74 protein-coding genes and 2 pseudogenes are annotated in these 83,203 nt (G+C 51.0%); 54 read left to right on the plus strand and 22 right to left on the minus strand.

The window, feature by feature from the left end; translation table 11 throughout:
* Positions 1-417: 417 nt before the first annotated feature.
* Both H6750_18120 and H6750_18125 read right to left on the minus strand, forming a co-directional pair.
* Positions 418-1,203: a hypothetical protein gene (locus H6750_18120; GenBank protein ID MCB9776223.1), complete on the minus strand. Its 786-nt coding sequence runs from the start codon at positions 1,201-1,203 to the stop codon at positions 418-420.
* A gap of 239 nt (positions 1,204-1,442) precedes the next feature.
* Positions 1,443-1,922 (minus strand): hypothetical protein, encoded by a 480-nt coding sequence (locus H6750_18125; protein MCB9776224.1) that lies wholly within the window; start codon positions 1,920-1,922, stop codon positions 1,443-1,445.
* A gap of 232 nt (positions 1,923-2,154) precedes the next feature.
* On the opposite strand from H6750_18125, the gene H6750_18130 reads away from it, so the two are divergent.
* Positions 2,155-2,754, plus strand: a complete 600-nt coding sequence (locus H6750_18130; GenBank protein MCB9776225.1) for a class I SAM-dependent methyltransferase — start codon at positions 2,155-2,157, stop codon at positions 2,752-2,754.
* Between the two features lie 130 nt (positions 2,755-2,884).
* Complete coding sequence (locus H6750_18135; GenBank protein ID MCB9776226.1) at positions 2,885-4,402, plus strand: class I SAM-dependent methyltransferase; 1,518 nt, start codon at positions 2,885-2,887, stop codon at positions 4,400-4,402.
* A gap of 29 nt (positions 4,403-4,431) precedes the next feature.
* On the opposite strand, the gene H6750_18140 is transcribed toward H6750_18135, so the two are convergent.
* Positions 4,432-5,367 (minus strand): Ppx/GppA family phosphatase, encoded by a 936-nt coding sequence (locus H6750_18140; protein MCB9776227.1) that lies wholly within the window; start codon positions 5,365-5,367, stop codon positions 4,432-4,434.
* Positions 5,368-5,613: 246 nt separating this feature from the next.
* Here H6750_18140 and H6750_18145 point away from each other — a divergent pair, with 246 nt between their 5' ends.
* From H6750_18145 to H6750_18160, 4 genes are all read left to right on the plus strand, one after another.
* Positions 5,614-5,886, plus strand: coding sequence for a Fe(2+)-trafficking protein (locus tag H6750_18145; GenBank protein ID MCB9776228.1), 273 nt, complete (start codon positions 5,614-5,616; stop codon positions 5,884-5,886).
* A 227-nt stretch (positions 5,887-6,113) separates the two neighbouring features.
* A complete protein-coding gene (locus H6750_18150) occupies positions 6,114-6,674 on the plus strand; it encodes a YqgE/AlgH family protein (GenBank protein ID MCB9776229.1) in 561 nt (186 codons plus the stop codon).
* 56 nt (positions 6,675-6,730) lie between these two features.
* Positions 6,731-7,807, plus strand: a complete 1,077-nt coding sequence (locus tag H6750_18155; GenBank protein MCB9776230.1) for an IS630 family transposase — start codon at positions 6,731-6,733, stop codon at positions 7,805-7,807.
* Between the two features lie 95 nt (positions 7,808-7,902).
* Positions 7,903-9,159 (plus strand): AmpG family muropeptide MFS transporter, encoded by a 1,257-nt coding sequence (locus tag H6750_18160; protein MCB9776231.1) that lies wholly within the window; start codon positions 7,903-7,905, stop codon positions 9,157-9,159.
* A 129-nt stretch (positions 9,160-9,288) separates the two neighbouring features.
* Here H6750_18160 and H6750_18165 read toward each other — a convergent pair whose 3' ends face one another.
* From H6750_18165 to H6750_18180, 4 genes are read right to left on the minus strand one after another with little or no spacing between them, the layout of a single operon-like run.
* Positions 9,289-9,708: a hypothetical protein gene (locus H6750_18165; GenBank protein ID MCB9776232.1), complete on the minus strand. Its 420-nt coding sequence runs from the start codon at positions 9,706-9,708 to the stop codon at positions 9,289-9,291.
* Positions 9,709-9,713: 5 nt separating this feature from the next.
* On the minus strand, positions 9,714-10,133 hold the full coding sequence (locus H6750_18170) for a hypothetical protein (protein ID MCB9776233.1): 420 nt from the start codon (positions 10,131-10,133) through the stop codon (positions 9,714-9,716).
* Between the two features lie 18 nt (positions 10,134-10,151).
* Entirely contained in the window at positions 10,152-10,982 is an 831-nt protein-coding gene (locus H6750_18175; GenBank protein ID MCB9776234.1) for a DUF1295 domain-containing protein, read from the minus strand.
* Positions 10,983-11,022: 40 nt separating this feature from the next.
* Entirely contained in the window at positions 11,023-13,986 is a 2,964-nt protein-coding gene (locus tag H6750_18180) for a DUF748 domain-containing protein (protein MCB9776235.1), read from the minus strand.
* A 383-nt stretch (positions 13,987-14,369) separates the two neighbouring features.
* Between H6750_18180 and ffh the strand changes: the two genes are divergently transcribed.
* From ffh to H6750_18235, 11 genes are all read left to right on the plus strand, one after another.
* A complete protein-coding gene (gene ffh, locus H6750_18185; GenBank protein MCB9776236.1) occupies positions 14,370-15,761 on the plus strand; it encodes a signal recognition particle protein in 1,392 nt (463 codons plus the stop codon).
* A gap of 57 nt (positions 15,762-15,818) precedes the next feature.
* Positions 15,819-16,097: a 30S ribosomal protein S16 gene (gene rpsP, locus H6750_18190; protein MCB9776237.1), complete on the plus strand. Its 279-nt coding sequence runs from the start codon at positions 15,819-15,821 to the stop codon at positions 16,095-16,097.
* 85 nt (positions 16,098-16,182) lie between these two features.
* A complete protein-coding gene (gene rimM / locus H6750_18195; protein ID MCB9776238.1) occupies positions 16,183-16,725 on the plus strand; it encodes a 16S rRNA processing protein RimM in 543 nt (180 codons plus the stop codon).
* Positions 16,715-17,479: a tRNA (guanosine(37)-N1)-methyltransferase TrmD gene (trmD, locus tag H6750_18200; protein ID MCB9776239.1), complete on the plus strand. Its 765-nt coding sequence runs from the start codon at positions 16,715-16,717 to the stop codon at positions 17,477-17,479. Before rimM ends, trmD begins: the two co-directional genes overlap by 11 nt.
* Before the next feature lie 15 nt (positions 17,480-17,494).
* Positions 17,495-17,953, plus strand: a complete 459-nt coding sequence (rplS, locus tag H6750_18205) for a 50S ribosomal protein L19 (GenBank protein ID MCB9776240.1) — start codon at positions 17,495-17,497, stop codon at positions 17,951-17,953.
* Positions 17,954-18,002: 49 nt separating this feature from the next.
* Entirely contained in the window at positions 18,003-18,632 is a 630-nt protein-coding gene (locus H6750_18210) for a ribonuclease HII (protein MCB9776241.1), read from the plus strand.
* On the plus strand, positions 18,629-19,015 hold the full coding sequence (locus H6750_18215; protein ID MCB9776242.1) for a YraN family protein: 387 nt from the start codon (positions 18,629-18,631) through the stop codon (positions 19,013-19,015). Before H6750_18210 ends, H6750_18215 begins: the two co-directional genes overlap by 4 nt.
* 136 nt (positions 19,016-19,151) lie before the next feature.
* Entirely contained in the window at positions 19,152-19,820 is a 669-nt protein-coding gene (gene ftsE / locus H6750_18220) for a cell division ATP-binding protein FtsE (protein ID MCB9776243.1), read from the plus strand.
* Entirely contained in the window at positions 19,817-20,716 is a 900-nt protein-coding gene (locus tag H6750_18225; GenBank protein MCB9776244.1) for an ABC transporter permease, read from the plus strand. Before ftsE ends, H6750_18225 begins: the two co-directional genes overlap by 4 nt.
* Entirely contained in the window at positions 20,665-21,909 is a 1,245-nt protein-coding gene (locus H6750_18230; protein MCB9776245.1) for a peptidoglycan DD-metalloendopeptidase family protein, read from the plus strand. The genes H6750_18225 and H6750_18230 overlap by 52 nt, the downstream gene beginning before the upstream one ends.
* A gap of 27 nt (positions 21,910-21,936) precedes the next feature.
* The gene (locus H6750_18235; GenBank protein MCB9776246.1) at positions 21,937-23,250 is read left to right on the plus strand and encodes a S41 family peptidase; all 1,314 of its coding nucleotides are present in this window, start codon (positions 21,937-21,939) and stop codon (positions 23,248-23,250) included.
* Between the two features lie 27 nt (positions 23,251-23,277).
* Here the strand turns inward: H6750_18235 and H6750_18240 are convergent, their stop codons facing one another.
* Both H6750_18240 and H6750_18245 read right to left on the minus strand, forming a co-directional pair.
* Positions 23,278-23,514 carry an Lrp/AsnC ligand binding domain-containing protein gene (locus tag H6750_18240; GenBank protein ID MCB9776247.1) on the minus strand — a complete coding sequence of 79 codons (237 nt, stop codon included), beginning with the start codon at positions 23,512-23,514 and terminating at the stop codon, positions 23,278-23,280.
* Positions 23,515-23,638: 124 nt separating this feature from the next.
* Positions 23,639-24,121 carry a histidinol-phosphatase gene (locus H6750_18245; GenBank protein ID MCB9776248.1) on the minus strand — a complete coding sequence of 161 codons (483 nt, stop codon included), beginning with the start codon at positions 24,119-24,121 and terminating at the stop codon, positions 23,639-23,641.
* A gap of 240 nt (positions 24,122-24,361) precedes the next feature.
* On the opposite strand from H6750_18245, the gene thiS reads away from it, so the two are divergent.
* The 10 genes from thiS to H6750_18295 all read left to right on the plus strand — a co-directional run bounded on the left by thiS (position 24,362) and on the right by H6750_18295 (position 34,201).
* Entirely contained in the window at positions 24,362-24,571 is a 210-nt protein-coding gene (gene thiS / locus H6750_18250) for a sulfur carrier protein ThiS (GenBank protein ID MCB9776249.1), read from the plus strand.
* Between the two features lie 19 nt (positions 24,572-24,590).
* Positions 24,591-25,364, plus strand: a complete 774-nt coding sequence (locus H6750_18255) for a thiazole synthase (GenBank protein ID MCB9776250.1) — start codon at positions 24,591-24,593, stop codon at positions 25,362-25,364.
* Between the two features lie 12 nt (positions 25,365-25,376).
* Positions 25,377-26,003 (plus strand): thiamine phosphate synthase, encoded by a 627-nt coding sequence (gene thiE / locus H6750_18260; protein ID MCB9776251.1) that lies wholly within the window; start codon positions 25,377-25,379, stop codon positions 26,001-26,003.
* Between the two features lie 195 nt (positions 26,004-26,198).
* Positions 26,199-27,881 (plus strand): proteasome ATPase, encoded by a 1,683-nt coding sequence (arc, locus tag H6750_18265; protein MCB9776252.1) that lies wholly within the window; start codon positions 26,199-26,201, stop codon positions 27,879-27,881.
* A gap of 30 nt (positions 27,882-27,911) precedes the next feature.
* Positions 27,912-29,390, plus strand: coding sequence for a proteasome accessory factor PafA2 (locus H6750_18270; GenBank protein MCB9776253.1), 1,479 nt, complete (start codon positions 27,912-27,914; stop codon positions 29,388-29,390).
* 42 nt (positions 29,391-29,432) lie between these two features.
* Positions 29,433-30,275 carry a proteasome subunit beta gene (prcB, locus tag H6750_18275; protein ID MCB9776254.1) on the plus strand — a complete coding sequence of 281 codons (843 nt, stop codon included), beginning with the start codon at positions 29,433-29,435 and terminating at the stop codon, positions 30,273-30,275.
* 3 nt (positions 30,276-30,278) lie between these two features.
* Positions 30,279-30,962: a proteasome subunit alpha gene (prcA, locus tag H6750_18280; GenBank protein ID MCB9776255.1), complete on the plus strand. Its 684-nt coding sequence runs from the start codon at positions 30,279-30,281 to the stop codon at positions 30,960-30,962.
* 283 nt (positions 30,963-31,245) lie between these two features.
* On the plus strand, positions 31,246-32,622 hold the full coding sequence (gene pafA / locus H6750_18285; GenBank protein MCB9776256.1) for a Pup--protein ligase: 1,377 nt from the start codon (positions 31,246-31,248) through the stop codon (positions 32,620-32,622).
* An 8-nt stretch (positions 32,623-32,630) separates the two neighbouring features.
* Positions 32,631-33,530, plus strand: a complete 900-nt coding sequence (locus H6750_18290; protein MCB9776257.1) for a peptidoglycan DD-metalloendopeptidase family protein — start codon at positions 32,631-32,633, stop codon at positions 33,528-33,530.
* 113 nt (positions 33,531-33,643) lie between these two features.
* On the plus strand, positions 33,644-34,201 hold the full coding sequence (locus H6750_18295; protein ID MCB9776258.1) for a TIGR00730 family Rossman fold protein: 558 nt from the start codon (positions 33,644-33,646) through the stop codon (positions 34,199-34,201).
* Positions 34,202-34,212: 11 nt separating this feature from the next.
* Here the strand turns inward: H6750_18295 and H6750_18300 are convergent, their stop codons facing one another.
* A complete protein-coding gene (locus H6750_18300) occupies positions 34,213-35,043 on the minus strand; it encodes a hypothetical protein (protein MCB9776259.1) in 831 nt (276 codons plus the stop codon).
* Between the two features lie 356 nt (positions 35,044-35,399).
* Here H6750_18300 and H6750_18305 point away from each other — a divergent pair, with 356 nt between their 5' ends.
* From H6750_18305 to H6750_18345, 9 genes are all read left to right on the plus strand, one after another.
* Positions 35,400-36,995 (plus strand): TolC family protein, encoded by a 1,596-nt coding sequence (locus H6750_18305; GenBank protein ID MCB9776260.1) that lies wholly within the window; start codon positions 35,400-35,402, stop codon positions 36,993-36,995.
* A 309-nt stretch (positions 36,996-37,304) separates the two neighbouring features.
* Positions 37,305-38,444 carry an efflux RND transporter periplasmic adaptor subunit gene (locus H6750_18310; protein ID MCB9776261.1) on the plus strand — a complete coding sequence of 380 codons (1,140 nt, stop codon included), beginning with the start codon at positions 37,305-37,307 and terminating at the stop codon, positions 38,442-38,444.
* A gap of 23 nt (positions 38,445-38,467) precedes the next feature.
* Positions 38,468-39,166: an ABC transporter ATP-binding protein gene (locus H6750_18315; protein MCB9776262.1), complete on the plus strand. Its 699-nt coding sequence runs from the start codon at positions 38,468-38,470 to the stop codon at positions 39,164-39,166.
* A gap of 4 nt (positions 39,167-39,170) precedes the next feature.
* Positions 39,171-40,391, plus strand: a complete 1,221-nt coding sequence (locus H6750_18320; protein MCB9776263.1) for an ABC transporter permease — start codon at positions 39,171-39,173, stop codon at positions 40,389-40,391.
* 64 nt (positions 40,392-40,455) lie between these two features.
* Positions 40,456-41,151, plus strand: coding sequence for a hypothetical protein (locus tag H6750_18325; protein ID MCB9776264.1), 696 nt, complete (start codon positions 40,456-40,458; stop codon positions 41,149-41,151).
* Positions 41,148-42,173, plus strand: a complete 1,026-nt coding sequence (locus tag H6750_18330) for a ribonuclease Z (GenBank protein ID MCB9776265.1) — start codon at positions 41,148-41,150, stop codon at positions 42,171-42,173. Before H6750_18325 ends, H6750_18330 begins: the two co-directional genes overlap by 4 nt.
* A 9-nt stretch (positions 42,174-42,182) precedes the next feature.
* On the plus strand, positions 42,183-42,521 hold the full coding sequence (locus tag H6750_18335) for a DUF3147 domain-containing protein (protein ID MCB9776266.1): 339 nt from the start codon (positions 42,183-42,185) through the stop codon (positions 42,519-42,521).
* 82 nt (positions 42,522-42,603) lie between these two features.
* A complete protein-coding gene (locus H6750_18340) occupies positions 42,604-43,023 on the plus strand; it encodes a hypothetical protein (protein MCB9776267.1) in 420 nt (139 codons plus the stop codon).
* Positions 43,024-43,389: 366 nt separating this feature from the next.
* Complete coding sequence (locus H6750_18345; GenBank protein ID MCB9776268.1) at positions 43,390-44,325, plus strand: TraB/GumN family protein; 936 nt, start codon at positions 43,390-43,392, stop codon at positions 44,323-44,325.
* Positions 44,326-44,345: 20 nt separating this feature from the next.
* On the opposite strand, the gene H6750_18350 is transcribed toward H6750_18345, so the two are convergent.
* On the minus strand, positions 44,346-45,155 hold the full coding sequence (locus H6750_18350) for an SDR family oxidoreductase (GenBank protein MCB9776269.1): 810 nt from the start codon (positions 45,153-45,155) through the stop codon (positions 44,346-44,348).
* Between the two features lie 555 nt (positions 45,156-45,710).
* Between H6750_18350 and H6750_18355 the strand changes: the two genes are divergently transcribed.
* The 4 genes from H6750_18355 to uvrA all read left to right on the plus strand — a co-directional run bounded on the left by H6750_18355 (position 45,711) and on the right by uvrA (position 50,640).
* Entirely contained in the window at positions 45,711-46,307 is a 597-nt protein-coding gene (locus H6750_18355; protein ID MCB9776270.1) for a nucleoside deaminase, read from the plus strand.
* 44 nt (positions 46,308-46,351) lie between these two features.
* Positions 46,352-47,185, plus strand: coding sequence for an ROK family protein (locus H6750_18360; protein ID MCB9776271.1), 834 nt, complete (start codon positions 46,352-46,354; stop codon positions 47,183-47,185).
* Positions 47,186-47,277: 92 nt separating this feature from the next.
* Entirely contained in the window at positions 47,278-47,667 is a 390-nt protein-coding gene (crcB, locus tag H6750_18365; GenBank protein ID MCB9776272.1) for a fluoride efflux transporter CrcB, read from the plus strand.
* A 150-nt stretch (positions 47,668-47,817) separates the two neighbouring features.
* Positions 47,818-50,640 (plus strand): excinuclease ABC subunit UvrA, encoded by a 2,823-nt coding sequence (gene uvrA, locus H6750_18370; protein MCB9776273.1) that lies wholly within the window; start codon positions 47,818-47,820, stop codon positions 50,638-50,640.
* Positions 50,641-50,883: 243 nt separating this feature from the next.
* On the opposite strand, the gene H6750_18375 is transcribed toward uvrA, so the two are convergent.
* The 3 genes from H6750_18375 to H6750_18385 form a co-directional block, all read right to left on the minus strand.
* Positions 50,884-51,312 carry a type II toxin-antitoxin system VapC family toxin gene (locus H6750_18375; protein MCB9776274.1) on the minus strand — a complete coding sequence of 143 codons (429 nt, stop codon included), beginning with the start codon at positions 51,310-51,312 and terminating at the stop codon, positions 50,884-50,886.
* A complete protein-coding gene (locus H6750_18380) occupies positions 51,309-51,542 on the minus strand; it encodes a hypothetical protein (GenBank protein MCB9776275.1) in 234 nt (77 codons plus the stop codon). The genes H6750_18375 and H6750_18380 overlap by 4 nt, the downstream gene beginning before the upstream one ends.
* A gap of 392 nt (positions 51,543-51,934) precedes the next feature.
* Entirely contained in the window at positions 51,935-52,282 is a 348-nt protein-coding gene (locus H6750_18385) for a DUF3024 domain-containing protein (protein MCB9776276.1), read from the minus strand.
* Between the two features lie 743 nt (positions 52,283-53,025).
* Between H6750_18385 and H6750_18390 the strand changes: the two genes are divergently transcribed.
* Together H6750_18390 and H6750_18395 are read left to right on the plus strand one after the other, a co-directional pair.
* Positions 53,026-53,337, plus strand: a complete 312-nt coding sequence (locus tag H6750_18390) for a hypothetical protein (GenBank protein ID MCB9776277.1) — start codon at positions 53,026-53,028, stop codon at positions 53,335-53,337.
* Between the two features lie 153 nt (positions 53,338-53,490).
* Entirely contained in the window at positions 53,491-54,162 is a 672-nt protein-coding gene (locus H6750_18395) for a L,D-transpeptidase (protein MCB9776278.1), read from the plus strand.
* 104 nt (positions 54,163-54,266) lie between these two features.
* Here H6750_18395 and H6750_18400 read toward each other — a convergent pair whose 3' ends face one another.
* Together H6750_18400 and H6750_18405 are read right to left on the minus strand one after the other, a co-directional pair.
* Entirely contained in the window at positions 54,267-54,494 is a 228-nt protein-coding gene (locus H6750_18400) for a hypothetical protein (protein ID MCB9776279.1), read from the minus strand.
* Positions 54,487-54,822, minus strand: a complete 336-nt coding sequence (locus H6750_18405) for a Slp family lipoprotein (protein ID MCB9776280.1) — start codon at positions 54,820-54,822, stop codon at positions 54,487-54,489. The genes H6750_18400 and H6750_18405 overlap by 8 nt, the downstream gene beginning before the upstream one ends.
* A gap of 512 nt (positions 54,823-55,334) precedes the next feature.
* On the opposite strand from H6750_18405, the gene H6750_18410 reads away from it, so the two are divergent.
* Positions 55,335-55,757 (plus strand): hypothetical protein, encoded by a 423-nt coding sequence (locus tag H6750_18410; GenBank protein MCB9776281.1) that lies wholly within the window; start codon positions 55,335-55,337, stop codon positions 55,755-55,757.
* Between the two features lie 214 nt (positions 55,758-55,971).
* Here H6750_18410 and H6750_18415 read toward each other — a convergent pair whose 3' ends face one another.
* Positions 55,972-56,523 (minus strand): periplasmic heavy metal sensor, encoded by a 552-nt coding sequence (locus tag H6750_18415; protein MCB9776282.1) that lies wholly within the window; start codon positions 56,521-56,523, stop codon positions 55,972-55,974.
* A gap of 320 nt (positions 56,524-56,843) precedes the next feature.
* Positions 56,844-57,182: a tRNA-binding protein gene (locus H6750_18420; GenBank protein ID MCB9776283.1), complete on the minus strand. Its 339-nt coding sequence runs from the start codon at positions 57,180-57,182 to the stop codon at positions 56,844-56,846.
* A 314-nt stretch (positions 57,183-57,496) separates the two neighbouring features.
* On the opposite strand from H6750_18420, the gene H6750_18425 reads away from it, so the two are divergent.
* Complete coding sequence (locus tag H6750_18425; protein MCB9776284.1) at positions 57,497-57,862, plus strand: hypothetical protein; 366 nt, start codon at positions 57,497-57,499, stop codon at positions 57,860-57,862.
* Between the two features lie 263 nt (positions 57,863-58,125).
* Here H6750_18425 and H6750_18430 read toward each other — a convergent pair.
* The 4 genes and pseudogenes from H6750_18430 to H6750_18445 all read right to left on the minus strand — a co-directional run bounded on the left by H6750_18430 (position 58,126) and on the right by H6750_18445 (position 63,197).
* A pseudogene (locus tag H6750_18430) lies at positions 58,126-58,824 on the minus strand (HNH endonuclease).
* Positions 58,825-58,929: 105 nt separating this feature from the next.
* Positions 58,930-59,499, minus strand: coding sequence for a nicotinamidase (locus tag H6750_18435; GenBank protein MCB9776285.1), 570 nt, complete (start codon positions 59,497-59,499; stop codon positions 58,930-58,932).
* Between the two features lie 17 nt (positions 59,500-59,516).
* Positions 59,517-61,496 (minus strand): nicotinate phosphoribosyltransferase, encoded by a 1,980-nt coding sequence (locus tag H6750_18440; protein ID MCB9776286.1) that lies wholly within the window; start codon positions 61,494-61,496, stop codon positions 59,517-59,519.
* A gap of 972 nt (positions 61,497-62,468) precedes the next feature.
* Entirely contained in the window at positions 62,469-63,197 is a 729-nt protein-coding gene (locus H6750_18445; protein MCB9776287.1) for an MBL fold metallo-hydrolase, read from the minus strand.
* A gap of 352 nt (positions 63,198-63,549) precedes the next feature.
* Between H6750_18445 and H6750_18450 the strand changes: the two genes are divergently transcribed.
* The 10 genes and pseudogenes from H6750_18450 to H6750_18495 all read left to right on the plus strand — a co-directional run bounded on the left by H6750_18450 (position 63,550) and on the right by H6750_18495 (position 82,914).
* Positions 63,550-66,012, plus strand: coding sequence for an ATP-binding protein (locus H6750_18450; GenBank protein ID MCB9776288.1), 2,463 nt, complete (start codon positions 63,550-63,552; stop codon positions 66,010-66,012).
* A gap of 188 nt (positions 66,013-66,200) precedes the next feature.
* Positions 66,201-66,638 (plus strand): DUF2780 domain-containing protein, encoded by a 438-nt coding sequence (locus H6750_18455; GenBank protein MCB9776289.1) that lies wholly within the window; start codon positions 66,201-66,203, stop codon positions 66,636-66,638.
* A 44-nt stretch (positions 66,639-66,682) separates the two neighbouring features.
* On the plus strand, positions 66,683-67,372 hold the full coding sequence (locus H6750_18460; GenBank protein MCB9776290.1) for a DUF2959 domain-containing protein: 690 nt from the start codon (positions 66,683-66,685) through the stop codon (positions 67,370-67,372).
* A 104-nt stretch (positions 67,373-67,476) separates the two neighbouring features.
* Positions 67,477-67,728, plus strand: a complete 252-nt coding sequence (locus H6750_18465; protein ID MCB9776291.1) for a GlsB/YeaQ/YmgE family stress response membrane protein — start codon at positions 67,477-67,479, stop codon at positions 67,726-67,728.
* Between the two features lie 561 nt (positions 67,729-68,289).
* Positions 68,290-71,862, plus strand: a complete 3,573-nt coding sequence (locus tag H6750_18470) for a hypothetical protein (protein ID MCB9776292.1) — start codon at positions 68,290-68,292, stop codon at positions 71,860-71,862.
* 256 nt (positions 71,863-72,118) lie between these two features.
* Positions 72,119-72,410, plus strand: a pseudogene (locus H6750_18475) (GIY-YIG nuclease family protein).
* Positions 72,411-72,744: 334 nt separating this feature from the next.
* Positions 72,745-73,365 carry a DUF1318 domain-containing protein gene (locus H6750_18480; protein ID MCB9776293.1) on the plus strand — a complete coding sequence of 207 codons (621 nt, stop codon included), beginning with the start codon at positions 72,745-72,747 and terminating at the stop codon, positions 73,363-73,365.
* On the plus strand, positions 73,338-81,245 hold the full coding sequence (locus H6750_18485; protein MCB9776294.1) for a CHAT domain-containing protein: 7,908 nt from the start codon (positions 73,338-73,340) through the stop codon (positions 81,243-81,245). The genes H6750_18480 and H6750_18485 overlap by 28 nt, the downstream gene beginning before the upstream one ends.
* Before the next feature lie 245 nt (positions 81,246-81,490).
* Positions 81,491-82,018, plus strand: coding sequence for an SH3 domain-containing protein (locus tag H6750_18490; GenBank protein ID MCB9776295.1), 528 nt, complete (start codon positions 81,491-81,493; stop codon positions 82,016-82,018).
* Positions 82,015-82,914: a M48 family metalloprotease gene (locus tag H6750_18495; GenBank protein ID MCB9776296.1), complete on the plus strand. Its 900-nt coding sequence runs from the start codon at positions 82,015-82,017 to the stop codon at positions 82,912-82,914. Before H6750_18490 ends, H6750_18495 begins: the two co-directional genes overlap by 4 nt.
* Positions 82,915-83,203: the final 289 nt, after the last annotated feature.

Raw genomic sequence — 83,203 nt, forward strand, 5'->3', positions numbered from 1 at the left:
AGGTCAGAGGAACCAGCTCGGTTAATCCCGTGACTTGAGGATATTTCTTGTGCAAGACCAGAAGAACCTCTTGAGCCAAATCTTCAGCCACATCCCTTGACCCACGAGATGTCGCAAATGCCACAATCCTCTCACGGAGTTGGCCAATGATCTGATCCCGGGTCATAGACCGGTTATGGCCTTTTCCCGTTAATCAACAACAATTCAACCTCCGGACCTATTTTGCACGAGGATTCTCACCCAAGTGCCGCTTTCCCGTGAGCGAGAGGTTCGATCCTGAAATGTGGCGTTCGTATGATTTCTGAAGCTTTTGGGTATTGTACCACTGGTTGGGAATGAAGGAGAGAAACCTGCAAGAAAGCACACACGAACCCTTCGGCAACCGGCGGAAAGCCCGGAATGTGACAACAGAAGGCTCTACACTTTTTGCACTTCGAAATACAGAAGCGCATGGTCGGAATATTTTCTGGTCCAGGCATCTCGTTTCTCGGGAGTCGTTTCTTGCGGCCACCCGCGAATATCGATGTGGGCTGATCCAAAGGCCTTAAACCGCAGATGGTCCGCTGCCACGACGTGATCAAGGTTGCCAGGTGAGTAAGAGGACGTCGATCCCGGCCAATAGGTCTCCGGATAGGACTTGTCGAGCACCTGCATCTTCCGGGTTTTTACCCGTTTCTGCAGACGTTGGACTTCCTCGACTGCACTGACATCCTTCGTGCTAAACGTCAGATTCATCCCCATCGTATTGAGATCCCCCAGAAAAATATAATTCGCCTGCCCCCCACTGCACGATGCCTTATCCAGGACTTTTCGCAATTTGAGCGCCCGTTCGGTCTGATCGTCCCGCAAGCCAAATCCTCGAGGCTCCGTCAGACTTTTTAAATGCAAAAACAACAGGGGATAGGGTTTCCCATCCACTTGAATCGTCAGCAAGGATCCAGGCCGAAGAACGGATACCCCGGATTTAAATTCCAGCCGCTGAGTATAAAAACTCGAGAAGGTTCGCTTTACACCTATCAGAATTTCCTGTGCTTGAGGCCCTTCCGTAATATGAAACTGGTAGTCCGGCATTACCGTCACAATGGTGTCATATACCGTTGAGCCTACGACTTCGTATACCGCGACCACGTCGGCATGTTGTTGGGCCAGAAATTCGATAATGGGGCCGACCGGTTTTTTCGGCTTCACCTTATTTTTGTTCATCGCCCCGAAATGCTCCACATTCCATGACGCAACAGAGAATGCCTTGGCCATCATCTCCTCCTTGGTGACGTGTGATAGGTCATGAAATCTTCACCTTTCCCAAGGTTGAATCATAGGCTTGGAAAAAGAAAAAGATTGGATTAGGTGGACTAAAACCCTCTCACGATCCCCTGATTAGGTTTTTCAGCAGAGAGGCAAATTGGCAGAAACCGGAAGCACCAGAGAAAACGTGGCACGATTTAAATAGACGTCAAATAGGCCGCAATGAACAAGACGGCCAGGCTCAGACTCAAGATGGCTCGTTGGACCCACACTACTTTACCGGAAAACAGGAGTGGCTCCGTCTCAGTCTTTTTGCTTTTTGCGGAGACCCCATAGGGATCAAGAATAAGATCGTGGACGAAAATTAATCCTCCAACAATCGCAAAGACAAAAAGCTTGAGCATCATGATCAAGCCCCAACTGGTTTCAATACGTGCTGATCCGCTTTCATCCAATAATTGAGAGGCTCCGGTAAAGACCAGCGCCATGAGACTCACCCACCCCACCATTTTAAACCGTTGGCCAAATTTTTTGGCCATCTCAAGAGCTTCCATCGACGGTACCTTGGCCTTGCCTTCGGTCAAACTTGGTCGGACAACGAGCTGAACAAACATCCATCCGCCAATGAAAGTGATGGCGGCCAATAAGTGAATCCACGTAACAACATAGGCGGGCATCTGTTTTCTCCTACAATTTTCATTCATCTCCCAAACGGTGCCATAATACCCACTGAAACAAGGAAAGACCACCAAGAAACGTGCCGGATTCTTTCGCCCCCTGACTGGAATCGGCTATGGTTCTCTCAACAGCTGTGGAGGTCAAATGATGAAGATTCGTTTTCAGCTATTCCCAAATCTTTCCAAAATATTTGTCCTGGGCCTCCTGGGTCCATTCGCCCTTGCTGGATTCATGGCCATTGACCCCTCGTGGGGAGCTGAAGCAGACAAGGAGCGATGGAACAAGAAATATGAAACCGAGAACTATCTATTCGGACGGGACCCTATCCCGTTCTTAAAAGACCATGTCGATCTTCTCCCCAAAGGGGCTGCCCTTGACCTGGCCATGGGCGAAGGACGCAACGGAGTCTTTTTAGCCACGAAAGGCTTTCAGGTCACCGGAGTCGATATTTCAGAGGCGGGTTTCGAAAAAGCCAGCGCCCTCGCTTCCGAGAAAGGGGTGAAGCTGACCACCGTCGTGGCCGACCTGGAACAATACACGATTCCCCCCAGTTCCTACGATGTGATTATCTGCACCTATTTTCTGCAGCGCGATCTCTTCCCAAAAATTACAGCTGCCCTCAAGCCTGGCGGGGTGGCTCTGATCGAAACCTATACGGTTGATCATTTGCAATATCGCCCAAAATTTAACCGGACCTTCCTCCTGGAGCGAAATGAATTATTAACGTTGCTCCCTGGCCTGCGGGTGTTGCGTTATCAAGAAGTCGATACTGGCGATGCAGCCTTTGCCAGTATTCTGGCACAAAAACCTCTACAGGCCACACAGCAATAAGTGCAAAGACTCTAATGTATCTCCCCTCTTCTGAAAGTACTGGAATGGTTGCGGCCTTTTGGATCGATGGGGTACCCTGGCAGCTTCCTTTTTGTCCGTGCATGATGACTAGAATCGGAACCCAACCCTCATGACCCAAACCCATGCCGATCAACCCACTGCCGCTACCTGGGCAGGAGTCAGCCCTCAGGTCTTGGAGGGGGACATACTCAATCAACGGGCATGGCGCATGCCCGATATTGTGATTTACCAGCATGCGCCGGATGAATGGTGGGTGGCCCCGCTAGATGAAGAGCTACCCCTGATTCGACTCAATCGCCTCGGCGCAGCCCTGCTCGGCGCGATGGATGGTCGTATGACTATTGGCGCCCTGCTTAATCAGTATGGGAAATGGGTCTGCAGCCCGACCCAACAGAATGGTCGCTGGCATTTAGAACGGTGGGCCCAACCACGGTTTTCGTTAGCCTATTTTGGAACCGAACCCCCTAGCGGCCACAGCGCGGAAGCGAAATGGGATTTGTTATTGCAAAAGGTGCGGGAAGGGTGGCATCAAAACGTTCAGGCTGAAACCGAAGATCATCTGTCCAAATTTCACGTCCAAGGGATCCAAGGGCCCCACGGGCATTTTGAAATCATCGAAACGACGGTCTCTCATTTATTTCGCGAACCCTGCGAAGCCATGAACGGGCTGACCTATGGGCGACTGCTCGGCAAAACCCTACGGCAAATGGGCTGGCTCTCCCCCAAACCCAAACGCATTGTGGAAGTGGGCGCCGGCCTCGGGTATGTCTCAAAGGAACTGGCAGGAGAACTCTCAGCGGAGGAGCGGAAAGACATCCAGTACACCTTTCTGGATCTGACCGGCCCGTTTCTGGGATCCCAAACGTCGCTGGCACGCCAAGCAGGGTGGACGGCCACAGCTATTCAAGCCAATGCCGAACGAATGCCGCTGGCGGACCGTTCCGTTGATTTATTGATCGACAATGAAAATCTTGCCGACATGACGCCAATCCAATTTACCGGAGACGAACTCCTCACGTTTCGAGGCGAGAATCCCCTGCATGAGGAAGCCCTGGACCTTATCAGGCGCATGCGCCTGCCACTCATGCCACCCTTTCCCGACGAAGTGATTTTCAATTACGGCGCCATTCAATTTCTACAGGAAGTCTGGCGCGTGCTGAAGCCGGGCGGACGTGCCATCCTGGTCGAATTCGGGATCGAAGATGATTGGCCTTCTCCCGTCAGATTGCCGGGTCACACCGAATATGAAGTGCAATTCAGTCATCTCCGTCATGCCGCCAAATGGCTGGGCTTCCGCGAGCAGTATTGCACCCTCCCGCAATTGCTCGGCATGAAACGGGACATTAATGTCTTATGTACCGGGGCGGCCTATACCCTACGGCGATTTTGTCGTGAATTGGAAAAGCCCTTCTCCGTGCGGGCCTATACCGAAAAAGAATTGGGCACGGCGCTGGGCGCTCTTCTCCCCAAACTCACCGGCCTGCATTACCATAACGTCTTGGATCCGGCATGGTTCGGTCTGTGGGATTTCAAAGTCTTGTTGGTCGAAAAGCCCGGCGGGATGAGCATCGGGCAACAACCGGCCTTTAAAGAATCCGGCGGCTTCCGCTGGTACACTCAACGTTAGGGTTGAGTCTTTTTCCGTTACCACTTTTTTCAAAACAGATTGTTCATTTTTTTGGCTTTATCTACCAGCACTCCTTCGCGAAGGCCAAAGTCGCTGACCAGGCATGCGTCAAAGCCGAAGATTTCCATGATTCTTCGTAGAATCACCGTGCCTGCCACGATGACATATTCCCGCCCGGATTCAAGGCCTGGCATGGCCAAGCGCTGCGGACCGGTTTTGGTAAGGAGATCCTGCTCCAGCTCTTTGATAGTCGACAACGTTAACTCGTAATTGTGGACACGTGCCGACTCATATCTCGGCAGTCCTTGAGCCATCGCCGCGAGTGTGGTCACGGAACCTGCCGTCCCGACCAGCGGGATGCCTGAAAAAGTCCCGAAGGATTTCGACACCTTGGCCAGCTCCTGATCAATACAGGTTTCAGCCAGGTGAATCTCCTGAACTGTGGGCGGATCCAGACGAAATACCCGTTCCAATAAGCGCACCACGCCCAGATCCAACGAAATAACGGCCGGAGCCTTTCCAGATTGAGCCAGAATACATTCGGTACTACCTCCGCCGATATCCAATCCCAAAAAATTCGCAATGGCAGGTGGCAGACCAAAACGAATACCCAACAAGGTTCGCCGGGCTTCTTCTTCTCCCGTTAGGATCTCCACTTCCCAGCCGGTTTCTTGAGTGACAAGGTCGAGAAAGTCTTGGCGGTTTTCCGATTCACGCACAGCGCTGGTCGCCACGACTGCTACTCCGTTGAGCGGATACTTCGCGGTCTTTTTTTTCCAATCTTTTAGTGTGGACACAACGCGATCCATCGCGCCCTGTGATAAGCGTTTGTATTGGTCCACCCCTTCCCCAAGCCGTAAGATCCGCCGATCTGCATCAACAACGGTTAATTCCCCCGGTGGATTCACTTCTGCCACCAACAAGCGGCAGGTTAAGGTGCCAATATCGATTCCTGCGAGTAACATGCTGTCGCTTCTCCGATCTTGAGATAGGCCTCCATAAATTCCCCCTCACGGTCTTCCAAGTTCAAAATTAAAAGGGACCGAAAGGTTAAGGTCGACATCCATACCTGAAAGCCACTCAAAAAGGCCAGTACATTGAAATCCGTCCTGACTTCTTTTCCCACCCAAGATTTCTGTGTTAGGATTTTGGATCGTACTTCATATTAATGCCCTTAAACTTTCGGCCTGTCACTTACAAAGGAGAAAAGGATGGCGCAAATTCATTGCCGAAAATGCGATAAAGACGCGGACCCGATCACGGACAATCTTTTTATGGGGAAACTGGAAGAAGAAATCAAACAGAAAGTCTGTCAATCCTGCTGGAATGAATGGGCCGGCCCGGGTGGAACAAAGACCATGGTTATTAATGAGTATCAGTTGAATTTAGGGGATGAAAATGCCCGGCAAACCCTGAAGACACAGATGCGGACTTTTTTGAAATTGGATGATACGACGGGCGAATTTAAAGATTACCGCCATTAATCTATCAAAATTTCCTACCAGATTTCTGAGGCGTTCGGATTAAGGCTTCTTTTTTACGCAGGACTTCTCCAGCCTTGTTTGGCAGAGCCGGAGGGATTCATCGTGCAGCCTTGCTTGAGGAGAGTTGGGATTGGGTCAGTTTTCCGATGGTACTGCTACGACCATGAATGATTTTCTCACGGGAAATGCCTCTTGATGGATTTCCTGTGGCACGTTAGGATGAGTGTATGGACACACCATTAGGCAAGGGGGTTTTCCTCATCGCTACTCCGGCTTTGCGCGACCCCAATTTCCGTCAAACGGTCGTGCTGCTTTGCGAGCATGGACCGGAAGGGGCCCTGGGGGTGGTCGTGAATCGTCCGACCGAGATGAATATTGCCGAGGTCCTGCCACAAGTTCCAGTGCTCGAAGGGCAGGAACATCGGGTCTATTCCGGGGGGCCTGTTCAGAAAAATAGCTTACTCGTCTTGTACCGTCTAAATGAGGAAATTGAAGATACTCATGCGGTGCTTGACGGCGTGTATCTCGGCGGAAATATGGAGACGCTGGAGCGTATTCTTGAAGTTCCCGGTGAGCACGAATCGTTTCGGGCATATATGGGCTATTCGGGCTGGGGACCAGGACAATTGGAGACGGAAATGGAAAGTGGCTCATGGCTCACCATGCCTGCACAACCTCACCTCGTCTTCGATGAGGATTCCCAGGACTTATGGGGCGAGGTCATCCGATCCTTCGGAGATCAATATACGATGTATGCGCATATGCCCGTTGATCCAAATTTAAACTAGTGTAGTGTTACATATATGGCTATACAACTGACAGGGAAGCATGGTACTGTTGCGGCATGTTTACCGCCGCGACAGCCCTCCCGTGTGACGCTAAGCAAAAGAAGCGTTTGGAAGATCTTGTCCGGGCAGGAAAAACCCCGCAGAAGGTGGCGTTGCGAGCGAAGATCGTTTTACTTGCCGCCCGTGGACTGTCGAACAACCGGATTGCCAAAGAGATGCAGACGACTCGCCCCACCGTGTTATTGTGGCGCACGCGATTTGAGCGGTTTGGTTATCCGGGACTCCTGAAAGATTGGCAACGGCCCGGACGCAAACCGAAGATTTCGGAGGAAACTGTGCGCGAAGTGATCGAGCTCACCTTGCATCGTCAACCGAAAGGAGCGACCCATTGGAGTACGCGCACGTTGGCGAAGCAAACCGGGCTGTCGCATGTCGCGATCCAACGCATCTGGAAACACCATGGCCTGCAGCCCCATCGGGTGGAGACGTTCAAAATCTCCACAGACGACCGGTTTGTCGAAAAGATTCGGGATATTGTTGGGTTATATCTGAAGCCACCCGAACGGGCCCTGGTGCTGTCCGTGGATGAAAAAAGTCAAATCCAAGCCCTGGATCGTACGCAGCCGGGCTTGCCTATGAAACGGGGACGCTGCGGCACGATGACGCATGATTATAAACGACATGGGACGACGACCCTTTTTGCCGCCCTCAATATGCTTGATGGCACGGTCATCGGGGAGTGTTTACCCCGCCACCGGAGTCAAGAGTTTATCAGGTTTCTGAAGACCATCGACCATGCCACGCCTCCTGCGCTGGATCTGCATCTCATCGTGGACAATTACAGCACCCATAAAAGTCCAGCTGTGCAACGCTGGCTCAAGCGACATCCGCGCGTGCACTTCCATTTCACTCCCACGAGCGCGTCGTGGCTGAATATGGTTGAGCGGTGGTTTCGAGAGCTGACGCAACGCCGGCTTCGACGCGGGGTGTTCAAAAGCGTGCCAGACCTCATTGCCGCCATTGAAGACTTTCTGCGCCATCATAATGAGAACCCCAAAATTTTCACCTGGCATAAGGATGCAGACACGATCCTTGCCAAGATCAAGCATTGTAAAGAAGCGTTAGTTACATAACACTAGCCCCTTCCCCGGCTCGACGGCACCCTCATCTCCAAGAAACCTCCGGCTTCAACAAGACCTAAGCCCATTTCTTTGATAAGGTCTGGTGTATGACCACGCAGACCGAGCCAGGTCATTGGCTCAAAAATTTCTGTCTTCTTCTTGTCAGTCCCAAAATGCTGGTCATGCTTTTGACCGGCTTCTCTTCCGGCCTTCCTCTTCTGCTCATTGGTTCGACCCTCAAATTCTGGATGCGGGAAGAAGGGCTCGATTTAACCACCATCGGATTTTTCGGATTAGTCGGCCTCCCCTATACGCTCAAATTTCTCTGGGCTCCCGTGATGGACCGACTCGTATCGTCTGCTCTGGGAAGACGACGAGGGTGGATGCTGGGCACTCAGATAGCGTTGATGATCACCATCGCCTCGCTCGCGTTGACTCAACCGGCAATTCATTTATCAACCCTCGCGGTCTTGTGTGTCCTTGTGGCGTTTTTTAGCGCCAGCCAGGATATCGTCCTGGATGCCTATCGCCGTGAATGCCTCTCTGACGAGGAACTCGGCATTGGATCGTCCATGTTTATTTATGGCTATCGCTTGGGAATGTTGGTCGCTGGAGCGTTGGCCTTATTTCTGGCAGATCAGGAGAGCCTTCCCTGGAATGCGGTCTATTTCATCATGGGCGCCATGATGATGATCGGCATTCTCACGACATGGTTTGCCCCGGAACCCACCATTCCCGCCCCACCACCAGCATCATGGCAGGAAGCCATCACAGGTCCATTTCTGGAGTTTTTTTCCCGTCCGGGCGCGCTCATGATGCTGTTGTTCATCCTGCTGTATAAGGTCGGCGATAGTATGGCGTCAGAAATGCTCTCTCCATTTATGGTGGATCTCGGCGTCTCAAAAACCGACTATGCGATGATCGTCAAGGTTTTTGGCATGATTGCCTTGATGGCGGGAGGATTGATTGGTGGGCTGGTGGTCTACCGCCTGGGTATTGTGCCATCCCTGTTTATTCTGGGTTTCCTGCAAATGATTTCAACGGCAGGATTTGTCATTCTGGCCTATACGGGCAATCACCTCCCGACCCTGACCGCCGTCATTGCCTTTGAAACCATTTCCAGTGGTCTGGGACAAACCGCGTTCGTGGCCTTTATGGCCAGTCTCACCAACAAGCGGTTTACTGCCACACAATATGCCCTGTTGACCAGCTTCATGGGCATTCCACGGGTCTTTGCCGGCTCCACCACCGGGATTCTGGCCACCTGGTTGGGATGGGAAGGATTTTTTCTTCTGTGTACCTTCATTGCCCTGCCCGGCTTATTTCTTATTCCTTATCTCCGGCGCCTGGAAGAACGCCACTAATCCATCCCCAGCCAATAAACCTTGTTGAGCCGGCAAAGATGGAGTTGAGACAACCCAGGACGACCACATCCCCTTATTTCCAAATGAAGGTGAAACATTTCCTGATAGTTCCCATGCACCTACAGACAGTTAAAATGGCCAAAACCAGAAATGAGGGGTATCGGGTGGGGGCTGAATGACTGAATGATCAAAGGTTAAATCCGGTCGCAACGCCACATGTAAAATATAGGTGACCCCTTCACCTTTTCCTAGATTCATGGATGGCGCGACAGGAAAAAATACACGGAATATCCATCCGAAATTTATCCGCATCGTCCTGCTATCGCCATATCGATAACGAAAAACCATTCCGCCTGCCCCTTCCTCAATTTCATCAGGCGCGCCTAATTTTCCGGCCACATCCCGAATCGTGCTTTTCCCTGGCACCAACTCGTCGAAAGAGTCGGCAACCAATGGATCATTGACCACTACACGACGAAAGTCACAGCCGGCCAGGACAAGAACCACCAGGATGCCAAGGATTCCGGTTTTTCCTAGGACCCAGACCATCTTGCCTACTCTCCGAACGGCCAGATTTGAAATTCCACATTTTTGGTCCGATTGCCAAACACCACGTCATCCACTATCCCTTGGGAATTAAAAAATACCCAGAGATGATCACTGCCAATATTCAGACGGGACAGAAACAGCAGCCATCCCAACTTGCTGTCAAACCGGCGGTAGTGAAAAATCTCATAGCCGTTTGCCTGGACAATGTCATCGGGGGCCCCAAATTGTTGAGCTACTTCCTGTCTATTTGTTATGCCTTTCTCAATGGTCTCAATCCGATCCTCCGGAAAAGGCTCACCCACTTCTCCCCGGACAAAGGCACAACCACTTACCATGCTCACCAAAACCAGAAGGCCGGCCAAAAGAAGGACTCCTTTTGGATTTCTCCAAAAATGGCTGAAACCGGCTTGAGATTCCCGCAACATAGTTCGTTCTCCTCCTCTTTATGAGCTGTTCCCTCGAGGCAGCCAGGGAAACAATTTATTAGTGGTGTGTTGATATCGGCGATACGCTTCCCCTCGGCTGGTCAGAGCCTGAGCCTCGGCCCAGGGCACTCCCGTCACCCATAAGAGGGACCACATCATGAGCACAGGCCACAGAATCGCCATCCATGCCCCCGTCAGTCCAACTGCCAAGGGAATATACGCACACCACTGTAGGATTTCAAAAAAATAATTAGGATGACGGGAAAACCGCCACAACCCCGTCTGTAAGACCTTGCCCTGATTAGTCGGATCGGATCGGAACCGTTCAAGTTGAATATCCGCAAGAGCCTCTCCAAAGAAGGCTAGCAAAAAGATTCCGAGGCCCAAAAGATCCCAGCCTCTTAGCGCGGATTCAGAATGGCCCATAATCCAGCACAGGAGAAATCCAAAGAACAGACAAGCAGGAACTTGCAGTATGAAGTACCCCAAAATTCCGACCGATTCCCATTTGCCCAGCACTGCCCGAAGAGTTATATACCGGGGATCTTCCGACCTTCCCCAAATGCGATTCTTCCACAGGTGCCAGCCCAACCGGCAGGCATACGCACTCCCCATGCCCACAACAAGAACCCGTCGCCATGGGCTGCCTTCAGCCTCCAGTCCGCAAATAGCAATGACAAGGCCAAATCCCAAGCAAAATCCTACATCGGCGAATGATGCATTGCCCACTCGTAAATGTACCAGCCACAAGGCAACGAAGAGCATCAGGAGGAGACCGACCATCTGAGACACATGCGGAAGCGTGAGCATATGCCAGGAAAGCGGATTCACCTGAGATCCGGAAAACACACGGTCAACAGCACGACCATGAAGATCTTTGAAAAGGGACTCAATTCGCGGCTAAGGCCAAAGGACTCCGAACGGTTTGCTCTTCCGTGACGGGACTTAAGTTTGGTTCGAGGAGAAACACCCGGTCACCGGATACCTTCCCCTCCTGGATGAGAAATTCTCGAATGCCTTGAGCCCGTTGCTGAGCCAGGAGACGAAGCTGCTCATCCTCCACTTTGATCGATTCAAGCAATTGGGATCTCATCTGCTCAGGTGAAGGGATGTCCGGAGCCTTCCCTTCCGGAGAAGAAGCCGGGGTATTAGGTGGCGCTCCAAATTGCTCGGCATACACCTCTGCGAGCAAGCGCCCTTCCTCCTCTGGACTGAGTTCAATCTTATCCAAAGACATCCCCTCCCTCGCGGAGGAGGAACCCTGAACGAATTTTCGCTGTTGCAGTTGTTTCCGAAATTCCCTGGCGGCCAAACCCTCGCGATCGACCTGAGGATCGGCAGCCCCGGCGATATCCAGTCGTAAGGCAGGACGATCGCCCAGCGCTTGACCAAGGGTATGCAGCTTTTCCTGCTCAGCAGGAGACAACTGGGCATTACCCGCGGGAAAGGCCACATATTGCAGATCATCACCGCTGCCACCCACCAATCCTCCGACCATGGCAAAAGGAGATGTCGCAACTTTCGTCAGAAGATTTCCCAGGGCATTCCAGATCACTCCTCCATAACTAAAATCCGGGTCGTCCAAATTCCCGCGAACCGGCAAATCGATATCGATCTGTCCTTTGCGGTCTTTCAGTAAGGCCACGGCAAGAGGAATCGGCAACGACGTCGCATCCGGACTTTCGACTTTCTCACCCATAGTCAATTGATCAATCAACACCTTATTTTCACCAACGAGAGTCTTTTCAGAAACTTTATAGTCAAGATCCAACGACAGCTTCCCCTTCGTAATGGGATACCCGACATAATGGGCCGAATAAGGAGAGACGGTGGGGAGATCAAGATTGTTGAAGGTGACGGTCACATCCGTATAGGCCTCTTCACTCAAAGGATTAATTTGCCCCGCAATTTTGAATGGAGCATATTGGTCTACCGTCCCTTCTAACGCGACATCGGCTTTGGCTAATTGTTCCGAGGAGAGTCCTTTAATGGTGCCGGTCAGCCCCTCAATTTCAGTGACGACATTGGGGGAAATTGATTGATCCGTAAAGCGAGCCAGGAGATTGGTAAGTGTGACGGCTCCAATTTTGACCGGAGTCGGTGGCTCTCCGGAAATGTCTGCTTCTGCTGGATTTTCATCTGAGGCAGACTCTTTTGGGGACACGGATCCTGGTGGTGAAAACAACCGCTTGAGGTTCATCCCTCCATCCGCATCAATCAACAATGTGAGCGTGGGATTTGTCAGTCCGATGTCACGAAGATTCACTGAGGTGGGTTCAATCTGAAGATCCAACTCCTTCAGCACAAACGCATCCCACGTCAAGAAGGGTGCGTCCTGCATGGGATCGTCAAGCGCCAAATTAGCAACTGCCATCCCTCCCTGAAACGTCAGCATTGGTTGTGTCTTGGCCCTCGTCTGATAATGGGTTTTCCCTTGCAGCGTGAGCGCCCCGTCTCCGACATCAAATTGAACAAAGGAAGCCATGTACGGTTGAAACGGCTGAAGGGCAATATCTTTCAAGGACACGTCCAGTTCAATGGTCAAAGGATCTACCTCTAATATGCCTTGTAATGTGGCCTGTCCAGTTTGATTGACCTGAAACGAGAGATCGAGAGGAAGAGGTCGATCCAAATCCAAGGACACGTTCGAGGTGTGAAAATGAATGGTGTTCAATAGCAGCTTGACAGGATCTTCGGGTTGGCGGTCCTCGAAATCAATCGTGAAGTTATCCAAGGCCATATCCTCAATGACCATATTCCAGGGATTGGCCGGGGCGGTTTCCGGTTCAGGAGCTGTCTGACTTTCCAATGCCACAGGTGAAAACAACTCCTGATAATTGACCACTCCATCCTTCCCGACCCACCCGGTAAAATGAGCGTCGCGAGACTGTATCGAAGGAATTTGAACGTCCTGCTTGGCCACATCAACCGAGACGCCGTTGACTTCAAAGAGGGGCATCGTGATCACGGGGGAGAGGGTCCCCTTCTCCTGAATCTGTAAATCATGAATCGTCAGGCTCCCTCCATCGACCAGGACATTCAATCCCTGATCCGTCGTAGACATTCGATAATGTCCCTTCATCGTTATCTGTCCTTGAGGAATCTCAAATCGAACCAGATCCTGAGCATAAGTCCATAGTCTGGGCAATTGGTAATCTTCAAAAACCAAGCGCCCTTCGGACTGAAAGGGTTCCAGGGTAACCGTCCCTTCCCAGTTAATTTTTTCACCTGCACTGCGTTCGGCTGAGAGTGCATAGGAATTCGCCTGACCTTTTTGCGTACTAAACTGTTCCAGCGTGAGATTAATTGGCACGAAATGCGCCACAAATGGAGTCGGACGGGAATAATCCCGAAATTCCAACATTCCCTGTTGAATGGAAAGTTGTTCGATGAGAATCGACGGCAATTCTGTTGATTCTGGTGATGAGGTTTCCTCAGATAGAGCCTCGGGTGGGACATCCTGAGAATCCGGGGAAGAGCCTAATGCCGCGAGATTCAAGGACCCGTCGGCGCGAACCCATGCCAATCCATACGGCAGCCCCAACCGAATTTCCGCAAAAGCGTAGGCTCGCTTGACCAGGGAAGCGGCCGGTTCGAAATCGATAAACAACTCCCCAAATCCGAGTAACGGAGAGCCATCAGGTTCCTGAACATCAAATCCATTTATCTGCAGCTTAAATAGAAAGGGATTGAACCGGACTTCCTGAATGACCACCGGCCGACCGAGTTGCTCTGAAAGCATGGGTGGAACCTTCGTGGTAATGGCCCAGGGAACCACCAGGTAACCCACAAAAATATAGAGAAGGAACAAGCCAAGAAAAATAAAAAAAAGAATTTTGCCACTTTTTTTCATGATCTGGGGTTTCTACGCATGAAAGAAAATGGAATGGGAAAGATACGACAATGAAACACGGTTAAAATTTGACGCGAACCACTCAAGGTAAACTCAAACGGCTGAACGTGTCGTTTTATGATAACGGCCCGATTCTTTGAGAGCTAGTCTGGTCCACGCTGCCTGGCTCTCCACAATCCCCGCCCACAAAAATTGATTTTGATCGAGGGCCTGCGCGCTCATCACGGTCGTGACGCAAAGCTCCTGAATCCAAAAGATTTCAGGTGGATACCATTCAGGTTTTGCCTAACCAAAAGGTTGCACCCAACTTGACATGCCTGACGTTTGTTCACTATTGTCTTGGGTTTGCTTAAAATGGTGTATTTTCCATTGGATCCCTTTTCATGTTTACCACGCTGACAGAGAAAATCGAAAAAGTTTTCAAACAGTTACGCGGCCAGGCCGTTCTAACTGAACAAAATATAACCGATGCCTTGAAAGAGGTGCGCCTGGCACTGTTAGAAGCCGACGTCAATTTCAAAATTGTTAAAGACTTTATTGAGAAGGTTCGTATAAAAGCCGTCGGGCAGGAAGTCCTGAAAAGTCTCACGCCCGCCCATCAAGTCGTGAAAGTTGTCTGGGAGGAACTTAGGGACCTTCTCGGACATGAACAAAGCGCCCTCCATCTCTCATCACAGCCTCCTACCGTCATCATGATGGTCGGATTGCAAGGCTCAGGCAAGACCACCACCACCGGGAAACTCGCTCATTATTTTAAAAATGAAGGCAAGCGGGTCTTGCTGGTCGCGGCAGATCCCCGTCGCCCTGCGGCAGGAGATCAGTTGACCTCACTGGGGACCGACCTGGATATTCCAGTCCATCGTGGCACCAACGAGGGTCAATCTGGCGCCCAGGCCGTTCAAACCTGTCGGGATGGAGTCGCCCGCGGACGTGATCACGGCTACGATGTGGTGCTCTTAGATACCGGCGGTCGACTGCAAATCGATGAAGAATTGATGCAGGAATTAGTCGATATTCAGACGGGCGTTAAGCCACAAGAAGTCTTGCTAATCGCCGACTCCATGACCGGTCAGGAAGCGGTTGCTGTTGCCGAACGCTTTAATCAGGTTCTCGGTCTCACTGGCGTCATTTTAACAAAGGTCGAGGGCGATGCCCGCGGCGGAGCGGTGCTATCCATCCGGGCGGCAACAGGAAAACCCATTAAATTCCTAGGAATCGGGGAAAAGCTGGATGCGTTAGAGCCCTTTTACCCAGACCGGATGGCCTCCCGTATTCTCGGTATGGGTGATGTGCTGACCTTGATCGAGAAAGCCCAGGAAAATTTTTCCCAGGAACAAGCGGTCGCATTGCAAAAAAAGGTTTCGACTAATACCCTGACGTTGGAAGATTTTCGTGATCAGATCAAACAGGTGAATAAATTAGGGTCATTCGATCAGATTTTAGACATGCTTCCGGGCGGGCAAAAGATTAAAACGATGATGGGGCCAGGCGCAGCCGGGAATGCTCAGCTACCCGAAAAAGAAATGAAACGGGTTGTGGCCATTATCGACTCGATGACCCCGCGCGAAAGACGGGATCATACGATTTTAAATGGGAATCGAAAGAAGAGGGTGGCCAAAGGCAGCGGAACATCCGTTCAAGAGGTCAATCGGCTCATAAAGCAATTTTTGGATGCCCGACGCATGATGAAGTCCCTGGTCGGAGGGCAAATGGGGTTGGGAAAAGGAAAAAAGCGCGGGAAGCTGATCCGCCGGGCTATCCATGCCAGGCAATAAATTCAAGTCTCCCTGAGCTTTTTCATTCATTCATATTCACGACAGAGGAGATTGCCAGTGGCAGTACATTTGCGACTTACACGCGTGGGCCGGCATAAACGGCCATTTTATCGAGTAGTGGCAGCCGATGCCCGCATGCCGCGGGACGGTCGGTTCATTGAGGTTATCGGGACCTATGACCCCCTCAAGGCAAGCGATAAGGCGTCGTTCAAAGAAGATCGGGTGTTGAATTGGCTTCAAAATGGGGCTCAGCCCACTGATTCCGTCAGGGGTTTATTACGACAAACCGGTATCTGGAAGGCCTTTCGGGAATCCAAACAAGCCCCAGCAAAATAATCCCGGCATGTCAGGGTAATGGGTGAGGTATAGCCCTATTGTATGTATCCTGCATTTTAGGATGCCACCGTATATTGGCTAAATTATGGATGCTTCTGAGCCATCACGGTCTCCCATGGTAACCATTGGCCGGATTCTCAAGCCGTTCGGCGTCCATGGGGAAGTACGGATTGAATCGCTTTCGGATGTTCCCGGCCGGTTTGAGGGATTAGAAACAGTGACACTGGCCCTTCCAGATGAAAGGGTTGTGGAAACCCTGGTGACCTCGGTCCGGCAGATCAACCAGGGTGTGATTTTAGGTCTTTCAGCGTTTTCGACACCGGAAACCGCTGCCTTGTACCGAGGGGCCTGGATTAAGATTCCAGAGAATCAGAACCTACCCAGGGACACTGATACATATTATCAGTTTGAATTAATCGGGCTCAGGGTTGAAGATGCCGAAGGACATTCCATAGGAACATTAGAGGAAGTGCTGGAATATCCCCAACATCATGTGTTTGTGATTCGAAATGAGGATCGCGAAATTCTGGTCCCTGCCAGTCGGCGAACTATTGCCCTGGTAGACCTCCCCCATAAGGTTTTGCGGTTAACCTCGCGTGAATGGTGGGATACCACGTATGCGTTGTGACATTTTGACATTATTTCCCGAGTTGATTCACTCTGTGAGCTCACAGAGCATCATGAAACGCGCCCAGGATAAGGGCCTGCTCACACTCAATGTCCACAACATTCGGGACTATACCCATGATCCACATCGGACGGCGGATGATACGCCCTACGGAGGTGGCGGCGGGATGGTCATGAAGGCCGAACCGATTTTTCAAGCCATTGACCGGCTAACACAGGAACTCAATGAAATACGCATCATTATCCCTTCTCCACAGGGCATCAGGTTTTCCCATGGACTTGCGAATGACCTGAGCCAGGAGACTCGCCCGTTGCTATTTATTTGTGGGCACTATGAGGGAATAGACGAACGCGTGCGAACCCATTTGCGGGTTGAAGAAATTTCCCTTGGGGATTATGTGCTGACCGGTGGTGAGTTGGCCGCACTCGTGATGATCGATGCGGCCATGCGTCTCATACCCGGAGTATTAGGGGACCCACATTCTGCTCAGCGAGAGTCCTTTGTGGAATCCCTATTAGACTTTCCTCATTTCACGAAACCCGTTGAAATTCGAGGCATGTCAGTTCCTGACATTTTGATGTCCGGCAACCATGAAGCCATTCGCCGTTGGCGTCGAAAAGAATCCTTACGCCAGACGCTGCTGAAACGGCCGGATTTGTTAAATCATCATACTTGGAGTAGTGAAGATCGTGAATTATTGGAAGAGATTGAACACAACTATACCTCGACGTCCGGTCGTACGACGAGACCTTGAAGGAGGGAGACTTTCATGAATCTGTTGGAGCGTTTAGAGCAATCGTTGGCACAGGGAACCGTGCCGTTTTTTGAAATTGGTGACACCGTCAGAGTCAAAGTGCGCGTGGTGGAAGAACGACAATACGGGAAAAAGAAGGAAGAGGCCAAAGAACGCATTCAGGTGTTTGAAGGGCTCGTAATCGCTCGGAAAGGCCGCAAGGTATGTGAGAATTTTACCGTTCGCAAGATTTCATTTGGAGTCGGAGTCGAGCGGATTTTCCCCCTTCACTCTCCTAATCTGGCAGGCATCGAAGTCATCAGAAAAGGTCAAGTGCGGCGGGCGAAGTTGTATTACCTTCGAGACAAAAAAGGCAAAGCTGCTAAAATTTCAGAACGGGAGTTTTCGCGTACACCAAAAACGGTAAAAAATGCTGGATCGGCAGTCGAGGTTCCTGAATCCGGTGAATCGGAATCCGCGGAAGTAACGGAATAACGCAAAAGAAAGGGCTCACCTTTCATTGCACACCGACTCTCCCTTTTGGATGGGTACGGGGCCGACAGATTTTTTTGAACAAGCGGCCCGGGCCCTTGGTTACCGGCGCATTGCAGGCCTGGATGAGGCTGGGCGCGGGCCTTTGGCCGGGCCGGTGGTCGCTGCGATCGTGATTCTTCCACGTCGTTGGTCACCGGTCCTTCTCGACGACTCCAAACTCCTGACTGAACAGCAACGCCAGACCCTGTACGATACCATTACCACCCGGGCCATTGCATGGTCCATTGGCATGGCATCAGAACAGGAGATTGACGAACTCAACATCCTGGGGGCCACACGGTTGGCCGGTTGCCGGGCTCTTAGCGACTTGGCCATACCACCAGATTATCTCCTTCTTGATGCTTTGCACCTCCCTAGGGTTGCTGTCCCTCAACGACCGGTAATCAAAGGCGACCAACTTTCACGGTCCATTGCCGCCGCTTCTATTCTAGCCAAAGTATCACGGGATCGCATCATGACCACCTACCACGAACGCTTTCCTCAGTATCAATTTCATCTCCACAAAGGATATCCCACACCGGAACATCTCAGACGACTACAGAAGTTTGGCCCGTGTCCTGCGCATCGACAAAGCTTCCGGCCCGTCCAAGCCTGCCTGAATGTGCCCTCCCTCGCATGACCACGCCTTCTCACCAATTTGGACGATCAGCGGAGGAGTTTGCAGAGGAATGGCTCAGAAAAAAAGGCTATCGGATTCTTGAGCGAAATCTGCGAGTAGGGGGTGGAGAATTGGATCTCATTGCACAACACCATGATACCCTGGTGTTTATTGAGGTCAAGGGACGACGCACCGATCAATTCGGCGGCGCTCCCTATGCCATCGATGCGCGGAAAAAACGCCAAATCATTAAACTGGCGTCCTATTACCTTTCTCAACATGGCCTCAGCAACCAAGTTTGCCGGTTTGATGTTATCCTGATTGCGGGAACCTCCCAAGGTACTCCGAAATTAACTCACCTGGAACAGGCTTTTGAGGTTTCCAGCTCCGACTGGCAATGGTAAATTAAAGAGGTTGGCTTCTGCGCGGGGTCCAATGCCTGAAAATGAACAGCGGGCGACTTTCCGGGTACCCGCATCCAGGAACCATGGTCCCGTTTTTTCTAGATCAAAAGCCATTTCAAGGTCCACATAAGATAGCATGATTCAATTATTTCACGTCACCAAATATTACGATGGCTGCCTTGCGCTTTCAGATATTTCACTACGAATCGAAAAAGGCGAGTGTGTGTTACTTACGGGACCAAGCGGAGCCGGTAAAACCACTTTACTCAAGCTTATTTTTGGAGCAGAACACCCTGATGAGGGTCAAATTCTCGTCCAAAATCGCAACATCGCCAGACTCGGGGGATCCGATATTCCCTATCATCGAAGGACCATGGGGTATGTTCTTCAGGATTTCAAGCTGCTCCCGCAGCGGACGGTTTCCGAGAATGTGGCCCTTCCACTCATTATTCGTGGGTTGTCATCGTTCGAATCGCGGCGGAAGGTCATGGAAGCCCTTCGCGCGGTTGGCATGGACCATAAACTCAGCACCATTGCCTCCGTGCTGTCCGCTGGAGAGCAGCAACGAGTGTGTATCGCCAGAGCGATTGTAAACAGCCCTATCATTCTTTTAGCAGACGAACCGACGGGAAATTTAGACCCCCAACTGACCACCGAAATTGCGGCATTATTTAAAGCCATCAATACCCGGGGAACCACCGTCATGATGGCAACCCACAATCGACAAGTTGTGGAACAATTGAATGGCAGAATCCTCAGGCTGGATTGCGGACACCTCGTGTCTGATCAGGGAGCGTATACGTGAAACGGATCTGGTATTTTATCCGTGAAGCCTATACCAGCCTCCGCACGCATCAGACCAGTACGCTGATTGGCATTCTCACCACCGCATTCACCCTGACCAGCTTTGGCATCTTTCTCCTTCTTTATCATAACGTGCACAATCTGTTGGGTCAGGTTCAACACACTATACAAATCATCGTTTATCCCAAGGATGACATTGAATCTGGCAAACTTCGTGACTTACAACAGGACCTCAAGGCGGATCCGGTAGTGAACTCCCTCACCTTTATTTCAAAGCAGGACGCCTTAACGGAATTCAAAAAACAATTCCCCGAGGAAGTCTATCTTTTGGAAGGTCTTGGCGAGAGCCCGTTTCCCGCATCATTGGTCCTAACCATGGCCCCCAAGACTCCAAACACCGATATGATTGCCAACCTGGTCAATCGGCTCAAACATCATCCCGATATCGATCGGGTTCGGTATAATCGGGATTGGATCGAGCGCCTGACCCTGATCATCGCCTATTTGGAATTCGGCGCGTTAGTGGTTGGGAGCATTTTGGCCTTAGCCTCGGTCACCATCATTGCGATTACCGTGCAACTGGCATTTCATACCAGACAGCAGGAAATTGAAATTTTACGGTTAATCGGGGCGACGAGTCTCTTTATTAGCATTCCGTATCTCATCGAGGGAGCCATTTTAGGGGCTGCCGGGGGCGGTATGGCCTTAGGATTCTTACGTGGGGGGTTTGAACTTTTTACGCACAAAACACAAGGTATGAGCGTGTTCGGAGGATTTTCCTCCGCATTAGAGTTTTTCCCCCTCCCCCTTTCACTCATTTTGATGGCAGGAGGCATCCTTTTGGGGTGCCTGGGAACACTGACGACCATTTATGGATCGATGCGATTTCGTCTATGACACGAGTTAACCAATTTTTCCACACGGGAGTGCTCCCAATCGGACTGCTCCTGGTCTTAGGCCAAGCCGGTTGGAGCGCTGACCCATCAACCATCAAGGATGAAATCAGTCAGGAACGGCTGCGGCTGGAAAAACTCAATCAGGAAATTGCCGAAACCCAAAAGGAAACCAAACGGATCGAAAAGAAGCATGGGTCGGTTTTGAAAACCATTGATAAATTGGACCGCCAGCTCTATGAGCAAAAGAAAGAACGCAATCGCATTAATGACCAGATCAAAGTAACAGACGAGGAATTGGCGAACCTGAGCAAGAAGATTGGGGAAATTGAGCAGGACGTTCAAACCCGGCAATCCTCCATTTCCGCTAGACTTCGGTTATTATATATGGAAGGCCGCACAGGCTACTTGAAAACTCTTTTCGCCGCTGAATCATTCACCGAGGCCGCACACCGGATGGATTATCTTTCATGGGTTGCCCAACGGGAGCATCAGCTTGTCCGACAGTTTCAGGAAGACCTTTCGAATCTCCAAGAGCTCAAGGAGAAACAGACGGCGGCTCGCGAGGATCTTGTTCGCTTCCAGGGAGAAACACAACAGACCATCAAAAAAGTTTCAGGGCTCAAACGTCAAAAACGCTCCGTCCTGGTCAGTCTCTCCAAGGAAAAAGACGCACATGAACGGATGATTGAAGACCTTCAGCGTTCAGCGGAACAGGTGGATAGCCTTCTCAAAGAATTGGACCGGCGTTTTCAATTGGCGCAATCCCGGATGCGCCAACCGCCTGGAGCTCTCCCATCTCTTGGATCTCTGCTCTGGCCGGTGGAAGGAAAGGTGGTCTCATATTTTGGTCGGCAAAAACATCCCACTTTTGATACATTTGTGACGAAAAAAGGCATTGAAATCAGCGCGCAGGAGGGGAGCCCGATTCGCGCAGTTTCCTCGGGAAATGTTGTCTATGCCGACTGGCTCAAGGGATACGGCTTGGTCGTGATTGTTGACCATACGAATGGCTTTTATTCTCTTTATGCCCATGCCTCAAAGCTCTTAGTGGCTGAAGGCCAATCTGTCAAAAACGGGCAAGTCATTGGCGAAACAGGCGAAACAGGCGTCACCCAAGAAGACACTCTTTATTTTGAATTACGTAAAGGCACCACCCCCATCGATCCCCTAAAATGGCTGGTAAAACAGCCTTAATTGAACAATTGGAAGAAGGAACACCTCATGTCACATGAACGATTGTCGACGGTAGTGATTTCTGGTTTGACCTTAACCGCCATCCTTTTGGTGGGGATTGTCATCGGAAAAGGAGGAGACCGGGCGGGTTATGCCAGCGAACCCTACGAAGAATTGCAAATTTTCGCTGAAGTACTTTCGCAAGTCAAAAAGAATTATGTGGAGGAAACACAAACCAAGGATCTTGTCCAGGGTGCCCTGCGAGGCATGCTGGCGGGCCTTGATCCACATTCTTCTTTTATGACTCCTGATATGTTCAAAGAAATGCAAGTTGAAACGAAGGGAGAGTTCGGAGGGCTTGGGATTCAAATCGGAGTAAAAAACAATCGCCTGACGGTGATCTCACCTATTGAGGATACTCCGGCCTTTGAAGCCGGCATTCAGCCCGGAGACACCATTATTAAAGTTGACGACAAACCAACAAAAGATCTCACGCTCATGGAGGCCGTTCAGCACATGCGCGGGGCACGAGGAACTTCTGTGGAATTGACCATAGAGCGTGAAGGGCTGGAAAAACCTCTGATCTTTACCCTCAAACGCGACATCATTAAAATTCAAAGCGTTCGCTCCAAGCTGCTGGAAGGCAACCTTGGATACGTTCGTTTGAGCCAATTTCAAGAAGCGACAGTCGACGATCTCTCCGCGGAATTGGAAAAATTAGCTTCCAAAAACATTCAGGGTTTAATTCTCGATCTTCGAAATAATCCCGGAGGTCTGTTGACAGCTGCCGTAGGAGTCTCCGAACAATTCCTGGAATCCGGCCGGCTGGTGGTCTCGATACAAGGGCGCAACGGCAAAAAGGATGAATATCGTGCACGGGCAAGTAGTAAGAACTATCAATTTCCAATGATAGTGCTGGTCAACCACGGTTCTGCCAGCGCATCGGAAATCGTGGCTGCAGCCATGCAGGATTGGGGGAAAGCCGTCGTTATTGGCACCACAACTTTTGGAAAGGGATCGGTGCAAACCATTCTCCCCCTCTCCGATGGATCAGGCCTTCGCCTGACCACGGCAAAATACTTTACCCCAAACGGCAAGTCGATTCATTCTATTGGGGTGCAGCCCGACATTGTCATTGATCCGAAACCCGTACAGGTGGCGAAACAGGAATCCGCCGAAGGGAAAAAAGACGAAAGCACTGGGGATGCCCCTGCGCCTTCTCCCGCCAAACCACCAGTCCCCTCAGATCCCCAGGACAAAGACCAGCCCCAGCCCATTCCCCCGGATGACCTTCAATTACTGAAGGCTGTAGAAATGTTGAAATCATGGAAGGTCTTTAAGCAGTTAAAACCGGCCGCATAACGCGGCCGGCATAAGACCTGGAAGAATTTAGAAGTCGAGAACAATTGCCGTATTCGTTTTAATGACCCCATCAATCCCTCGAAGACGAACCATAATGAGGTCGTTCAGCTCCTCTAATGTTTCGGCTTCCACATGGGCAATTAAATCAAACGGACCTGTCACCGGATAGACAGATTTCACACCTTGAATGCGTGTAAGTGTTTTATAGGCACTCTTGGTGTGAGTGCCTGTCGTGTCAATCAAAACAAATGCCGAAATTGCCATTACCTAACCATCCTGCTGAGGTGAATGCCTGATAGGTCTTTATACCTTTTTACTGTTCCATGGCGATGAGGATTCCGCACGTCGGAAACCATGGAGAAGCGTCTCCCACTTACTTTCCCTAATTTTATGACTCCTGACAAGCCTCCCGCTTTGCTCGAATCGCCGTTAAAATTTCCTCACCTCTGGTCCCTAGACCTGGAAGAGTTTGCAGTAAATGCGATTGGGCCAAGGCTTCCAGATCTTCCCAAGTTGTGATGCCCAATCGAAAAACCAGATCGTGAACAATCGGTTCTGAAAATCCTGGAAGCTCCACCCATTCCAGAATCGAATCAGGTAGAGGAGTTTTTAATTCTTCATACGCACGGATACGGCCCGTAGTGAGGTATTCCCGAATTTTCAGGGATAACTCCTTGCCAATGCCGGGAATCGTTTGGAGTTCGCCACGATTCGCCAGCTCTGAGACATCCTCTTGGAGGCTCTTCAGTGAGTCAGCAGCCCGGCGATAGGCCTTGACCTTGTAGGGATTCTCACCTCTGGATGCCAACAAACCCGCCATCGACACGAACAAAGCCCTAAGATCCTCGTTGATGCTTTTTTCCATGACCATCGCCTCAGTGGTACAAGCTTACTTTCCTCACACATCAAGGATCGACTGTAGACCAAGCTCATTTTATGTCAGATGTGATCGATAAAACCAGGTCATAATGATACGCTTTCGTTCGCTCACCAGAACCATTTCTATCCTTCTGCACTCCAGGTCATTTCATTGACAAGAATTTCTCAAGTCCCGTAGGATGGAAATCTGCATGGCCGGAATCCACTGGACATTGCGTTCTTATCTATACGCATGAAAATAGTCGTGAATGGAGAGCAGCGCGAGACCGAAGAACCTCTGACGGTCGCACAGCTTTTAGAAACGCTCCAGCTCCGGTCCGAACAAGTCGCAGTAGAGATCAACCTTAAAATTTTGGATCGCGGAGATTTCCTCAACTGGAATCTCCACGATGGGGACAAGGTTGAAATTTTAAGCTTTATTGGAGGCGGCTCTCCCACATGAGAAGAATGAAGGGGAAGAGATGAATCAGGATCCCTTAATTATTGCCGGTCGAACATTCCACTCTCGACTCTGGGTTGGAACAGGAAAATATCAAAACTTTGAGGAAACCCGAAAAGCGATTGAGGCTTCCGGGGCTGATGTGGTGACGGTGGCAGTACGCCGCGTCAATATTACCGATAACAAATCGGAAAATTTATTGGACTACCTCGATCCGAAGAAATACACCATTTTACCCAACACGGCCGGATGTTATACCGTCGAAGATGCTGTTCGTTATTCTCGACTGGCCCGCGCTGCGGGAGTTTCAGATTTGGTGAAATTGGAAGTCATTGGAGATGAACGCACCCTATTTCCTGATACGGCAGGACTCATTGAAGCCGCAAAAATTTTGATTGCCGAAGGTTTTGTCGTATTGCCATATACGAACGACGACCCTATTGTCGCCAAAAAGTTAGTCGATATTGGTTGTCCTGCCGTCATGCCACTCGCAGCACCGATCGGTTCTGGGCTTGGCATTCGCAATCCCTATAATCTCAAAATCATCATGGAAACGGTCAATGTACCGGTCATCGTTGACGCCGGAGTTGGAACCGCTTCTGACGCAGCTCTGGCCATGGAATACGGAGCAGATGCCGTATTAATGAATACGGCTATTGCCGGAGCCAAAGACCCGTTGATGATGGCCACGGCCATGCGGTATGCCGTTGACGCCGGACGATTGGCTTACAGAGCTGGAAGAATTCCCAGGAAGTTATATGCGACTGCCAGCAGCCCCATTGAGGGAATGTTGTAACCCATATTCGGAATGTCCTCACGCGTTCTTCCTAGACTCTACCTTCTGACCGACCGCCAACAAACCCTTCATCGTCCCCTCCCTTCCGTGATAACCGAAGCGGTAGACGCCGGGGTCCGGATGGTGCAAGTCCGGGAAAAAGATCTTCGGACTCGAGAATTGACTTCCCTCTGTCAGCAGCTCTGCCCTCTCATCAAACACCACCAGGGAACAATCTTAGTGAATGATCGTATCGACTTGGTCCTTGCCCTGGGAGCCGACGGCGTACACCTTCGAACAGACAGCCTTCCCGTTTCCGTTGCCCGTCGCCTGCTAGGAACGCGATACCTCATCGGCGTCTCAACGCATTCCGTTGAAGAAGCCCGAGTGGCGGAAGCGGAAGGCGCCGACTTCATCGTGCTGGGACCCATTTTTGATACGCCTTCAAAGCGAGCGTATGGACCACCTTTAGGAATACAGGTTCTTCAGGAAGCCGGACGATTTCTCCACTTGCCCATCTATGCCATAGGAGGAATCACCCCGATTAGAATTCCTGACGTCTTATCAGCAGGGGCTTACGGTGTGGCCGTCATTTCCTCTATTCTTCAATCGCCCTCAATTCCAGGCACCACCCGCGAACTGTTGGCACGATTGTCCTGAATTGTCAACTAATTTCAGCCTTCATAATGCGGGTGTTTGGTTGACCCTAATTTTTTTTGGGTGGTAAGATCTTTTCAAAGAGGAACATGCGAATTTCCCTTTTACCACTTACTATACTGTCAGGTCGGTAGATTCAGTAGAAGCGAGATGCGCCCTCCGGTTTCGTTGAAACCTTGAATCAGGTAGGATCTAATTATGGGTATCCGAAAAACAGACGATCATATCCGTGAAATTGAAAAGTTACGAACCGAGATTGAGTCCATGGAACTCGAAATGCGGCAGCTGCATGACTCTCGACAGAAGCTGCACCTTTCTCAGCAGAAAAACGAACAGTTAGTTTCTACTTTGCAGGAGGCCAAAGCCCAAATCGAAGCCCTTCGAAAGGAAGTCGATAAACTCACCGCGCCTCCTTCAACTTTTGCCGTCTTTTATAACACCAACGCAGACGGGACCGTGAATGTCTCGCTTGGCGGCAGAAAGCTACGGGTCAACCTCCATCCTTCTATCCCGCCAGAATCCCTTAAGAAAGGCCAAGAGGTCATATTGAATGAAGGCCTGAACGTGATTGAATCGCGAGGGTATGATCCGCAGGGCGAAATCGCACATCTCAAACACCTACTGGACGACGGGCGAGCAGTGGTCAGCCTTCGCCTGGACGACGAGCGAGTGGTTGAAATCTCTGATTCGCTGAAACAGCAGACGTTGAGTGTCGGCGACCACCTCCTCTTTGAACCACGATCCGGATACCTCATCGAAAAACTTCCCAAAGGTGAAATGGAAGAACTCGTCATCGAGGAAGTCCCAGATATTCAGTACGACCAAATCGGCGGCCTTACCAAAGAACTGGAGCAGGTGAAGGATGCCGTGGAACTGCCCTTTCTCTACCCTGAGCTATTTGCTGAACACCGCTTATCACCCCCCAAAGGTCTTCTGCTGTATGGACCTCCGGGATGCGGAAAAACCTTGATTGCCAAAGCGGTCGCAAACTCCATCGCGAAAAAACTTGGTCACCTCAAAGGCAAGGACGTTCGCAGTTACTTCCTCCATATCAAGGGACCGGAATTATTGAATAAATATGTCGGTGAGTCTGAACGTCAAATTCGAGAAGTATTTGCGAAAGCGAAGGAGAAGGCGTCACACGGCAATCCGGTCATCGTCTTTTTTGATGAAATGGATGCGTTATTCCGAACAAGAGGGACAGGGATTTCCTCGGACATGGAATCGACCATCGTACCCCAATTTTTATCTGAAATTGATGGCGTAGAAAGCCTTCGAGACGTGATCGTCATCGGTGCCAGTAACCGGCAAGACCTCATTGACCCGGCAGTTTTGAGACCGGGGCGTTTGGATATCAAAATAAAAATTCCCAGACCTGATAAACAGGGTGCAAAGGATATCCTCGGGAAATATCTTCACGCAGACTTGCCCCTTGCGGAATCCGAATTGACCCAACATGGCTCGGATCGATCGGCGTATATCAATCATCTAATCGACACCACGGTCGAGGCCATGTATGCGTTGACCGAGGAAAATCAATTTCTAGAAGTCACCTATGCCAATGGTGAAAAGGAAACCGTGTACTTCAAGGATTTTGCCAGTGGCGCATTGATCGAAAGTGTCGTCTCCCGCGCGAAAAAACTGGCCATCAAACGGGCAATTTCCGGCGACACCAAAGGCCTCAAATCCGAGGATTTTCTGCGGGGCATTCGCGAAGAATTCAAGGAACAGGAAGATTTACCAAATACCACTCACCCCGATGATTGGGCAAAAATAGCAGGGAAAAAGGGCGAAAAAATCGTTCATGTGCGCACTTTAACCACCGATGAGGATTCAGAGCCACGAGAAATAGAAACCATCAGCGTCGGTCATTATTTTTAATCATATCTAGCTGCTTTTCATGAGGCCTCCTTGCTGCGAATTCTTGGAACGGAAACTGAATTCGGAATCATATCTCGCTCACCAGGCCACCCTGATCCCGTAGCGAATTCCCTTCGGTTAATCAGTCACTGTCCTCATCTCCCCGCTCCCACGGCCCTATGGGATTACGAAAATGAAAATCCCTTTTGGGATGCGCGTGGCTTTCCGGTCGAAGGCGAACCCGAACGACCAAGCGCCAGTTATAATCGTCAACTCAACAAAGTATTGCCCAATGCCGGTCGCCTCTATGTCGATGGAGCTCACCCGGAATATTCCACCCCCGAATGCAGCAATCCCCGGGAGGTGGTGGCCTATGAACGTGCCGGTGACCACATTGTGGCTGAGTGCTTGGCCCGACTGAACCACAGTATGGGAGAAGAGAATTTCCTGGTGTACCGTAACAATTCAGACGGAAAAGGAAACAGCTTCGGATACCACGAAAATTATATTTTGTCCCGCCGGATTCCATTTGAACAGGTAGCGAACGTTCTACTCCCCTTCTTTGTTTCACGCCCCATCTTTTGTGGCGCAGGGAAAGTGGGAGCCGAAAACGGCACAGATCCTGTGCATTATCAAATCTCACAGCGGGCAGATTTTTTTGAATGTCTGCTTGACCTCAATACCATGGTCAACCGTCCCATCATTAATACCCGTGATGAACCCCATGCCCATCAAGCCGACTACCGTCGCCTCCATGTCATCGTGGGTGATGCCAATATGTCCGAAGTATCAACCTTCTTAAAGGTCGGCACGACGGCCATTATCATGGAAATGCTGGAACAGCAAGGGGCTCTCCCACATATCGAATTGACCGATCCGGTCAAGGCCATCAAGGCGGTATCCCGAGATTTGACTGTGAAATGTTCGCTTCCGCTAAACAATGGGCAACACACCACCGCCCTCGCTATTCAGCGGGCCTTTCTGCAATCAGCCCATGACTTTTATCGGACCAGAGAGGTCTCTCCTGTCACCAAGGAGGTGCTTGTCCGATGGGAATCCACTTTGGATACCTTGGAGCGTGATCCCTTTGAGCTTCGGCGAGAAGTCGATTGGGTCGCTAAACATGCATTGATTCAATCCTATATGGATCGTAAACGCTGTTCCTGGAATGATCCCAGGGTGGCCATGATGGATTTACAATATCACGACGTGCGACCAAACAAGGGCCTGTACTATACCCTGGAGCGGACGGGGCAAATTGAACGATTGACTCTCGAGCTGGAGATCGAGCGTGCTCGCCAGACTGCACCGGCTTTCACACGGGCATTTTTCCGTGGTCAATGCTTAAAACACCTACCGGGCCAGGTATACGGCATGAGCTGGACTTCCATCCTCCTTCATACCGGAAATTCTACCATTAAGCGTATCCCACTGATGGATCCTTATCGAGGCACCCAACAGCTCACCCAAGAATTGTTTAGGGACATTACCTCCGTGGATCAGTTATTATCCCGACTCGTGAAATCCTGAATGAAACAAGGCACCCGGTCGGTCAGATAACCTTGAGGTCGCATGAATTCTGAAAACGTTTCCCTTCCAAACTTCTCAGCTGACACATGTTCCAGTTTCTACCAATACCTCACCTCCCAACGACCCGACTTACTCCCCATGGCACGGTGGGAACACTCACTCCCCCAGCAAGGCCAAACAGACGCTTCATTGATGTCTACCAGGCCTCTTCCCTGGCCACACGGCACCACGGTTCTCGCCTTTACCTATGATAACGGCGTCCTCATCGCCGGAGACCGTCGCGCCACCGAGGGATTTCAAATTGCCGCAAATCGAATGGAAAAGGTTTTTCAAACCGATGGCTTTTCTGCCATGGCTATTGCAGGAGCTGCAGGGCCCTGCGTGGAAATGGCAAAACTTTTCCGCATCGAACTGGAACATTATGAAAAACTGGACGGACAACCCTTAACCTGCGAAGGAAAAGCCAATAGGCTTGGCCATATGGTCAAGGCCAACTTTCCCATGGTCTTACATGGACTCGTAGTCATTCCCCTGTTTGTCGGCTATGACCACAAACGAGAGATTGGTCGCCTTTTCAAATATGACATAACGGGAGGACGCTACGAGGATACGGATTTTCATGCAGTCGGCTCAGGAGGGAAAGATGCGCGATCTACCCTCAAAGAATATTTCCGAAAAAACTTATCGGAGGACGCGGCGGTCAAAGTGGCCCTTCGCGCTCTATTCAATGCCGCAGATGAAGATGTCGGAACCGGGGGACCAGACCTGGTGCGACGAATCTTCCCGACCGTTAAATTAGTTGACGCCCGGGGGGTTCGGGATGTGGATAACACCCAATTGGCTACAGTGTGCGAGGCCTTAGTGAACGAGAAACAGGAGACATAAACCGTGGCCCTGCCCTATTACGTTTCACCCGAACAAATGATGCAGGACCGGGCGGAATATGCCAAAAAAGGCATCGCCAAAGGCCGGTCAATCATCGCCATGGAATATTCAGATGGTGTGCTGTTTGTCGCCGATAACCCCAGCGCCTCCCTGTTTAAAATCTCTGAGATCTATGACAGCATCGCATTTTCAGGCGCGGGAAGATACAGTGAATTTGAGAATCTCCGAAAAGCCGGCATTCAACATGCGGACGTCAAAGGCATGATGTATAGCCGCGAAGATGTGACCGCACGATCACTGGCAAATGGCTATTCACAAATTCTCGGCACGCTCTTTAGCCAGGAAATGAAACCCTACGAAGTGGAACTACTCCTGGCTCAGGTCGGTGAGACACCGGAGCGCAATGAGTTATACCGCATCTCGTTTGATGGCAGTATTGTGGATGAACGAAAATTCATGGCCATTGGAGGACGATCTGAAACCATTTTAACCCTCCTCAAAAAAGAAATCCCTCATACTTGCCCTTCCCTAAAAGAAGCCTTAACGCTCTGCCAACATGCGTTTGAACAGGGCGCGGATTCTCGATCAAACCTCGAAGGTTTGGAAGTTGCGCTCTTGGACCGAACTCGAATAGGCAGAAGATTTCGGCGAGTCCCGATCCTCGAAGCTACCCAAATTCTCGCCTAACCCCTCGGCATTCCTCCCTCCCACTCAGTTGATCATTCCCGGATCTGGGTGTATTCTGAGTATAAGATTCATTGAAATACTGCCTCTATTTTCGAGCATGGTCCATTTCAAAAACACGGAAAGTGAAGGATAGAAACACTCAAGAAGGCCTGTTCAGGAAGATCGAATCACCCGAGGAGGATAATTCTCGATTGGCGGTCAGGCCCTTAACACGAGAAGGAGTCCGGCGGCGGAGATGTGATGTCATACCCTCAAAAAGCCTCAGGAGATGGAAAGGCCGGATATGATGAAACGCATTGTTGGCCTTGAGAGTGAATACGGCCTGACATTTTCGCCGAATGGACGGGTCTACCTTCCCATTGAAAAAATTCTCGGGTACATTTTTGAGGGACTCATCCCCAATAGCTGGCCGTCCAATGCCTTCCTCACGAATGGGGCGCGATTCTACCAGGACACGGGCTGCCATCCAGAATACTCCACCCCCGAATGCGACGACCTGCTTGATTTGATCATCCACGACAAAGCCGGCGAGCGGATCCTGGAAAGTTGTCTGCCCATTGCCGAAGAACGCTTGCGCGAAGAGGGACTGTCCGGCGAGATCTTCATTTTCAAAAACAATACGGATTCCCTCGGCAACACGTATGGCTGCCATGAAAATTTCCTCATGCGCCGGGACGTGGATTTCTGGAAGGTCAGCGAACAGCTCATCCCCTTTTTCGTCACTCGTCAAATTTTTTCCGGAGCCGGGAAAATTCTTAAAGTATCAGGGAAGTCTCAATACTTTATCTCCCAACGCGCCCAACATATCCATGAAAAAACTTCTTCCTCTACGACGTCCTCCCGGAGCATTATCAATACACGCGATGAACCCCATGCTGATGCCGAAAAATACCGTCGGCTTCACATTATTCTCGGCGATTCCAATATGTCGGAGTTTTCCACCTACTTAAAGGTGGGGACGGCCATGATCGTCCTTTCCATGATCGAAGATGGATTCACCATTCCTCATATTGAGCTGGAAGAACCTGTTAAAGCGATTCGAGACATCTCTCGGGATCCCACGCTCAAAAAAACCGTCAAACTTGAAGATGGGAGCAACCTGACCGCATTGGAAATTCAACAGACCTTCTGGGAACGGGCTGGTGAATATTTGGCGTTGCAGCCTCCCAACAAAGTCATGGCAGAAGTGCATTATGAATGGGGTCGCGTGTTGAGGATGCTGAAAACCTCCCCTATGGCACTTGTCCGCGAAATCGACTGGATCACCAAGCAATGGCTTCTCGAAAATTACATGGCCAACAAATCTTGTGGATGGGATGACCCCCGCTTAGGCATGATGGATTTGCAATATCATGACATCAACCGACAACGAAGCCTATTTCATCTCCTGGCAGAGCGTAATCACATTCGAAAAATGATCGATGAGGACGCAATTGAACAGGCCAAAACGGTTCCTCCTCAAACCACGCGAGCAAAAGTGCGAGGAGATTTCATCAGATTTGCCCGTGCAAAAAATCGGTCGTATACTGTGGATTGGACCTATCTCAAACTGAACGGGTACTGGGAAGAAACCATTTTGTGCATGGACCCTTTTTGCCCTTTTAATCGACGCGTAGAGGAATTGCTCAGCCAAGTGCCTCATAACCGGCTCTTTCCATGATGAGCTCATTGTCCCCACGCCATCCTACAGCCTCATGGAAGGTCATATTTGTCGTTTGTCTCCTGCTTGCCAGCATTTTCCCTATTCAGATCGTTCCGAGTGCGGAACGGAACCGACCGGGTGCCAATGGCCATCTCACCGGAAAGCAGGGCCAAATCCTCTGGATCGACGTGCCGACATCTCACTCTACGACCAAAGTGAGTGGCCTATTTCTCAAACGGAGGATTCCCTTCTTCCCACATGGTGATACCCACTTTGCAGGCATGGTCGGAATCGATATGGAAGATCCACCGGGAATACAGGAGCTGAGTATTACGGTCCATTCCGACTCCGGATCAGAACATCTCAGCTACTCCGTCCAAGTCATCAAAGAAGACTATACCGTCCAACACCTCACGCTGCCGAAGAATACCGTTGACCTTGACGCCAAAACCTTACAGCGCGTCCAAGAAGAAAAAAAAGAATTGGCAGCGGCCTTTCACCACGTCGGTGCACGTCCTTTATGGGACGGTCCGTTTCTTGAGCCTGTGAATGGGAAAATCACTGGAGTTTTTGGCAGTCGTCGAGTGATTAATGGTCAGAACCGAAAACCCCACTCAGGAGAAGATATCGCAGCGCCCAAAGGTACCCCGGTACAAGCCATTAACAAGGGCATCGTCGTGAAAACAGTCGATCACTTCTTCTCCGGTAAGGGTGTGGTCCTGGATCATGGGGTAGGCCTATTTTCCATGTACTTTCACCTCTCAGAGGTCGATGTCACTTCCGGCCAAACAATTCAGAAAGGTGAAGCCTTAGGCAAAGTCGGAGCCACCGGAAGAGCCACTGGCCCGCATCTCCATTGGGGCGTACATTTAAATGGCTCCCGAATCAATCCATACGCATTGACTACTCTTCCCATTTCAAATTAATTAAAGGACTCTGGCATTTTGTTGGTCCTCCGCTTCTCCTGATTCAACGTGAACCAGCTCTTCTTATAGACATCAGATACATTTCGATTATCGGAAAATAAATACCCTTTCCCATGCGATATATTTGTGTTTTCTGCGGCTCCAGTCTCGGGCACGACCCAGGATTTACCAACATGGCACAGCGATTGGGTCATGCGCTTGTCCAACAGGGAATGGGCTTGGTCTATGGTGGGGGGAATATTGGACTGATGGGCGTGCTGGCATCAACCGTACTGCAGGAAGGCGGGACCGTCATCGGTGTTATTCCCAAACATCTGGCAGAAAAAGAACTCCTACATCAGGAACTCACAGCCACGCATATTGTGAACACCATGCATGAACGAAAAACCCTCATGGCAGATCTGTCAGCCGGATTCATCACCTTACCCGGTGGATTTGGAACATTGGAAGAATGTTGCGAAATGGTAACCTGGGCGCAGTTAAAACTTCACCACAAGCCCTGTGGCCTGCTGAATTGCTTTGGGTTTTTTGATGGTCTGTTAAAATTTTTCGACCATCAAGTCCATCAAGGGTTCCTCAACCTGACCAACCGGGCGTTACTTCTTGAAGCCGCCACTCCGGAGGACCTGCTACCCCTTATCCTGGACCGACTCGAGCCTGACGTTCGCTAACAGCATCCGGCTTAATAAGCCGAGGGCCTGGAAAGGGGACGATTGGTCATCAATTCCATCGCCCGAAGATTATCAAACGAAAATCCGCCATCCCCCATTACAACCAATCCCAATTTGCCCTTTTTGAATGACTGATCATAGACATCAAGGCTCAAGTGGTTATCAAAAGAGATTTCAGTAAATTCCTTACTGATAATGGTATTTCGTTGAATCCGGAGAGAATGCCACTCAGCAGATCGAAGGATCAGTGCCTCCCTCCCTAATTCGGTTGGTTGCCCATTCTTGACGACATACGCCACAACCTCGTTTGTTCTGGGTTCCACAACGGTGGCATAGAAATTTTTATCATCCTGGATGCCATATGCCAATCCGGCTTTTCCGGTCGGTGTTCCCAGATTAAGCTTTAATCGGACCGAAAGATCCACATATTCAACCACAACGTCTTCCGCAACGAGTAACTGATAACACCAACCCTCCCCGCATTGTAAGCGCTGCTCTACCAGGTTGGGACGACTGGGGGCTGTCTCATCGTCTTTGACTGACCATCCACCCTTTCCTGAAGATCCACCAACCGCTTGTGTAAAGCCATTCGGCAAATCGCCTGAAGGCGATTGATCAAAATTCCATTCCTGAAAAAGAGGGGGAGTGGTTTTATGAAACGGCTTAGGAAGCTCCTGAGGTTGCTCTTCCGAAAATCCCACGGAAGCTCCCATCAGAAGACAACTCATGGCCATCCCCAAAACCGATACTCCATAGCCAAATAAACTTCGTATGCCTTTAACCTTTTGCTCAGACCTGGACAGAACATGCTTTACAAACCAATTCAAATCCTCGTGTTTCATAACCATCCCTACCCCAAAAAGACATGAATATTAAGTAGACGGACACCCATAGCGCCTACGATGATACGCATTCTCAACCGAAGTCCACAACCCCTTTCTGGCGGTCAAAGCCATCCTCAATCAGGATACCATCAGCCGCCCGCCACCCTCACGAGGGACGAGAGTCCTGACAAAGAAAATTCATGAGCCCCTTCGCGCTTTCCACAGGCCCACGTATAAGACCCTGGTGGCCCAGGACAACACAAATGCCATCCCTTCCGTCTAACCATTTTCCAGAAAAAATTGCAGAAAAAGTCGAGCTTTGATAGGTTGAAGTGGCCGCTGGTCTTCTTTAAATCTGATTCTCATAAACAGATATGCAACGGACCACGATATTTCACGCTGTGACTGGACCGGCCCTTTTGGCCGTGATTTTTCTTACTGGACTCGTGTGGCCGAGTTCCAGCGAGAGCCGTTCCCCAAGCCCTATTGAGACGGAAGAATGGTCATTTGAGGAACTCCTCCCATCTGATTCCGTCATCACGCTGACGTTGCAGGAAGCCGTCATGGAAGCATTAGAACACAATCTGGACATTCAAGTGAGCCGACACACAAGAGACGTTCGACTCACCGACATTGTCTTTCAACAGTCACAATTTGACCCTACGGTTGAGCTCGGCGGACGGTACGACCGGACGGTCGTTCCGCTCAACAGGCCCATATTCGGCCTTGGAGGTGTCACGCGGGGTTCGATTCCAGACACCTTTGATCAAAATGAAACAAACTTCAGGCTGGGATTGAAGCAAAAGTTGCTGACCGGGGGATCCTACGATCTGACCTTTGATACCAAACGGAATTCCGTGGCCGGATCAACCAGCTTTCTTTTCAACCCGGCCTATGCCAGCAATCTACTCTTTAATCTGACGCAACCACTTCTTCGAAACTTCGGACCCACGATCAACAACATACAAATCACCCTCGCAAAAAACGCAGCTGACGTGGAACAACTGACACTCCTGAACCAGATCCTGTCGGTGATCGCCCAGGTCGAGCAAGCGTATTGGGAACTCGTCTTTGCCCGGGAGAACTTAAAAGTCGCCCGCGCAACGTTGCAGGCCGCAGAAGAATTACTCGCGAGCAATCGCGCAAAGGTGAAAGCCGGAATCATGGCGGATGTAGAGGCTCTTCAGGCTCAAGCAGGGGTCGCCAACCAGATCGAACAAATATTGCTGGCCCAAAAAACCGTCCTGGACCAGGAGGACCAACTTCGAGTCCTCCTTAGTAAGTCGGAATTCAACCTGACTCAAACCACACCCCTTGTCCCACTCGACCCACCCGTTCAACATCTTCAGGAGACCCCGCTCAAAGAAAACCTGGAGGTCGCATTCGAGCATCGTCCGGATATGCTTCAAGCCAAAAAGAACATTGAAACATCCAACGTCAATACACGCTTTGCCAAAAATCAGCTTCTTCCCGATCTCTCATTTCAGGGAAGTCTGGGTCTCAGCGGACTGGGGAAAAACCCCCGGGATGACTGGGATCGTTTAGGCAGCACGGATTTTTATAACATGGGGGGTGGACTCGTTTTCAGCTACCCTATAGGAAACCGCTCGGCGCAGAGCCAATATCAACGCCGGGTCCTGGAAACTCAACAAAGCCAGGTCTCTCTTCTACGCGTTCGCCAACAAATAATTCTGGACGTCAAAGAAGCCATCCGTCAGGTACAAACAAGCTTCAAGCGCACCAGAACGACTCAAACGGCTCGCCAATTATCCGAAAGGCAACTCAACGCGGAGCAGGAACGCCTTAATCTCGGGCTCAGCACCACTCGATTAGTGCTAGAATTTCAAAGAGATCTTCGAATAGCCCGGGGGAGGGAATTGCGAGCCATTCTGGACTACAATCAATCATTATCCCGTCTCCGCCTCGTCACCGCCTCTACACTCGATCATTACCACATTGAAATTCAGTAAAGAAAAATGAAAAATCCCCTCCACGACCTTCTCCCCGCCCCAGGAATGTTCCATGTGCAGGTGGATACCACACCATGTTCATGTCGTGAGCCCGTGCCAAAATGACCATGCCGGCCTTCCTGCCCCTAGCGGAGTAAGCTTCCGGCAGAGGGAGCCCTGTTACATACCTTTCCTTTTCATGCCGGTTTGTCTGAATTTAAATATACCCCTATGCGCAAAGCGGACAACCCTATCACTTCGCAATTGATCCCTTTCCAGTCTTTCGATTTCCTAGGCCTCTGCTAGACTTGTTACCATATAAGTAGACATATGAAAAAAACATTTTGGATCGTGGCCATCATCATACTTGCCGGAGCAGTGGGGGGTTGGGTGTATTATTTCCGGTCGACAGGTCAACCATCTCCTGAAACCGCACAACACAACGTGGTTGAAGTTGTCCGAACCTCGCTTCAAACCAAGGTGTCGGAGACGGGTACGATCATGCCTTCTCAAACCATCGAAATTAAATCTCAATTTTCTGGGGAAGTCGCTCAATTGTTTGTGACTGCGGGGCAAGAGGTCGAAAAAGATCAGGTTTTAGCGATTATTCGACAGGAATCCAGCCAGGCCCGTCAGGTGGCCCAACTCAGGGCAGGTATCTCGGAAGAACGCTTAAACGTGGATACCGCTCATCGGGAATGGATCCGTGCCGAATCCCTCTTCAGAAAAGGTTTTATCCCTCAAAAGGAATTGGAACTTTCGCATCGGGATTATCAACAATCCCTGGTTCGTCTGGAGTTGGCCGAGCGCCAACTCTTATTGGCATTAGGCGGCAACAAGGAATTGTATGAACGATACCGTGATGGCTCTGCCTCCAAAACCCGCCCTGAAGAATTTCAGGTCCGGTCACCCTCCCAAGGTACCGTCCTGGAAATTCTGGTCCACACCGGAGAAATCATTACGTCCGGAACCGCCACATTCGGCGGAGGAACAATCCTCATGCGCATTGCCGATCTGTCCCACATGGTGGTCAAAGCGAAAATCAATGAAGTTAATATTCCAAGAGTTTCGGTCGGCCAGTCGGTAGATATTCGGCTGGACGCCTTACCGGAAAAACTGTTTACGGGCCGGGTGATGGCCATTGCCGCCCAGGGGGTCAAAGAAAACAATCTGGTGACCTATGAAGTTTCTATCGATATAGAAAAAACCCACCCCGATTTAAAACCGATGCTGACCGCAAACATCGATATTGAGACAAAACGGCTGGACAATGTCCTCACCGTTCCGCTTGAAGTCCTACGTGTCAACAAAGGGGATGATGTCGTGGACGTGCTCGTGGAGGGACAACCCCAGACCCGGAAGGTCCGTGTCGCGTTCCGGACTGATACGCAGGCCATCATCACTCAAGGACTTCAGGAACACGACCAGGTCGTCGTCCCATCCTTTAAAGCCGACGAGGCTCGCCGATAACGCAGGAAGTGGGTTTGGCCATGTTGATTGAGCTCAACCACATCGTCAAAATCTACCAAGCCGGGCATGTCGAGGTCCCGGCCTTAATCGATATTACTCTCCAGGTCAAAAAGGGAGAATTTGTAGCCATTATCGGACAGTCCGGAAGCGGGAAAACCACCCTCCTGGATATTATTGGCTGTTTGAGCCGTCCGACGAGTGGCGAGTATTGGCTGGACGGGGATCTGGTCAACACCCTTCCCGACGCCCGCTTAACCGGCATCCGTAACAAAAAAATCGGGTTTATCTTTCAAACCTTCCATTTACTTGCCCGGAAGACCGCCCTGGAAAATGTCCAACTTCCTCTAATGTATGCGGGCGCCTCACGAACAATTCAACACGACACCGCACGGACATTATTAACCAAGGTCGGCCTGCAAGACCGCCTGCAGCATTACAGCAATCAGTTATCGGGAGGCCAACAGCAACGGGTCGCAATCGCTCGTGCGTTAGCCAACAGTCCAGCGCTACTCCTGGCGGACGAACCCACGGGAAACCTGGATAGTCAATCAGGCAAAGACATTCTTGCGCTCTTTGAACAACTGCATCGTCATGGACAAACCATCGTGATGATTACCCATGATCCGAACATCGCCCAGCAGGCGGAACGCCGCATCACCCTGGCAGATGGCAAAGTCGTGGCCGATGAATACATGCCTCAATCCCTTCCGGTGCCGGGATAAAATTATGCTACGTTCAATTTTTCTGGATGCGCTCAAAAATCTCTCCGGGAACGCGCTTCGTTCGGGGCTTACCATGTTGGGAGTCATTATTGGCGTCGCCGCGGTTATCACCATGATTGCCATTGTAGAAGGCGGACAAGTCTGGCTGGTGAATTCGCTAGAGCGCATGGGCACCAATTTGCTGTTTGTCTGGAAAAAGCGGTTGACCGTTGAAGAACGGCAGCTCTTTGCGGGGAGAAATACCGAACTCCGCTATGACGACGCCCTGGCCATTCAAACACGGTTTCCTGATCTGCTTGTTGCTCCCATTATTGAGCTGGATGGGCAATTAAAAGCGGGGGATCGTGACTACAGCGGACGAATCACCGGCACCTCTCCCGAATATAGCCAGATCCGAAACTTTCGCCCCGAATCCGGGCGATTCGTCTCATCCGTCGACATCAAGGATTGGAACCGGTCCGTGGTATTAGGGCACACCATTGCCGAAGTGTTGTTCGGATCCCAGCCCGCCATCGGAGAGGACGTAAAAATCGGCGATCAACGATTTACCGTAAAGGGCATCATGGAGCCCAAGGGGGAGATTTACGGGCATGATTACGACGAAATGGTGATCATTCCTATCAGCACGGGCCTGCGGTTTTTCCAGGGATCCGACAAAATCCGATCAATGATCATTCATGTTCCTGACCGGCAGCGCATGGATGAAATTTCCCAGGCACTGCATCAGTTTCTGGTTCAACGTCATGAAGGGGTAGACGACATCCATATCCGGAATCAGGGAGAATTTCTGAGTGCAGTGGACCAAACGCTGTTGACCTTCCGGCTGGTTCTGGGAGGCATTGCGGTGATTGCCCTCCTCGTCGGCGGCATCGGCATCATGAACATCATGCTCGTAACCGTCACCGAGCGAACCAGGGAGATTGGACTACGAAAAGCCATCGGGGCCAGGCGGCAGGATATTCTGTTGCAATTCCTCATTGAGTCCACGACCATTAGCGTGATTGGCGGGTCCATTGGTATTCTTGTGGGCATTCTTGCGGCCTATGGCATCGGGGATGTCGTCGCTCGGGCTATGCCGGGCGGAGGAGATTGGGGAGCAGTGGTTCAGCCCACCGCCATTGCCATTGCGTTTGCCTTTGCGGTCATCGTCGGAGTGGGATTCGGTCTCTTTCCCGCCATGAAAGCCTCGAAACTGGAGCCCGCCGAGGCTTTGCGCTATCAATAAGTTTCAAGAATGCGCTCCCTTTTTACCCGGAACCGGCCCCACTGTCCATAACCATTGCACCTCCGTGAGACCCCATAAAGAACGAGCCGCAGGATTAGCCTTCCTCCCGATCTTCACCACTATCGGGTTTTACCTCTTACCCGCAAACTGGCAACTCCACACCGCCGTCCAGTTTGCGCCACAACTGATGGCTTATGCCGCCTTAAGCGCCTGGGCATATAAAAATGAAGATCTCCAGCACAAACTTGGGCTAGGATTCAACAATATCCAGTCAGGGGTCACCCGAGGAACTGCGATTGGCCTCATGCTGGGCATACTGAATACCGGGGTCATCTTGTACGTCATGCCGGCCTTGGGAGTGGACATCAATTTTCTCTCTCAGACCCCTCATGCCCAAATTCCGTTTTGGGTCATGATGCCATGGTTCATTATGCTGATTGCTACGGGAGTGGAAGTGAATTTCCGCGGATTTCTCCTCGGCCGATTACTGGTATGGTTTCAACGGGTGCGTCAACCCGATCACCCCTCGACCACCAGGACTCGCCTACAGGCATTGCTCCCCTTATCTCTATCAGCTCTGACGTTTGCCTTTGATCCATTTATGGTGTCGACATTCCGGGATTTACATTGGATTGCCGTATGGGATGGCCTGGTGTGGGGATGGCTATGGATGCGAATGCACAATCTCTATACGGTCATAGCCGCTCATGCCGTGGAAGTGATTCTTCTCTATCTCATCATTCGGGGAATATTGACATGACACCCTCGTTCTCCCCTCATCTGGTGAATCATCCCTTTGGAGACCCCGGCCTCTATGTCGATATACGGTGGAGCCGGCGTGCCCTGCTCTTTGACCTGGGGGATAACGGGCCCTTGAGCCCAACCCAGCTTTTACGGGCGCAGGATATTTTCATTTCTCATACGCATATGGATCACTTTATCGGGTTTGATCGGCTCATTCGTGTAGCCCTGGGTCGTGGCAAACATCTTCGATTGCATGGTCCACCTGGCCTTATTGAAAATGTTCAAGGCAAACTTCGTGGGTATACCTGGAATCTGGTTGATGGATATCCACTGACCATCGAAGCCAGAGAATATCACCCCACGCATATTCAACCCGCGTATTTTCATGCGAAGGACGCCTTCGCCTGTAAACGGGAAACCGTAATCCCAGGCGACCATTCCCACATTTTTCCGGTTCTTCGAGAACCGGCTCTCCTCGTGAAAGCCGTCGCGCTCAACCATCGGATCCCTTCCCTGGCCTTTTCCCTGGAAGAACCGTTTCACATCAATATTAAGAAAGCCCGACTCCATGAGGCAGGTCTTCCAGTAGGCTCCTGGCTCAAGGAAGTTAAGCAGTTAATTTTAGATGGCGCACCGGATTCACACATCTTTTCCGCTACATTATATGTTGAGCACCAAAAAGAAGAACGCGTATTTAATGTAGGCACCATGAAGCGAGAATTTACAACCATCACCAAGGGGCAAAAAATCGCTTATGTGGTTGATTGCCGATATGATACCGACAATGAGCAGCGGATCATTCAATTATGCCAAGGGGCCACAACGCTATTTTGCGAGGCACCCTTTTTAGAAGCCGACCGCGACAAGGCTGCCAATCGCTACCATCTCACGGCGCGCCAGGCAGGAATCCTGGGACGGAAAGCCGGGGTGGAACAACTGGTCGTCTTTCATTTTTCTCCCAGGTATACCGGACAGGGGGACAAACTTCACCAGGAGGCCATGGAAGCCTTTCATGGACAGTCATCACACATGACATGAGGAGGGACGATGCCGGAATGGGTTAGATATGGGTTGTATTTTGTCCTTGGCGGAACATTAGTGAGTGTCTCCACGTATCTGGGCAGTCATGGAAGGGGGTTCCTGGCTGCCTTGGCCAGCACTTTGCCGGTCATCAGTGGAGTAACCTTTATCCTCATCTTCGTCAATGCCGGATCGGTCCCCACCGTCTCGTTTGCCAAACACCTGATTTGGCTTTCTCCCCCATGGTTTGTTTATGTGGGAGCGATGATTGCATTTGTCCCCAAGATAGGGTTTTGGCCGGCATATGGGTTGGCGATCGGATTATATCTGGCCGGAGTGGGACTGACACGACTGTTTGTTGACTAGTACCGAACAACGCAAGAATGACCCCTATCACAATACAGAGATTGCGAGAGAAGCATTTAATCAGGTAGTGAGAACCAGGAACATGGCGGAATTCATTAAACCGATCATTCACGCATTTTTAGTGTGTGACACCATCATCATCGATAGCCTGACCGGGAAAAAAAGCATCATCGGGGCATTTACCCATCTTTGGGCCAAGACATTTCCATGCCAGCACCCACAAGTCGGCGTCTATTTTTCGCTCACCGACGCTGAAGGCAGGTACGCATTCGAGATCCAACTCGTGTATCTTGATCAGGACCAGATTGTCGGCAAAGGTTCCCTTCCGCCAATAGACATTTCCAACCGGTTAACGACCCAGGACTTCGGCGTGAACATCCCCTATCTCGTCTTTCCAGGGCCGGGACGATATGAGTTTCGTCTGTATGCCAATGGTCATTTCATCACTCAGAAGGACTTCCAGGTTATCCAACACGAATCTTCTCCCTCACCGCAGTCCTGAGCCCCTATCAGTTTTCTCGTCTGATCAACACATCTCTCGACTCTCACTTTCCATGGAGCAGAGGACGGGAAAATCCGCCAGGGTTCACTCCACAATCCGGACCAGTTGATCAATATCAGGAAATCGACCTGGCAGCAACATGCCCTTTCCGGCCGAATTGGACAAGAAACAGCCACACCCTCCAGCAATCTCGAGATCACACCTCAGTCTCTGCATTTTACCTTTTCCCTCTAGTCACCGATGAACTACCCGGGAAGAAACGACCAACGGCCCCAAGGACCCAACCAAGATGTCAGACAACAGGGGAAATTCTTTTCTCACCATAAAAACCGGACAAACTTACAACTTCAGAGAGGGAGATTTGCAATGGCTGCATCGCACCATCAACAGGGAAAACTACGCCTAGGCTGTCTGTTCATCCTGATCCTCTTTGTTTTGGGCACCGGAACAGTCAATGGTCAGGTGGTCGGGGATGGGTACAACAACAGCCTGATTTATAAAATCCAATCTGATACGAATACGGTCTATATTTTGGGATCGATCCATGTGTTGGCTGAAGAATACTATCCTCTCACCAGATCCTTCTCCTATGCCTATTACAATTCACAAAAGGTCGTCTTTGAAATTGATCCGGAAATATTATTTTCTCCCGGCTCATTTTCTCAACACGAAAAACAGTACACCCTCCCAAAGGGAAAAACACTGGAAACGGTGCTCTCCCCAAAAACGTATAAGCTGGTCAAACAGAAGATTCAAGCCTTGGGAGGGAACATTCAGGATTTCCACCCCTACAAACCCTGGGTGCTGTATCTCACATTAAGCGGACGATTTGATTCGTCCATAGATTTCCGGCCTGAATTAGGCATTGAAAATCATTTCTATCGCATGGCCAAGGATGCCGGAAAACCGACGGGCGGGCTGGAAACCATTCAAGACCAATTAAATGTGTTCGACACACTTCCACTCAACATCCAAGATGCTCTTCTTCAGGAATCACTCGCCGCCGCCGGATCTAAGGAACGAGAACAAGCTTTTTTACATATGGTAAAAGACTGGCACCAGGGAAATCTCGACGGGTTGGAACAATTGGTGGAGTCATTCAAAACCTACCCGTTGTTCTACAACAAACTCCTCGTCCAACGAAACCTGAACTGGATTCCTCAAATCGAATCGTTCTTACAAGAAAAGAAAAACGTCTTGATCATCGTGGGTGCGGCTCACCTCGCGGGGGAAGACGGATTACTCGCGCTGCTCAAAGAAAAAGGCCACCACCTTGAACGGGTGTCTTATGCCATGCCTTAGAACGGCAAAGGAGGGTCCCGTTACGGCCGATCAGCATCGGCTATCCCCTTTCGGGCCATCCAATCAATCATCTGCGGGCTCAGCAATTTCATCCACCGGCCCCACTGGCCTCTCCAGGACGTAAACACCAGTCTTTCCCGTCGGGTCATCCCCTTGATAATCATGTCCGCACATTTCCTCGCGGTTAAGAATCTGGCATGTCCTTCAAGAACCCGCCCGAAAGGTCGACCATGAGGCCCGAGACTTCGTTCATGAATTTCAGATTGCACAAAATCGGGGGCCACAATGGTTACGGTGACTCCCGTCCCCGTCAATTCAATACGAAGCGACTCAAAAAATCCGTTCATCGCATGCTTACTGGCACAATAGGCTGAATGGGCAGGCACTCCCGTCAAACTTGCAACGCTGGAGATCGCAACAATCCGACCTTGCGTGGCCTTTAAGAACGGCAAGGCCAATTTGGTGCAGTAGACGCTGCCGAAAAAATTCACCGCCATCACCCGTTGATACAGTTCCAAATCCTGAGCATCCTCCACCGTCGACCACATGGATATCCCGGCATTATTCACCAACACATCAATCCGGGAATACACAGAAACCACCTGTTGGATCATCATGGAACAGGCATGGGGATCCGTCACGTCCGTCGGAATGATCAGGGCAGACCCTCCAAGGCGTTCACAGGCGAGCGCTACTTCCTGCAACCGTGACTGATCTCTCGCGACCAGTACCAGCTGGGGAGCCTGTGGCGCCAGCGAACAGGCGAGCGCTTTTCCAATACCCGACGACGCCCCGGTAATGAGAATCACCTGGTTTGTAAATTCACTCATCGTCCCTTGCTCAAGAATTGAAATGAAATGGACCCTATTGACAGATTTTTTTAACGAGCGTAGCATTACCTCTGCGCTCATGAAAAACGATTATGAAAGGAAGGAGAGAATGAGCGTACATCTCCTTTCAAACCGTAAAGAGGAAAGGGGGTCTCACATGGACGACCTTACTCCACCGGATCATGTAGGCCCATCGGCGGCGAAACCCGCCTCAGTCTCCTGACGGGCCTTCTCGTTTTTGCCGAATCATATCCCTACTCAGACGCAAGCATGCCTAAGGGCATCTGCCAGCGGGCGCGGTAATGAGCTTGATGATAATGAGTCACAAGAGGGATCTCCAACCATCACATCTGGAAGATTCGGCCAACCCCTTAACGAGAAACGCGTCATTAGCCTACTGATGGGCCACATAAAACATGAGGTTCACATTTTGTGGTGTATGCCACATAATCCGAGGGGCTCCCTTTCACGGGACAAGCCCCTCGGATTGTTTTTGATGCCGGCACCACAATCAGATAACCGTTCTTCACACCTTCTGCCATTCAACTCCCTGATATGAGCATCCCTTCTACCCGGTTTCAACCGTATTGTCTTGAGTTACCAGTCTGGGTCGCCGAGTATCTTGTCCAACAACCGAAGACTTACCCGACTCAGGATTCCCGTATGGACCTGGTCATTACCCTGGCGCAACTCAACATTCAATATGGAACCGGTGGACCATTCGGAGCCGGGGTTTTCCGCTTGGACACTCACGAACTGGTCGCGCCAGGCGTGAATCTCGTCCTTTCGTCGAAAAGTTCAATTGCCCATGCTGAAGTCGTCGCGATGCTGATGGCACAGCAAATCGTGGGCTCCCATAATTTAGGAGCAATCGGGTTTCCCACCCACGAGCTGGTAACCAGTTGCGAGCCGTGCAGTATGTGCCTGGGGGCGATTTCCTGGTCCGGCGTTCGGCAAATCGTCTGTGGCGCCAGAGGAAGCGACGCCGAAGCGGTTGGTTTTGACGAAGGCCCAAAACCTGCCAATTGGATTTTGGAACTTGAGCGGAGAGGGATTGCCGTGACCACGGATATTGCGCGAGCCAAGTCCGCGTCTGTCCTCCAGCAATATGTCCAAAAAGGCGGAGAGGTCTATAACGGACGAAAAGGGTAGATGAGGGCCCTTTTTCATTTTCCCAATTTCAAGGAGAAACGTTGATGACTCCGACAAAGAACACATCACAGGCTTCACACGCATCACCCATCACCCTCGCAATTGATATTGGCGGGTCCGGAATCAAAGGCCTCCTGCTCGATCAGTCCGGGCAACCTCTGTCTGAACGAATACGAATGGTCACACCGAAACCCGCGACACCACAGGCCATTGTCCCGCTTATTGTGGAAATTGCCCAAACACTCGGGCGGTTTGATCGCGTATCAGTCGGCTTTCCCGGCGTGATTCATCAGGGGTGGGTGAAAACAGCGCCCAACCTGGATGCATCCTGGCCTGGAACCTATCTCGTTGGCGAACTGGAACAACAACTCCAAAAGCCAGTTCGGGTAGCCAATGATGCGGATGTGCAGGGCTATGGAGCGATCAAAGGCCAAGGGGTCGAAATGGTCATTACCCTGGGAACCGGATTTGGAACCGCGTTATTTATTAATGGGCACCTTGTGCCCAATATGGAAATTGCTCATCATCCCTTTCGAAAACAACAAACATACGAGGTACAATTGGGGGCCAACGCACTGAAAAATGTGGGAAAAAAGAGATGGAATCTACGTCTGGCGAAAGCCATTGAGATATTAGATCGGGTGATGAATTTCGACCATCTCTACATAGGCGGGGGCAATGCTAAAAAGGTGACCATTCCATTGCCATCTCATGCTACTATCGTCTCAAATACAGCGGGACTCCTTGGGGGAATCGCGCTCTGGGCCGATCCCAATGTGGTCCTTCCACCTAAACCCAATAAGTTTGTAAAAGGATCCGCACGAAAACAGGCTCCTCGAATCAAGTCATCAAAAACCCTCAAAAAGAAAAAGGATTGACTCCCATACACGTCTCCCCACCCAGTTCGCTCCACCCCAAATCGCGCCTGACCTTCATCCTGAGGAAAATCGCCTAACCGGCACATACCGCCATGATTCCTTACGGATTACCGCAACTTCTCTGGGTAGGTGTAGGTGGCTTTTTAGGCTCAGTAGGCCGATTCGTCATCGCCGGCTTCTTTAACCGCCTGAGTCCGGCTCTTGCCTTCCCTATTGGCACATTGGCCGTAAACATACTCGGCTGTTTCCTGATCGGGTTACTCCATGGGTTGGCCGAGTCCCGAAATATCCTGGGAACGGACACCAGAATTTTTCTGTTTATTGGCGTGCTGGGTGGATTCACCACCTACTCTACCTTCGGGTTCGAATCCCTGGCACTCCTGAAAGACGGGGCCATGCTCAAAGCTTCTGCCAATATCATCATCCATGTCTTCGTGGGTCTCGCCGCTGTCTGGCTGGGCGATACATTAGGTCGGCTCTAAGCTCAGGGCCCTTCTCCATCCTTATCAATTCACAAAATGTGACTTTGCGAGTGGATTTCATCCCTTGAAGCCACTTGGCGAGAAGGGGGTGAACACGGTACAAGCATTAATCGTCGTGTTCACACCATCAAATAGTCGGCATTCCTGAATATGTCCTCAAAGAAACGGATTTCACCTTCCAGTTCCCCCCATGCCGATCTGATCATTGAAGGCGCGCGGCAAAATAACCTTAAAAACATTTCTCTACGTATCCCACACAACGCTGTCACCGTCATCACCGGCGTGTCAGGATCCGGAAAATCCTCCTTGGCCTTCGACACCCTGTTTGCAGAAGGCCAGTGGCGTTATGTGGAATCGCTCTCCTCCTATACGCGCATGTTCCTGGACCGTGTAAAACGCCCCGATGTGGACCGACTCACCAATATCCGCCCCTCCATTGCCCTGGAACAAAAAAATCCGATTCGGACCTCGCGCTCTACCGTGGGCACCACCAGTGAAATTTCGGATTATCTCCGGTTGCTATTCTCCAAAATCGGACGGTTGACCTGTCCCGATTGCAAGGTGGAAGCCATCGCCCACCACCCCACCACGATCGCGCAAGATTTACTGAATCGTTTCCCCAATCAACGCGCCCTCGTCTGTTTTCCAAAACCCGCCCCCCATCCTGACGCGCTTGAGTTCATGAAAACAGCACTCTTAAAACAAGGTTTCATTCGTGTCGTCATCAACCACCAACTGATCAACCTCAATACTGACCCCCTCCCCTCACCGCTGCCATCGGAATTGTTGGTCGTCGTTGATCGCCTGACTCTTGATACGGAATCGCGCAGCCGATTGGTCGAAGCCTTGGAGTCAGCGTTTCGCGAAAGTGAAGGCCACGCGAGCGTCATCATCGGGGATAACCACCCCCTAGCCTATAGTGCACACCTCTCATGCCCGGGATGCGGCAGGACGTTCCACACGCCCCGCCCCGTATCCTTTTCTTTTAATCATCCACTTGGAGCCTGCCCCGAATGCAAAGGGTTCGGCAACATCTTGCGCTACGACGAACGGTTACTGATTCCCGACCCCGAAAAATCCTTACAGGAGGGGGCGATTGAACCCTGGACCAAACCATCCAATGTATGGTGGCAAAAAGAAATGCTCAAAGCCTTCAAGAAGAAAAATCTCGACCCGACCACACCCTACAACCAGCTCACCCAAGCAGAACAGGACCTGATTTGGAAAGGAGAAGGAAAGCTCGAGGGCATTGATGATTTTTTTACCTATCTAGAAGGCAAACGCTACAAGATGCATGTCCGGGTCTTCTTGAGCCGGTATCGCAGTCCCTCCCCTTGCACAACCTGCCAGGGAACCCGCTTACGGCCGGAATCTCTCATGGTCAAGATCTATGAATGCCACATTCACGAGGTATGCGGATGGCCCCTCTCGGATCTTCAACGATGGCTTCAGACCCTGCCGCTGAGAACATTTGAGGAGGCAATCGCCGAGGATCTATTGAATGCGTTGCAGTCAAAACTATCATTTCTCCTGCGGGTGGGCTTGGACTATCTCACACTCAACCGGGAAATGCGGACGTTATCCGGAGGCGAAGCTCAGCGTATTCATCTGGCGACACAACTGGGCAGTCAGCTCATGGGCACACAGTATGTCCTGGATGAACCGACGATCGGCCTCCATGCACGTGATACCGAGGCCATGGGCATGATTTTGCGGGAGTTGGCGGAGCGGGGCAACACCGTCATTGTGGTGGAACATGATCCGCAAATCATTCAACAGGCTGATTACATCGTCGAACTGGGACCTCAATCAGGCGATCAAGGCGGTGAGATCATCTGCGCGGCCCCCTATCAATCCTTTCTCAATCATCCCCAATCGCTCACCGCTAAATATTTGCGTGGGGAACGAACCATTCCCTTACCTTCCAAACGTCGAGCAGGAAATGGAAAAGCTCTTCAGTTCACAGGAGTGAACGAACAAAATCTCAAAAACCTCACTGTGAATATTCCCCTCGGCACGCTGGTCTGTGTCACGGGTCCTTCCGGATCGGGAAAAAGCACGTTAGTCGAAGCCACCATCTATGCAGCTCTGGCGCGCGTTTTTAAGGTGGACTCTCTTCCTCAACCCGGGCTAGCAAACATGACGGGGCCGGAACATCTCCGAACCGTCTGCCTTATTGACCAGGAACCCATCGGCAAAACTCCGCGCTCGAATCCCATCACCTACATTAAAGCCTATGATGAAATCCGGGCCTTATTCGCCCAGTCCGCTGAGGCGCGGGCACACCGGCTCACGCCCGCGCATTTTTCGTTTAACACCGGGAAAGGCCGATGCGCTCGTTGCCAGGGGAACGGGTATGAAAAACTGGAAATGTATTTTTTGGCGGATCTCTACGTGCCCTGCGCGGACTGTGAAGGCAAACGGTTCAAAGATAAGATTCTACAAGTCCAAGTCAAAGAGCATTCCATTCATGATGTGTTGAACCTCACCGTCGATCAAGCGGTAGCCTTCTTCGCCACTTCCTGTCCCAAGGTCCTCAAAGGATTGCGCGTGCTTCAACAGCTTGGCCTTGGCTATCTCACACTGGGACAACCAGCTACAACATTATCCGGAGGCGAAACCCAACGGCTTAAAATCGCGCGGGAATTGGCCAATACCCCAAAACGATCAACCGCCAACCCAGACCACAACGGTGCCCTTTACATTTTGGACGAACCCACCAGGGGACTGCACCTTGAAGATATCACGCGCCTGTTAACCGTATTGAATCAACTGGTTGAGGAAGGGAATACGGTCCTGGTAGTGGAACATCATCTGGATGTCATCAAATGCGCGGATTGGGTGATTGACCTCGGCCCCGGCGGCGGCGAAGCCGGCGGTCACATCGTCGCACAAGGTCCCCCGGAAGCAACCGCCAACACCCCTCAGTCACTCACCGGACAATATTTGAAATCACTACTTTTACAGGACTGACTCATCAACACCAGATTTGACCCCAACGTTAAGGCTTGCCGGACCGAAGCCCGGCAAGAGAATTCCGTTTCAGACTGAATCCCTCAAGAGCGAGGGAGTTATACATCGCTTTAGTTGAACGTTGAAAATACCTTATCTTCATAGCCCTGCTATTTTAAAATATTCAGCCACACGTGTGGCCATGAAGAAAGTCGATTAGTGACTGAGAAGGGATTGTTGATATAGAGGTGAAATAAGTCACGATTATTGGGGTGCAAAGTCCTTTAACTCAATGATATGCCCCAGCTTGGCTGCTTTTCGAAAGTACTGAGTGTCAGCTGTGACGAAGAGCGTATTGGAAGACTGCAAGGCGACTGCGTGATACAGGGTATCAAAGAGATGGTGGTTGAGATCCACCGAAAGGCGACAGGCCTGTTCATACACCTCCCATTCCGTGGTCATGTGAAATTCCATCGCGAGAAAATTCTGAAGCATGCGGATCGATTGCTTAGGCGCCAATCGAGTCAACACGGCTCCCACTTCTGCCAACCAATGCGGAGGCTGAAGCACCTGGCAATTTCCCATCTGAATGTCCTTCAACAGAGCCAGGGCCTGTTCTTGATGCGTGTCACCGTCTTGGACAGGGAGAGCCCATTTCACCACCACACTGGCGTCAACCACCCAAGTGGTCATGGTCGTCCCTGGGTTCGTGCAAGACGTAGATCCTTTTCCGTCACCCGTGGAGCTTGTTCACGCAATGCGAGCAATTGATCGATGGCCCGCTTGCGCCGTCCCGCTCGCTTCTGTTCTTCGATCGCCTGTTGCATCAGTTGCGTTAACACCGCACTTTTGTTTTTCCCCGCAAAGACTTTATCAAATTGCTTTTTGACATCTTCAGGAACACTGAAATTCACGGTAGCCACAAAACATCTCCTTTGTTGAAAATTTCAACAATATTGTGGCTCACCGTAAATCACTTGTCAAACCCATCCCTTCTTGAATGTCTTGTGCACCATACTTGCTTGGTCTGGCTTGAAACAGGATGCACCAGTACAGGTCCGCGCCTTCCAAATCCACACCGGCCGGATCGGCTGCCGGGAGTTCGGTGCCTTCCAGGACAGCGACTCAAAGCCCTGAACCACCCGGAGCGGGCTGATAGGCCTATAGGATTTCGCCAAAGCCATCGCGGATTTCGATGAGGTCGCACATAGGAAACCTATGACAATCCGGACTTTTGGGTTCGCTGTTTTTGGGGTCAGCCGATGCCAGCGGTGGTAAAGATCAGGTTGCTGCCAAAGGGTAAGATCCAGACTGCCTAGCCGAAGAAGCACGCATATTCGTCTTTTCTCACAACACACAGAAACTCTTCCACCGTCGAGACGTCCGGAACAGGTTCATATCCGTGCCATTTCAAATTTGCCCGCTTCCAATAGATCTTCCACCTGTTATGTGTTCGCACATACGTAGCTTTGGCAAACGCCTGCTCCTGCTTGATTTCCGGCCTCTTCCATTGTGGGCGGATCTCGAATAACTCAATGCTTTGACCGGTGATCCGGAATCCAAAGTCGAGTTGGGACCGTATAGGTGGTGGGGGCCGAAGTTCCTCGACAAACGCACCAACAAGCTTTTCGATCCTCTTCCGCTCAATGTCGTTTAGCGCCATACTTTTGCCATATAACAATTAAATTATGCTGCACGCGCGTTTTTTTGTGACTGTCACACAGTAATGACTTATTAGGTTTTTACTGCCTGCAGGTCGACCGACCGGGCTGACGCTTAAAAGCAAGAGGTGCACCTTGTCTATGCCTGGCGAACTGGGACAACCCTCCGATTCCTGCGCCAGCACAATCAAAGATTTTGTTGCCGATGGCTCCCTGATCTCGTTGTGCCGTGGAACTAATTCCATATTCTCGGTCCTGGAATTGATTCCCAGCGCATGGAAATTATCTTCGCGTTTTCAAGGGATGAACTACAAGATCGCCCGTCTGTTATCTTAACATCCGCCATTGGCTCGAATGTGATCTCTCACCGGATAGTATTGCAAAAGGCAGCTTCACGTCCTTGTTTCAATCATCCCGGGTTTTCTTGGATACGATAGGCCAGGGTTTTTACCAACTTTCTCAAAGCCAGGATTTCCTTTATAGTGTTGAAATAGATTAATTTTTGATTCAGAGTGGGCTTATTCTTATGCTCTTCACTTCTTTTCAAAAACCATCCTTAGTGAAACAGGAAGTCCTCACTCTCTGCTTCTTTGTTATCTTGGCCGTCGGCATCCAAGGATGTTCTGATTCCGGAGATAAAGCCTCACCGACTCCCCAGGCAAAGCCGGCGCCTGCGACATCAGCAATTACGCCAAAAGATGCGCAGGCCCCACCATCAAGCACTGATGAGCAAGGAAATGGTTCTGTGCCGATCACAACACCGGAACCCTTCCGCCAACCAGCCCAGGAAGAATTGGATCACGCGAACTTTGCCATAGGAAAAGCTGAACAACTCCTTCGTCGAGCTCCTATGGGCAAGGGATCGGACCTGGCGTTATCCGCTTTGGAGCGGGACCTGGATTCGGCTCGAAACCTTCTTCGAACCGGTCAAACGCATTTCGATGAACAAAAATTCGAAATGGCCCAAACTCAGGCCCACCAAGCCACGGAAAAAGCCGAGGCCGTGTATAAGCACATTGAGCAGGCCATCAGCATGGTTAACGAGGAATCACGATAGCTTGACGGCTTTTAGGGTCAATCTGGTCTCTGGTGGTGATGTCCCATTATGGCTCCCAACAACCGAGATCTTCAGTTTCCCCGGAAGACTTTTGAAATTATCAGAACCACCGTTTCCATAGTATTATGGGCGGCGGTAGCTTGGGGAATCTTCATGCTTCCCCTCCTCATGGTCCTCGCATCACCATTCCTGAATTCTGCCCAATCCATCCCGTTATTCATACCCTCCCAGGTTTTTAACAGTCTTTCTCCAGATGGAACTCTGGACGACGCATCGGCATACGAGCGCCAGACCCGTGACAAGGAAATTGAATTCTCGCCATCCCAAGCACTTAAAACCGCCTCCGGTCACTTACCAAATCCCCTGCCCCTCACACCGCAGGGCACAATCTACCTTCTTGTGGATACATCCCGGCATCGGCTTTTCGTGAAAGAAGGTGATCGGATTCTGCATGAAGCCCTTGCCTCAACCGGAAGCGGGAACACCTTAGCGGATCCCAGGAACCCGGAACGAACGTGGACGTTCGAAACTCCCAAGGGGACGTTCAGCATTCAGAGCAAGTTAGAAAAACCGGTGTGGATTCGTCCCGATTGGGCCTTTATCGAACAAGGCGATCCCGTCCCTGAAAAGATGGCTGATCGATTACAGCCGGGAGTACTCGGAAAATATGCGTTGGGTTTTGGCAATGGATATTTCATTCATGGAGCCTTGTACTCAAACTTATTAGGCCAGGATGTCACCCACGGATGCATTCAACTGCATGCTGACGATCTTCAACTTGTGTTTGAAACAGTCCAATTGGGCACTCCGATCATCATTATTTAAATAATTCCGGGGCGCATGTGCTACCTCATGATGTTAATTCGTGGTAAATGGACCTTTACCCTCTCCTTTTATTGTAGTGTAGAGACTTTCTCTCGATGAAACTATCAGTAATAGGGATATGCGATCGGACGATACCCGGTATAATAACCCCCTGGATATCCCCGCCCCCAACCAAATCCGGAATATCCGCGGCCCCAGTACAGTGCCTCGTCCCATATAGTCAAATCTTTGATGCCAAAAAGGGGAACCTCTTTTGTATCTTCACCCACTTGGATGGTTTCACGGCCGATAATCTCACCGACAATGGATATGGCTCTGCTTTTTTCAAGCACCGCTGGATCCAAATGGATCCTTCCCCTTCGATAGCGCAATGAATCGTCCTTGCGTTTTTGTGCGCTGATTCGCCAGGGTAAAATCATCGTTCAGTGGAAGTTGGAGAACCTCTATTCTGGTCGCATCCTGCTTCCGATTGACCGAAAGCACTTCTCCTCCGACGACCATGAACTCTCCTTGATAATTATCAGGATTCTCTCGAATCTGCGTAAAATCCAGAGTGTGGTTGACTTGATTTTCCAAGCTCTCGGGGATCCCCTGATATTGGGAACATCCACCAAACACAAGCGAAACAAACAGTACAGATGAGATGGTTGGATTGTTCATGGCAGCGGTTTCTCCTTAGTGAATTTAATCCGAGAAAAGAGGTCGAAAAAATGAGGGCCAAACTTTCGTTTTATTATTAATTCAATCTGTATAGGGCTAAACGTAACTTATTCGCCCGGTTTTGAATCCTGCCAAAAACCCTTGAGGGAAGTGGTCAATTTTGCACTGGAAAGTTTGGGGGAAATTAGTCAGGAGTTTCCTAACTTTTAGGCATTCTCCAAAATGTTCTTGTGAATACAGTGGATTGGATGGTCGCCGAATAATCGGCCCGGTAAGGAAATGGAACAAAGGCATATGAAAAGTGAACTCCCGCCCATGCCCCTTTTTAAAGAATCCCCCCGGCCCCGACTAAATTCCTATCATCAATAGAACGCTTAACGGTCTTCCCCCTCCTGAACATTTCCCAGGGTTTTCTCCAGTTTGATACTCATGAGCCATGGGATACAGTAGAGACCTAACCTGTTTTACAAAGTTCACATATATTTGCTGCTTATCCAGGATGAGGAGGATACATGGGCAAAAAGAAAAATATGCGTTCATCACGGCAGGATGCGGATACGATGATAAGGCAATATATTGAAAAACAAGGCCCTGCTGAAGAGGCCATCAAAGAGGAAATTGCCGAGACAGGGACTCAGCATGCATCGGAGGGAGTCCTTATTCGAGGAAACAATCGGCAAGCACAGGCCGGACTTTCCGGTGGAGATCTTGACGCAACCAGGGACGCGGGGAGTTCCGGCGATGAAACCATAGGGGGTTCCAATCCTACTCCGGATCAAGATACCGTGGATGAGTTGGGGGAGGCGGCAGGTCTTATCTTTGAAGATTCTGAAGAACTTGAAGGAGAAAAAGTATACGACCGGGATACCCACCGATGGGAACTCGATCCTGCAACCTCTGAAGATTATGCGGAACGCATCAAAAGATATCGATAGGCTTCTTCAACATAGCCAGCAGAAAGATTCAATGCAAAAGAACTTTCAACAACCGTAATATAAGCGGGTTCGTATGAATGGGTGAGATTGACCATCCTCACCCATCCATATCAAAGCCGCAGGGAAAAATTTTACCTGTAAAAACATTCAATGCGCTTCGGATGTTCATCCAATTTTCCATCCTTCCAACACTCTTCAACTCCCACCATGCGCACTACATACCACCATGGGGGGAATGTCCTTCTACCTGATTCATGCGTTGATGCAAGATCTCTCTAAATTTTCCGTATTGGTCCTTCGATAACACACTCCTCAACTTCAGCAGGGAATCAATGCGCGCCATCATCATATCTTCTTTAATTGCTCCAATGGCCTTGACCTGCTCTGCAATCGCCTGACGGTCCGGCTCATCCTTTCCGAGCAGGGTCGCAAGATCGACTTCCGCCGTTCGAACATCAGCGGTTTTTTTGACGACCATTTTATCGTAATCAAGTCGAAGCCGGTGAAAAGCCTCCTTTTGTTCATCGGTCAGCTTTAATTCTTCTTCCATAGTGCTGGAAAAATGATGGTGATCCACATAATTTGAAGTTGCATGCGGAGATTTGGATTCGTGCGCATAGGATTCATGAGAAGGTTTTCCCTCGGTAGAACTTTTGCCACCATGCGAACAGGCGCTTAAGACAAAAACCATAGAAAGGAGAATAAGGAAACCACTTATTCCAGGATCATGACGAAATAGGTTTTTTATTCTAGGAATAAACGCCATAGTCGTCTCCTTTGGTTAAAGCGTTTGGCCATTTCTTTTTATTTGTTGTTTGTATCCATTATCAAAGAGCAGTCACCTACTCACACCTGGCAAGAACCCTGGTGCCTTGGCCAGTACCCTAAAATGAGACACGCCGGGACGGCGTATCCAACAGACTGAAAAAGTCCGGGGCAGCCTGTACTTTATCATCTCCATCCACCTTCCCACCCATCCCACAGAGACCTCCCACGAGTTACATTGTCCAAAGATTAGGTGGAACTTTTTGAAAGACTTGCTTCAAGCCATGGCTCTATCGGGAACGACCTCGAGCAACAGAGAAACTATAACAACTTTGTGCCCAGGGGAACAGGCTTGTCCGGTACACATAACGCCACCTCTCCGCCCTCAGTATGAAATCCCGTGACCAGGCATTCAGACATAACCGGACCGATTTGTTTGGTTGGAAAATTCACCACGGCGACAACCAGCTTTCCCACTAACTCTTCCGGTTTGTAAAGATCCGTGATCTGAGCGCTCGACTTCTTCATGCCGATGTCCCTGCCGAAATCAACCTGCAAAATGTACGCAGGCTTTTTGGCTTCCGGGAACAACGCCGCACTTTCAATGCGCCCGACGCGAAGCTCGACTTTTATGAAATCATCCCATGAAATGGTCTGCACTTCAGCCTCCTCAATTAACTCAAAACAGTTTTTCGCATAAGAGTAGCACCCTTCTTCGGAAGCCTGTTCTCAATTTTCCTCTCTACCTTTGCCTTACCTCCTGGAGGTACAATAAATAATAATTCTCCTATTCCTCTCACCTGGTTGGTCACTACCTATGATTTCCAAGCCAGAGGCGAGACCAGCTCCTCAAAAACATCGATTTTCACGACGGGAGCATTTTTCCCCAAAAAGTGAAAATGTTTTGCTTAAGATTGCAAGAGGTTACTTCGACTCACAGCAATGTAATTTAACCGTATCTTAAGGAGAATAACATGTCCAAAATCTGGCGTTTGGTTCTGTTACTAACATGTATTATGTTGGTGGGATGCAGTACCACTGGGAATTTGGGAATTGTGGCCAAAAGCTCAGCCGACCCAGCGTCGCTTTTGAAAAACAGCCAAGGCTATGAGGATTTAGGACCAGCTGAAGGGCAAGCTTGCCGTCATTTCATTTTGGCCATTATCCCATTTGGCCAATCGGACATGACGAAAGCGGTGGATAAAGCCTTAGCAGCTTCGGGGGGAGATGCCCTACTCAATGTCTCAGCAGAAAGCAGCCTGTACGGTTTCATTCCCATTTATAACGTCTATACGTTTACCTGTACCACGGTCAAAGGAACCGCCATCAAATTTAAATAGAGTACTGCGTTGACCTTGAATCTTAGATAAACAGAAACCGGACGGCTTCATTGTCGGATTGGCGATTGCTATTCCCTTAATCTCATCTGATTGTCCTACGGTTGAAGGTTTGCTAAATCATGAGACCGCGACTTTGCCCGTCTCTGTCACTTTGGCAGCCCTGTTTTCCGCTGCTTAACGATAAGATACAATCCACAGCATTTTGCCCTGGAGCAGGGAAGAAGAGGGTAAACCGCATGCTTCATAAGAATTGCTGGTTATATTCATTGAATATTCGCACTCTTCTCAATATTGTGGCGTGCACATAAAAGTTGGATATTCTCGACTTTCAGGGAAGTCCCGCCCTTTGAATACGGAACAATATGATCGAAATGAAGTTCATCAGTCGCTCCGCCGGATACGCAACGGCCTCTATCCCGTGCCCATACCTCCAACTTCACGCTTGTTGGAATAATTCGACTACGCTCTACAAGTCTGGTGGGCGTATCTTCGGCTAATGATTCATCTTCGATGCCTTCAATCGCGACCAACTTGAACTTAAACACATTTCTTTTTCCATCGTGCTCGATTCACGAATCCACAAGGTGAAAGTAGCCGTTATCTGACCAAATCCCCGCCTTAATTTTTTCGTATACGCGAACAATGTCAGGACCTTTCTCCCCCAACTTATAAGCTTGCGCAGCTTTGTGAAATTTCCCATTTTCCGTCAAAGAGTTATTTTGCCTATGCTCTTGTTGGTCCAGGATTTTGGGGTCGACACCGCGGTTTTTCTTTGGTTCATCATGCCCTTCATAGACCAGTAAAGCGCCATCCTCCAACACTACATCCCTATACGGAGCATTGGCGCGAACCGACATGAGAATTACTGAGTGCCTTCCCTTTAATCGAAAATTCATCCCTTTTTGTAGACTCGTACCTTCCTTATGGCACATCTCGATATAAGAGATGATTTTTCCCCTCATACTTTTTCCATCTTACCCATAACTGAGTCCACGCCTGAGAAATCGGTCGAAAGCCGACCGATTCCCGGTCGGCATTCGGCCACCGCGGGCGCGAACATTTGTCCTTTAAACAGCGAAGTGAGCGCTGGCTTCTTGCATCTGACACCTGGCTTTCTCACCACCTTCGGATGTGATGGGACAGGTGCCGTTTTGGATAAGCACAACTTCAAAACCTTCCCGGCGTGCGTCCAGCACCGTCGCCAGGACGCATACGTCCTCAGCAAGCCCGGCGACCCACAATCGGCGGATGCCATCTTTATTAAGCTGAACAGCCAGGCCGGTCTGGTCGAACGCGGAATTCTGATCCTGATCAAACCGGACACCTTTCGTCACAAGAATGGTTGAGTCGGGCAACGCCAGATCCGGATGAAATCTGGCGCCATCGCTGCCCTGAATGCAATGAGGCGGCCATGGGCCGCCCTGTACCTTGAAACTTATGTGGCCGATCGGGTGCCAATCCCGTGAGGCATAAACCGGCACGCCCTTGGCCTTTGCGGCTACAATCCACCGGTTGATGACGGGCACAATCCTATGACCGCCCTTAACGGCAAGCGCCCCGCCGGGACAAAAGTCTTTTTGCACATCGACGATGAGTAGGGCATCGCCGGATTTTAGGGAATGGCTGATTTCTGTCATTTGGTAAAGCTGTCGGATTAGATGGAACCTTTTCGGTTATTGGTAAGGTCTTTGATGATTTGCTGCTGAAGGTGGGCCAGTTTTCTACTCACTTCGACCGGATAAGGGGAATCGGCAGGGGTAATGGCCCGCACTCGTTCGGGCAAACGGGAAATTTGTTCCTGCGCATATTGTCGTGCTGTGGTAAGGTCGACCCTTCGCTCGGGAAGTCGCTTGCCGTTTCGCATCATCGGAACCAAAAGAGGTCGTCCAACCGTAACTTCATCGGCACAGGCGATCACATCACGCACGTCCTGTCCCTCCTCCACAATACGGAACACCTGCTTGCGACCGGGAAGGATCGGTTTGCCTATCGAAAGTTTAAGTCGGCCCTTTCCGGCATATTCGGAAAGCTTGTAGGCAATATCCAGATCCGGCGCATCGCTCGAAACCCCCATACTGGTACCCACGCCAAAGCCATTGATCGGCGCCCTCGTTGACACCAATGCCGCAATCGCATCTTCGTCAAGACCGCCACTGGCAAAGATCTCGACATTTCGCAAGCCCGCATCATCCAGCAGCCGGCGTGCCTTTCGGGAAAGATTCAGCAAATCACCGGAATCAAGACGCACCGCCTTGACCTTAAAGTCAGGACCCAGGGCTCTCGCTAGATCGATCACCTTCCGGACGCCCGCCAACGTATCGTAGGTGTCAACAAGCAACACGGTCTCAGGATACAGTTGAGTAAATACCCGAAACGCTGTTGCTTCGTTTTCATGCGACTGAACATAGCTATGCGCCATGGTTCCGGCGACCGGCACACCATACAGTTTGCCCGCGAGGACATTCGAGGTCGCGGCAACCCCACCAATCCAGAAGGCACGGGCCGCCTTGAGCGCGGCGTCGATTCCATGCATCCGGCGTGGACCGAAATCGATCACAGGGCGTCCTTCCGCCGCAGCCACGACACGCTGCGCCTTGGAAGCCAGCACAGTCTGGACATGAATCTGGTTCATGATGAAGGTTTCCACAATCTGTGCCTGCGGCAACGGCGCCACAATCTCGAGGATCGGTTCGTTGGCGAAAACAGGAGTCCCTTCGGGAACGGCAAACACCTCTCCCGTAAAACGAAAATCACGAAGCCAGTTGAGGAAACTGCCGGAAAACTGCCTTAACGAGTCCAGATAGGCCAGATCTTCTTCGCTGAAACGAATCGTTTCCAGATAATCGAGGACGGTATCCACTCCACATGCCAATAGAAAATTCCGCCGGACGGGTAGACGCCGAACGAAGAGGGTAAAGACGGCGTCAGCCATCATGCCCTCCTCGTAATAGGCATGCAGCATCGTCAGTTCGTACAAATCGGTGAAGAGCGCAAGGCCATTGCCTCTTTCATCCTGCATAGAAGGCGTCGTTGAAAGACCCGGTAATGTTGGAAAGGTGAAATGTTCGAGGTGTTTCCCCCTACCGGCAAGAGAATCACGTGGGGTTCCCATCGTTCCAGATGACTTCCCAGCGGAGGAGGAGGAAAGTTCTCCGAGGATGCGTTCAAAACGCTGTTGACTCTCCTCGTCGAACAACACGAACCGGATGTGGGTGACGGAGGACAATCGTGGCACTTCCTCCAAGACCGTCTTCAGAGCAACTCGTGCCGCCTCCCTAATTGGATAGCCAAAGATGCCGGTAGAGATAGCCGGGAAGGCCATTGACTGAATGCCCCACTGTTCAGCCAGGCGGAGGGCATTTGCGTAGCAGTTGGCAAGAAGCGCTTCAGCCGGCTCGTCTCGACCGTAGACCGGGCCGAGGCAGTGGATGACGTAACGGTTGGGAAGATGATGTGCTCCGGTGAGCACCGCTTGACCGGGACGGATAGGAGCCAGCGCCCGACCTTCTTTTTCCAACCCTGGTCCTGCAGCGCGATGAATGGCTCCGGCAACCCCGCCCCCACTGCGCAACTCGGCGTTGGCCGCGTTAACGATCGCATCCATGTCGGGTTGACTTGCGATATTTCCCCGCACACATTCGATCGTAATGCCGTTGATCTTTTGTTTCAGAATGAGACTGTAACTCCGCTCTTTCAGGGTTATCCGCCTTGGAGTAGTTCTGAATTCCTTATCCTAACTGAGACCTGGCTTCACTGCAGCTCCCTCCTTACTTGTGGGAATAGCGGGACCCCCTACCTTACCCTACCAATGAAGGTCGCCAGACACACACCTAAATCAGGCACCAACAAAATGGCGGGTGACTGAATGCATTTATTAGATCTCTAAATATTGTTCCTTCTCTCGTGAATCGGGCATTTGTTCGACAGAAATGATCCCAACACCATTTTCTAATACGATAGGATTATCTACCTCGATTCCAATGACCCATAAGGTATTTATGACCGGAATATTTTCTGAGTCTAGGAATCTGTTTAAATTACGTTCTGCGACCAAGGATTCACATTCGTTGGCCGCCCATAAAAACCACATTGCCAAGTTCTTTATTTCAAATGTGGCGGCACCGCTCCCCCGTGAAATTAGTTGTCCCTACAACGCTTGCACTCTAGGATCTTTTTCAAGAACTTTCAGTACTATTGCCCCAGGCCCCTCATTTTCAAGCAATCTTGAATAATGCAAATAAAGCCTAGTCCGAATGTCGTGAAAAGCTACATTACCCATGTCAGGTTTGGGGATATTCAATCGACCTATATTCATAATTTTCCTTCCAACAGAGTCCCCAGTTGAGTAGTGGGCCAAAGGCCAATGGGAACCAACTAAATTCCGAACTCGCAACCAGTGGACCTGGCACTTAAAAGCGGACTGCATTCCGATGTCATTTTGTCCTAACACCTTCGAACAGTTTTCCAGGGCCTGCCACTCCTTTCATGAACATTTTTGTACAATTCGCGGCCCGATGGCGGGTAAACGTCCACATTCAGTTCCAGGTTCACTCAGTGGAGACCATCCACGGGGAAAGGGATTTGTCCATGCCAAATAAGAGGTTAATTATGCCTGAAGTACATCAGCAAGCGCGCGAAGTAGGCGTGCCCCATCACCACGCCAGGCACTGCCGTGCATGCAGGCCAGTGTAGTCGGGCTTGACGAAGCCAGCTTCTCAAGAAGCACCCCTGCGTTTTTGGTGTGTGAGAAATAATCCATTTGGTGGCGGAACGCCTCGCTTGGCCCAAGAATGTCCGACTCCGTTATAGTAGGATGGTCAGCTCCTCCCTGCGTGAACAGATCGCCGCAGAACAACGTGGAGGTTTCCTCTTCCATCAGTAAGCCGCACTCCCAGGCATGAGGGAGATGCGGCGTGTCGAACCAACGCACGGAGTGTTTGCCCAGAGTGAGCCGCTCTCCATCCGTTAGTGGGCGAGGCGCGAGATCGGCAAGATCATTGATCGAAACCATGGCCGCTACCGTCCCGCACAACGGCACAGCCTGGGGAGCAGCGGCCAGCCATTCGTTGAGTGACCCGCATTCGTCGGCCTCTACATGAGACAACGAAATATATCGAAGCTTCTTAACCGGCAACACGCTCGCCACCGCTTCACGCACGAATGGGAACATTTTTCTTGGGCCGGTGTGGAAGATCAGTGGTTCATCATCCACAATGAGGTATTGGTTAAACGAGAACCCGCCCGCACCTTCGATCACCACCGGTGTGTTAATGCGGTAAATCCCGTCAGCAATCTCATGCACGTTCGTTCCTGTTTGCTTATTCGTCATGGTCATGAGACTCTCCTGGTTACGGATTGAGAACCCCCCTTTAGGATACGAGATATCTACCTGGTTCCTTATAAAATATTCGAGCCTCACAAATTGTGATTTTTGTTTAACTGACTGAGGATGTCAAATTGTCATAGGGCTCATAGGGTTGAGCTCTAAATTGTCTGGACCGATTTGGTCTCCTCAATCTTAAATTAATGCGACGGTCCCGGCTTCTTTGGTATCTTATCCCTGTCTCGGAACAATCCGTCCTCAGGCCTGCAGGGCCATTAAAAAGGATAACCAGGAAGCGAGTTTCCCTCACCCATTTTTAACCAGGAAACTTCTATTTGCAGGTGAATGAAGGGAGTGGCCAACCATGTCTGATTTTGAAAAGCTCGGAGTGTTTTATTTAGGGAGGCCATACGACCTCGCCACCAAATCAGCAAAACCCGGCCTCCTCCTTTATGACTCGAAAGATCTGGTCACCCATGCGGTCTGTGTCGGCATGACGGGTAGCGGCAAGACCGGCTTGTGTATTGGCCTGTTGGAAGAAGCCGCCATCGACAATATCCCGGCCATCATTATTGACCCCAAAGGCGATATCGCCAACCTCTTACTGACCTTTCCCGATTTGCATGGGAGCGATTTTCTTCCCTGGATCAATCACGATGACGCAAAGAAAAAGGCCCTCACGCCGGAAGCTTTTGCGGACAAGGAAGCAGCCAAATGGAAAGCGGGTTTGGAATCCTGGGGACAGGATGGAGCCAGAATCGCGAAACTCCGGGAAGCAGCGGACTTTCTGGTTTATACCCCAGGCAGCACGGCAGGACTTCCTGTATCCATTCTCCAATCGTTTGCCGTGCCCTCATCCAACATTCTTGAAGACGCAGAACTTTTAGGGGACCGGGTGGGCACCACGGCGACCAGCTTACTCAATCTGGTTGGTCTGGATGCCGACCCCCTGCAAAGCCCCGAACATATCCTGCTTGCCAATGTCCTGAAAACCTCCTGGGAAGCCGGACAGGACCTCACGCTTTCCTCGCTCATCCAACAAATTCAAACCCCGCCGTTTTCAAAGTTGGGCGTGATGGATTTGGAATCGGTTTTTTCCTCGAAGGATCGCTTCGCATTAGCCATGCGTTTTAATAATTTATTGGGAGCGCCAGGGTTCTCCGCATGGCTGGAGGGGCAACCGATGGATATTGATCAGATTTTGCATTCCCCAACCGGCAAGCCCCGCATCGCCATTTTTTCCATCGCGCACCTGAATGATACCGAGCGCATGTTTTTTGTCAGTCTCCTCCTCACTCAAATGGTCAGTTGGATGCGAAACCAATCAGGCACCACCAGTCTGCGCGCACTCCTCTATATGGATGAAGTCTTTGGCTTCTTTCCTCCTATCAAAAACCCGCCATCCAAAGCCCCGATGCTCACCATGCTAAAACAAGCTCGAGCCTTTGGCCTGGGCGTCGTGCTCGCGACTCAAAACCCGGTTGACCTGGATTACAAAGGGTTGGGGAATACGGGAACGTGGTTTATCGGACGACTCCAGACCGAACGGGACATGGCCCGCGTATTGGATGGATTGGAAGGCGCGGCGGCCAACAGTCAAGGACACTTCAACCGTCAGAAGATGGAGCAGATTATCTCCGGCCTCGGGAACCGGGTGTTTCTTCTGAACAACGTCCATGACGACGGGCCGGAAATTTTTGAGACCCGTTGGGCATTGTCCTATCTTCGAGGGCCGTTAACCCGGACGCAAATCAAAACCCTGATGGATCCGGTAAAAGCTTCACTTTCCAATCCTGCAGCTTCACCCGCATCCACCAAAATCCTAGCTGCCGCTTCTCAATCTCATACCGGAACACCTCCTCAAGGGAACGCCACGCATCCACCGGTTCTTCCTCCGGACATCCGCCAATATTTCATACCCATTCGGGGAGCCAGGTCCGCAGACGTTTCACTCATGTATTACCCACGACTGTATGGTGCCGCATCGGTCCATTACCAGGATGCCAAAACGAAATTGGATGAAGTCCGTGAGGTCCAAGCCCTTGTAGAGATAACCACAGGCCCGGTACCGGTCCATTGGGATCAAGCAGACGCTCTCGATATTCCACCTGCCGATTTGAATACCCATTCTGCTGACAGAGCACAGTTCGGGGAGCTGCCAGGCGCCGCCACCCAGGCAAAATCCTATAAGGAATGGGAAAAGGATTTTGAGGATTGGATCTACCGGACGCAGACCTTGGACATATACAGAAATGCCTCCTTAGGGATGACTTCCGACCCGCATGAATCGGAACGTGATTTCCGCCTTCGATTACAACAGCTCGTCCGCGAACGTCGGGATGAGGAGACCGACGCACTCCGAAAAAAATATGCCGGAAAAATGACGACACTCGAAGACCGGATCCGGCGGGCCGAACAGGCCGTCGAACGGGAATCCGAGCAAGCCAAACAACAAAAACTTCAAACGGTTATTTCCATCGGCGCGACTCTCTTATCGGTATTCATGGGCCGTAAGACCGTCAGCCGGTCTTCGATGGGCCAGGCCACGACCGCCGTTCGAGGCATGAGCCGAACCATGAAAGAAGGCAAGGATGTGGACCGTGCCGAGGAAAACGTGGACGCCCTTCAACAACAATTGGCTGCGTTAGAGGCGGAGTTACAAGAAGAAATTCAATCACTAACCGCACAGTGGGATGTCGAAACCATTCCCCTGGAGACTCTCAATGTGCGCCCCAAAAAGTCGAATATTTCGACAAAGTTGGTGTGTTTGGCATGGATCCCCTATTGGACAGGAACCAACGGCCAACAGACTCCAGCGTGGCTTTGATCCCCTAGAGTTTCCAGCCAACGATTTGGCCATTCTGGTTTCTTTTAGAGCGCCATATCCCGTATCTTATCACCTACGGCTGATGCGGCATCATCAATGAGCGACTGCAGTGGGAGCCATTGACCCACCGCTCACTGATCTTTTACCCGTGTGTCCATGCATTTGATTGTTCATCAGGAGGTCTTGCCATGGAATTAATTCAACAACTCGTCAATAATCTGGGTGTTAATGAAGGCCAAGCCAAAGGGGGCGCCGGTCTCTTATTCAATCTGGCCAAAAACAAATTAGGCGCAGGCGAATTCCAACGACTGGCGGACAAGGTCCCAGCTGTCAAGGACCTCTTGGGAGCAGCACCCGCTTCCTCCACAACAGCCTCTGCCGGTGGCAGCATGATGGGAGCGTTAGGAGGCCTCGCCTCTTCACTCGGAGCGGGGGGATTAGGCGAGAAGATGGGGGGATTGGAAAATCTTGCTAATTTGGCAAGTGGATTTTCGCAACTGGGATTAAGCCCCGACATGATTGGAAAATTTCTCCCGATCGTCCTTTCCTTCGTCCAAAATCAAGGCGGGGATTCCATGAAGGGTCTACTGGAAAAAGTCTTAAAGCCTGCGGCTTCGACTACCTGATGATTGTTCCAAGGAATATGAACCCTTTGCACAAGGATGCCATGATGTACTTTCACACTTCTTCAGGAGGTTCTTGGAGACTCTTTCCTTACCTGACATGGTTAATCATGCTCTTGGGTCTGAGCACTTTTGGTTGTCAGAGTATCTATTATGATGCGATGGAAAAAATCGGGTACCACAAACGCGACCTGATGGTCAGTGATGTGGAAAAAGCTCGGGATGCCCAACAGGAAGCCAAAGAACAATTCAAATCCGCACTTGACCGGTTTACCAAAACCCTCAACATTGAGGGGGGTGAATTACAGGATAAATACGACGTCCTGAATGCGGAATACGAACAGAGCGAGGCCAAAGCCCAAGCGGTTCGGGATCGCATCGCGTCGGTGGAAGATGTCTCTGAGGCCTTATTCGATGAATGGGAGGCTGAACTGAAAGAATATTCCAGCGCCGCCTTGCGCAAAAACAGCCAAAAGCAACTTACGCAAACACGCACCCAATATGCTCAATTGATCAAAGCCATGAAACGGGCGGAAACAAAAATGGATCCGGTCTTGGCCAAATTCAAAGACCAAGTCCTCTTTCTGAAACACAATCTGAATGCCCAAGCCATCGCGTCGTTGAAAAGTGAGTTGGTATCGGTGGAAGGCAACATCGCCTCTCTCATCAAAGAAATGGAAGCGTCTATTCAAGAAGCCGATTCCTTTATTGCCTCAATGGAGAAAGAAAAGGCCTAACAATTTAGGCCCCTGTCCGTTTCAACGTGTCACTCGACCTGCCGGCAATTGGCAGGAGAGTGACACATATCGTCGTTCATCCTGACTCACAAGGAGGGTCCTCATTGGGCATCATATCCTGGATCGTGTTCGGCCTCATTGCAGGGATCCTGGCAAAGGTCATTATGCCGGGAAAGGACCCTGGCGGAATGATTATCACCATCTTGATCGGGATATCCGGCGCCATGGTGGGCGGAATGATCAGCACGTATTTTGGCTATGGCGATGTCACCGGTTTTAATTGGCCCAGTTTCGGCATTGCCGTTGGCGGAGCCTTCCTCCTTCTTCTTGTCTATCGCCTAATCAAAGGAGGGTAATCATTCCCCTACCACCAATCATCAACTTCCGTTCCCCACTCTGTGTCCCTAGCCTTTCCCTTTCCCGATAGTTTCAATCCGGCTCTGATTGTAACCGCTGTCATTGAGAAAAGGTTCCCCGTTTCCCTCGAATTAAAAAACCCCCAATTAGGTATCCCCAAAGGGTCTGTTGAAAAAAGCCGCCAGCGGCGTTCTCGCCATTTTTCCGTGCTCACGTACTCAGCGTACGCTCCGCGCGTAAAAACGGCTGTGGCCTTGCTGGACGGACTTTTTTGAACCGACCCGGAGCCTTTGATGAGTAATCTAATCCTGGGCAAATTTGTCCTTGTTAATCTTAATTATTCAACACTCCCCCAAAATAAATGCCATTCCTTTATTTAAGGCATGAAGTTGACTAAACTCTTAGGTAATAGCCGCTATCCGGCATAGGAGCCTGGACGGATAATACAGAACATAAGGCTCTTCGCCCTTTTCTAGGGTTCGCTAATCTGTATGATCTGTCTTATCTCCAACAACGAAAAAGGTCTCGTCGCGTTCCGGCAATAGGATTCTTTCTCTTCCATGTCCTCCGATACCCCCAAACAAGATACGCTTCCTTCGGCAACACCACCACGATCGAGGAAAGCCTTAAAATGGTTCGTCTGGTTAGGCCTGGGCATACTGGCCCTGTTTTTCTGTGCAGGTCTGTTACTGACTTATTGGTTTCCTTCGGACATGGTACGACAGGAGTTGGAAATTCGGCTCTCCGAGCTTGTTCAAGGAACGGTCCGAATTCAATCTCTTTCGTTTAATCTGCTGACCGGCCTTCAAGTCAATCAATTAGAATTGACCAAACCGGGCCAAACCCCGCTCACACTCGAACACCTGACACTGGATTACAGCCTTTTCGGATTGCTGCAGGGCACCTTCACCATCAACGAAATTTCCATCGATCAGGCTGACATATCACTCAATCTGCCTGAACTCACAAAGGCCGCACCGGAACCACCTCCCCCACCCTCTTCTGAACCGGCAGCGCTTCCCACTCTTCCCGTCTCGATTGATCTGGAAACCCTTAAAATTATCGAGAGCAATATTCAGCTCGTAGTATCGCCCGACCTCACAGTGAACCTGACCCATCTGAATCTCCATAGTTCGGGAGGTGTATCATCGGATGATGCACATCTCAACGGCACGCTGAAGGTTCAGCAAGTCGCGGTGGCGCTTCAAGGGAAACACATTCAACTCCCCCTGGTCGTGAAATTTGACACCGCGATTCATCTTCCGACTCAACATCTTGATCTAAAACAGCTCACCATTGAATTGGATCCGGCCCTTCACCTCACACTCTCCGGAACCATCAACGAATTCTTCACCCACAAAACTGTAAATTTTTCTCTTGCCGATACGAATCTTGACCTCGGAAAAATTATGGATCTCGCCAAAGATTTTGTACCGCAGGAATTTGCCACGGCTTCAGTTGGGGGAAATCTGTCTCCCTCATTCACCCTCACCGGCTCACTTCCCGACTCCGGATTTGAGGGGACCATCCACGCGGGATTAGACGGGAAAAATGTGGAATTGCATCTGCCAGGCCACGCCCTGACCGTGGGCCCCACAGATCTGGCATTCACCGCCAAGAATCTTCAGATCAAGGAGAATCTCCCCTTGATGGGAAACGTCTCGGCCAAACTTTCCATGCATGATCTAACGTTTCAAGCCTATGGAATACAAAACTTTGGTTTAAGTCTCCAGAGCGACTACCAGGCCTCAGGCCCATTTTCGGGAAACCTGCAGATCTCCGGGACCACGGCATTACCCGGCGACCTACTTGGCACACCGCTCACTCTTCCTTTTGCCGTGACCCTTGATACCAGTGGCAATCATCACACCCGTCACATTGAGGTGAAGCATCTGAATGCAGACCTCAAACCTTATGCGACCTTACAGATGAACGGCGTATTACAACCTCATCCTGCCCCGAAGGAAGGTATGGATGCCTCACTGAAACTACGTCTGTCACCAAAAATTAACGCCTTACTCTCCCTTATCCCCAAGGACCGTCTTCAAGGACTCGTTTTCCAGAAAGGGTCCGAACCGGATACCTTTGTGCTGCATGCCACAGGAGCACTTCATCCGGATTTCCGTCCCGAATGGGCAAAAGCGACGGCGGCTCTCAAGCTGTCCTCTCTTCAAGCTCACGTGAAACCCTTCGGCGCAGAAGGCACCATGCACCAACTCACCTTCCTGCTTTCTTCCGGCTATCAGGCAACCAATGGTGCGATTCAGGGAACGGTCGGATTTTCGTCAGATTTCTCTGACCTCCATGCGGCTGACATGGTGACAATCGGGACCAGCCATGTGGTCCTAAAATCTAATTTCCAAGGCCATCTCTCGCCGACCTATCAACCCACCAGCCTTCGCTCGGAAGACAAACTCCAGGTCACGCTCGGCAACCTGACCTACCAGGATGCCTCCCTGACGGCCACCCTTCCTTCAATCAGACTGTCATTAAAAAGCAAGGAAGATGTGTTCAAACAGGATTATTTACTGGAGAGCCTGCGACTGACCAGCGAAGAAATATTAGATTTGGTCATGAAAGCCCGGTATCAGCAGGAGAGCCAACAATTTGATGTGGATCTGCAGCTACCCCTCCTCCATGTCGGCAACCTTCTCCCGCATCTGTCGGGACCGCTCATGAAGGGATTGGATGAAATCAATCCAAAAGGACGGGTCAGTCTGACTCTGCGGACAGCGGGTAGGGTTCCCAAGGAAGATGATCTCAAGAAATTGACCCTTCCGTTGGGAATCAATGGAAAACTGACGATGCGGGATCTTGAGGGAGCCGTCTCGGGATATCGGGTTCAGGGAGGCAACGGCAGCATGACCATGGCCTATTCGCCACGAGCCACACCTCAAACCCAACTCACAACGGATCTCACACTCAATCGGATTCATCTGCCGGATACCCTCCCGTTCAGGGAATTAGCCAACACATCCCTACACGTGAACATGTCGTCTCCGGATCTCAATGAAGTCCAGATTGACCCGATCCATGTGACATCAACGGGAGTCGACCTATCCATAAAGAGCACGGTGGTCGGCTTGCGGGAGCTGTTGTCCTCCACCTCGCCTCGTGGCACCCAATTGGCAAAACTCTTTGCCCAACTGCACACCCGCCTGGCTCTGGATGTGGAAACTTTTCAAGAAGCACTCCAACCATTGGGGATACAGGGAAACGGCAAGGCCCTGGTCACCCTTTCCATGCTGAAAAAAGAACAAGGAAGTCTGGACGCCTCTGTGGAGATCGGGTCTGAAACACTCTCCCTGACTCGGGATGGCACGGAACTCCATGACATGAACGGAGGAATACAGCTCAGAAAATCACTAGCCTGGAAACCGGATGGACTCCCGTCTCCGCCGAAAAAGCCATTTCAACCGTCCGACCGCATTGCCCAGCTCAAATCGTTTTCCCGGAAAGGGCAGACCCTCACCATTGATCGTCTTCAGCTCGGGCCACTCACAGTCGAAAACCTTTCGACGAATTTGGCGTTTGAGCAACAGTCCCTGAAAATGCAAAATCTCGCTATGAACCTGTTGGGTGGAGGGATTGGGGGAAATGTCATCATTGCCGCCGAACATCCCTTGCGTCTATCGGCGGAGTTTGAAATAGCGAATCTCGATGCCAACCGCCTCATTCAGACAGAATCCAAAATCATCGGGGATAGCAACATCGCCGCCACCATTGGACTCACGACCATATTGCAGGAAACCACGGGAGCCGTGGATTTGAGCCGTTTAGAATGCAACCTGCACATTACGCACATCGGAAACGAAGCGTTGGATCGCCTCCTCGTGTTCCTGGACCCGGAAGGAAGCAAACCGACGATCTCCCATGTTCGTGCGCAACTGAAATTCGCGAATCCCTCGCGGGTCATGGTGGAAATAGCCAGAGGCCAATTGAATCTGACAATACATTTCCAAGGCAACCTGATCCCCACCTTTAGACTGGAGCGCATCCCGATCGCGAAAATGAAAAACATCGAAAAACTCACTGCCGCCATTCCCAACTGGGAAGACCTGGCCAAGGTGCTGGAATTAATCGGAGCCGAAACCTACTCGTTCACCCCCGAAGGAGAAATCGTCCTTCAGTAAGTGACAATCCTTTTAGCTATTGTCAGGCTGAGCTGAAGACGAAGCATCTCGCTAGGCCATGGGCCGGTGGAGCTGGGCTCAGATCCTTCGCTTTACTCAGGATGACAAAGCCGAGGGACCGGATAATGATCGACCCACAGTATCGTTGTCATGCTGAGCTGCAGGCGAAGCATCTCGCTAAGCCATGACTCAGTTGAGCTGGACACAGATCCTTTGTCCGACTCAGGATGAAAAAGCGGAGGGGCCAAACCAGCAGATGAAACAATACTGTGTGTATATCATGACAAACCAATCCGGCACTTTATATACCGGGGTCACCAATGCTCTCACTCGTCGAATCTATGAACAACAGGCAGGGAGAAGCCGGACATTTCACAACGAGATACCGCATCACACGATTATTGTACTTCGAAGAAACTCGGGATATTCATGCGGCACTCAATCGGGAGAAACAGCTCAAAGGCTGGACGCGCGCAAAGAAGCTGGAATTGATTAATACAAACAACCCAAAATGGGTGGATCTTTCTGCAGATTGGGATATGTCATAGATTGTCATGCTGAGCAGCGCGAAGCATGTGGCTAAGCGGTGGCGTGGTTGGGCTGGGCTCAGATTCTTCGCTTCGCTCGGAATGACAAGATTGAGGGAGGGAAGGACGATCAACGCCCATTTCACCCTTATGTATTTTTAGTTGTCATGCTGAGCTGAAGGCGAAGCATCTCGCTAAGCCAGCCAAGGCCCGCGTGAGCTGGGCTCAGATCCTTCGCTTTACTCAGGATGACATGAATCTGGCTCAGGATGACCATTTGGAAATTTTTCTTCAGCGGCTTTCTGGAATTTGATAAGATAAATCAGACCTTACCCTCTCAAGGAGCTGATTAGTTATGTCCCACCCCCCATTATCGCCTCAGAGCACGGCACACACGTTTTTTTTCCATCCTAAGTCCCTGGTCATGATGACCCTCCTTCTGACCACCCTCACAGCGTGCGGTGGTCCTTTAGTCGGAGTGACCGTGGTTGATGAACGCACAGCCCTGGAAAACCAGGTGCTTGGGACGTATCAAGAACTCAATCAGCAGGTCATGCTGGTGGCGTCCGTTCGCTATATCGATCCGAAGGGAAAATTGAAACAGACCCAGGAACTTCCTCCTGGGAAGAAAGACGTCGTGCGTGCCCTCCAACGAGTGTCTTTCAACAAAGATGATCTCAATCGGTATAAATCATTGGGAATTATCGGAGAAAATAATGAAGGTGGTGTCACCCTCCTGGAGCCGGAAAAAATCCAACCGGACGATCGCGCATTTGTTGAAAATTTGATTAAGGAGGAGAATGAGGATCGGCTCGCAATTATGAGCCGGATTGTTGAAACCAACGAGACTCTGACACCTTCAGAATTACCACGAGTCCACAAAATGTTTGCCGCACTCAATCGGGATAAAGCCCTCAAGGGAGAACGAATCCAATTGGACAATGGGACATGGACTCAAAAAGACGCCACACCCTAACTCAAGACCCGACGTTGCGAGGTGGTCACCTTTCTCACGCTTCCCAAGAGGCCCGAAAGAAGCCATCAGGAAGAAATGAGAAAAGATCGTTTCAGGTTCACGGAGCCCTATTCGGCTTGATAGCCTTCACCGGTCTGATGGGATTGCTGGGCTCCTCCCCACCCGCTCTGGCTGCGACACCTGAACGCCTGACCACTCACCCGGCCCTGGATTATCAACCGTCTGTCTCTGTGGATGGACAGACGCTTGCATTCGTTTCTACTCGTTCAGGAAATTCGGATATCTGGGTCCAAACCCTCAAGAGTTCCGCCCTCACACTTCCCCGACAAATGACTACTCACCCGGCCAGTGATCAGGAACCGGCCTTGAACCGGGATGGTACCCGTCTCTTGTATGTGTCGCATAAGTCCGATCCCCGTGGGGATGTGTACCTCCTGGATCTGATTACCCGTGAGGAACAACGCCTGACGGACTTATCCAGCGGCGATGGGTCCCCTCAGTGGGATCAAGAAGAACAAGGATTTTTTTATCTCAAAAGCGATCCACTCCAAAACACCTCCGCCATCTACCGGAAATCTTTTGCCAACCAGTCGGAAGAATTGGTCGTGCCCCAAGCCTCCAGCTTTTCCGTGAATGGTCAGGGACAGCTTCTGTATTCCAATGGTGCTTTTCTGACCTTATTGAATCTTCACGACAACAGCTCCACCTCATTCGACCAGGACAGCCATGCCCTGGATCTCTGGCCTGCCTTGGACCACAACCCCGTTGATCCCACCATGAATCGTCACCTGGTGTTTACCCGATATGACCGGGATACCAACGATGACGGGCTGGTTGATACCGATGATGAATCGTCCATTTGGATGAGACTCTGGGACCCGCAGCAGGCGGAACTCCAAAGACTCTATCGGATCACTCCGGCGCACACATTTCATCTTTACCCTGCCGTGTCCGGGGATTTCCTCTACTACTCCGACCTGAAAGCCGGAGATATTTTCCGGATGGACATACCGACGTTTCTCAGGGATTACGTTGACCTCGATCGCGCCAAATCGCTGGCCGCCTCATATCAGGATCACGGGCAACTGGATCTCGCGCTCCTGGTTCTGGGAAATATTTCTCACAATCTGTTAGCACAACAGCCTCCTGACGCACGGGCGGAATTTGATTTTTCACTCGCCGAAGCACAGACACAGGAAGGAAATTTTCCTGCAGCCCGCGAATCCTTGGAGCCCTACACCCGCCAACCGGGACGGACCGGTGCGTTGGCCCGGATATATACCATCGTCTTGCGGGTCCAGGAGCAGGCTCAAGGCATCAGCTCCGCGGCCAGACGCCGGTTAGTCACCACCGGCGTGAACGATTTACTGACCATCGGGCAGGAGCACCGGGACATGGATGAGGTATACGGTCAAGCCCTCATTGAAGCCGGACGGCTCTACCTCTTTGCGGACGATCCCCTGACCGCCTTGGAGTACCTCGTCAAAGTCGAAGATCTGCACAATAAAGAGATTCGAGCCAAGGGTCTCTTCACCAGAGGGGAAGCCTACCGGATTCTAGGAGACGCTCCCAATGTGATCCGCGTGTTCGTGGATGTCATTCAATTATTTGGCGAGCGTTCCTCCTGGGGCAAACGTGCTATCCAAAAAGTCGTGACTCTCTCTCAACAGGGTGAAACGGCACGTGAGCGCCTAACGGCCTTGAACAGGATCATCCCCCAGTATCCTGATCTTCCTGTCCTGATCGCCACCACCCGCTTAACCATCGCCGATCTTTATCACGAACAGGGAGAACAACTGTCCGCTCTGGAAACTCTGGATTTCGTCATCCCGGTTCCCGACCTTCCCAACGAACTCGTCATCCAGGCCTATCGTAAAAAGGCCGCCATCCTTTCAGAATCGGAACGGTACCAGGAAGCGGCGGATACCTATGCCGCCTTGAGTCAGTTTCCCGGAGAAAATCAGACTGAACTCGAGGGAACCAAAAGCCTTCTCATTTTACAATTGGTGAAAAAAGCCCTGAAGGACCGGAAGATCGGGGAAACCCGCATCGCCGCCAAATCGCTGAAACAGCTCATCGAGCAATATCCGGAATCCGTGGAAGCCCATCGGGCGTATATTGAAACCAAAGTCATGCTCAAAGACACGGCGGAGGTCCAGGACTGGTATACCAGCTTAGTCAAGACCCATCCTGATCACGCGGTCTATCAGTATGGGCAGGCCCTGGCCCTGTCCTATTCCGAACCGCCCGATCTCCCGTTAGTGATCCGCCTCCTCCAACGTGCCATGAAAAAAAATCCCGCCCTGGGGTATGTCCACCAAACCCTGGGATGGGCCTACGAACAAACCGAACGGACATCCGGCAAACAAGGCTACCTTGAGAAGGCCGAGCAGGAGTATCGCATCGCATTGGAACTCAACGATGCCGGTCGTTTTCCCGACGTGGAATCCCAACTGCTGTTGAATTTAGGAAATACCTACCTGGCCCTCTCGAATGCCCGCGAAGCCTATCGACATTACCGGCAGCGTGAGGAGCAATTCACCCCGTCCGGCGAGACCATCACCGAATTGCTCTATCGTAAAAATTATGGAGAAGCCTGTTTTAAAGCAGGACGCACAGAGGAATCGTTGGTGCAATATCAAATGGCCCTACGGAACGTCCCTCCCGAGCAACCAGGCCTACAAGCCGAAATCCTGGAACGCATAGGCTTGTCCCATCAGGACATTGGACAATATGCCAAAGCCATTGATGCCTTCTCCCGGGCCTTGGTCCTCAACCGTGAGTTAGGGCAGGAACAAAATGTCACATTGCTCCAGAGAAATATCGGGGTCAACCTGTTTAACCTGAGCCGCGCCAGCGAAACGGGTGGACGCGAGGAACTCAAACAGGCTTTGGAAAGTTACTTTACCAGCCTGGACCACCTCACCACCGGCGGCGGCAAAACGCTTTCCAAGGGACCAGGCCTATTCAATGTAAATGTGGCCCTCAATGAAGGCGGGTCTCAAGCGGCCAGCGGGTTCGACCTAAAGGGCGAACAAAAGCTCATGTTCAGTTATATCGCCAGCACCTACGAGCAATTAGACGAACCGGGTCCCGCTCGAGATTTTTATCGGAAAAAACTCGCTCTTCTCAATAAGGGAGCATCGACTGCGCAGGATGCGGCAACCTTGACAGAAAAAGCCATTGTCCTCAACCGGCTGGGAGTGCTTTCCCACCAATTAGATGAGCCTGCACAGGCGATGGAATCCTTTCGCCAATCCTTGAATTACACCCGGACGTTGAACATCCCGTTTGGGACCAGCGTCAACATCTATAATCTTTCGACATTAGCCGTCGAAAGCCTCTTACAAGGCCACACCCCGGACGACAGCCTTGTGGAAGCCATCACCTCGGGCATTCAGGATCTCCAACAACGAAACTATGAAGACCGCAACCTATTCTTCACCCTCACCAACACCGCTATGCTGCTGTCTCTTCTTCCCGAACCATCCCCGGACCCGCGCCTCAAGCCGGCTGATGCCGTCCAACGCATGCATGAGCAGTTCACAACCAGGACGCTTCCGTGGTCGTATTATCAAAAGGCCGACTCGCTCCTACAGAAGCCGGCCCTCTTTTCAGATTCAGAACGACTTCCTGCTCAATTTCTGGTGAAGTTGAACCAGGCCGAACTGGCACGCACATCGGATCAGTCTCAGGTCTATCGCAACATTCAGGACGACTTACTCAAACTGGTGGAAGACCGGCAATCACCCAATAGCTGGTTGTGGTATCTGTCTCAAGCCGAAGCAACCGCCGATCCCCTTGCGCACAAGAAGCTTCTCGCACAATCCGTTGAGGCCGTCCTTCGTTTTCCCGCGCAAACCGACCCCCCCACGGGGCAGACCAACACCTGGCCCGCATACGAACGTCTGATTCAGCTCTCGGTTGACCAATTGATTGAAGCAGGCCGGCCCGACGACGCTTTTGCCGTGGCGGAGCAACTGAGCATTCGACAAATGACCAGTGCCGTCTATGAAGCCCTGGGAGAGAAGGTCTTTCTCAAAGGCTTGGGGGATTATGAACCGGAATTACACTCGTTGCTCGGGGAACTCCGGCAAGCCAGAAATCACGGAAACGTCGCAGCCATAGAAGAACTGGCTCCTGCCCTCCAGGACACGCTCTATGCCCTGTTTGAAGAATATCCCTGGGCCACCGCCTCCTTCTGGGCCTATCCTCCGACCAGAGACCTCATATTTTTGGGAGTGGACGCGCAACACCCCTACCTGAAAATTCTCAAAGGCACGCAAGGCTATCATGGCTTTGTTCATAACGGAGACACGCTCCATTACAGTTCGCTGGTGGTCACCGAAAAAGGGGTGATGGGGGATGAAGAATTTCACAACCGGCTCAAACAATCCGCCTCTGCCTATGTGGCGATGCCGCAGGAACTGGAATCCACTCTCCCTTCCCTGACGCTCGATCAGAAACCGCTCACGTGGGTCAGCAACTTTTATGATTTCCTGAATGGCTATCATCAGCGCAGCCTCTTTTTTTCTCACATCACCACCCCAAGCACGTTTCTCCCTTCCACGCCTTCCAGTGCGGGGGAAATTCCTTTTGTGCTCCAGCAATTTCGCGGGGTCGAGACGCACGACCATCCGCTGGCCAGCCACACCAACATTGCCGCGTTTCTCAAAAATCCTGAGACATTTGCCTTTGAAGTACAGGAAGATCAAAATGTTCGGGAATTTGTCTCCGTGCTTGATTTTGCCGGCAGTCAACACCATTCGATCCTGCTCTTCGGCGGCGTTCCGTCCTCATCGCCTTCTCCATGGGTGCTGATCTCCTCGCTCCTGCGGGCAGGATTTCCTCATGTCATCGTGAGCCGGACACCGCTCGATTCCCCAACCGCCACCAGGTTTCTGAATAAATATCTCACGCATCTCAATACGCTTCCTCCCGATGAAGCCGTCATGGCCGCATCGAAGGATATCTGGGGACCGGATACTGACACCTATCCCTTCCGCCACTATGGGTTTGCCGGCATGGGTCCGGACGAACGCCAGGAATATGCCGCCTCCATCTATGACCAGGAAGTGGCAGAAGCCATTCACGCATTTGAGACCAAAGACTTTCCCGGCTCTCTGCTGCATATCGAACATGCGCTCGCCCTTATCGAGCATGCCAAAAAACGAAAGGATTTCAAGGAACTCACCACCCTGGCGGTCGAAACCGCCTTTGAAGTCAGCGATTATGAAAAGGGGCTGTTCTTTCAACAGAAACTCCTGGATGCGCTCACGCCGGATACCCCGGCCAACGAACGGGCTGAGGCGGAATATCGCCTTGGCATTCTGCATTCCCGTCTCGAACATTTTGACCTCGCCGTGCAACACCTCGAACAGGCCAACCAGATCTGGGAACAAGGCGAACAGCTTGATCGCCTCGCGGAAGGCATGGCCACATTGGGTATTGTGCGTGAAAATATGGGTGCCTATTCGGAAGCCCTGGACCAATTCAACCAGTCGTTCTCCCTGTATCAGGAAATCGGGGAAATGGGGCACACGGCGTTTCAATACCGTCGAATCGGTCGTATTTATTACCTTCGATTGGGCCGGTATGAGAGAGCCCGTGACAACTTTCTGGCCGCTCTCAAGCTGTATCAGGAACAAGGCGATCCCCAGGGAGAGGCCGAAGCGCTCTATGAAGTGGGATTGACCTATGAAAAAGTCGGTCTCTTCGACCAGGCCGCAGAACGCTACCACCAGGCCCTCTCGATTGCGAAAGAACTGGAGGACCCCAAGCTCCTCACAACGGGCGATCTCTACCTCGCCAATGTGGCCTGGTTCCAGGGGAACTATCAAACCGCCTTTCAACTCTTAACCCAGGCCGACAAAAAAGCCGAACAGGCCAATGACCCGCAATTACGCATTATGGTGAAAAATACCCGCGGGCTGATTTACTGGACACTGAATGACACCGACAAAGGACTGGTCCATTTACATGACGCGGTCACGCTCAGCCGGTCTTCCAATATTCAAACCGAGTTAGCCTCCTCGCTGAACAACCTTGGCTTGATCTACCGGCAACGGGGCGACCATGCCGCCGCGCTGGACTATTTTCAACAGGCGAAAACGCTGGACGAGTCCCTGAAGAGCCAATGGGGATTAGGCTACGATCATCGGAATATCGGCATCTCCCTACTGGCCCTGGGACAGTTAGAAGAGGCCGAAAAGCATTTCATCAAAGCCGAGCAGATCAGCTCCGAGATCAACAATGTCATCAATTGGGTCAAGGCCCTGCTGGAACTGGGCAATGTCAATAAGGCGCTGCTCCGACCCGAACAGGCCCTTGGCTTTTACGAGCGGGCGCATGAGATCTCCCAGCGATACGGGATCAAGGAAGTGGAATGGCGGGCCGCTGCGGGCAAAGCCACTCTGTTGAGGGAGGAAGGAAAGCTCCCGGACGCCCTGACCTGGTTTACCAAAGGGGTCGAGGTGGTGGAAGGCATGCGGGCCGCGCTGAAAATTGATGAACTCCGCAATAGTTTCCAGACGAACAAGCTGGATCTGTACCGGGACATCATCACCCTGCTCATTACCATGAACCGGACTGATGACGCTTTTAATTTTCTCGAACGCTCCCGATCCCGAAGTTTTATCGATTTGTTGGGCAATCAAAAACTCGAGTTCAAAAACCAGGGAGACCAGGAAACCTGGACCAAAATCAACAGGCTGGCTTCCACAGTGGATTCCCTCAAATCGGAACTGGGATCGTATGAGGAACCCCCTGCCGACCTTCAGGAGCGGTATCGCAACACCAAGGCCCTGTATGAGGAGGCCATCCTGGAAGTCAAACAGGAGAATCCGGCACTCAGTAGTTTTGTGGCTGTGGATCCGCTCAATCTGGAGGGCGTGCAACAGCTCCTGGCGCCACGAGTGGGACTGCTCACCTACTTTTTAACAAAAGACCAGCTCTACCTGTGGCTCATGACCAAAGAGCGGACTATCTTTAAAACAGTTTCAGCGAAGGAGGAAGATCTCACCCGCCTGGTGACCCGCTATCGGCAACTCGTTCAGCATCTGGAACCGGTTGATGATGAATTACAGAAACTCTATGGGTCTCTGATTCAACCAGTTGAAGCCGACATCACCAACCTGGAGTATTTGGGAATTATTCCCGATGGACCGTTACACTTTCTCTCCTTTGCCGCACTCAAACATGGTCCGGCGTATCTGGTGGATGAGATTCCGCTCTTTTACGCACCCTCGGCCAGTGTCTTTCAATTCACCTTTGCCAAACGGCAGGCCGTTAAAAATGACAAAGTCCTTGCGATCGGAAATCCGGATTTGGGAAATTTCAATTACGATCTCCCGCTGGCCGAATTAGAGGCCAAAAGCATCAAATGGAATTATCCCAACATGGATATTCTGACCGGAACGAAAGCCACGAAAGAATGGGTGGTGAAGAATATCTCCCGATATGGCATCATCCATTTAGCGGCCCATGGGGAATTCGATGAGGGCAATCCGCTGTTGTCCTCACTCTGGCTGGCTTCAGAAAACCCCGAAAACCGCCGACTGACCGTCAAGGAGATTTTCGGTTTGGAATTAAACGCGGACCTGGTGACGTTAAGCGCCTGCCAAACAGGCCTGGGCAAACTGGAAGCCGGAGAGCTCATCGGCCTGAATCGCGCATTTGTCTATGCCGGCACGCATGCCCTGGTGTCCGCCCTGTGGCGGGTAGATGATCTCTCCACCTCGGTGCTCATGAAACATTTTTACCGGAATTACGTGACGGCGAATAAAGCCAGAAGTTTGCGGCAAGCACAACTCCTCGTTAAAAAGGATTTTCCCCACCCATCCTATTGGGCCGGGTTTAGTTTAATCGGAGACTATCAATAATGGGTGTGTTGAAAAAGCCCGCCAGCGGCGTTCTCGCCCCTTTGTCATGCTCACGTACTCCCATGTACGTTCCGCGTGCCAAAGAGGCTGCGGCCTTCCCTTCGGGGGGGCCTCAGGACAGGACTGGACGGCCTTTTTGAACACCCCTTCATTAGCTCCCTTAATATATGAATGATATCCCAATGATTAAAACTCGTGAAAATTTTGAATAATCACGCCCTAATCCCACGCTGAAAGGGGGCCTCATGCCTGACCGTATCGCTCGAGTTATCATCGGAGTCGTCTTCTTCACGTTGGCTGTCTGGATATTTCCAACGACCAATTGGGCTGCCACTCTCTACGCCAAGCAGGATGACGTCAAAGTTAATGCGGAGAAATCTCCGACCTCCGCCGTCATCGCCACCCTGGCGCTGGGAGATGCCGTCACCGTGCTAGCCGAAGAAGGTCGATTGGCCAAAATCAAAACCGCCACAGGAAAAACCGGCTGGGTGTTTAAATTCCGGCTGGCAGAAGAGAAGCCTTCCACCGGTGGTGGCGGACTTGGCCTCTCAGGCCTCACGGGACGGAAAACCATTGCCGCGCGAGAGTCACGGGCAGGAGGCAGCATTCGAGGCCTCAAGGAATCCACCGAACAATATGCCAAAGCCAAAAATATCAAAAAGGAAGACCGTGATGCCGTGGATCGCATGGAAGCCTTTTCCATTGCCCCAGATGAATTGATGCAGTTTAAAAAAGCTGGGAACTTAGGAGAATTTTCGGGAGGTGTCCAATGAATACCGGAAAAATTTTGGCGGGTGTCAGCATTCTAAGTCTCCTCTTGTCTACCATGGGATGCGCTGGATCGCAATCCGGGGAATCGTCACAACAAACGGATCTCATTGGAGGTCTCGGAGCGGCCCTTGGCATGAAACAACAGAAAATCGATCTTCTGAAAAAAGGCGTCGGCGTCGTTCAAGCGATGGAGCCTATCGGAGAAGAAGAGGAGATTACGTTGGGTGAAGCGGTCGCGGTAGAAGCCTTTAGCCGTTTTGGCGGGGAATACTCCAATCCAGCCTGGACACGCTATATCAATCTGGTAGGAAAGACGGTGGCGGAAGTCTCGGACCGGCCAACCCTGAACTACCATTTCGCCATTCTGAACAGTCAGGAACAGAATGCCTTTGCCGCTCCCGGTGGCTATATTTTCATCACCGTCGGGCTATTGAAGACCTTGAACAATGAAGCCGAATTAGCGGGCGTGTTGGCTCATGAAATCGCCCATGTCACCCAAAAACACATGCTGGATGCCATTCGCCGGGGATCCCTGATGGGCAGTGTCTCGGAATTGACCCTCACCGCCATGAAACAGGATCCGGCCATGTTCTCCAGCGTCATCGACGAAATGACCGACCTCTTGTTCACCAAAGGTCTGGACAAAGACAAAGAATTCGAAGCCGATGTGGTTGGGGTAGAGTATGCCTATCGGGCAGGCTATAACCCGCAAGGCCTGGAAGATTATCTGCAGACATTGGCCAAAGAAGAAGGACATGTGGAGTCCAAGTTTTTCACCACGCATCCTTCCACCACCCTCCGCATCTCCAAAATCGATACGCTTTTAAAAGACTATTCCGACATCAAAAATCTGCCATTTCTCACAGAGCGCTTTCATCAATACGTGAAGGCGGGATAAGGCTTGGGAAGTTTGAGAATTCGCTAGTAGGTAAACGCATTGCACTGGTTCTCTCTCATATGCCCACGTGATGTTTTGGGTTGCCGGGTTTCGCCCCGGCAGGCGAGGTCCTTTTCTTTCGGGAAAAGGACCCAAAACCAATGCCGCCCCGTCCGGTCTCATTCAGATGGGACGGACGCGAGCTTTAGGAGGCGGCCTAACTCGCTGAGCTCAAACAAAGTCCGCCGGTTTATAAGAGCGTCCGACCCAAGGACCGGACGGCAGGCGTCAGTCATCAGCGAGGGGGGTC

The organism is Nitrospiraceae bacterium (genome assembly GCA_020632595.1).
GTDB lineage: Bacteria > Nitrospirota > Nitrospiria > Nitrospirales > UBA8639 > Nitrospira_E.

What these genes read in the sequence shown, in the direction of transcription:
- H6750_18120 (MCB9776223.1), bottom strand. Translation starts at nt 1,203, where the DNA reads ATGAACAAAAATAAGGTGAAGCCGAAAAAACCGGTCGGCCCCATTATC.
- H6750_18125 (MCB9776224.1), bottom strand. Translation starts at nt 1,922, where the DNA reads ATGCCCGCCTATGTTGTTACGTGGATTCACTTATTGGCCGCCATCACT.
- H6750_18130 (MCB9776225.1), top strand. Translation starts at nt 2,155, where the DNA reads ATGGCCATTGACCCCTCGTGGGGAGCTGAAGCAGACAAGGAGCGATGG.
- H6750_18135 (MCB9776226.1), top strand. Translation starts at nt 2,885, where the DNA reads ATGACCCAAACCCATGCCGATCAACCCACTGCCGCTACCTGGGCAGGA.
- H6750_18140 (MCB9776227.1), bottom strand. Translation starts at nt 5,367, where the DNA reads ATGTTACTCGCAGGAATCGATATTGGCACCTTAACCTGCCGCTTGTTG.
- H6750_18145 (MCB9776228.1), top strand. Translation starts at nt 5,614, where the DNA reads ATGGCGCAAATTCATTGCCGAAAATGCGATAAAGACGCGGACCCGATC.
- H6750_18150 (MCB9776229.1), top strand. Translation starts at nt 6,114, where the DNA reads ATGGACACACCATTAGGCAAGGGGGTTTTCCTCATCGCTACTCCGGCT.
- H6750_18155 (MCB9776230.1), top strand. Translation starts at nt 6,731, where the DNA reads ATGTTTACCGCCGCGACAGCCCTCCCGTGTGACGCTAAGCAAAAGAAG.
- H6750_18160 (MCB9776231.1), top strand. Translation starts at nt 7,903, where the DNA reads ATGACCACGCAGACCGAGCCAGGTCATTGGCTCAAAAATTTCTGTCTT.
- H6750_18165 (MCB9776232.1), bottom strand. Translation starts at nt 9,708, where the DNA reads ATGGTCTGGGTCCTAGGAAAAACCGGAATCCTTGGCATCCTGGTGGTT.
- H6750_18170 (MCB9776233.1), bottom strand. Translation starts at nt 10,133, where the DNA reads ATGTTGCGGGAATCTCAAGCCGGTTTCAGCCATTTTTGGAGAAATCCA.
- H6750_18180 (MCB9776235.1), bottom strand. Translation starts at nt 13,986, where the DNA reads ATGAAAAAAAGTGGCAAAATTCTTTTTTTTATTTTTCTTGGCTTGTTC.
- ffh (MCB9776236.1), top strand. Translation starts at nt 14,370, where the DNA reads ATGTTTACCACGCTGACAGAGAAAATCGAAAAAGTTTTCAAACAGTTA.
- rimM (MCB9776238.1), top strand. Translation starts at nt 16,183, where the DNA reads ATGGATGCTTCTGAGCCATCACGGTCTCCCATGGTAACCATTGGCCGG.
- trmD (MCB9776239.1), top strand. Translation starts at nt 16,715, where the DNA reads ATGCGTTGTGACATTTTGACATTATTTCCCGAGTTGATTCACTCTGTG.
- rplS (MCB9776240.1), top strand. Translation starts at nt 17,495, where the DNA reads ATGAATCTGTTGGAGCGTTTAGAGCAATCGTTGGCACAGGGAACCGTG.
- H6750_18210 (MCB9776241.1), top strand. Translation starts at nt 18,003, where the DNA reads ATGGGTACGGGGCCGACAGATTTTTTTGAACAAGCGGCCCGGGCCCTT.
- H6750_18215 (MCB9776242.1), top strand. Translation starts at nt 18,629, where the DNA reads ATGACCACGCCTTCTCACCAATTTGGACGATCAGCGGAGGAGTTTGCA.
- ftsE (MCB9776243.1), top strand. Translation starts at nt 19,152, where the DNA reads ATGATTCAATTATTTCACGTCACCAAATATTACGATGGCTGCCTTGCG.
- H6750_18235 (MCB9776246.1), top strand. Translation starts at nt 21,937, where the DNA reads ATGTCACATGAACGATTGTCGACGGTAGTGATTTCTGGTTTGACCTTA.
- H6750_18240 (MCB9776247.1), bottom strand. Translation starts at nt 23,514, where the DNA reads ATGGCAATTTCGGCATTTGTTTTGATTGACACGACAGGCACTCACACC.
- H6750_18245 (MCB9776248.1), bottom strand. Translation starts at nt 24,121, where the DNA reads ATGGTCATGGAAAAAAGCATCAACGAGGATCTTAGGGCTTTGTTCGTG.
- thiS (MCB9776249.1), top strand. Translation starts at nt 24,362, where the DNA reads ATGAAAATAGTCGTGAATGGAGAGCAGCGCGAGACCGAAGAACCTCTG.
- H6750_18255 (MCB9776250.1), top strand. Translation starts at nt 24,591, where the DNA reads ATGAATCAGGATCCCTTAATTATTGCCGGTCGAACATTCCACTCTCGA.
- thiE (MCB9776251.1), top strand. Translation starts at nt 25,377, where the DNA reads ATGTCCTCACGCGTTCTTCCTAGACTCTACCTTCTGACCGACCGCCAA.
- arc (MCB9776252.1), top strand. Translation starts at nt 26,199, where the DNA reads ATGGGTATCCGAAAAACAGACGATCATATCCGTGAAATTGAAAAGTTA.
- prcB (MCB9776254.1), top strand. Translation starts at nt 29,433, where the DNA reads ATGAATTCTGAAAACGTTTCCCTTCCAAACTTCTCAGCTGACACATGT.
- pafA (MCB9776256.1), top strand. Translation starts at nt 31,246, where the DNA reads ATGATGAAACGCATTGTTGGCCTTGAGAGTGAATACGGCCTGACATTT.
- H6750_18295 (MCB9776258.1), top strand. Translation starts at nt 33,644, where the DNA reads ATGCGATATATTTGTGTTTTCTGCGGCTCCAGTCTCGGGCACGACCCA.
- H6750_18300 (MCB9776259.1), bottom strand. Translation starts at nt 35,043, where the DNA reads ATGAAACACGAGGATTTGAATTGGTTTGTAAAGCATGTTCTGTCCAGG.
- H6750_18305 (MCB9776260.1), top strand. Translation starts at nt 35,400, where the DNA reads ATGCAACGGACCACGATATTTCACGCTGTGACTGGACCGGCCCTTTTG.
- H6750_18310 (MCB9776261.1), top strand. Translation starts at nt 37,305, where the DNA reads ATGAAAAAAACATTTTGGATCGTGGCCATCATCATACTTGCCGGAGCA.
- H6750_18320 (MCB9776263.1), top strand. Translation starts at nt 39,171, where the DNA reads ATGCTACGTTCAATTTTTCTGGATGCGCTCAAAAATCTCTCCGGGAAC.
- H6750_18330 (MCB9776265.1), top strand. Translation starts at nt 41,148, where the DNA reads ATGACACCCTCGTTCTCCCCTCATCTGGTGAATCATCCCTTTGGAGAC.
- H6750_18335 (MCB9776266.1), top strand. Translation starts at nt 42,183, where the DNA reads ATGCCGGAATGGGTTAGATATGGGTTGTATTTTGTCCTTGGCGGAACA.
- H6750_18340 (MCB9776267.1), top strand. Translation starts at nt 42,604, where the DNA reads ATGGCGGAATTCATTAAACCGATCATTCACGCATTTTTAGTGTGTGAC.
- H6750_18345 (MCB9776268.1), top strand. Translation starts at nt 43,390, where the DNA reads ATGGCTGCATCGCACCATCAACAGGGAAAACTACGCCTAGGCTGTCTG.
- H6750_18350 (MCB9776269.1), bottom strand. Translation starts at nt 45,155, where the DNA reads ATGAGTGAATTTACAAACCAGGTGATTCTCATTACCGGGGCGTCGTCG.
- H6750_18355 (MCB9776270.1), top strand. Translation starts at nt 45,711, where the DNA reads ATGAGCATCCCTTCTACCCGGTTTCAACCGTATTGTCTTGAGTTACCA.
- H6750_18360 (MCB9776271.1), top strand. Translation starts at nt 46,352, where the DNA reads ATGACTCCGACAAAGAACACATCACAGGCTTCACACGCATCACCCATC.
- crcB (MCB9776272.1), top strand. Translation starts at nt 47,278, where the DNA reads ATGATTCCTTACGGATTACCGCAACTTCTCTGGGTAGGTGTAGGTGGC.
- uvrA (MCB9776273.1), top strand. Translation starts at nt 47,818, where the DNA reads ATGTCCTCAAAGAAACGGATTTCACCTTCCAGTTCCCCCCATGCCGAT.
- H6750_18375 (MCB9776274.1), bottom strand. Translation starts at nt 51,312, where the DNA reads ATGACCACTTGGGTGGTTGACGCCAGTGTGGTGGTGAAATGGGCTCTC.
- H6750_18385 (MCB9776276.1), bottom strand. Translation starts at nt 52,282, where the DNA reads ATGGCGCTAAACGACATTGAGCGGAAGAGGATCGAAAAGCTTGTTGGT.
- H6750_18395 (MCB9776278.1), top strand. Translation starts at nt 53,491, where the DNA reads ATGCTTCCCCTCCTCATGGTCCTCGCATCACCATTCCTGAATTCTGCC.
- H6750_18405 (MCB9776280.1), bottom strand. Translation starts at nt 54,822, where the DNA reads ATGAACAATCCAACCATCTCATCTGTACTGTTTGTTTCGCTTGTGTTT.
- H6750_18410 (MCB9776281.1), top strand. Translation starts at nt 55,335, where the DNA reads ATGGGCAAAAAGAAAAATATGCGTTCATCACGGCAGGATGCGGATACG.
- H6750_18415 (MCB9776282.1), bottom strand. Translation starts at nt 56,523, where the DNA reads ATGGCGTTTATTCCTAGAATAAAAAACCTATTTCGTCATGATCCTGGA.
- H6750_18425 (MCB9776284.1), top strand. Translation starts at nt 57,497, where the DNA reads ATGTCCAAAATCTGGCGTTTGGTTCTGTTACTAACATGTATTATGTTG.
- H6750_18435 (MCB9776285.1), bottom strand. Translation starts at nt 59,499, where the DNA reads ATGACAGAAATCAGCCATTCCCTAAAATCCGGCGATGCCCTACTCATC.
- H6750_18445 (MCB9776287.1), bottom strand. Translation starts at nt 63,197, where the DNA reads ATGACCATGACGAATAAGCAAACAGGAACGAACGTGCATGAGATTGCT.
- H6750_18450 (MCB9776288.1), top strand. Translation starts at nt 63,550, where the DNA reads ATGTCTGATTTTGAAAAGCTCGGAGTGTTTTATTTAGGGAGGCCATAC.
- H6750_18455 (MCB9776289.1), top strand. Translation starts at nt 66,201, where the DNA reads ATGGAATTAATTCAACAACTCGTCAATAATCTGGGTGTTAATGAAGGC.
- H6750_18460 (MCB9776290.1), top strand. Translation starts at nt 66,683, where the DNA reads ATGTACTTTCACACTTCTTCAGGAGGTTCTTGGAGACTCTTTCCTTAC.
- H6750_18470 (MCB9776292.1), top strand. Translation starts at nt 68,290, where the DNA reads ATGTCCTCCGATACCCCCAAACAAGATACGCTTCCTTCGGCAACACCA.
- H6750_18480 (MCB9776293.1), top strand. Translation starts at nt 72,745, where the DNA reads ATGTCCCACCCCCCATTATCGCCTCAGAGCACGGCACACACGTTTTTT.
- H6750_18485 (MCB9776294.1), top strand. Translation starts at nt 73,338, where the DNA reads ATGGACTCAAAAAGACGCCACACCCTAACTCAAGACCCGACGTTGCGA.
- H6750_18490 (MCB9776295.1), top strand. Translation starts at nt 81,491, where the DNA reads ATGCCTGACCGTATCGCTCGAGTTATCATCGGAGTCGTCTTCTTCACG.
- H6750_18495 (MCB9776296.1), top strand. Translation starts at nt 82,015, where the DNA reads ATGAATACCGGAAAAATTTTGGCGGGTGTCAGCATTCTAAGTCTCCTC.